Source organism: Marinomonas sp. 63XJN7_7_ISO-PGPR-S23-202 (genome assembly GCF_056173505.1).
Genome location: NZ_CM149677.1, coordinates 4,405,765 through 4,521,107, shown reverse-complemented (window position 1 = coordinate 4,521,107; position 115,343 = coordinate 4,405,765). Strand labels below are relative to the sequence as shown.

At 44.3% G+C, this 115,343-nt stretch carries 108 protein-coding genes, 1 other RNA gene and 2 pseudogenes (1 of these 111 running past the window's edge); 56 read left to right on the top strand and 55 right to left on the bottom strand.

The genetic code is table 11. From position 1 onward, the window contains the following. Positions 1-37: 37 nt before the first annotated feature. Positions 38-1,531 carry an acetyl-CoA hydrolase/transferase family protein gene (locus tag AC0VYG_RS20825; protein ID WP_475429799.1) on the bottom strand — a complete coding sequence of 498 codons (1,494 nt, stop codon included), beginning with the start codon at positions 1,529-1,531 and terminating at the stop codon, positions 38-40. Between the two features lie 358 nt (positions 1,532-1,889). Here AC0VYG_RS20825 and AC0VYG_RS20820 point away from each other — a divergent pair. The 7 genes and pseudogenes from AC0VYG_RS20820 to AC0VYG_RS20790 form a co-directional block, all read left to right on the top strand. Next, a pseudogene (locus AC0VYG_RS20820) lies at positions 1,890-2,717 on the top strand (IS91 family transposase); the annotation flags it as partial. Positions 2,718-3,180: 463 nt separating this feature from the next. Next, positions 3,181-3,642 (top strand): FmdB family zinc ribbon protein, encoded by a 462-nt coding sequence (locus tag AC0VYG_RS20815; protein ID WP_475429798.1) that lies wholly within the window; start codon positions 3,181-3,183, stop codon positions 3,640-3,642. Positions 3,643-3,698: 56 nt separating this feature from the next. Then, positions 3,699-3,953 carry a hypothetical protein gene (locus AC0VYG_RS20810; RefSeq protein ID WP_475429797.1) on the top strand — a complete coding sequence of 85 codons (255 nt, stop codon included), beginning with the start codon at positions 3,699-3,701 and terminating at the stop codon, positions 3,951-3,953. A 94-nt stretch (positions 3,954-4,047) separates the two neighbouring features. Further along, positions 4,048-4,404 (top strand): hypothetical protein, encoded by a 357-nt coding sequence (locus AC0VYG_RS20805; RefSeq protein ID WP_475429796.1) that lies wholly within the window; start codon positions 4,048-4,050, stop codon positions 4,402-4,404. Between the two features lie 38 nt (positions 4,405-4,442). Next, positions 4,443-4,718 (top strand): annotated as a pseudogene (locus AC0VYG_RS20800) (DUF7710 domain-containing protein). A gap of 106 nt (positions 4,719-4,824) precedes the next feature. Further along, positions 4,825-5,460, top strand: coding sequence for a hypothetical protein (locus tag AC0VYG_RS20795; RefSeq protein WP_475429795.1), 636 nt, complete (start codon positions 4,825-4,827; stop codon positions 5,458-5,460). 158 nt (positions 5,461-5,618) lie between these two features. Beyond that, complete coding sequence (locus AC0VYG_RS20790; protein ID WP_475429794.1) at positions 5,619-5,933, top strand: hypothetical protein; 315 nt, start codon at positions 5,619-5,621, stop codon at positions 5,931-5,933. Between the two features lie 255 nt (positions 5,934-6,188). On the opposite strand, the gene trxC is transcribed toward AC0VYG_RS20790, so the two are convergent. The 4 genes from trxC to AC0VYG_RS20770 form a co-directional block, all read right to left on the bottom strand. Next, positions 6,189-6,608 carry a thioredoxin TrxC gene (trxC, locus tag AC0VYG_RS20785; RefSeq protein WP_199478403.1) on the bottom strand — a complete coding sequence of 140 codons (420 nt, stop codon included), beginning with the start codon at positions 6,606-6,608 and terminating at the stop codon, positions 6,189-6,191. A 130-nt stretch (positions 6,609-6,738) separates the two neighbouring features. Further along, positions 6,739-8,955 (bottom strand): polyphosphate kinase 1, encoded by a 2,217-nt coding sequence (gene ppk1, locus AC0VYG_RS20780; protein ID WP_475429793.1) that lies wholly within the window; start codon positions 8,953-8,955, stop codon positions 6,739-6,741. Positions 8,956-9,154: 199 nt separating this feature from the next. Next, entirely contained in the window at positions 9,155-10,144 is a 990-nt protein-coding gene (gene hemB / locus AC0VYG_RS20775) for a porphobilinogen synthase (RefSeq protein WP_475429792.1), read from the bottom strand. A gap of 136 nt (positions 10,145-10,280) precedes the next feature. After that, entirely contained in the window at positions 10,281-12,206 is a 1,926-nt protein-coding gene (locus tag AC0VYG_RS20770) for an ATP-binding cassette domain-containing protein (RefSeq protein WP_475429791.1), read from the bottom strand. A 234-nt stretch (positions 12,207-12,440) separates the two neighbouring features. On the opposite strand from AC0VYG_RS20770, the gene hslO reads away from it, so the two are divergent. Beyond that, on the top strand, positions 12,441-13,316 hold the full coding sequence (gene hslO / locus AC0VYG_RS20765; RefSeq protein WP_475429790.1) for an Hsp33 family molecular chaperone HslO: 876 nt from the start codon (positions 12,441-12,443) through the stop codon (positions 13,314-13,316). A gap of 51 nt (positions 13,317-13,367) precedes the next feature. On the opposite strand, the gene AC0VYG_RS20760 is transcribed toward hslO, so the two are convergent. Continuing rightward, positions 13,368-13,769, bottom strand: coding sequence for a CBS domain-containing protein (locus tag AC0VYG_RS20760; RefSeq protein WP_475429789.1), 402 nt, complete (start codon positions 13,767-13,769; stop codon positions 13,368-13,370). 455 nt (positions 13,770-14,224) lie between these two features. Here AC0VYG_RS20760 and mqo point away from each other — a divergent pair, with 455 nt between their 5' ends. After that, positions 14,225-15,703 carry a malate dehydrogenase (quinone) gene (mqo, locus tag AC0VYG_RS20755; RefSeq protein ID WP_475429788.1) on the top strand — a complete coding sequence of 493 codons (1,479 nt, stop codon included), beginning with the start codon at positions 14,225-14,227 and terminating at the stop codon, positions 15,701-15,703. A 160-nt stretch (positions 15,704-15,863) separates the two neighbouring features. Beyond that, on the top strand, positions 15,864-16,133 hold the full coding sequence (locus AC0VYG_RS20750; RefSeq protein WP_475429787.1) for a YfcL family protein: 270 nt from the start codon (positions 15,864-15,866) through the stop codon (positions 16,131-16,133). 103 nt (positions 16,134-16,236) lie between these two features. Here AC0VYG_RS20750 and AC0VYG_RS20745 read toward each other — a convergent pair whose 3' ends face one another. Further along, positions 16,237-16,977, bottom strand: coding sequence for an NAD(P)H-flavin reductase (locus AC0VYG_RS20745; RefSeq protein ID WP_475429786.1), 741 nt, complete (start codon positions 16,975-16,977; stop codon positions 16,237-16,239). A 136-nt stretch (positions 16,978-17,113) separates the two neighbouring features. After that, on the bottom strand, positions 17,114-18,379 hold the full coding sequence (gene rho, locus AC0VYG_RS20740) for a transcription termination factor Rho (protein ID WP_067021009.1): 1,266 nt from the start codon (positions 18,377-18,379) through the stop codon (positions 17,114-17,116). A 497-nt stretch (positions 18,380-18,876) separates the two neighbouring features. Here rho and ppx point away from each other — a divergent pair, with 497 nt between their 5' ends. After that, entirely contained in the window at positions 18,877-20,394 is a 1,518-nt protein-coding gene (gene ppx / locus AC0VYG_RS20735) for an exopolyphosphatase (protein WP_475429785.1), read from the top strand. Between the two features lie 15 nt (positions 20,395-20,409). Here ppx and AC0VYG_RS20730 read toward each other — a convergent pair whose 3' ends face one another. Further along, the gene (locus AC0VYG_RS20730) at positions 20,410-20,712 is read right to left on the bottom strand and encodes a hypothetical protein (RefSeq protein ID WP_475429784.1); all 303 of its coding nucleotides are present in this window, start codon (positions 20,710-20,712) and stop codon (positions 20,410-20,412) included. A 256-nt stretch (positions 20,713-20,968) separates the two neighbouring features. Here AC0VYG_RS20730 and amt point away from each other — a divergent pair, with 256 nt between their 5' ends. Next, entirely contained in the window at positions 20,969-24,025 is a 3,057-nt protein-coding gene (amt, locus tag AC0VYG_RS20725) for an ammonium transporter (protein ID WP_475429783.1), read from the top strand. Positions 24,026-24,228: 203 nt separating this feature from the next. After that, complete coding sequence (locus AC0VYG_RS20720; protein WP_475429782.1) at positions 24,229-26,253, top strand: hypothetical protein; 2,025 nt, start codon at positions 24,229-24,231, stop codon at positions 26,251-26,253. 145 nt (positions 26,254-26,398) lie between these two features. On the opposite strand, the gene AC0VYG_RS20715 is transcribed toward AC0VYG_RS20720, so the two are convergent. The 10 genes from AC0VYG_RS20715 to AC0VYG_RS20670 form a co-directional block, all read right to left on the bottom strand. Beyond that, on the bottom strand, positions 26,399-26,773 hold the full coding sequence (locus tag AC0VYG_RS20715; protein WP_475429781.1) for a Na+/H+ antiporter subunit G: 375 nt from the start codon (positions 26,771-26,773) through the stop codon (positions 26,399-26,401). A gap of 8 nt (positions 26,774-26,781) precedes the next feature. Continuing rightward, positions 26,782-27,051, bottom strand: coding sequence for a K+/H+ antiporter subunit F (locus AC0VYG_RS20710; protein WP_067020951.1), 270 nt, complete (start codon positions 27,049-27,051; stop codon positions 26,782-26,784). Then, positions 27,045-27,530 carry a Na+/H+ antiporter subunit E gene (locus tag AC0VYG_RS20705; RefSeq protein ID WP_475429780.1) on the bottom strand — a complete coding sequence of 162 codons (486 nt, stop codon included), beginning with the start codon at positions 27,528-27,530 and terminating at the stop codon, positions 27,045-27,047. The genes AC0VYG_RS20710 and AC0VYG_RS20705 overlap by 7 nt, the downstream gene beginning before the upstream one ends. Continuing rightward, on the bottom strand, positions 27,527-29,038 hold the full coding sequence (locus AC0VYG_RS20700; RefSeq protein ID WP_475429779.1) for a monovalent cation/H+ antiporter subunit D: 1,512 nt from the start codon (positions 29,036-29,038) through the stop codon (positions 27,527-27,529). Before AC0VYG_RS20700 ends, AC0VYG_RS20705 begins: the two co-directional genes overlap by 4 nt. Beyond that, positions 29,039-29,422 carry a Na+/H+ antiporter subunit C gene (locus AC0VYG_RS20695; RefSeq protein ID WP_475429778.1) on the bottom strand — a complete coding sequence of 128 codons (384 nt, stop codon included), beginning with the start codon at positions 29,420-29,422 and terminating at the stop codon, positions 29,039-29,041. It lies immediately after the preceding gene. A gap of 2 nt (positions 29,423-29,424) precedes the next feature. Then, positions 29,425-32,223: a monovalent cation/H+ antiporter subunit A gene (locus tag AC0VYG_RS20690; protein WP_475429777.1), complete on the bottom strand. Its 2,799-nt coding sequence runs from the start codon at positions 32,221-32,223 to the stop codon at positions 29,425-29,427. A 507-nt stretch (positions 32,224-32,730) separates the two neighbouring features. Continuing rightward, positions 32,731-33,342, bottom strand: a complete 612-nt coding sequence (locus AC0VYG_RS20685; RefSeq protein ID WP_475429776.1) for a Yip1 family protein — start codon at positions 33,340-33,342, stop codon at positions 32,731-32,733. 350 nt (positions 33,343-33,692) lie between these two features. Next, a complete protein-coding gene (locus tag AC0VYG_RS20680; RefSeq protein WP_475429775.1) occupies positions 33,693-34,349 on the bottom strand; it encodes a hypothetical protein in 657 nt (218 codons plus the stop codon). Positions 34,350-34,597: 248 nt separating this feature from the next. Beyond that, positions 34,598-34,897 carry a hypothetical protein gene (locus AC0VYG_RS20675; RefSeq protein ID WP_475429774.1) on the bottom strand — a complete coding sequence of 100 codons (300 nt, stop codon included), beginning with the start codon at positions 34,895-34,897 and terminating at the stop codon, positions 34,598-34,600. Positions 34,898-35,029: 132 nt separating this feature from the next. Next, positions 35,030-35,245, bottom strand: coding sequence for a hypothetical protein (locus AC0VYG_RS20670; RefSeq protein WP_475429773.1), 216 nt, complete (start codon positions 35,243-35,245; stop codon positions 35,030-35,032). A gap of 43 nt (positions 35,246-35,288) precedes the next feature. Between AC0VYG_RS20670 and AC0VYG_RS20665 the strand changes: the two genes are divergently transcribed. Continuing rightward, on the top strand, positions 35,289-35,750 hold the full coding sequence (locus AC0VYG_RS20665) for a helix-turn-helix domain-containing protein (RefSeq protein ID WP_475429772.1): 462 nt from the start codon (positions 35,289-35,291) through the stop codon (positions 35,748-35,750). Positions 35,751-36,390: 640 nt separating this feature from the next. After that, positions 36,391-36,534 carry a hypothetical protein gene (locus tag AC0VYG_RS20660; RefSeq protein WP_475429771.1) on the top strand — a complete coding sequence of 48 codons (144 nt, stop codon included), beginning with the start codon at positions 36,391-36,393 and terminating at the stop codon, positions 36,532-36,534. A 60-nt stretch (positions 36,535-36,594) separates the two neighbouring features. Here AC0VYG_RS20660 and AC0VYG_RS20655 read toward each other — a convergent pair whose 3' ends face one another. The 10 genes from AC0VYG_RS20655 to AC0VYG_RS20610 all read right to left on the bottom strand — a co-directional run bounded on the left by AC0VYG_RS20655 (position 36,595) and on the right by AC0VYG_RS20610 (position 44,200). Next, a complete protein-coding gene (locus AC0VYG_RS20655; RefSeq protein WP_475429770.1) occupies positions 36,595-37,851 on the bottom strand; it encodes a hypothetical protein in 1,257 nt (418 codons plus the stop codon). Next, positions 37,829-38,896: a zonular occludens toxin domain-containing protein gene (locus tag AC0VYG_RS20650; RefSeq protein WP_475429769.1), complete on the bottom strand. Its 1,068-nt coding sequence runs from the start codon at positions 38,894-38,896 to the stop codon at positions 37,829-37,831. The genes AC0VYG_RS20655 and AC0VYG_RS20650 overlap by 23 nt, the downstream gene beginning before the upstream one ends. 11 nt (positions 38,897-38,907) lie before the next feature. Next, positions 38,908-39,279, bottom strand: a complete 372-nt coding sequence (locus tag AC0VYG_RS20645) for a DUF5455 family protein (protein ID WP_475429768.1) — start codon at positions 39,277-39,279, stop codon at positions 38,908-38,910. Between the two features lies 1 nt (position 39,280). Beyond that, positions 39,281-40,786, bottom strand: coding sequence for a hypothetical protein (locus AC0VYG_RS20640; RefSeq protein ID WP_475429767.1), 1,506 nt, complete (start codon positions 40,784-40,786; stop codon positions 39,281-39,283). A 77-nt stretch (positions 40,787-40,863) separates the two neighbouring features. Then, positions 40,864-41,091, bottom strand: a complete 228-nt coding sequence (locus AC0VYG_RS20635) for a major coat protein (RefSeq protein WP_475429766.1) — start codon at positions 41,089-41,091, stop codon at positions 40,864-40,866. Positions 41,092-41,197: 106 nt separating this feature from the next. Then, positions 41,198-41,296: a tail virion protein G7P-2 gene (locus AC0VYG_RS20630; protein ID WP_475429765.1), complete on the bottom strand. Its 99-nt coding sequence runs from the start codon at positions 41,294-41,296 to the stop codon at positions 41,198-41,200. 2 nt (positions 41,297-41,298) lie between these two features. Then, positions 41,299-41,580 carry a single-stranded DNA-binding protein gene (locus AC0VYG_RS20625; protein ID WP_475429764.1) on the bottom strand — a complete coding sequence of 94 codons (282 nt, stop codon included), beginning with the start codon at positions 41,578-41,580 and terminating at the stop codon, positions 41,299-41,301. A gap of 42 nt (positions 41,581-41,622) precedes the next feature. After that, entirely contained in the window at positions 41,623-43,521 is a 1,899-nt protein-coding gene (locus AC0VYG_RS20620) for a replication endonuclease (protein ID WP_475429763.1), read from the bottom strand. 128 nt (positions 43,522-43,649) lie between these two features. Continuing rightward, positions 43,650-43,901, bottom strand: a complete 252-nt coding sequence (locus tag AC0VYG_RS20615; protein ID WP_475429762.1) for a hypothetical protein — start codon at positions 43,899-43,901, stop codon at positions 43,650-43,652. Positions 43,902-44,002: 101 nt separating this feature from the next. Continuing rightward, a complete protein-coding gene (locus AC0VYG_RS20610) occupies positions 44,003-44,200 on the bottom strand; it encodes a DNA-binding protein (protein WP_475429761.1) in 198 nt (65 codons plus the stop codon). A gap of 147 nt (positions 44,201-44,347) precedes the next feature. On the opposite strand from AC0VYG_RS20610, the gene AC0VYG_RS20605 reads away from it, so the two are divergent. Then, positions 44,348-45,025 (top strand): helix-turn-helix domain-containing protein, encoded by a 678-nt coding sequence (locus AC0VYG_RS20605; RefSeq protein WP_475429760.1) that lies wholly within the window; start codon positions 44,348-44,350, stop codon positions 45,023-45,025. Between the two features lie 2 nt (positions 45,026-45,027). Next, positions 45,028-46,029, top strand: a complete 1,002-nt coding sequence (locus AC0VYG_RS20600) for a phage integrase (protein WP_475429759.1) — start codon at positions 45,028-45,030, stop codon at positions 46,027-46,029. 30 nt (positions 46,030-46,059) lie between these two features. On the opposite strand, the gene gapS4b is transcribed toward AC0VYG_RS20600, so the two are convergent. The 4 genes from gapS4b to smpB form a co-directional block, all read right to left on the bottom strand. Further along, positions 46,060-47,178: a GapS4b family protein gene (gene gapS4b, locus AC0VYG_RS20595; RefSeq protein WP_475429758.1), complete on the bottom strand. Its 1,119-nt coding sequence runs from the start codon at positions 47,176-47,178 to the stop codon at positions 46,060-46,062. Between the two features lie 18 nt (positions 47,179-47,196). After that, the gene (gene gapS4a / locus AC0VYG_RS20590) at positions 47,197-48,129 is read right to left on the bottom strand and encodes a GapS4a family protein (RefSeq protein WP_475429757.1); all 933 of its coding nucleotides are present in this window, start codon (positions 48,127-48,129) and stop codon (positions 47,197-47,199) included. Positions 48,130-48,465: 336 nt separating this feature from the next. Beyond that, positions 48,466-48,827: a transfer-messenger RNA gene (ssrA, locus tag AC0VYG_RS20585) on the bottom strand. A 116-nt stretch (positions 48,828-48,943) separates the two neighbouring features. After that, positions 48,944-49,423, bottom strand: a complete 480-nt coding sequence (gene smpB / locus AC0VYG_RS20580; protein ID WP_067020978.1) for an SsrA-binding protein SmpB — start codon at positions 49,421-49,423, stop codon at positions 48,944-48,946. A 201-nt stretch (positions 49,424-49,624) separates the two neighbouring features. Between smpB and AC0VYG_RS20575 the strand changes: the two genes are divergently transcribed. Genes AC0VYG_RS20575 through AC0VYG_RS20565 form a run of 3 tightly spaced genes read left to right on the top strand, consistent with a single transcriptional unit; the run spans position 49,625 to position 51,696 of the window. After that, positions 49,625-50,983: a sodium-dependent transporter gene (locus AC0VYG_RS20575; protein WP_475429756.1), complete on the top strand. Its 1,359-nt coding sequence runs from the start codon at positions 49,625-49,627 to the stop codon at positions 50,981-50,983. Position 50,984: 1 nt separating this feature from the next. After that, entirely contained in the window at positions 50,985-51,416 is a 432-nt protein-coding gene (locus AC0VYG_RS20570; protein ID WP_475429755.1) for a type II toxin-antitoxin system RatA family toxin, read from the top strand. Next, positions 51,409-51,696, top strand: a complete 288-nt coding sequence (locus AC0VYG_RS20565; protein ID WP_475429754.1) for an RnfH family protein — start codon at positions 51,409-51,411, stop codon at positions 51,694-51,696. Before AC0VYG_RS20570 ends, AC0VYG_RS20565 begins: the two co-directional genes overlap by 8 nt. Here the strand turns inward: AC0VYG_RS20565 and AC0VYG_RS20560 are convergent. Continuing rightward, positions 51,693-52,010, bottom strand: coding sequence for an outer membrane protein assembly factor BamE (locus AC0VYG_RS20560; protein ID WP_475429753.1), 318 nt, complete (start codon positions 52,008-52,010; stop codon positions 51,693-51,695). The genes AC0VYG_RS20565 and AC0VYG_RS20560 overlap by 4 nt on opposite strands. 69 nt (positions 52,011-52,079) lie before the next feature. Between AC0VYG_RS20560 and fur the strand changes: the two genes are divergently transcribed. Beyond that, positions 52,080-52,490 carry a ferric iron uptake transcriptional regulator gene (gene fur / locus AC0VYG_RS20555; RefSeq protein ID WP_475429752.1) on the top strand — a complete coding sequence of 137 codons (411 nt, stop codon included), beginning with the start codon at positions 52,080-52,082 and terminating at the stop codon, positions 52,488-52,490. 147 nt (positions 52,491-52,637) lie between these two features. On the opposite strand, the gene recN is transcribed toward fur, so the two are convergent. Further along, the gene (recN, locus tag AC0VYG_RS20550) at positions 52,638-54,308 is read right to left on the bottom strand and encodes a DNA repair protein RecN (protein ID WP_475429751.1); all 1,671 of its coding nucleotides are present in this window, start codon (positions 54,306-54,308) and stop codon (positions 52,638-52,640) included. 441 nt (positions 54,309-54,749) lie between these two features. After that, entirely contained in the window at positions 54,750-55,694 is a 945-nt protein-coding gene (locus tag AC0VYG_RS20545; protein ID WP_475429750.1) for a LysR family transcriptional regulator, read from the bottom strand. A 185-nt stretch (positions 55,695-55,879) separates the two neighbouring features. On the opposite strand from AC0VYG_RS20545, the gene AC0VYG_RS20540 reads away from it, so the two are divergent. Beyond that, positions 55,880-56,215 carry a hypothetical protein gene (locus tag AC0VYG_RS20540; RefSeq protein ID WP_199478452.1) on the top strand — a complete coding sequence of 112 codons (336 nt, stop codon included), beginning with the start codon at positions 55,880-55,882 and terminating at the stop codon, positions 56,213-56,215. Between the two features lie 12 nt (positions 56,216-56,227). Continuing rightward, positions 56,228-57,199 carry an alpha/beta hydrolase gene (locus tag AC0VYG_RS20535; protein WP_475429749.1) on the top strand — a complete coding sequence of 324 codons (972 nt, stop codon included), beginning with the start codon at positions 56,228-56,230 and terminating at the stop codon, positions 57,197-57,199. Between the two features lie 125 nt (positions 57,200-57,324). On the opposite strand, the gene AC0VYG_RS20530 is transcribed toward AC0VYG_RS20535, so the two are convergent. Beyond that, positions 57,325-57,681, bottom strand: coding sequence for a hypothetical protein (locus AC0VYG_RS20530; RefSeq protein ID WP_475429748.1), 357 nt, complete (start codon positions 57,679-57,681; stop codon positions 57,325-57,327). Positions 57,682-58,352: 671 nt separating this feature from the next. Between AC0VYG_RS20530 and AC0VYG_RS20525 the strand changes: the two genes are divergently transcribed. The 6 genes from AC0VYG_RS20525 to AC0VYG_RS20500 all read left to right on the top strand — a co-directional run bounded on the left by AC0VYG_RS20525 (position 58,353) and on the right by AC0VYG_RS20500 (position 65,182). Further along, positions 58,353-59,279, top strand: a complete 927-nt coding sequence (locus tag AC0VYG_RS20525; RefSeq protein ID WP_475429747.1) for a LysR family transcriptional regulator — start codon at positions 58,353-58,355, stop codon at positions 59,277-59,279. 127 nt (positions 59,280-59,406) lie between these two features. Then, the gene (gene tcuA, locus AC0VYG_RS20520) at positions 59,407-60,831 is read left to right on the top strand and encodes an FAD-dependent tricarballylate dehydrogenase TcuA (protein WP_475429746.1); all 1,425 of its coding nucleotides are present in this window, start codon (positions 59,407-59,409) and stop codon (positions 60,829-60,831) included. 42 nt (positions 60,832-60,873) lie between these two features. Next, positions 60,874-62,007, top strand: coding sequence for a tricarballylate utilization 4Fe-4S protein TcuB (tcuB, locus tag AC0VYG_RS20515; protein WP_475429745.1), 1,134 nt, complete (start codon positions 60,874-60,876; stop codon positions 62,005-62,007). Positions 62,008-62,241: 234 nt separating this feature from the next. Beyond that, positions 62,242-63,258: a TRAP transporter substrate-binding protein gene (locus AC0VYG_RS20510; protein ID WP_475429744.1), complete on the top strand. Its 1,017-nt coding sequence runs from the start codon at positions 62,242-62,244 to the stop codon at positions 63,256-63,258. 29 nt (positions 63,259-63,287) lie between these two features. After that, on the top strand, positions 63,288-63,806 hold the full coding sequence (locus tag AC0VYG_RS20505) for a TRAP transporter small permease (RefSeq protein WP_475429743.1): 519 nt from the start codon (positions 63,288-63,290) through the stop codon (positions 63,804-63,806). An 83-nt stretch (positions 63,807-63,889) separates the two neighbouring features. Beyond that, positions 63,890-65,182 (top strand): TRAP transporter large permease, encoded by a 1,293-nt coding sequence (locus AC0VYG_RS20500; RefSeq protein ID WP_475429742.1) that lies wholly within the window; start codon positions 63,890-63,892, stop codon positions 65,180-65,182. A gap of 783 nt (positions 65,183-65,965) precedes the next feature. On the opposite strand, the gene AC0VYG_RS20495 is transcribed toward AC0VYG_RS20500, so the two are convergent. The 3 genes from AC0VYG_RS20495 to AC0VYG_RS20485 form a co-directional block, all read right to left on the bottom strand. Then, positions 65,966-67,003 carry a DUF2955 domain-containing protein gene (locus AC0VYG_RS20495; protein WP_475429741.1) on the bottom strand — a complete coding sequence of 346 codons (1,038 nt, stop codon included), beginning with the start codon at positions 67,001-67,003 and terminating at the stop codon, positions 65,966-65,968. Next, positions 66,964-67,869 carry an efflux RND transporter periplasmic adaptor subunit gene (locus tag AC0VYG_RS20490; RefSeq protein WP_475429740.1) on the bottom strand — a complete coding sequence of 302 codons (906 nt, stop codon included), beginning with the start codon at positions 67,867-67,869 and terminating at the stop codon, positions 66,964-66,966. The genes AC0VYG_RS20495 and AC0VYG_RS20490 overlap by 40 nt, the downstream gene beginning before the upstream one ends. 112 nt (positions 67,870-67,981) lie before the next feature. Beyond that, positions 67,982-69,400, bottom strand: a complete 1,419-nt coding sequence (locus AC0VYG_RS20485; protein ID WP_475429739.1) for a coniferyl aldehyde dehydrogenase — start codon at positions 69,398-69,400, stop codon at positions 67,982-67,984. 116 nt (positions 69,401-69,516) lie between these two features. Between AC0VYG_RS20485 and AC0VYG_RS20480 the strand changes: the two genes are divergently transcribed. The 6 genes from AC0VYG_RS20480 to dnaJ all read left to right on the top strand — a co-directional run bounded on the left by AC0VYG_RS20480 (position 69,517) and on the right by dnaJ (position 76,206). Continuing rightward, positions 69,517-70,404 carry a LysR family transcriptional regulator gene (locus AC0VYG_RS20480; protein ID WP_475429738.1) on the top strand — a complete coding sequence of 296 codons (888 nt, stop codon included), beginning with the start codon at positions 69,517-69,519 and terminating at the stop codon, positions 70,402-70,404. A 162-nt stretch (positions 70,405-70,566) separates the two neighbouring features. Next, positions 70,567-71,400 carry an oxidoreductase gene (locus tag AC0VYG_RS20475; protein ID WP_475429737.1) on the top strand — a complete coding sequence of 278 codons (834 nt, stop codon included), beginning with the start codon at positions 70,567-70,569 and terminating at the stop codon, positions 71,398-71,400. Between the two features lie 9 nt (positions 71,401-71,409). Next, a complete protein-coding gene (locus tag AC0VYG_RS20470; RefSeq protein WP_475429736.1) occupies positions 71,410-71,997 on the top strand; it encodes a TetR/AcrR family transcriptional regulator in 588 nt (195 codons plus the stop codon). 247 nt (positions 71,998-72,244) lie between these two features. Further along, on the top strand, positions 72,245-72,823 hold the full coding sequence (gene grpE / locus AC0VYG_RS20465) for a nucleotide exchange factor GrpE (RefSeq protein WP_475429735.1): 579 nt from the start codon (positions 72,245-72,247) through the stop codon (positions 72,821-72,823). Between the two features lie 100 nt (positions 72,824-72,923). Beyond that, entirely contained in the window at positions 72,924-74,852 is a 1,929-nt protein-coding gene (dnaK, locus tag AC0VYG_RS20460; RefSeq protein WP_475429734.1) for a molecular chaperone DnaK, read from the top strand. Between the two features lie 223 nt (positions 74,853-75,075). Next, positions 75,076-76,206: a molecular chaperone DnaJ gene (dnaJ, locus tag AC0VYG_RS20455; RefSeq protein ID WP_475429733.1), complete on the top strand. Its 1,131-nt coding sequence runs from the start codon at positions 75,076-75,078 to the stop codon at positions 76,204-76,206. A gap of 131 nt (positions 76,207-76,337) precedes the next feature. Here dnaJ and AC0VYG_RS20450 read toward each other — a convergent pair whose 3' ends face one another. Further along, positions 76,338-76,949 carry a uridine kinase family protein gene (locus AC0VYG_RS20450; RefSeq protein ID WP_475429732.1) on the bottom strand — a complete coding sequence of 204 codons (612 nt, stop codon included), beginning with the start codon at positions 76,947-76,949 and terminating at the stop codon, positions 76,338-76,340. Positions 76,950-77,336: 387 nt separating this feature from the next. On the opposite strand from AC0VYG_RS20450, the gene AC0VYG_RS20445 reads away from it, so the two are divergent. The 6 genes from AC0VYG_RS20445 to AC0VYG_RS20420 all read left to right on the top strand — a co-directional run bounded on the left by AC0VYG_RS20445 (position 77,337) and on the right by AC0VYG_RS20420 (position 83,314). Beyond that, positions 77,337-77,909 (top strand): uridine kinase, encoded by a 573-nt coding sequence (locus AC0VYG_RS20445; protein ID WP_475429731.1) that lies wholly within the window; start codon positions 77,337-77,339, stop codon positions 77,907-77,909. A gap of 49 nt (positions 77,910-77,958) precedes the next feature. After that, the gene (locus AC0VYG_RS20440; protein ID WP_475429730.1) at positions 77,959-78,288 is read left to right on the top strand and encodes a DUF3392 family protein; all 330 of its coding nucleotides are present in this window, start codon (positions 77,959-77,961) and stop codon (positions 78,286-78,288) included. 260 nt (positions 78,289-78,548) lie between these two features. Next, on the top strand, positions 78,549-79,922 hold the full coding sequence (locus AC0VYG_RS20435; protein WP_475429729.1) for a glyceraldehyde-3-phosphate dehydrogenase: 1,374 nt from the start codon (positions 78,549-78,551) through the stop codon (positions 79,920-79,922). A gap of 156 nt (positions 79,923-80,078) precedes the next feature. Continuing rightward, entirely contained in the window at positions 80,079-80,948 is an 870-nt protein-coding gene (locus AC0VYG_RS20430; RefSeq protein WP_475429728.1) for a DUF2167 domain-containing protein, read from the top strand. 165 nt (positions 80,949-81,113) lie between these two features. Continuing rightward, a complete protein-coding gene (locus AC0VYG_RS20425; RefSeq protein WP_475429727.1) occupies positions 81,114-81,821 on the top strand; it encodes a site-2 protease family protein in 708 nt (235 codons plus the stop codon). Positions 81,822-82,357: 536 nt separating this feature from the next. Beyond that, positions 82,358-83,314: a LysR substrate-binding domain-containing protein gene (locus tag AC0VYG_RS20420; RefSeq protein ID WP_475429726.1), complete on the top strand. Its 957-nt coding sequence runs from the start codon at positions 82,358-82,360 to the stop codon at positions 83,312-83,314. Positions 83,315-83,427: 113 nt separating this feature from the next. On the opposite strand, the gene glpD is transcribed toward AC0VYG_RS20420, so the two are convergent. Together glpD and AC0VYG_RS20410 are read right to left on the bottom strand one after the other, a co-directional pair. Then, positions 83,428-84,927 (bottom strand): glycerol-3-phosphate dehydrogenase, encoded by a 1,500-nt coding sequence (gene glpD / locus AC0VYG_RS20415; RefSeq protein ID WP_475429725.1) that lies wholly within the window; start codon positions 84,925-84,927, stop codon positions 83,428-83,430. A gap of 276 nt (positions 84,928-85,203) precedes the next feature. Continuing rightward, positions 85,204-85,977 carry a DeoR/GlpR family transcriptional regulator gene (locus tag AC0VYG_RS20410; protein ID WP_475429724.1) on the bottom strand — a complete coding sequence of 258 codons (774 nt, stop codon included), beginning with the start codon at positions 85,975-85,977 and terminating at the stop codon, positions 85,204-85,206. A gap of 312 nt (positions 85,978-86,289) precedes the next feature. On the opposite strand from AC0VYG_RS20410, the gene AC0VYG_RS20405 reads away from it, so the two are divergent. After that, on the top strand, positions 86,290-86,589 hold the full coding sequence (locus AC0VYG_RS20405; protein ID WP_475429723.1) for a hypothetical protein: 300 nt from the start codon (positions 86,290-86,292) through the stop codon (positions 86,587-86,589). A gap of 85 nt (positions 86,590-86,674) precedes the next feature. Here AC0VYG_RS20405 and AC0VYG_RS20400 read toward each other — a convergent pair whose 3' ends face one another. The 3 genes from AC0VYG_RS20400 to AC0VYG_RS20390 all read right to left on the bottom strand — a co-directional run bounded on the left by AC0VYG_RS20400 (position 86,675) and on the right by AC0VYG_RS20390 (position 89,380). Beyond that, positions 86,675-87,190: a DUF501 domain-containing protein gene (locus AC0VYG_RS20400; RefSeq protein ID WP_475429722.1), complete on the bottom strand. Its 516-nt coding sequence runs from the start codon at positions 87,188-87,190 to the stop codon at positions 86,675-86,677. A gap of 39 nt (positions 87,191-87,229) precedes the next feature. After that, positions 87,230-87,643, bottom strand: a complete 414-nt coding sequence (locus AC0VYG_RS20395) for an energy transducer TonB (protein WP_475429721.1) — start codon at positions 87,641-87,643, stop codon at positions 87,230-87,232. Between the two features lie 315 nt (positions 87,644-87,958). Continuing rightward, positions 87,959-89,380 carry an aminotransferase-like domain-containing protein gene (locus AC0VYG_RS20390; protein WP_475429720.1) on the bottom strand — a complete coding sequence of 474 codons (1,422 nt, stop codon included), beginning with the start codon at positions 89,378-89,380 and terminating at the stop codon, positions 87,959-87,961. A 244-nt stretch (positions 89,381-89,624) separates the two neighbouring features. Between AC0VYG_RS20390 and AC0VYG_RS20385 the strand changes: the two genes are divergently transcribed. The 8 genes from AC0VYG_RS20385 (at position 89,625) to AC0VYG_RS20350 (ending at position 97,570) form a co-directional block, all read left to right on the top strand. Then, complete coding sequence (locus AC0VYG_RS20385; protein ID WP_475429718.1) at positions 89,625-91,598, top strand: methyl-accepting chemotaxis protein; 1,974 nt, start codon at positions 89,625-89,627, stop codon at positions 91,596-91,598. A 130-nt stretch (positions 91,599-91,728) separates the two neighbouring features. Further along, on the top strand, positions 91,729-92,208 hold the full coding sequence (locus AC0VYG_RS20380; RefSeq protein WP_475429717.1) for a redoxin family protein: 480 nt from the start codon (positions 91,729-91,731) through the stop codon (positions 92,206-92,208). Positions 92,209-92,541: 333 nt separating this feature from the next. Continuing rightward, the gene (locus AC0VYG_RS20375) at positions 92,542-93,555 is read left to right on the top strand and encodes an amidohydrolase family protein (RefSeq protein ID WP_475429716.1); all 1,014 of its coding nucleotides are present in this window, start codon (positions 92,542-92,544) and stop codon (positions 93,553-93,555) included. 32 nt (positions 93,556-93,587) lie between these two features. Next, positions 93,588-94,265 carry a 4-carboxy-4-hydroxy-2-oxoadipate aldolase/oxaloacetate decarboxylase gene (locus AC0VYG_RS20370; protein ID WP_475429715.1) on the top strand — a complete coding sequence of 226 codons (678 nt, stop codon included), beginning with the start codon at positions 93,588-93,590 and terminating at the stop codon, positions 94,263-94,265. After that, positions 94,258-95,346, top strand: coding sequence for a 4-oxalomesaconate tautomerase (locus tag AC0VYG_RS20365; RefSeq protein ID WP_475429714.1), 1,089 nt, complete (start codon positions 94,258-94,260; stop codon positions 95,344-95,346). Before AC0VYG_RS20370 ends, AC0VYG_RS20365 begins: the two co-directional genes overlap by 8 nt. A 56-nt stretch (positions 95,347-95,402) precedes the next feature. After that, positions 95,403-96,278, top strand: coding sequence for an amidohydrolase family protein (locus AC0VYG_RS20360; protein ID WP_475429713.1), 876 nt, complete (start codon positions 95,403-95,405; stop codon positions 96,276-96,278). A gap of 78 nt (positions 96,279-96,356) precedes the next feature. Further along, the gene (locus AC0VYG_RS20355) at positions 96,357-96,719 is read left to right on the top strand and encodes a protocatechuate 4,5-dioxygenase subunit alpha (RefSeq protein WP_475429712.1); all 363 of its coding nucleotides are present in this window, start codon (positions 96,357-96,359) and stop codon (positions 96,717-96,719) included. Continuing rightward, the gene (locus tag AC0VYG_RS20350) at positions 96,719-97,570 is read left to right on the top strand and encodes a class III extradiol dioxygenase family protein (protein ID WP_475429711.1); all 852 of its coding nucleotides are present in this window, start codon (positions 96,719-96,721) and stop codon (positions 97,568-97,570) included. The genes AC0VYG_RS20355 and AC0VYG_RS20350 overlap by 1 nt, the downstream gene beginning before the upstream one ends. A 140-nt stretch (positions 97,571-97,710) precedes the next feature. Here AC0VYG_RS20350 and AC0VYG_RS20345 read toward each other — a convergent pair whose 3' ends face one another. Further along, positions 97,711-99,030 (bottom strand): methyl-accepting chemotaxis protein, encoded by a 1,320-nt coding sequence (locus AC0VYG_RS20345; RefSeq protein WP_475429710.1) that lies wholly within the window; start codon positions 99,028-99,030, stop codon positions 97,711-97,713. 301 nt (positions 99,031-99,331) lie between these two features. On the opposite strand from AC0VYG_RS20345, the gene AC0VYG_RS20340 reads away from it, so the two are divergent. Next, positions 99,332-99,895 (top strand): methylated-DNA--[protein]-cysteine S-methyltransferase, encoded by a 564-nt coding sequence (locus AC0VYG_RS20340; protein WP_475429709.1) that lies wholly within the window; start codon positions 99,332-99,334, stop codon positions 99,893-99,895. Here the strand turns inward: AC0VYG_RS20340 and AC0VYG_RS20335 are convergent. Continuing rightward, positions 99,870-100,823, bottom strand: coding sequence for a LysR family transcriptional regulator (locus AC0VYG_RS20335; RefSeq protein WP_475429708.1), 954 nt, complete (start codon positions 100,821-100,823; stop codon positions 99,870-99,872). The genes AC0VYG_RS20340 and AC0VYG_RS20335 overlap by 26 nt on opposite strands. Before the next feature lie 201 nt (positions 100,824-101,024). Between AC0VYG_RS20335 and AC0VYG_RS20330 the strand changes: the two genes are divergently transcribed. Together AC0VYG_RS20330 and oadA are read left to right on the top strand one after the other, a co-directional pair. Beyond that, positions 101,025-102,440 carry an acetyl-CoA carboxylase biotin carboxylase subunit gene (locus tag AC0VYG_RS20330; protein ID WP_475429707.1) on the top strand — a complete coding sequence of 472 codons (1,416 nt, stop codon included), beginning with the start codon at positions 101,025-101,027 and terminating at the stop codon, positions 102,438-102,440. 18 nt (positions 102,441-102,458) lie between these two features. Beyond that, entirely contained in the window at positions 102,459-104,270 is a 1,812-nt protein-coding gene (oadA, locus tag AC0VYG_RS20325; RefSeq protein WP_475429706.1) for a sodium-extruding oxaloacetate decarboxylase subunit alpha, read from the top strand. A 128-nt stretch (positions 104,271-104,398) separates the two neighbouring features. Here the strand turns inward: oadA and AC0VYG_RS20320 are convergent, their stop codons facing one another. From AC0VYG_RS20320 to AC0VYG_RS20310, 3 genes are all read right to left on the bottom strand, one after another. Next, positions 104,399-105,388 carry an aldo/keto reductase gene (locus tag AC0VYG_RS20320; protein ID WP_475429705.1) on the bottom strand — a complete coding sequence of 330 codons (990 nt, stop codon included), beginning with the start codon at positions 105,386-105,388 and terminating at the stop codon, positions 104,399-104,401. A gap of 116 nt (positions 105,389-105,504) precedes the next feature. Beyond that, entirely contained in the window at positions 105,505-106,452 is a 948-nt protein-coding gene (locus AC0VYG_RS20315; protein ID WP_067019142.1) for a Gfo/Idh/MocA family oxidoreductase, read from the bottom strand. Positions 106,453-106,719: 267 nt separating this feature from the next. Further along, positions 106,720-107,937, bottom strand: a complete 1,218-nt coding sequence (locus AC0VYG_RS20310; RefSeq protein WP_475429704.1) for a LysR family transcriptional regulator — start codon at positions 107,935-107,937, stop codon at positions 106,720-106,722. A 241-nt stretch (positions 107,938-108,178) separates the two neighbouring features. Here AC0VYG_RS20310 and AC0VYG_RS20305 point away from each other — a divergent pair, with 241 nt between their 5' ends. The 3 genes from AC0VYG_RS20305 (at position 108,179) to aroQ (ending at position 110,550) form a co-directional block, all read left to right on the top strand. After that, positions 108,179-109,033 carry a shikimate dehydrogenase family protein gene (locus tag AC0VYG_RS20305; RefSeq protein WP_475429703.1) on the top strand — a complete coding sequence of 285 codons (855 nt, stop codon included), beginning with the start codon at positions 108,179-108,181 and terminating at the stop codon, positions 109,031-109,033. Positions 109,034-109,142: 109 nt separating this feature from the next. Beyond that, positions 109,143-110,075: an AEC family transporter gene (locus AC0VYG_RS20300; protein ID WP_475429702.1), complete on the top strand. Its 933-nt coding sequence runs from the start codon at positions 109,143-109,145 to the stop codon at positions 110,073-110,075. Positions 110,076-110,094: 19 nt separating this feature from the next. Next, complete coding sequence (gene aroQ / locus AC0VYG_RS20295) at positions 110,095-110,550, top strand: type II 3-dehydroquinate dehydratase (RefSeq protein WP_475429701.1); 456 nt, start codon at positions 110,095-110,097, stop codon at positions 110,548-110,550. Positions 110,551-110,643: 93 nt separating this feature from the next. On the opposite strand, the gene AC0VYG_RS20290 is transcribed toward aroQ, so the two are convergent. From AC0VYG_RS20290 to pepQ, 4 genes are all read right to left on the bottom strand, one after another. After that, the gene (locus tag AC0VYG_RS20290; RefSeq protein ID WP_475429700.1) at positions 110,644-112,158 is read right to left on the bottom strand and encodes a tripartite tricarboxylate transporter permease; all 1,515 of its coding nucleotides are present in this window, start codon (positions 112,156-112,158) and stop codon (positions 110,644-110,646) included. Between the two features lie 7 nt (positions 112,159-112,165). Further along, entirely contained in the window at positions 112,166-112,669 is a 504-nt protein-coding gene (locus AC0VYG_RS20285; RefSeq protein WP_475429699.1) for a tripartite tricarboxylate transporter TctB family protein, read from the bottom strand. 104 nt (positions 112,670-112,773) lie between these two features. Beyond that, on the bottom strand, positions 112,774-113,766 hold the full coding sequence (locus tag AC0VYG_RS20280; RefSeq protein ID WP_475429698.1) for a tripartite tricarboxylate transporter substrate binding protein: 993 nt from the start codon (positions 113,764-113,766) through the stop codon (positions 112,774-112,776). A 327-nt stretch (positions 113,767-114,093) separates the two neighbouring features. Next, positions 114,094-115,343 carry the 3' portion of a Xaa-Pro dipeptidase gene (gene pepQ, locus AC0VYG_RS20275; RefSeq protein ID WP_475429697.1) on the bottom strand. The gene runs 43 nt beyond the window's last position, so 1,250 of the gene's 1,293 nt are visible here — the last part of the coding sequence; the start codon falls outside the window, past its right edge — the gene reads right to left on this strand; it ends in the stop codon at positions 114,094-114,096.

Sequence of the window (115,343 nt, the reverse complement as noted above, 5' to 3'; positions counted from 1 at the left end):
TTCCATGAAGTCGCCACCTCGGGTTCTGCTGTTTTAGTTAAAGTAATTTCATTGTGCCATTTTTCTCTAGGTTGATGTGCCAGCTAAAAGCCTCATCTAGAAGGTGTGGTGTATGGCCACCACGAGCGCAAGCACGTTCGAAGTAGTCGAGCATTTGGTTGCGATAGTCTGGGTGCACGCAGTGTTTGATGATTTGCACCGCACGTTCACGAGGAGCTAAGCCACGAAGGTCAGCAAGACCTTGTTCTGTCACCAGAATATCCACATCATGTTCGTTGTGATCCACGTGACTGGCCATGGGGACAACGCTTGAGACCGCACCATCTTTGGCGATGGATTTGGTTACGAAGATGGCCATGTTGGCGTTACGGGCAAAGTCGCCAGAGCCACCGATACCATTCATCATTCGAGTGCCGCAGACGTGTGTGGAGTTCACGTTACCATAGATATCAAACTCCAGTGCGGTATTGATGGCAATAATGCCAAGGCGACGCACAATTTCAGGATGATTGGAGATTTCTTGCGGACGTAGAATCAATTTATCTTTGTAATTTTCAAGGTTATCAAAGACTTTTGAGTTCATACGTTCTGATAAGATGACAGAACAGCCAGAGGCAAACGTCATTTTACCAGCATCAATCAAGTCAAATGTCGAATCCTGTAGAACCTCTGAGTACATGGTAAGGTCGGTAAAATCCGAATCCAATAAGCCCATCATCACCGCATTGGCGATATTGCCGATGCCCGCTTGTAGTGGCCCTAGATTTGGCGCTAGGCGTTTTTCAGCTACTTCGTTTTCAAAAAATGTGACGAGGTGTTTGGCGATGGCTGCTGTGTCTTCATCTGGCGCACCAACTGTTGAGTAAGAGTCGTGTTGGCTAGTGAAAACAATTGCCGCAATTTTTTCCGGTGGAATTGGAATCGCTGTGCTGCCAATTCGGTCATCCACTCTAACCAGCGGTACCGGCGTGCGTGTTGGACGGTAGGATGGTATGTAGATGTCGTGTAATCCTTCAAGCTCTGGTTTATGCGACGTGTTGATTTCGACAATCACCTGTTTAGCAAAAATGGAAAAGCTTGCTGAGTTACCTACAGAAGTCGTTGGCACAATATGACCTTCTTCTGTAATCGCAATGGCTTCGATAATGGCAATATCTGGCAGTTTTAACTGGTGGTTACGAAGCTGTTCAACGGTTTCAGAAAGGTGTTGGTCAATAAACATGACTTCGCCATTGTTAATGGCTTTGCGTAATGTGGTATCCACTTGAAAGGGCATGCGGCGCGCTAAGCTACCAGATTCGGTCAGAATTTTATCAAGGTCATTCCCCAGTGATGCCCCCGTCATTAAGTTGATTTTTAGCGGGTGCTCTTTTACTCGCTCGGCCAGTGCTTTAGGAACGGCCTTGGCTTCCCCTGCACGGGTAAAACCACTCATGCCCACGGTCATACCGTCTTTGATAAATTCACTTGCTTGCTCAGCTGACATGATTTTTTCATGTAAACCTGCATGTCTAATTCGCTCTAATTGCATCCTGAAACCTTTATGCTGTTTTTATTAATTAGGATCTACTTTAGATAATATAAATCGCTCTGTAGCCAGTTCTCTGGGCTAGACCAAGATACCGATTCTCTAGACATCGGTTTTGGCTAAAATTTATATTACGGATAAAAATGAAGAGTTGACCTACTATAATCCTTCTGCTTTAGAGAGTAAGTTAGACATAAGTCTGAGATTCGGGAGGTGAATGTTGATTATATGCTTAGATAGCGCAATCAATGGGGGCGTTGATTGCTCTTTACGCAAAATTCTTAACATCAATGAGACTGATCCTATTGGTATTCAGGAATCAATCTCGGATCACGATTAGCCTATACCAGCCCACCTTGCTACGCTTCCGCATGCTTTAAATGATTGGGTTGGTCGACACGGTCGAACGCTTTATGGTGCGCTGTTTCACTCGGCATGGCGCTCTCTTAATGGGTTAGCGGATAGAAAATATCATGGTCAAGCAGGGATGACCTGTGTGTTACATACATGGGGACAGAACTTGTCTCGCCATGTTCATCTGCACTGTTTGGTTCCCGCAGGTGTTTTAACTGGTAAGGACTGGAAGCCGATCCATAAAGGGTATTTTTTGCCCGTTAAGCTCCTCTCAAATCGTTTTAGAGGCACGATGGTGAGTCAACTACGCCAAGCGTATGAGCAAGGGAGATTATCGACGATTGAAAAGGCAACGCTGGATGGCACGCTGAGCCATTTAATGAGTCATCCATGGGTCGTTTATTGCCAATCCGCATTAGAATATCGAGAGACCTTAGTCAGCTACTTAGCTCGTTATACTTATCGGGTTGGATTAAGCAATCATCGTCTTGAATCATGGAAAGACAATCAGGTGACCCCGTCCTATTTTGATAACAAAGCCAATAAAGCAAGCCGATTGTCACTGGAGCCGGAGGAGTTTATTAGGCGTTTTCTTCTGCATGTCTTGCCCAAAGGATTTATGCGTATTCGTCATTATGGTTATTTATCGAATGCCATAAAAAAGCGATCTTTGGAAAAGACAAAACGACAGAGTGATGAACGAAACAAGAAGTCTGTAAAAGTGGAGATGGACACTGCGCCAATGGGGTGGTGATGCCCAGCGTGTTGTGAACCTAATGTGGTTTATCTTGGGGAGATAAAATATTACCCTCAGTTGGGCTTGAATAGTCGTTAACAGACTCAGGCATAAATACATTGCCTTGAAAGCGGATCAGGTCATGGAGCCTGAGGATCGAGTATTGCCTAATGCTTAGGATTCGAGTAAAAAGAGTCATACTGTGATAAAAAATAAACGTAAATCCCGCCTAAATGTTGGGAATATCCCTTAGTAAGGGAGAAAAAGCACTGCGATATTAACAGGGACGTCGCCAATTCTGAAAAAGCAAATCCCCTATAGATAACGCGGCCGTTCAACAGACGGTTATAGCCATGGCTTCGCCACTGTATAACCACTTAGTAGTTATAAGCCTTAAGAAAGTATGAGAACGAGATATATAGACGAAGGATATCCACTATTGCATTGGGCAACCTCTATTGAGGCAATCTGCCCAAAGTGTGGTGATGTAGGTGTAATCGACGGCAATCCTATGTGGAGGAATTGGCGTGCAACATTTCTATGCCACAGCTGTTCACACTCTATGAAAACCGAGCGTGATGGTTGGCATGGTCCAGTTCTTGGTATAGGTAAACGTCCCTGTCGTTCTTGTGGCCACAAGTGGGTTCGGGTAGAGAAAGAATTTGAAGATGCCTCAAAAATCAAGTCAGAGTCTGCAAAAACAAAGTGTCCACAATGTAATTCAGAAAACGAAGTCTCCCTCGAATTTACACGCATGGAGCCATCTGATCATGCAATCGAGCCGTTCTTTGGTCTTGAGTTGGCGCTAAAAGAACTAACACGCCATGGCTCTGTTTGGGTTTATGGTGCTGAGCATCTTAGGCACCTAAAAGAATACACAGCGGCTCAGCATAGGGTGGCAAGCGGCACCAAGTGGTCATACTTCACGAGACTCCCCAAATGGGTAAAGGCAGCAAAGAATCGAGAAGCAATATTAAAAGCAATCACAAAATTGGAGCAGCGGCTTATAACAAAGTGCTGCTAGGGACAAACCTACGCCGCGCTTCGGTTTGCCCCAGAGCAAGGCGTCTATGAGATCACGTGAGAATTGAAATGGCAGCAAGTGCTGGTGAGCTTTACGAGACGATGAAAGTTCGGTTGGGGATGCAAGTCGAAGGCGTCACTAATCCACGTTCAGCAGTCAAAACCGCGACTCGAGATTTGTTCGAAAAGCTGTCCAAAATTGACTCAAACGAAGAGATCGAGGTCAGTTTTAGCGAAGCCTCGGCAGCAAAGTACGTTCGCGTGTTGACTGGGGAAGTTCTTGCGGAGATCCCAAGAGAACGAAACTCATAACAAGGCCATTAAGTCTGTTCCAGGCTGATGGCCCTCCACCGGACGCCCTTGTCAGGGCGCCGCTTATGGCTGGTGTTAGGCTCAAAGAGGTTTCATGCCTAGATCGAAATGGAAATTGCATTTGGATTCTTCATCGCTTGAATCCGCCAAAAAAGTGGTGAATTCATGCATTCGAGAGTTTAATCGTCCGCCGATGGAGACATTGCTCGAGCCTTATCAAAAGGGCGGTTACATAGCACGGTTGGAGCTCTATCACTCTGATAATTTTTCATGGCCAGAGATTGTGTGTGAGGTAACTGAGTTTGGCCAAAAGCTTGGTAGCGGTTGGCGTCTATACGGTAATATTAAGGATGAGTCTAATGCAGTTATCGATAAGCTCAGTGGCGCCCACATCAGAATTCCTGGATTGCAATGGGCTGAATGGTTGGTACTAAATGAACTCCAAGCGTAACTGGCCCACTGACCACGGCGTTCTCTAGAAGGTAGCTAATGAGTACAGAAGATATTTGGGTATTTCATGGTGAAGGTGCGAGATTTTCTGGAGGTGTATTTACTAGCTTGGAAAAGGCCGAGGCTTGGATCTTTAAACATTCATTGTCAGGTCTTTTGACTGCGTATCCAAAAGATGTTTGATCATATGACTGGTGTGTAGATAATGGGTTCTTTACACCAAAGAAAGAAGCGCACAAATCTTCACAGTTTGTTGGTGGTTTTACTTCTGCACATCAAGAACATTATCACTATGAAAATGGCACCAAAGAATAACAAACGCATGAAATATAGCGCGTTTAAAGAGACCGCTTCGCGGTACGCGCTGGACTCGCAAGCTCGCCATTTATGCGGGCGTTAAGAATCAAAGGATTTCGAGCATATGCCAAATTTAAAAAACTCAATAATCTCGGAAATTCTGAACAATCTGAATTACGGGGATTTTTGTAGAGAAGACTTTACAACACACTTTCCTGACGGCTCTTCTACATTGGCTAAATTGGTTTTTTCTTCTCTTCCGAAGTATGAATTCGTAATTGAAGAACATGTTACGGGTGGCAATAGATTTGCTGTAGCGCTAATGCAGCAGCCTGAACCTGAAAGAAAAAAAGTCATTCGTACTATGGAGAGTCCTGGCGATTATAGAAACGACGAGTATCACACGCATAATGACATATCAGATGCGGTTGATCGCGTGACCTACTGGGTCAAGAATATCAGAGAGGATTTAATTCACTCAAAGGATGCAGTGAGAACCACCATTGATGATATAACTGCCGAATTTCAATCAAGTATTGACGAAAATATTGAAAATCCTGAACAATATTTTCAAGATCAAGAAAAGATTGACTTGATTGCAAAGCTTGATGAGCTTCAAAAGAGAGTTGAATCACTTGAGGCTGAAATGGGCATTGATCCTAAACAGGCCGAAGTGATAGAAACTGCCATTGAGAAGAGTAAGACGGACGTGGATCTATACCCCAAAGGAGTCTGGTATAAACAGCAGGAACTAAACTAATAAAGCTATTTAAGGAAGCGCTGAAGACTAATGAGGGGCGTGAAATAGCTTCAGATATTATAAAAAAATTAATATCGTAAATGCTTAACAAACGCTTCCAGCCTGACGCCAAAACCTCCGGCTTCGGCGCAGCTGAAGCTGGCATTAGAAGGAAAGACATGGATACGGCATTCCGGCACCTTCATATGCCAAGTGATCTGGCGTGTGAGTTTCTGGCGGTGTTTGCTCGGATGGAGTATGCACTAAAAGCGACAAGATTCGCGCTTCGGAATCGAAACGATGTTTCTGCCTCGTGGGATCGATTTGCCAATGAGGCTCATGAACGGTTCCATGCTGAAACCAGTGAGGAGTTGAAAGCAGCCGTTGATTTTCTTTGGAGCTTTCCTCCCGTAAGCAGTTCCTTGCTGATGATGAGCGAGTTCGCTTTCGAAATTTTGAAATCGATCCAGCGCAACGCCAACTTCAGCAACTGATACTGATGGTTCGAACCGTTAGAAATAATCTATTTCACGGTGGCAAACACCTCCCAGATGGTGAATCGGAACCAGGGCGGAACGAAAGGCTAGTTCGCTCATCGTTGGATTTACTGCGGGAATGTGCCCAGTTGGTAGATGATGTACGAGAGGCCTATGACCGATAGCCCTTCTAACAAGGCCAAGCAACGTGACATCGTGCAAAGGTCTCTCTATTAAATTATTTATCTAATCTGTTATTGCAGCGAAAAGTGTCTAGATATTCTGATTAATCCATTGTTCTAATTGGGCTTCTGGTAGCGCTCCACTTAGACGGTTTATTTCTTTGCCGCCTTTAAAGACGATCAGTGTTGGGATGCTGCGGATGTTGAATTGCGCACTAATACGTTGGCATTGTTCGGTATCGACTTTGGCAAACAAAGCTTTTTCTGAGCGTTCCGCAAGGCGACTAAAAACTGGCCCCATCATTTTGCATGGTCCGCACCATTCAGCCCAAAAGTCGACCACGATTGGCAAATCGGTATTGGCAATGTATTGCTGGAAATTTTGTTCTGTGAGGTTTACGGGGTGAGTGGTATGCAAAGCGCTTTTGCATTTACCGCATTTGCCTGCTTTATGGGATTTGCCCTCAGGGATGCGGTTGGTGGTGAAGCAGTGTGGACACGCGATATTCATAGTGTGTCTCCTATTAGAATATACTAATGTAAATGGGATGGGATTACCGAAATTCAAGGGTGAGACGCAAGTAAAAAAGGCTCTGATTGGGTCGATCAGAGCCTTATATGCCTACAAGATAAAGATAGCGTTATCGCGTATTGTCGGCCAATTCGCTTAGCAAAGCCCGTTGCGCGCTGCGGTATTCGCCTTTGCGAGGTTTTGAGAGTTGATATGAACCGTCGCTCTGTAGAATCCAGCTTTGGGTATTATCCGATAAATATAATTCCAGCTCTTTTTTCACACGACGAGATAAACTGACGTCTTGAAGTGGGAAGGCAACTTCTATTCGGTTATTCAAGTTTCGATCCATGCCATCGGCACTGGATAAGTACACTTGAGGGTTACGGTTGTTATAGAAGTAGTAAACGCGAGTATGTTCAAGGAAACGACCAATGACACTGCGGACGCGGATGTTGGAAGACACGCCTTTGATGCCTGGGCGAAGTGTACAAATACCACGAACGATCAAATCAATCTTCACGCCCGCTTGAGAGGCTTTGTATAACGCTTGAACCAACCGTTGCTCCGTCAAGGAGTTTACTTTGATGATGATACGAGATGGTTCGCCTTTTTGAGCATTTTCTGCTTCGCGGTTAACCATGTCCAACAAGCGATCACGTAGTGTGAAAGGAGCATGTAAGAGCTTTTTCACCTTGAGTTCTTTGCTCATACCAGTCAGCTGTTGGAAAACTCGATGCACATCGTCGCCGATTTCTTTGTCACAGGTCATGAAGCTATAGTCAGTATAGAGACGGGCGTTACCAGCATGGTAATTCCCTGTGCCTAAATGTACATAACGCGTTAGCTCTGAGCCTTCTCTTCGAACGATGAGGATCATTTTCGCATGGGTCTTATGACGAACAACCCCATAAACAACAATCGCCCCTGCGTCTTGTAAGCGGCTAGCAAGGGCTAAGTTTTCTGCTTCATCAAATCGTGCCCGTAGCTCGATAACCACCGTTACTTCTTTGCCGTTACGAGCGGCTTCAACCAACGCGTTGGCAACAGGAGAACGCGCTCCAGTACGGTAAAGTGTTTGACGAATCGCTACGACATTAGGGTCTTTGGCTGCGTCACTCAATAAATCGATAACCGGTGAGAAGCTTTCGAATGGGTGCATCAACAGGTAATCGCGTTGGCGAATGGCTTCAAAAATACCGCCTGAGCTGGCGAGTTTCCTAGGCAGCCCTGGAGAAAATGGTGGATACATTAGATCTGGGCGATCGACTAATTCTAATACGGCCAATAAACGGCTTAGATTGACTGGGCCGTCGATACGGTACAAATCTTGTTTTTCAAGGTCGAACTGCTTGAGTAAGGAGTCAACAATATGCGCAGGGCAGTTATTAGCGATTTCTAAACGTACTGAACTACCATAATGGCGGCTTTGAAGTTCGGTTCTCAGCGCCCCTGCTAAGTCGACACCGATATCATCTGAGTCCACTTCTAAGTCAGCATTACGGGTTAAGCGGAATTGATAACAGCCTTTTACTGTCATACCTGGAAACAGTTGATCCGCATGGGCGTGAATGATAGACGATAGGAACACAAGATTATCGCCGTTTTCGCACACATCATCGGGCAATTTGACCAAGCGAGGTAATGAGCTGGGGGCTGGGACGATGGCTAAGCCATTCTCACGACCAAATGCATCACGGCCTTCTAACTCCACCACAAAGTTAAAGGTCTTGTTGGCGAGCCTTGGGAACGGGTGAGCAGGGTCGAGTCCAATGGGGCTAATAATGGGTAGGACATTATCCCTAAAATAGCGTTTTACCCAGGCGGCTTGTTTCTCATTCCAGACGGTACGACGAATAAATTTAACGTTTTCATTGGCCAGTTTAGGGAAAATAATATCATTAAGAATGCGATATTGGCGGCGTACCAGCTTATGTGCATGTTCACTGATTAAGCTAAGGACCTTTTTAGGGTGCATGCCGTCTGGACCATTTTTTTCACGGCTGTACTCAAGCTGACTTTTTAGGCCGGCAACACGTATTTCAAAAAATTCATCCATGTTCGAGCTAAAAATGCACAAGAACATAAGACGGTTAAAGATAGGATGATTTTCATCCATAGCTTGTTCAAGCACACGGGCATTAAATTGCAGATGGCTGAGTTCACGGTTGAAATACAACTCGGGATCGGCCAAGTCAATTTGTTCGGGTAAGCGCTCTTCTATGGCAACTTTATTAGGGTCTTGAGGCTGCTCAGGAATGGGTTCTAATACCAATTCTTCGGCCTCTACTAATGGCGTTGCAGCCGCCTCCTGTTTTTCTATTTCGTTCACAGACTGTTCAGACATGCGCTTTCATAACTCCCAAATACCGTCTTCTCATATTATTGGTATCTTGCTTTAATGCCTATCTAGGAAAGAGTAGGCATTAACTAACAAATTACACTAACGCAGCCTAGAAACCTATAGTTCTGTGTTGCTTTGAGTAAATTTTCCTCATGTCCGCTGGCGGTTACCTATCAAAAACCAGATCAGCACAAGAGATAAATTATCCTTTTAGCAAACGGGCTGCGTCTTTTGCAAAATACGTTAAGATGCCATCGGCACCTGCACGCTTAAATGCCACTAAGGATTCCAAAATAACGGAATCTTTGTCTAACCAGCCATTTTGAAACGCTGCCATGTGCATTGCGTATTCGCCACTGACTTGGTAAGCAAAAGTGGGTACTTCTAATTCTGTTTTGACGCGACGGACGATATCCAAATAGGGGAGGCCAGGTTTGACCATCACCATATCGGCGCCTTCGTCTATATCTAGCATCACCTCACGAATGGCTTCGTTTGAGTTGGCAGGATCAATTTGATAGGTGAATTTGTTGCCTTTTCCTAAATTGCCGCTAGAGCCAATGGCATCGCGAAATGGGCCATAGTAGGCGGATGCGTATTTGGCTGCGTACGCCATAATCAGCGTATTAACGAAGCCCTCTGCTTCGAGTTCATCACGAATTTCACCAATGCGACCATCCATCATATCTGAAGGGGCCACCACGTCAGCCCCTGCTTTAGCATGAGAGAGCGCTTGTTTGACAAGCGTTTCTACGGTGATGTCGTTTAATACGTAACCTTCTTCGTCGATGATGCCGTCTTGTCCATGAGTGGTGTAGGGATCCAACGCCACGTCCGTCAATACGCCCAATTCTGGAAACGCGTCTTTTAGAGCTTTTACTGCGCGTTGTACCAATCCATTGGGATTGTATGCCTCTTTCGCATCAAGGGATTTTTTATCACCAGAGATCACGGGAAACAGGGCAATCATAGGGATGCCTAGTGCTACAATGTCTTTGGCTTCTTCGAGCAAAATATCAATGGACACTCGTTCAATGTTTGGCATGGAAGGAACGGCTTCTCTTACCTTTTTTCCTTCTATGATGAACATGGGGTAGATGAGATCGTCAGCGGTTAAGCGATGCTCTCGCATGAGGCGTCGTGAAAAATCGTTTTTACGCATGCGACGCATACGGGTATATGGAAAGGTCATCCAATATCTCCTTTTCGCTTGAATAAGAATGTACTTGATTTATGTGACAATCTTAAGTCATTGTTGATATAACTACTGTGTATTATCGCAACGTTTAATCACTTTCCCCAATTAAGTCTTTGTTTTGAGTCGACGGCTAGTTTAGTTGTGCCTGGGCGTCCTCCAGTTCTTCTTGTGCTTCAAACCACGCCTCTTCGTTTTCTTCTAGGGCTTTTTTCCATTTGGCTTCCTCACTGAGGAGTGTCTGCAGTTTGCCTCGTTGCTCCGCTTCATATAGGGTCGCATCCGTCATGGCATCTGATATCTTGTCTAAATGGCTTTGAGCGGTCTGAACGGCTTTTTCATATTTTTCTATCTGCTTACGAAGAGGGCGTAATTTTTCACGCATCTCCGCCGCTTTACGGCGCTCTTCTTTGCGGTCTACTTTCTCCATTTTATCTGGGTTCTGTTCATTTTTTTCGATCTGAGCCGCGTTAGCTTGTCTTGCTTGCAGCCAAGCATGATAAGCCGCCAAGTCACCCTCAAAAGGTTGAATGTGATGATCGGCAACAAGATAAAATTCATCAACGGTACTGTTAAGCAGGTGACGATCATGGGAGACCAGCAAAATGGAACCAGGGAACTCTTGCAGTGCCTCGGTGAGCGCTTGGCGCATTTCGATGTCTAAGTGGTTAGTGGGTTCGTCAAGGACCAATAAGTTGGGTTTCGTCCAAGCGATTAATGACAAGGCAAGACGTGCCTTTTCGCCACCGGAGAAACCTTTCACCGGACGAAGCGCATCATCACCGATAAAGCCAAAACCCCCCAAATATCGACGAATATCGCTTTCTAAGACCTTCGGGGTAAGACGCTGGATGTGCAGTAATGGCGAGGCCTCTAAATCCAGTGCACTTAATTGATGTTGAGAGAAATAGCCTATTTTTAAATTCTCACCCGTGACGCGATCTCCCGAGAGAATAGCCAGTTCGCCCACAATGGATTTAATCAACGTCGATTTACCCGCGCCGTTGGGACCAAGTAAGCCGACACGCTGCCCGTCCCGCAGGGCAAAATTGCTGTTGCCAAGTTGAATTGATTGCTCGCCCGTCGGCGAGGTATAGCCCAAATCGGCTTGCGATAAATTGATCAAGAGTTGAGACGTTTTTTCAGCCACGGGGATGGAAAATGAAAATTGCGAGTCGATGTGGGCAGGGCCAATCAGCTCCATTTTTTCCAACATTTTTAGACGACTTTGAGCCTGCTTAGCCTTTGTGGCTTTGTAGCGGAAACGGTCCACATATTGTTGTAAGTGGGCACGTTTGGCCTGCTGGCGCTCGAAGTTAGACTGTTGCTGAGCCAAGTGCTCTGAGCGCTGGCGTTCGTAATCGGAATAGTTGCCTTTATAAAGGGTCAACTTTTTTTGATAGAGATGGACAATGTGGCTGCAAATACCATCGAGAAAATCCCGATCGTGTGAAATCAGTAACAAGGTGCCTGGGTATTGGCGCAACCAGTTTTCCAACCACATTACAGCATCTAAATCTAAGTGGTTGGTTGGTTCGTCCAATAGCAGTACATCAGATGGGCACATTAACGCCTTGGCAAGGTTTAAGCGAATTCGCCATCCCCCAGAAAAATCGGCGACGGGTTTATGCATGTCTGACATTTTAAAGCCGAGACCTTGCAAGAGCGTTTCTGCACGGGATTGTGCGGTATAGCCATGGGCGCTTTCATACTCGCCAAGCCAGAGGGCATGGTCGTGGTGATTGTCTTGTGCTTGGGCTTTGGCAATGTTGGCTTCGATGAGGCGCAAATGGTCATCACCGTCGAGGCAATAATCCAAAGCACTGCGTTGTGTTTCTTCGACTTCTTGAGCCATAAAAGCAATACGTCGTTGGCCTGGGAGAATGACCTCACCGGTATCGGCGCTTAGTTCACCGCGAATCATTGCGAACAGAGAGGACTTGCCAGCGCCATTCGCGCCGATCAACCCTACCTTTTGGCCTTCAAAAATGGTGAGGTCGGCCTCTTCCAAAAGAAATTGTGTGCCACGTTGTAAACTGACTTCGCTAAATTGGATCATAAAACAGGGAATCTCTAAACGTCGGTAAAATATCGCTATATTGAGGATTAACATTTGCGTCTTGGTATGCATTTTAGAGGGCGACACGGGGAAACGAAATAGCCGTTAGCAAGTTTTCTGTTGAGATCCTAATTAGTTCATGCATTAAGGTAGATGATTCACAAGCTCAAGGGTAAAATGCGCAGCAATATTATTTGAACTTTACTCACGCCCAACGAGGCGTAAGGTGATTTTGTGAACAGTGCATTGATTAACGAGATTCAGCGATTTTCTTTTGATAAGACCAACGTGCGTGGTGAACGCGTGTTATTGAGCAGTGCCTATCAAGAGATTATTAAACGAAAAGTTTATCCATTGGGTCTGGAAAAATTGTTGGGGGAATTTGTCGCCGCGATCGCACTGCTACGCGATATTATTAAAATCGACGGTGTATTATCCATTCAGGCAAAAGGCAATGGTTATTTGTCTGCCTTGATGGCCGAGTGCGATGAAAAGCGTAATCTACGAGCTATTGCCCAATGGGATGAGGCGCAAGAGGTGCCTGACGTCATTTCGCTAAAAGAAGTGTTAGCTGGTGGTTACCTAGTGATCACTATTACTCCCCGTAATGGTCAGCGTTATCAAGGTATTGTTGAAATTGTCGGAGCGTCTTTATCTGAATGTTTAGAGCAGTACTTTCAACAGTCTGAACAGTTGCCAAGCCGTATTTGGCTCGCAGCAAATGGCGCGCAATGCGCGGGATTGTTTTTACAACGTCTGCCTGCTGAGCAAGCACAAGAGGGGGATGAGGATGCCTGGGCGCGTTTTACTCACTTAGCCTCTACGGTGAAAGATGAGGAGCTGCTGGGGTTAGATACGTTAGAATTATTGCATCGCTTATATCATGAAGAAGATGTTCGTTTGTACGATACGAAGCCCATGCAGTTTGGTTGTTCTTGTTCTCGTCAGCGAACTTTGGAAGCGGTCATTTCGATTGGCACGGATGAGGTTCGACAGTTGTTGATTGAACAAGGCAGTATCAAGGTGGATTGTCAGTTCTGTGCCGAGAAATACGAATTTACGGAAGCGGATTTAGTGGATTTACTAGGTGACCAAGCACAAACCCACTAATGGTTTTGTGGTTTTCATCAGTTTAGCCAGTTAACACGCTGTATTAGGCTATTAAAAAGTCGCGTGATGAATCAAATCTCGCCATGAAATAATGCCGACGACATGATTGTCTGCATCCACCACTGGCATACAAGAGATATCGACTTTCCCCATCCATGAGATGACTTCCTCTATCGGCGAATGTTCTTTTACCGTTAGAGGTTGTCGTGTCATGACTTGATGGGCGGCATGATTGAGTGTCTCCGTATCTCTTGATTGTTCTGATACGCTGCCGATAAAAGGACTGATAATTCGTAACAGATCACGATCGGAGATGATGCCAACTAACACATCATTTTCCAATACGGGAAGATGGTGAAACCCTTTTTCTTCCATAAGCTCAATCACCTCCGTTAAGCGCGTATCCATATCGACGCAAACGACATCACGAACCATAATATCTCTTGCTAGCATGACACACCTCCAAATGGGTATAAGGATGGCGAAACCCAGTGCCTTTTTGATACTTGTTAGTAACAGAATTGATCTTATTTATATTGAATATCGTTTTATATATATATCGGTCATTTTTGAGAAATCTTTATTTAAATGTAGAGAAAAAGCGTTAATTTTTGATGAAAATCCTATAAAAGTGTAGATCTAGGCAAAGCGAACAGCACTTTTAGCGACGATCTTAATGTATGCTCCCAAGACATTGTCGGTAAAATCCGTATAATTAAAGAACACCTGCTTCAGAATCCTGGATAAGGTTATGCGTCTCAGGTTGTTATCAATCGATTAACGGCAAGAGTCGCTCTGAGGAGAGTGGCACAAAGTATGACAGTATTTCTACATCAATCACTGCTGGCCAAAAGCCTTCTTTCGTATCACTCTCAAATTCATAATTGGCTATGACACGGCGAACCCATATGACCTCAAATTCTGTAGACGTTTTGTTAGTCGGGGGCGGTGCAATGAGCTCCACCCTAGGTATGTTACTCAAGCAACTAGACCCAAACCTGGCTATTACCATGGTAGAACGCCTGGACGGTGTTGCCAAAGAGAGTACGGATGGCTGGAACAATGCAGGTACTGGTCACGCTGCATATTGTGAGCTGAATTACACGCCTAAAAATGCGGATGGCAGTGTCAATATTGATAAAGCCATTACCATCAATGCGGCATTTGAAGTGAGCCTGCAGTTTTGGTCCTATCTAGTAAAAGAAGGTAAGCTGCCAGCGCCTAGTCAGTTTATTAATCGTGTCCCCCATCAAAGTTTTGTATGGGGACAAGACAATGTGGATATGCTTAAAGCGCGTTACGAAGCCATGAGTGCTCACCCTGCTTTTAAAGAGATGCAGTTCACAGAAGACAGAGAAAAATTGCGTGAGTGGGTACCACTCATTATGAACAATCGTGATACAAAAGAGCCTCTTGCAGCGACACGTATCGAGCATGGTTCAGATGTTAACTTCGGGGCGATTGCCCGTAATATGGTTAACACGCTGCAAGATATGGAGAACTTCGAGCTACGAGTCAATGCGGAAGTGAATCGCATTGACAAAAAACAGGATGGAACTTGGGATGTGCTGGTACACCAAAATGGTTCTACACAACGTTTCAATGCCAAATTTGTTTTCCTAGGTGCAGGTGGTGGTGCATTACCATTGCTACAAAACTCTGGTGTCGAAGAAGGCAAAGGGTACGGTGGGTTCCCTGTTAGTGGTCAATGGCTTGTTTGCGAAAAACCAGAGATAGTTAAACAGCACTTTGCGAAAGTGTACGGTGCAGCACCAATTGGTGCGCCGCCAATGTCTGTTCCCCATTTGGATACTCGTGTCATTGATGGTAAAAAAGCCATTTTGTTTGGGCCGTTTGCAGGCTTTACGACTAAGTTTTTGAAACAAGGCTCTGTTTTGGATTTTCCAATGAGCATGCGCTTGAATAACTTAGCGCCAATCTTATCTGTGGGCAAAAATAACATGGATTTGACCAAGTACTTGATCAGCGAAGTACGTAAGAGCCACAAGGATCGTTGTGATTCCCTACGTGACTTCTTTCCTGATGCGAAAGATGACGATTGGAAATTGGCCTACGCAGGTCAGCGCGTCCAGGTGATTAAAAAAGGTCAACACGGCGGTGGAATGCTGCAGTTCGGAACCGAGGCGGTTGTTACAAAAGATGGCTCGTTAGCCGCTCTATTGGGGGCTTCCCCAGGAGCATCCACAACTGTCAATACCATGATTGATATTCTGGAAAAATGCTTCCCCGAGCGGATGAAATCACCGCAATGGCAAGAAAAAATGAAACAAATGATCCCTTCTTATGGTGAGTCTTTGGTCGAAAATACTGATCTGTTATTGTCGATTCGTCAAAATACACTTGAAACCTTGAATCTTAAACCTTAAAAGTATCAGTCTTACTGAGTACAAAAAAGCTGGACTTTATGTCCAGCTTTTTTCTATTCCTAGAGAGTAATGGCTAGAGATTAGTAGAGAGCATTGCTCTGCAAGGTGTTTCACTGGGGATTCCCAACACTTACAACGGAAAAATAACAGGAAAAAGCATATGACAATGACCTTTTCTGAACGTGCTGATCAGCTTTGTGATGCGCTGCGCGAGATAGAACATCAGGCAGAAGAAGGCGATGAACTTTTTTACTGTGCTTACCTATTAGGATTATTAGGGCTGCATAGCAGTGCAGAAGGCGAGGGACAGGCTGAGTTCGATGAAGCATTTGAAGGAACATTAAGGGATACTTTAGAGGCAGAAAACGTCAGCGAAGCCGATCAAACGTTAATTTTGAGTTTGTGGCACAAGACTCGCGAAACGGTTTAAGTTTCTCTTATTTAGAGCTTATAACGGGCTGAGATAAACAACGACTATTAATGGCTTAATGGTTGTTGTTTATCTTTATGACATATAACAAGTAAGTGAAGCATTACAATACTGGCTTGTTTGGATGGGGAGCAAAAGCAAACACATCCGATAAGCAGTTTTCTGTTTTTAGATGGTGGCTTTCGAGTTGGTCCAGCGTGCCATAAACCATGTTCACCGAGCCACTAATGATGGCTAAACTGTCGCTTAAATCGGGATGGTCTTCTAATACGGCCTCGTATAACCAGCCTGTTCTGCCTTGCCAATCGATATTTGCTTCGTTGACAACCACATCAATAGAAACTGACGTATGCTGGTGTTGTGCTCGCTGAATCCAGTTTGTCATAAAAACATCCTCTGGGGTTCTCACTCCCCAATAAAAAGAGATGTTTCCTTGATAGTTTTGTGCCAGCAAACTCTCATAGATGCTCTTCATCTGCGCAAAACCAGTCCCCCCCGCGATCAATAGAAGGGGCTTCGCTTGCTGAGCGTGTTGTTGAAAAGCATCGCACGCTATATGGCAATCGCCACCCGGTATTTTGAGCTGAATCGCCACTTGGTTCTTAATATGCTCAATGACTTTCTGTGCCAATGAGTTTGACTCTGAGACTAAAATATACAGAGAAAGCTTAGGCAGTTCATGGGGAGCGCTACCAATGGAGTAAGGGACCTTTTCACCGGAGGGAAGAGCAATCATCAAATATTGGCCCGCTATAAAGGTCACCTCCTCGACCTGTAACGTGACTTCATAAACGTTATGGTTTATTAATGCTACTGAGCTGACTGTTGCGATGACGTCTTTCAATGTGTTGCTCCATGGCCTAACTCAATTGTCAAAATTGAGTCATATTATCGTTATAATCTCGTTTTATACCGCGTGTGAAGGTAAAAAAAAACCACTTCATAAAAGTGGTTTTCCGATAGTCCCGAATATATCGAGCCTATTTGTTTTTGCCTTTCATGGATTCAAAGAATTCGTCGTTCGTTTTCGTCACACGCAAACGGTCGATCAAGAATTCAGTGGCGGCAACATCTTCCATAGGGTTCAGCAATTTGCGCAGAATCCACATACGTTGTAGTTCGTCTTCAGAGGTCAGAAGATCTTCACGACGGGTACCAGAACGACGGATATTGATGGCAGGGAAGGTGCGTTTTTCCGCAATCTTACGATCAAGGTGCAACTCAGAGTTACCGGTCCCTTTAAATTCTTCGAAGATGACCTCGTCCATTTTGGAACCCGTATCTACCAAAGCGGTTGCGATGATTGTTAAACTGCCGCCTTCTTCGATGTTACGAGCGGCACCGAAGAAGCGTTTTGGACGTTCTAGAGCGTTGGCATCGACACCACCGGTCAAGACTTTACCGGAAGATGGGATCACGGTGTTGTAAGCACGAGCAAGACGGGTAATGGAATCCAGTAGGATGACCACATCACGTTTGTGTTCAACAAGACGTTTGGCTTTTTCGATGACCATTTCTGCCACTTGAACGTGACGACTTGGTGGCTCATCAAATGTAGAGGCAACCACTTCGCCACGAACAGTACGTGACATTTCGGTCACTTCCTCTGGACGTTCATCAATCAGCAGAACGATCATATGACATTCTGGATTGTTGCGAGTAATGGCATTGGCAATGTTTTGTAGCATGAAGGTTTTACCCGCTTTTGGTGGCGAGACAACCAAGGCACGCTGCCCTTTACCCATCGGTGCTACCAAGTCAATGATACGTGAGGTCACGTCTTCAGTGGAGCCGTTGCCAGCTTCCATGACTAGGCGTTCATCGGGGAAAAGAGGGGTAAGGTTTTCAAAAAGAATTTTATTGCGTACGCTTTCAGGCTTATCGAAGTTAATTTCGTTAACTTTTAACAGGGCAAAATACCGCTCGCCATCTTTTGGTGGTCGGATCTTGCCGGCAATAGTATCGCCTGTGCGAAGGTTAAAGCGACGAATTTGGCTTGGTGATACGTAGATGTCATCTGGTCCTGCCAAGTAAGAGCTGTCTGGAGAACGTAGGAAGCCAAAGCCGTCTTGCAGAATCTCTAGTATACCGTCACCGTATATGTCTTCCCCACCTTTCGCATGTCGCTTGAGTATGGAGAAAATGACATCTTGTTTGCGCGAGCGGGCCATGTTATCCAAGCCCATTTCTGCGGCGATATCTAAGAGTTCGTGTACTGATTTCTGTTTTAATTCGGTAAGGTTCATAAACGGGTTTTGCATTAGCTCATCTTGAAGGACAATTGACGGGACTAGCCTCTAACGATGCTAATCTATGTCTGAAGTATTTAACAAAGTATCAGTATTAATCCGCACAAAACAGTAGCCAATGCAATTATGCTAGCTAATGCTTTTGTTAACCCGAAATAGGGGCAAGGCCAATACTGCGCGAAACGATTTGATTGGAGTCTTAAAGCCCAAGAGCGACGGCCTTTTGCTTTAAGACACTAACTACTATAGTTCGACTTAAACGTAAGGTCTATAGGAAATCATGCGAAAAAAAGGTTTTTTTGGTAATTTTTTGATCAAAACGTCTCAAAACTAACTTTTTTTCGCAAAGAATACAAAAGATTTATAGGACTATATCATTCTTTTTGATGATTTAGTGTGCTTTTTTGCCTGGGATGTTCGTCTCTTCTATTAAGAGGCTACAAACAACTGATATACTTTCTTTTACAAGATTTTTACTGAAAAAAGGCTATCGGATGCAGTCCCTCTTTTTGCAACAGTCACATGATTTTCCGTTTGAAAAAATTGCCGCCATTGATTTAGGTTCAAACAGTTTTCACATGGTTATCGCTCAAGTCACGCACGGACAGTTGCGGATTACGGGTGAATTTGGTGAGAAAGTACAGCTAGCAGCAGGTTTAAACAACAACATTTTAGATGACGAATCACAGCAACGAGGACTGGACTGTTTGTCTCAATTTGCGCAAGTTATAGAAGGCATGCCGCCGGGCTCTGTTCGTGTCGTGGGTACCAATGCGCTTCGTGTTGCGAAAAACCGCTACGATTTCATTGGTAAAGCGATGGATATCATGAGTCATCCGGTTGAAATTATTGCGGGTCGAGAAGAAGCCCGTTTGATTTACGTCGGCGTGTCGAAAACCATGGACCATGGGGATTTAAAACGCTTGGTAGTGGATATTGGGGGAGGGAGCACCGAGTTTATTATCGGTCATCAATTAGAGCCCTTTCTCACCGAAAGCCTGCATATGGGCTGTGTCAGCTTTCGTCAGCGATTTTTCCCTGACGGCACTATCACTAAATCGAATTTTCAAAAAGCCGTTACGGCCGCGCGTCTGGAATTATTAAGTATTCAGGATGATTACCTAGAGGAAAAGTGGGACGTGGCCATTGGCTCTTCTGGTACGATAAAAGCAGTTTTTAATATCGTCAAAGAAAATAACTGGAGTAAAAAGGGCATTACCCCTAAATGCCTTAAGCAAATTCAAAAAGCGCTCTTCAGTGCGGGTCATGCCGACAAAATTGATCTCCCAGGCTTAAAGCCAGAACGAAAAACCACTTTTGCTGCGGGGATAGCAATTCTCTCAGCGGTGTTTGAATGTTTTGATATTAAGCTAATGGACTTCTCTACGGGAGCGTTAAGGGAAGGGGTGTTATACGACATCATGGGGCGTTACGCGGAATCGGATATTCGGGAACGTACGGTGAACTATATGTTGAGCCAATATCATATAGATACTGAGCAAGCGAAATTAGTTACCCACACAGCCTTATCGGCCTTGGCCCAAGTAAAGGATGATTGGGGATTGAACAGTATCTCCAGTGAGGACTTGCTGCGTTGGGCGGGGTTGTTGCATGAAGTCGGATTAGGTATTTCCCATAGCCGTTATCATAAGCATGGGGCCTATATCATCAGCGAGTCTGATATGCCTGGCTTTTCTCAACAAGAGCAGCAAGCCTTGGCAAACTTGATTTTACGTCATCGCCGTAAATTCACCCAATCTCTTGATTTTCGATTCACGAAAAGTGATCAACAGGATTTGGATCGTTTGTCTATCTTATTGCGCTTAGCGATCTTGCTGCATAATGATCGCAAAGAAGGCGACATGCCCATTTTTACCTTAAAAGCCGACGATAAACATTTGCATGCGGACTTTCTTCCGGGCTGGTTGGATGGCCGACCTCTCACCTTAGCGAATCTTCAGAGTGAGGCGGATTACTTGTCTGCAGTCAACTACACTTTGACTTTCAGCTAACCCGATTAACGAGCGTTAAAGAATAGACTCAATGGAGCGATACATAGCAATCGCTTCATTGCGGGTCAGTCCGTTAACGGTCGCCGATTTGCCAATACTAGACGTCACTTGGATGGATTCGGTTTTTGGCTCGTCTTTATCTTTGTCTGGTTTCGCTTGTAACTGCTGATTGATTAGCTGTGCTTTTGCCGATAACTGTAGGCTTTCTCGTGACTGGGCGGGATTCTGCCCAGACGAGTTACTCGCCAATGCTGCAGAGATTGGCGCCGTGGGTAATATTTTTGACCAGTCATTGTAAGACACTGAGGAGACGCTCATAAGAAGCTCCTAAATGTTAATTTGTTTAATTATTGTTCAGTTTTTGTCGAAAAACAACTATTCAGGTTTTTCAATACGCACCTATTCCTACTTATTTTCGCATTTTAGCCTTCATGCTATGGATAGCGTAAAGGCGGCTATTATCTTGTTCTACCAACTGAAAAAACAAAGTTGGCGTGAGTATTGAATACTCTTTTCAAACCATCGAGATATGTTGGTTTTTTTTGCTTATCCTTGTTTGTAGTAGGAACGTTCTATGCCCGAATTTGCTTGGCTTCTTATCACTGCTGCGTTGGTTTTTACGATGCAAGCAGGGTTTTTGTGTCTAGAGAGTGGTCGTATTCGTAGTAAAAACAGTATTAATGTGGCCGCGAAGAATATTTCAGACTTTATTATTTCAGCCATTATTTTCTGGCTTTTCGGCTTCGGCCTCATGTTTGGACATTCTGCATTCGGGATCATTGGCACCAGTGAATTTGTGTTTGGAAGCCATAGTACTCCTTGGCAAATCAGTTTTTTTCTCTTCCAGCTTATGTTTTGTGGAACCGCTGCTACCTTAACCTCGGGAGCGGTAGCAGAGCGCATGAGCTTTGTAGGGTATTTAGCGGTCACGGCGATTTTGATGGCTTTTATTTACCCTGTGACAGGGCATTGGGCTTGGTCTGGAGCCTTTGATCCGACGGGGCAAAAAGGCTGGCTGCAAGCAATGGGTTTTGTGGACTTTGCTGGATCCACTGTCGTCCATTCCGTCGGTGGCTGGATTGCCTTAGCGGCGATTATGATTATCGGTCCAAGGAGGGGGCGATTTGAGCAAGGTACTCACTTGCCTCCCGGTAATAATTTACCGCTTTCCGCATTGGGAGTGCTGTTGATCTGGTTTGGCTGGATTGGTTTTAATGGGGGAAGCACCTTAGCATTAAACAATGATGTCCCCATTATTATTTTGAATACATTTTTGTCGGCCGTCTGGGGGGCGCTAACGGCTTCGCTGATAAATTATCTACGCGATGGCTATTTTGAGGTGGGCTTTATTCTTAACGGCACCATTGCTGGTTTGGTAGGGATTACTGCATCCTGTCATGTGGTGACGCCGCTGTCGGCTTCGATCATTGGTATTGGCTCTGGTGTGGTCGTGTACGTCGGCAGTATATTAATGGAAAAGTGGCGTTTAGATGATGCCCTTGATGTGGTGCCTGCTCACTTATTTGCGGGCATTTGGGGAACCTTAAGTGTGGCTTTATTTGGTGATCCCCAAAAACTACAAACAGGCTTAGGGTTTTATCAACAGCTAGGGGTACAAGCATTAGGTATTGTTGTCATTGGCTTATATAGTTTTGTTGTCTCCTATGTGTGTATGGTATTGCTGAATAAAGTCATGCCTCTAAGGGTCAGTAAACAAGATGAAGAAGACGGTTTGAACGTTGCAGAACATAGAGCAACAACAGAACTGTTTGATCTTCTGACCTCAATGCAGTATCAACAAAATAATGCCGATTTTTCATCCTCCGTTCCTGAAGAGCCTTTTACCGAGGTAGGGCAAATTGCTCGTAAGTACAACCAAGTTATTGATCGAGTAAATCAGGAAATCGCCCAGCGGGACGAAGCATTATGGCGCTTTCAAGAAAGTGAAATGCGTAAAACGGCGATTCTTAACTCCTCTATGGATTGTATTGTGACGATTGATCATCAAGGCGATGTAATCGAGTTTAACCCTGCCGCTGAACGCACATTTGGATGCCTTAAAAAACAAGTAATGGGCACCAGCTTTATCAATACCTTTGTTCTGGAAGAAGACCGTCCTGCTATTTTAGAAAGTTTAAAAATGGGGTTTTCTTCATCAGGTGGTTTGGTATTGAACCGACGTAACTCGTTTCGTTTACAGCGTGATCTTCATAATCATTTTCCTGCTGAAATCACCATTACCAAAACAAAAACCGAGTCGTCCATGCGTCAGGAAGAGTTCACTTTGCATATTCGTGATGTGACGCGTCAGCATAAATTACAAGAAAGGCTGCGTTTTTTAGCTTACAGCGACCCATTAACCAGTTTGCATAATCGAACTTATTTAATGGAGCGGCTAGTATCCGCTTTATCGTTTGCTGCAAAGCATCATACTCGTGTGGCCTTGCTCTTTTTAGACCTAGATAAATTCAAAAATATTAATGACACCCTAGGGCATAAAGCCGGTGATGAGTTGCTTTGTGAAGTGGCAGGACGGCTCACCTTGGTGTGTGATGAATCCGATATCATTGCTCGTTGGGGAGGGGATGAATTTATTCTGATGATGACAGAAAAGGTTACAGAAGACGCTACGCTTCAGCGCGCCCAGCAAATACTTCAGTCGATGCGTGAGCCTTTCATGTTAAAGGGGCAACTGTTTAATATTCCGACCAGTATTGGTATTACGCTGTCAGATAAGTTAACCATGGATGCCGATAAACTGATTCAGCAAGCCGATATTGCCATGTACTGGGCAAAGGAAAATGGGCGGGATAATGCGCAAATGTTTGTACCTGAAATGGCTAAGGTGGTGACCAATAAATTTAGGCTAGAAAGAGAAATGCACGAAGCGCTTTCAATGGATCAGTTCTATTTGGTCTATCAACCTAAAGTCGTTCTAAATACCCCCGATATTGTTGGGCTAGAAGCCTTGATTCGTTGGCGTCATCCTTCATCTGGCGATATTTCTCCCTCAGACTTTATTCCCATTGCCGAAGACTCGGTGCTTATTATTAAAATTGGCGAATGGGTGATTGAAAATGTGCTAAAGCAGTTAGCCGAATGGCGAACGCTGAAATTAGGTTTAGTCCCTGTCTCAGTCAATATTTCTGGGCGTCACCTGCTTAGTGAAGGCTTTATTAATTATATTTCTAAACAGTTGGCATGTTATCAAGTGGATGGGCACTTACTGGAAATCGAAATCACAGAAGGGGTGCTGCTAAATGATATTGAAAGTTGCATTAGAGTCATGACTGAGCTGAAAGCCCTCAATATTAAAATTTCGTTGGACGATTTTGGAACCGGTTATTCCTCTTTGAATTATCTGAAGCGGTTGCCTTTGGATGTGTTGAAGATTGATCAAGTGTTCGTGGCAGAGTGTGAGCAGCATGGAGAAGATAAAACCATCTGTGAAACCATCCTTCATCTGGCGAATAACTTAGGCTTGTCTTGTGTGGCAGAGGGGGTGGAAACGGCATTGCAGGTTCAGTTATTGAAAAAAATGGGCTGTCAGGTTTACCAAGGATATTATTTTTACCCACCTGCTCTAAGGGAGGATATTACGATTTTGCTTAGGGAATTAGCGGAGTCTTAAGTCTCTTTACTTTTTGTTACAAATTGGAAAATATCTATTTTTACTCATTGCTTACTTTATATTTAAATAGTGCTATTGTGCTAAACAATGACCAGTGAGTAAAAACGACCACTGAGTAAGCGGCGATTGCACTCATTATTCAAGATAAAAAAATTATAATGAACTAAGATTACAGAATACAGTGATCTTAATAGGGAAATTTTATGAACCGCGATAATCTACCCATAGAACATTTCTTTTTTACCGAGCCTAATTTAGAAAAAATCCTTGAAAACCTAGACGTTGTTCGCCAGCAAATCCACCCGGTCATACCGGATGAAGAGTTAAATGTAGAGCAAAATTTCCCTTCGGTATGTCTTGTTGGTCTTGGGCGTTGTGGTTCTAACATCGCCTTGGAGGTGGCTACCTTGGTTTATAATGCAAGAACCAGCTACCTTCACGAAGTGGAATACCATGAGAAACAAACGCAAGAGAGTGATCTCAAGTCGCTCAATTGGATTCGTAAGAAGTTTTCCATTGATAAAAAATCCAGCTCAACACCACTCTTTTTGATTGAGCCCATTGTCATGTTAGGCGATTTGGATAAAGACATTGAAGGGCGTATTCGTTTTTCTAGTCAGACGGGACGGGCGCAATTCCTGGAAGCCTACCGCAAATTGCAGATCATGGACTTATCCGAAGTGCACGCTGGTGGTGCAGGTAATGCGCCCATTTTGGGGCAATATCTCGCCAAAATCATTCTTAATAAAGATACATCCAGCTTTCGCAATGATAGTTGGCGTCACATGCATTCTTATCTAGTGGACTCTTGTGGCATCAAAGCGAATCAATCGCGTTTGTATTTTTATATCTTCAGTGCGGGTGGCGGCACCGGATCGGGGATGGCGTCTGAGTTTGGTTTGGCGCAGCAGTTTTCCTATTTAAGTAAAACTTTTGATTATCGAGCAGAGTTAAACAAAGCGGTGGATAAACGCCATAGCTTTGTATTTGAGCCGATTTTCACGTCAGGTATTTGTATTTTGCCGAATATCTCCGGCAAGGATATTGATATTTCTGAAGCATTACACATTAACGCAGGACGTTTGCTGACGAAATATGTCTCAGAAGAATGGGATTTTTCCTATAACGAAGAGCGAGATAACGACGAAGATCCCGAAAACGTCATGCAGCGTATTCGTCCTTGGAACTCCATGATGCTGATATCGAACGATATCATGCGCTACGCCGAGGAAGAAGATGGCAACGATGTGGAAGAAATTGACGTGAATACCATGGAGAAATATGCCAACCAGTATATCTCTCAACAAATCTTTAACATCTTAACGGCCCAAGCCGTTACCACAGATTACGATGAGGATTACTTCCGTCGTGCGGGTATCGACATCGCCGAAACCATCCGCTTGGATGCCAATGATCTATTCATGAGTTTAGCGGGTCCCGTAGCCGTTGCTTATGCAGAAAGTGTGGTCAGAAAGAAAGGCCCCATGAGCGAAGTGGACATTGATGATTTGTTTTGTCGCTCTATCGAACTCCCGCACTTTAACGACGATACCTCGGCGATTGAGGGCATCAGTGTGCTGCCTGTAGAGTCCGACCGTTACCGTAACTGTATTCAGGATTTCCGTAAAAGCCAGTACGATTCCAGTAAATTAAACAATCTACACTTCTTTAAAAACTGTTCGTCCATTGTGTCGATTATTTCAGTACCAAGAGACTTTAAATTATCCTTCACGGCGATGAATCGTTTAAAAGTGCAGTTAAACCGCTTGTTCCCCAATACGACCTTAAAGCGTTATGCCTTGGTGATTGGGGCGTCGGCGAATTTATCATTAACTACCTTGATTGCCAAAAGTCCGTGTTTGAGTGATGACTTTTTAACCTTGATGGTATCGTACATGAAACGCTGCTTTGCTCGTGATGAGTATCGTTATAGCGATGAGATTGATAAAGCCATTATTGGCTTTATTCAAGGCGAGGTGTTTGATGAAGAGGAGGTGGAAAAATACTTCTTTGAGTATGAAAACCCAGCGAAAATTCTCGATACTAACTGGTACGCCATCAAACCCATGTATGAGAAAAAATACCGCGAATTGATCGAAGATAACGAGCGCTTTGTGTCCATCAACGATATTCGTTTGGACATGAAAAACGTGAAAAATGCGATTAAATACCTGCGTGAAATTTACCGTCATCGTATCAGCAAAACCAATATGTTGTCACTTAACTAGCCTCTCTTTATATCGAGAAGCCGTACTGGTGGTATAACAGTATAGTGGTATAGCAAGTGCCCTCAAATAAAAAACCACGGTGTCAGTGACAGCGTGGTTTTTTTGACCTTAGAATAATGTAATCGAGTCGTTGGTTAAAACTCTGTTAGGCTTCATCGCTCTCTTTTGGGGCTCGTCGATCACGTATTTTGCTAACCAAATGGGCATTTTTCGTTTTATCTAATGGAGGGGTCTCATGATGAATGGCGGTTTTGGCGATCATATAAGCCGCGACCGGTGCGGTAATCAATAAGAACAGAGTAATGAGGAGTTCGTTGACCGAAAGGCTACCATTCTGATAGCTGTGAAAGATCATAGAAGACAATAAAACCCCAGTAATGCCTAGCGTGCTGGCTTTCGTTGGACTGTGTAAACGGGTAAAAATATCGGGTAGTCGTGCTAAACCATAAGAGCCAAGCAACAAAAACACACCACCAATCAGCAGCAAAACACAAATAATGATTTCGAGATATAACGGCATAATCAATCCTATTCTATGATGTCGCCACGAAGTAAGTACTTACATAATGCGGCGGTACTGACAAATCCGAGCATGGCGATTAGTAAGGCGGCTTCAAAATACAAACTAGTACCCACGTAGATGCCATACATTAAAATCAGCGCAATGGTGTTGATGTACATGGTATCTAGCGCCAAGATCCGATCCGAAATGGTTGGCCCTTTAAACAGACGCCATAGGTTCAAGAACAAAGCGATACAAATGAAAACGGCGACAATAAACAGAGTCCAATTTAGCATCCGAAAATCTCCTTAAGAGGGGCTTCGTAGCGGGTTTTAATCAAATGGATCAAGTCGGCTTCTCCCTCCAAATGCAGAGCGTGGACATATAACCATTGCTTGTCTTTAGAGATTTCAGCACTCACCGTGCCCGGTGTCAGGGAGACTGTGCTGGCTAAAATGGTGATGCCCAGATCGGAGCGAATGTTGATAGGAACCGCGACAAAACCAGGCTCTAAATGTTTGATGGGACGAATGATCAGCCAAGCAACCTCAATGTTTGCCACCAAAATATCGTACATCACCATGAATACGTAGCGCAATGCACGCCATGGTTTGAGGATCTTAGGGTGCTCATCGCGCATGCCATTAACGAATAACGGAATGGCAATAGCAAAAAACGCAGCGAGCACAATATGGCCAGCACTGACTGAATTATTTAAGAGTAGCCACACCACAAACAATAGCAGGCTGTGAAAGGGCATAGGAAAGACTCTCATGGCGTCGCTCCTGGTAATAAATCATAAGCCGAAGCATTAAAATCGTGTAAATAGTTCGCGGCGTTTTGTGTGTAATCCGTGATGTCTCCACCAAACACAACCATCAGTGGCAAAGCGACTAATAATAAGCCAATGGCGATAATCTCTAAGGGCTTTGCCGTATTCACATCGCTACTGGTGTTGCCATTGTGGCGCCAAAACATGGTGGTACCAGCGCGAGAAAATGCCACTAAAGCTGCCAAACTGCTGACGAGAATCAACGGCCATACCCAAGCAGATTCTGCCGTTGTATGGGCAGATTGTAGAATCATGATTTTTCCGATGAAACCGGAGAGCGGCGGCATGCCAATCATGGCCAGTGCACAAATAGCAAAGGCAAAACCAATCATTTTAGGCTGCATAAATGGACGTGAACGTACAAAGCGATCCTCCGCTTGACCGCGCTGACGCGCGATGACATCCGCCAGTAAGAAGAGGGCAGAGGAGGCGATGGTACTGTGAACCAGATAATACAGAGCCGCCGATGTTGCCGCTGCAGAATGAATGGCCGCGCACACCAATAAGCTGCCGCTGGAGACGATCACCAAGTTGGCCGTTAAGGTTTTCAGCCCAGGGCTGGCGATGACCCCAATGGTGCCGATGGTGATGGTCAAAAGCGCCAGAGGCCATAACCAAGGTGTGGCGATATTCGCCAGTTCCCCCGCATGGTCGCCAAAGATCACCACATAAACGCGAAAAATACTATAAATGCCGACCTTGGTCATAATCGCAAACAGGGCCGCAACGGGGGCACTGGCGCTGGCATAGGTACGAGGTAGCCAAAAATGCATGGGTAACATGGCGGCTTTGAGTCCAAATACGACTAATAAAAGCGCCGCACCGGTTTTCGCCAGCGTTGCATTTTCACCTTGTAGGGTGCCGACTTTGACCGCAAGGTCCGCCATATTCAGCGTGCCCAAGGTGCCATAAATAATCCCTAAGCCAAACAGGAATAAGCTGGAGCCAACCAAATTAAGAATCACATAGTGTAATGCTGACTGAGTTCTTGGCTTGCCTCCGCCGTGAACCAATAGTGCATAGGAGGCAATCAATAAGACTTCGAAAAAGACAAAGAGGTTAAAGATATCCCCCGTCAAAAAGGCGCCGTTAATACCCATTAACTGAAACATGAACAGCGGATGGAAATACGCGCCTCCTTTGTCATGATCATTTAACGCGTACAGCATGACCGCAAAGCCTAGAAAAGACGCCAAGGTCACCAGCAAGGTCGAGACAGGGTCCGCCACCAATGCAATACCAAAGGGTGGTTGCCAATCGCCCAGTGCATATAAATGAATGCCTTTCATCATCACTTGATGCAGTAAAAAAGCCGACGATATCAGCAAGGCGAAGGTACCAATGACAGATAAAATCCGCTGTCGCTGAAGGGTCTTCGAAAAGGGTGGTAGCAGCATCAAGGCACCACACAGCAACGGAATCAGAATAGGAAAAATGCTCAAATGCTGCATTTATTGACCGCCTCCGGTTTTGTGAGTGGTATTGCCCTTTTGCAGGATCGGGGTTTTAGGTTTGGGCACTTGGCCGTCAACATGATCATTTCCCAAGTCTGCTCGGGCGCGCATGGCCAAAATAACCACAAAAGCCGTCATCGCAAAGCCAATGACGATAGCCGTCAGAACCAAGGCTTGAGGTAATGGATCACTGTACTGTTCAGAGCGTCCTAAGACTGCAGCGGCATTAAGCTTTAAGCGACCACTGGCGAACAGAAATAAGTTCACGGCATAAGACAATAAGGTTAATCCTACGACCACAGAGAAACTGCGACCTCGTAACGTCAAAAACACACCACAGGCGGTGAGTAGGCCAACGGAAAATGCGTAAATACCTTCCATAATTATTCATGCTCCTGTTGAGTAGGGCGCTCGCTAGTGGTCAACTTACCTAAATTTGCCAAGATCAACATGGTGGCTCCCACTACGGTGAGGTACACACCAAGGTCAAATATCATGGCGCTGGCCAGTTCGAACTTACCAATGAGTGGTAAGGAGAAATAATCAAACCACGTGGTGAGGAAGGGACGATTAAACAACCAGCTACCTAAGCCACTGAGGGTGGCAATAGCAATGCCACTGCCGATCATGATCTGATAATCCAGCTTGATGCGTGTTTTTACCCACTCCACACCGTGGGCAACATATTGTTGAATAATGGCCACCGATGTGATCAGGCCAGCGATAAAGCCGCCGCCTGGTAAATTGTGACCCCGCAAGAAAATGTAAGCTGAGACCAACAAGGCCAATGGTAGCAAGCTTTGAGAAATGACCGCCAACAGTATGGGGTGCTTGTCTTCCGCCCAGGGGCGGCCTTGGTAATCTCCTGATGGCATATAAAGTCGCATTCTGGCGATGAGTTTATAAATACCCAGTGCCGCAATGCCCAGTACGGTAATTTCTCCTAAGGTATCAAAGCCACGGAAGTCCACTAAGATGACGTTCACCACGTTGGTGCCACCGCCGCCGGTTTTACTGTTTTCGGTAAAAAAGGTCGAAATGCTGTCCAGCGGACGCGTCATCAAGGCATAACAAATGGTGCCGACGGTACCACCGACAAAGGCCGCTAGACTTAAATCACGAACCACACGGCGTGGGGAAGACTCTTTCGGCGTTTTTTGCGGTAAGAAGAAGAGTGCTAGGATCAGCAAAATCACGGTGACAACTTCTACAGACAACTGAGTCAACGCCAAGTCAGGGGCTGAGAATTTTGCAAAAGCCAATGACACGATCAATCCCACTACCGATAAGGTCAATAGAGAGAGCAAGCGACGTCGATGCCAAATAACCGTTGCTAAACCAGATAAACACAATAGAACCGCTGCCGTAATGGATAACGCATCGACGGGAATCTCAGGACGCAGTCCTGCCGTTGCATTCAACCTCATCAGCGGAATGGTGGTCATCACCACGGCTAATAACAAGGTCAAAAACGCATAACGCTGTAATGAACCATTTTCAGTGAATGCAATAAACTGGCTCGCTCGACGGGTAATGTACTGGACAGCACTTTCAAACACCAATTTAGGGTCGCTAGTAGGGAACTGTGCTTGGAACTTGAAAAGGTGCTGGCGATTCGCATAAACAAGCAAGCCACCGCACATCGCGATAATACTCATGAGTAAAGGGAAATTGACACCATGCCAAATCGCTAGACTGTAACTGGGGACAGAGCCATTCAGCGTCGCAGACGCCGCAGCGTAGAGCAAGTTTCCGACCATCACACTTGGGAAAATCCCCACGAGTAAACACAAGGCGACCAAAATTTCCACTGGCACTCTCATATAACGAGGGGGTTCATGGGGCGTTTTAGGCAAATTAATGGGGTCGCCGTTAAAAAAGACATCGTGAATAAAGCGCATGGAGTAAGCGACGGAAAAAATCCCGCCAAGCGTTGCTAATACAGGGACCATCCAAGATAAAGAGCCTAACGATGCTTGGTGCAAGGTCTCCGTAAAAAACATCTCCTTAGATAAAAAGCCATTCATCAAAGGAACCCCAGCCATGGATGCCGACGCGACCATGGCCAGAGTTGCCGTATAGGGCATAAATTTCCACAAGCCATTCAGTTGACGCATATCGCGCGAGCCGGATTCGTGATCGATGATGCCCGCCGCCATAAACAAAGAGGCCTTAAAAATGGCATGGTTAATCACATGGAAAAGTGCTGCCACGGCGGCTAAATCCGTTCCCATGCCCAATAAAAGCGTCATTAACCCTAAATGACTGATCGTAGAGTAGGCCAGCAAGCCTTTTAAATCGTGCTGAAATAAAGCGATGTAGGCGCCTGTTAAGAAGGTCGCCAAGCCCGTTAAACTGACCAACATAAACCACAAATCGGTATCGGCAAGCGCGGGGTAAAAACGTGCCATCAAGAAAATACCGGCTTTTACCATGGTGGCCGAATGTAAGTAAGCACTGACTGGCGTAGGGGCTGCCATGGCATTTGGTAGCCAAAAATGAAAAGGAAACTGGGCCGATTTGGTAAAGGCGCCTAGCAGCACCAAGACTAAAATGATGGGATAGGCCGAGCTGGCTTTAATCATATCGCCGCTGTTTAACACCGTTTGTAAATTGTAACTACCAACCGTATGACCGAGTAAGATCAACCCCGCGAGCAAGGCCAAACCGCCTGCTCCCGTCACCGTCAACGCCATGCGAGCCCCTTTACGAGCCTCGGATTTGTCTCCCCAAAAGCTGATCAGCAAGAACGAGCTGATACTGGTTAACTCCCAAAAGAACCAGAGTTGGATCAAATTATTCGATAGCACCACCCCTAACATGGCAAACATAAAAAGGATGAGGTAAGAATAAAATTTGCCGATAGAGTCTTTTGCCGACAAATAGTAGCGTGCGTACAGAATAACCAGCAGACCAATGCCTAATATTAAAATGGAAAACAGCAGAGACAAACCGTCTAGTCGGAAGGCCAGTTGTAAACCAATGGCAGGTACCCAAGGGATGGACGCAAAAAAACGTTCACCATGAAAAATTGCCTCGGTATGGGACAGTACCAAAAACAAGGTTAAGGCTGGTAAAACGGCGGTTAAAAACGCACAGGCAGTACGGCTAAGTCGCGACGTAATAAGTGGAATCAAAGTGCCAAGTAAAGGCAAAAAAGGTAACCAGATTAAAGACTTCACTGTTCAACACCTTTATAAACGTGACGGCTGTAAAAGGGGGAATCCATAAGCAACATAATGATACTCGTTCCTATAAAATGCATAATCCTACTATATCGAAGCCAATTTACGGCGGCTAGTTATGTCGGTCATGTTTGATTTCAAGACGCCTATCTAAAATGAGAATGATGAATGAGCCTCCATGGGCCAAGAGTCGACAAAATACGCTTTCTCCTCGCTTTGTTATTAATGTGCCTCCGCCAGCTAATGTCTGTAGATGGCGATGTCTTATGGACTATTATCTATCAAAGAGAGCGATAGCACTGTTACATAACGTAAACGCTTCCCAATCTCGACCAGAGGATAGCCGTCATGGCGTCGAGGTGATGTACGATACGAGCGGATAGGAAAAAGAGAGCGGCTAGTAAAAAGCGCTTTTCAGGAAGGGCTGAAAAGCGCTTTGTCTTTTTAGTGAGTCATCGTTTAGCCATGTCAGTCATTGCATGGTGTTGTGGAAAAGCGGACGCATTATTGAAAGAAGTGCCAAACAACACTGTGTTCTGAGCCCATGCTCCACAAGAGTACAATGCCCGCTAATACGGCTTCTAACACCAAAATACCAATGCCTAACGTTGTGCTGGAAAGAATAAAGCCATTCTCATGACTGATGCCCAAGAAACTTGGCGTCCCTTTGTACAGTAAGTACGCTGTATAGCAAATGCCTACCACACAAGCGAGTGTACATAGCCAAATAATTGGATAAACCGCGAAAATGCCGCTTAAAAACAAAGGCGTCGCAATGTAGCCAGCAAAGACAATACACTCATGTCGACTAGGTCGGTTTGGGTATTGTTTTGCCATTCTATGAATGAGACTGCCCACAATGGCCACCGCCGCTAAGATAAGAAGATAGAACAAGACACCAAGGCTTAAGCCATTGAGCAGAGAGACTTTAATGGTATCGTTACCACCAAATGTCCAGCCAAACTGAGTAGTACCAATAAAGGTGCTTACCACGGGAATGGCTGCCATTAATAGTACATGGTGTAGATATAAATGGCTGACGCTTTCATTTTCCTTGTTGATGGTTCGCCATTCTTGTTCCGGATGATGAATTAACCCCCAAACGTGATTGATCATAGATTTCCCCTCGTGTTTTTTCAAAAAACAATTGAACATTGGAAACAATGTATCGACACTGTTTGGCACGGAACTACTGCTCATCTTTTCACGCGCTCTACTGCACAGTATAGATGACTACGAGCGCACGGCAGCTTTGAGCCATATCGTTTTTTTATAACAAATTCGTTCTTAAACACTTAATGTGATTAAAAAATGCACAGCAATGATAAACTCTATTTAAGTCAATCAGCTATAAATAAAGCTTATTGTTAGAAGAGAGGTGCAAAATCAGGGAAGAAACAAACGCACTCTAGAGCCAATGCACAAAATGAACATTGGCTCTACATGTTTAGAAACGGGCAGGACTGCTAGTTGTCATCCGCTTTGCATTGGTAGTTTTTTGGCATTTTTACGGTAAAACCCTGATCCATCGGGTTGGTAAAACTGGTTTTCGCCACCGCCTCTTTGGCTAAAAAGGCAAACACCTTCCATTTCGAGCAGGTCTCATTCTCGAGGGAACTACTAGAGACCAGAACGGGTGCGCCTTTGTTGTCTTTGATATTAAAATCAAAGGTATAAACGCTGACCATTGCCGTGACCGTTCGGTAGCCCGTGACACGGGTGACCGTTCTTTCTGTCCGCACACAGTTGACTTCCTGATTAGCCCCTTTGGGTTTGCTACAGGTTGTGTAATAACCATTGTTGACATCATTAAAAATCGGAACAGAAAGATCCTTCTTCTTCTCAGATGAGTGGAAGTTGATGGTCAAAATATAATCGGGGTGCTTATAGTCAGTGGAAACGTTTTTATAGCCCAACGCGTTGAAAGAGGCGATAACATTGGGAATATAGCGTTTATTGGTCAGTTCATCGCCTTTTGGACTTCCTTGAATTTTGATTTTGGCGGTTTTGGCAATGTGCACGTCAGGGTCAACGTTGCTCACATGATGACCTTGCATGATCTCAGAAGTGGAGCAACCCGCTAGTAAGACACTGAGCAAAACCGTAGTGATAAAAAATCTCACGTTTACATCCTCTATAAAGTCGTTATTTCGATTCACTGTCATTTTATGAGAGCATAATTCAGCGACAAATCCGAGTAATAGTTACCGTCTTACAATGTTATGACTGATTGTTGAAAATAGATGACCCATTATTGTCAAAATAATGGTGATTGCCCAAAGTGGTAATTCGGCGCATGACACTACACCATACCATTTTTAATTTATATGGGGCTCTTAGGCGCAGTGTTACCTCTGAGTATTTTTTTCCACTAAAGCACTTCTTCATCAAGTGCCAGTGTAGGACTGATTGACTGTTTAGTAATGATGGTGCCATAGCCATTTTGAAATGTCACAAAGGCGTGTACCAGTCGGTGAGAGTCTGGTTCTTCAATCATTGGAGTGAGTGAAATAAGGGCATTGGCGACTTTGCCAAAGGTTTCTAAGTCGATACCAAAGTGCTCTTTGAGCGGGGTGTCATAATCTTCGCCATTATCGATCAAAGCATCGGTCTGATCTGGTGTGAGTCCGAGAGCGTATTCGGCGAGGCGTTGTATTCCTAACGTATCCATTTGTGTGTCCTTCCATTCCATCTAGGTCGTTAGCCTTCTACTGTCCTTCATCGTTACAGGTTTATTTAGGCATTAACCCTAATGTATTCGGCAATTTTCGTTAATGTTTTAGACGATTCGTGCGGGGATGCTTTATTCAATCACTTGGTTCCCTCGCACGATGACGCCGTAGCGCGCTTTTAACCCCTCATTAAATATCTGGCGAGCAATCTCTGCAATGCCAAGGTTCTCTTCTAATGAAAGCTCCATAAGCTTGGTTTTTACCGATTCACTATGGCGAAAACTGATCTGCTCTGAGACGCGATTTTGCCTTTTTTGTGACACCCGTTTCTTTGTTGGTTCTTGCATCCTCTTTCTCCTGATATACTTTGGTTTCAAATGAGGTCAAACAATGACAAATCAAATTTTAACACCTAAAAAATGGATAGGAAAGAAAAAAGAAGGTGAAATCTATCGATTTCAATTGCTTCTGGCTGAGTTGAATTTAAAACCTGAGGATATTCAAAAAGATACAGGCGTAACAGTAAGAACGATCACAAACAGTATTTATGAAAAAAAACCATTGGGTGCGAAACTATTGCGTGAAATCCACGCAAAATATGGTGTTTCGATTGATTGGTTACTCAGCGGAAAGGGGCAAATGTTCGCGCCTTCAGATGACTCCGCCAGCTCCGCTGTGCGCGAGCCAAACGGTGAGTACGGCAGTGACCCACGCTTTGAACGTATCATGACATTGGTTCGTGATTTTATGGCAAACGCCGATGACGACGAAAAAGCCTGGTTGGAAACACAAGTCAAACTCAACATCGCACAGTACCAACAACACCTTAAAAGCGTGCCTGACGAAAACTAAAACACCTTCTAAAAGGTGTTTTAGCCTCCTATACCGAAAATTCTTATCTCCTGAACCTAATCAACCAACTGCTTTTGCTTTGAAGCGAATTATAAAACTATGGGACGACATACTCAGCTACTTCTTACTAGACGGTAGGCGCCTTAGAAAGCAAGCTGTTGATGATTGCTGAGCGATAGAAGATATCACCTCAAAAAAGATAGCGTTAAATTTTTCAGAGCAATAAAAAAGCCACCCGAAGGTGGCCTTACATTCTTTGGTGCCTCTTGTGTGCACCGAGCTGAGTTTAAAAAGTGCAAACCCTTTTAAACACAACCACTTAAGTGGTGGAGGTGGGGGGGATCGAACCCATACCATACACAGGCCATAGTGGATTGTAGTGTAATAATGTGGATTTAGCGATAGATGAAGGGCAGATAAGACCACTTTAAACCACTGTATTACATAGCGTTGTAGTCATTATGTAGACATAGTTAACTACAATAAACCATCTATTAATCAATAGAACAAAATCAGCTAACATGGCTATAAAATAGTGAAAATAATAGTCGACTAAAGATCACATTGAAAGGTGTGAAAGCTCTGCTACAATTTTCTTGAGTCGGCAATTTGACGAATGAACAACTTATGAGACACGAATATGACAAGCGAAAAAGATGGAACAAAAAAACTAAAAGAAGACGATCAAAAGCTTGCTGATGAATTTGAAGATGCTGAATTAGCTCAGCTTGTGAGAGAGCGCCAAAACTCCCCAGAAATAGAGGTGAGCATTGAAGACCTATAACTAATGTAATAGCCCTCATCCCCCAGACCACTGCGTGGCAGGAGGACGAGGGCTATTGCATTAAAAAACCGTTGTCTTAATAAAAACCATTAGTTCTTTTTGACCATTTTCAACACTTTCAGAACGGAATAGTCCGCCGATGAGAGGTATATTCATTAGAACAGGAACACCTGTAGTCGTCTTTCTAGACTCATTTGAAATTAGTCCGCCGAGCGCTATCGTCTCACCATCATTAAGACGAGCTACGGTTGAGATAGACCGTTGATTAGTAATAATGTCTCTGGCCTGAGCGCTGTTTGTAACGCTTGATGATTCTTGTGTGATTTTTAATACAACTTGACCTGAGCCAAGAACATGAGGTGTTACTGATAAGCTAACCCCAACGTCTTTACGTTGAATGGATTGTGTTTGAACACCGCCGTCTGTGGTTTGAGTTGATACTAAAAATGGCACGTTCTGACCCACTGAAATATGTCCTAATTCGCGATCCATGACCAAGATGTTAGGGGTTGAAAGAATTTTGGTCTTATCATCTGTCATAAGTGCTGAAATTAGCCCTGTAATACTCCCTCCTGAGCCTAAAAGAGCGTACCCACCGAGAGCTAAGTTTGCTATATCACTTGATTGTGATGAGTTTGTGGTGGACTTAAGCGCAAAACCATTTTTAGACAAAGAGGTCCCAAGGTTAATGCCTAGATCTTTTCGATTAGATATGTCGGTTTCAAGAATAATAGCCTGAATCAAAACTTGCTTTATATTTAAGTCGATTTGAGAAACGATGCCATCTAATGAAGCAAGCTGCTTTTTTGTTGCTAGCACCAAAAGAGAGTTTGAACCAACAAGAGGCTCAACAGAGTGGCGAGAAACAGTGACTTTAGCGGTAGTGTTGTCTTTATCAGTTGAGTCTTTAGGCTCTTCTGAGTTAGCAGCTAACAATATGGTATTGAAAAGCTCTACAGCCTTAGAGTTTCTTATATGTTTTAAGGTGTAAACCTTGGCATCGAGTATAGGTAAATTAATTTGAGAATTGGTATCGATTGCAACGACCAAATCATCATTTTCTTGTTTGACGCTGTAGCCATTTGCTGCCATGACTTTCTTAAACAAGGGGATCACTTCTTGGTCATCAAGTGTGCTTACGTTGATTGAAATATTACCTTCAACCCCTTTACCAAGAATGATGTTTTTATGGGTTTGTTGCGCTACCCATTCGGAGAAATCACTAAGTGGTGAATGCTTAATGATAAATGGATCAAGCGGGTAAGCTTGAGCAGCCGAGCATGCTAGTAAAAGACTAATTACAATAAAGCGAAACATACTCGTCTCCTTTGGTAATTAGGGCTTCACAAGCGCCACGAGACTTAACAACGTAACCTTTCTTTCTGAGTAATTTCGCTGTGTGCTTTTTGCCTTCTGAATCTGTGAACTGATAGTTAGACAGTTGACCAGGGAAGTTAGCAAAGCCAGAAATTAACCATCCTGATAGCTCATCTTTTAAAGGCTTCACTGGCTCGACAACTTTCACTGGCTGTGATGTGGTATCCGCTTTATTTACAAAGATTTCTAAGATTGCAAAACATGAGACAACACCAAATACGAAGAAGGTGATACGAGACCATTTTCGAAAGTAAATTTTGGAGATACGCATAATATTCCTAAGGGTTTTAGGGACGGAATATCGTCCATGAGTGTAATAAGGAGGAAGAACGGAATAGACACCATTGTCGTAATGGTCAGTAAACATTTGCTTGGTGTCATAAGAGGAGTAGAGGGAGATGCCAACGGTTACCCATGTATCAACTTTGATGGCTGTGGACGAATCCCCGTAACGAACAATACCTAAGTGGACTTTTGGAAGAGGCATTTTGCCGCCTGTTATAATTTTAAAAATTGAGCCAATAATAGGAAGCGTAGCTCTATCAGTACGACGGCAATAAACTACGTGTTCAGCTAAAGACAAACGGGCTTGTTTATCCACTAGACTAAGATCTTGAATGATAAAAATGACGTCCCAGCCTTTCTTTCTAGCATGTAAAAGCCAGTTAATGACCGCCTGCCGACCTTTGTCAGCCCATGTTCTGGAGTTAAACCAAGTGCCACATTCATCTAAAACTAGAAGTCCATTTTGGCTTTCATCATAGGACTTGTTGCCAATTCCAATGGCTTCTAAATCAAAAATTTCAGGCTTATCTGGTACTCGATACAAACGAGTATTTTTCTTATCTCTGCCCAGCATGTTTTTGAGGTTGATATCTAGATTTGTTGCGACAGGAAGCCCTTTATTTAACTTATCTCTAATACGCCCAACGGAAACCAAACTCTTTCCCGCTCCAAGCTTCCCTGTTACGAAATATATTGGCATTCGTGTACTCCTTAGTGGCCTGACGAGTAGTATTCGATGAATCTCACCTGCCAACGCCAAACCCATTTAATAGTGTGTGCTGAGATGAGTGCAGAAATACAAGCAGGAGCGTTGTCTGGAACAACAAGGCTAACTGCTTGCTGATAAAAAGGAGGAGCTACTAATGCAATACTTAAAATCAGTCCCTTAATAAGAGTAATCATGCCAATTGTAAGTGCAGCAATTGAAGCTATTACACCAAGCTGTGTTGCTGTTCGTGCGGTGAACCATTTGGCTATAAAGGCAATACAATTACCAAACAGGGTAGCAATGAAAGTCGCTAATGCAGGGAGGCGAAGAAGTGAACCAACTGCTGATATTAAAGGTAATAAAAAGGATGACATACTAAGCTCCCTGGCTTTTAGGTGATGCAGTTGAAAGGACTATCCCAATGAGACTTTGAATGGTGTAAATGGCAATTAAAAAGCCAAAGATGCTTTTAAATTTGTCTGAGAACTCACAGCTAATGGTGAAACTGTAAGGTTTAGATGGTGCAAAGATAATGGGAGAGCATTCTCGTGGCTGAGGAATAATGCTAAGAATAGGATCAAAAAGACCATCTAAAACACTGCTGTCTAAAGGTGAGGAACCCTGAATAGAGGTTACCTCTCCCTTAATACTAGTAACGGCTTTTTCATTCTCGTCGTTAAATAGGTTTTGTAAGGTGTCCATCACATTTGTGATAAAGCTACTTGATATGCCATGCTCACCTTCACAGCTTTTAGCGTCAGTATTTGGGTCACAAGGTTTAAGGTTTTCGATTTTAGAAGATATGTCTGATAGCTGCCCTGAAATCACAGAATCACCAGAAGCCACAGTTTGATTAAGATCGTTTACAGAGCCAGATATATCGTTAGAGCTATTAGATATTGCACTGGTAATTTTAGAAGAAGAGGTATTAATAGAGTCCGTTATAGCTTCTGAGCCATTATCAGTATTATTGCCATCCTGAATGGCAGACTTTATATCTGTAAGTGTATTATTTAAATCATTTTGAGCTGTGTTGATAGCATCAATGGTCTTGTCTGTGTTCGCATTTGCCGCAGTTGTACCATCTCGAACAGCGCGTTCGATATTACCAAAATCCCCCCTAAGTTCTTTACCAATTGCGGTTGCTAAAGATGTTAAGTCTGAGTTGCCAGATGATGTTGACTCTGGACTTTGAGGATCATTGTATTCGTTGCCATCTGCGTTACCTCCGTTACTGGGGTTGTCAGGAGAAGATGGGTCGATAGTTTCGCATGCGAAATCAAAACTGGTTGGGTCACGATAATTGAATGTTAAAACGGAAGCAGAGGTTTTTGAACAGCTCGCCTTACTCATTGCGTACTGATAGCATGAGTCGTAATCACTACAAACTCCAACGGATACAGAACAGTAACCGCCAGCCTTAACATAAGTGCCGTCACTACATTGCTTGGGTGTTGGCCGATCACAATGATCTTCATATCCATAGACATTAGGTGGAAAACCATCAGAACACATATCGACAGGAGGTTGATATCCCTCCTGACAGCTAGCAATATCAGATGTACTAGCTTTACATGCCATACGAAAAAAACGATTACTGACAATGCTTAACATACCTGAAGATAAGATCCGCTTATAATCGATGTAAAGCATTCCATTTGAATATGTACCAGATGCAACCATAGAAACGCCTGTACAGTCTTCAAACTTATTGCAGTCCATCATAGCTGCTTCATGTGAAGTGGATCCTACTAAACCTGGAGTTGAGGAATGCCAATAATATCCAGCAGCGCCATCAGAAGAGAACGAATAGCTTGAAAGTAGAAATAAGGGGATTAATAGAAAGAACTTTAATTTTTGACAGATCTGGTTAGTTTTCATAATGATGGCCGTAAACTAAATTTTAAGAAAAGAGGAGGCTTTAAACCTCCCCTGTCTCTATAAAAACGCCAGAAACATTAAGAGGCTTTATTAGTGAACTTCTTAACTAGTTTGATGATTATGCCGGGGACAAGTACCGCCGCTAAGAGAGCATAAGCGGCTGTCGAAACATCAGTTACAGAAGCTGTAACAGAATCGAAAGCTGCTTGCGCGGCTTCTGGAAGAGCTGCATTAGCGGTAGAAATGGACGCAGCAACAACTAATGTTGAAAGAGCTAATTTTGTTTTCTTATCATTTAATTTCATGATGTAGATACCTCAAGTAGTTTTTTGAAATACAAGATTGTTGAACCAAACGCCCAACCTAGGACGTAAGCAGTAATTAGGGACGAAATAACAAATTGTGTGTCTGTCATCGTTGCCCCCCTTTAATTGCACCAAGACCAAAAGCAATAATGAGCGAGGCGCAAAACCCTAAAAGCCAAAGCTGGTCATACTGATCAGAGGACATGACTAACTGGCCTTTTGAATTAGTGCGTTTTTGTTGTACGGCACAAGATCAATCTGGAAAGGATTAAGCTCTAGGTTCTTGTAGCGACCAACTTGAAAAGTGGATAACGCTAGGCTGTATTCGCCAATTGGCTTGGCTTCAGCAGGGTTACGAATAGGGATCTCAATTTCTTGAGGGAAAGCCCCGCCCATGTCGGCATAGGCAACTTGGAAGTAACGAGCACCATTTTTTGTATTGCGTGTTTGTGCAGCGTGATGACCTTCAATGATAGATATTTTCAACATAGTTATTTCTCCGTTATTTTCGTTTATGTGTACTGCGTAGAGTTATTGAAACAAGTCCAAGGCTCCAGACTTCGTCTGTCGCAATGGCGCTCTTTGCCGCGCGGGCAGAACCTCACTCTTCGAAAACAAGTTTTCATCAGAATGCGGTTTTAAATTTCGTTTGTTTATGTCATGAATATTTTGTTTGCAGATTTCGGTCATAAGCTCTACGACACCTGTCATGATTTTCTGGCGAGCTATTTTGATTTCTTCAGTATCTTTTATTTCCCAAAAATTGATTCGGCTCAGAACGGTCATGCCTGCGTAGAGCACACCAATGACTCTATCTTTTGCATCGTCACCGTATCTTGTTTTAAGAACTGGAATGATTTCACCGGTGTCTTTGTTTAGCTTGTTGCCTTTACCATAAGCAATGGTAGCCACCTGTTCTTTTCTTGGAACAAATGGACCACCCATAGCCATAACAAATGCAGCCCAATCACCATCTTTTGCGGCTTGTCTAATCGTCTCTAAATGACCTTCTTGCTCTCCTAATCGTCTGAACTCTCTATATAGCTGCACGCTAGTCACTCCTAGTCTTTGAAACTGTCTGATGCCGTTATCTCTTGCCCATGTTTCTATTTTTTCGGCACTTTCATATGGGTTTGTTTGATGCCAATCTTTATGTGTTTTGGTGATGTGAATTTGGTTATCGACCATGTAACCATCGACGTTTTTGCATATATATTTGATGACATAGCCAACCGCTGAATACTCACGACCTGTTTCAGGGTTAATGCCTTCTTTGATTCGTTCAAAAGTAATGCGGCGTTCACTTGCTCCTTGTTCATCGGGATCGGTGCGAAGTGCGTATTCGGTTAGAATTTCTTTTAAACGCTCATAGTCATCAGGGAAAATAAAAAGAAGTAGATGCCAGTGAGGCGTGCCATCGTGATGTGGTTCTGGTACTCGTAGGCCAAAATATTGGATGTTGTTTCGTTTAAGCTTGGCAGAGGCTGGCTGCCAAAATTGCTTCAGCAAATAGTTATGGCCGTCTTTGGGTGTTGATCCATCCCACTTAGGATTAGGTATGACTTTAATTACCTTCCCTTTTTTATCAGTAATCTTGGTCATACGGTGCATTGCTGAATGCAAAGTAGGAGTAATAAAGACCCCTATCATTCCCAATGATTTAGCTAAAAGTTCTTGACCTTTGGTGGTAACAATTAGTTCTGTACGTCGATGTTTAGGGTTAGATGTAGATCGGTCAGAAAGGTCTAAAAGAGTAGCTTCGTATCCATCTTGATTTACTGCTATTTGGCTTTCTAAGTAGGCTTTGTTGTTGGCTTTACGCTGCTTATGCCTTTTAAGGGATAAATCTGATGAATAAGGCGAGCGTAAATAATGAACTTGACGAAGCTCTCTACAAACGTTTTGAAGGGTGATTTTTTGCAATGAGAGAAGCTTGCGCTTCCAAATGCGATAATCTAAAAAACGATTAAGGATTGGCTCTAGTTCAAGATCGGCAAAAGCAAACTCAATATTGTATTGCGCTGCCAGCTTGTAACAATAATCAACGACAAAGGCATGATTGGTCGGATTATAAACTTTTGCTTGTCGGCATTTGTTAGAGAGAGCCTTGGAAAGGTCTTGAAGGGATTCTGGAGACGCGCATAAGCTGAAACCGTTGACTGTGAGCTTTTTATCAAGCTCTAAAAAGCGTCGATTGGCTTTAACGTACCCTTTGTTTTTCGCTACATCTTCATACTCAGCACGAAGAGCAGAAGCTAATGCCAAGTGTCTTGAAATAATCTTGTCACGAAATGCTATACATTCTTTGGTACCAAAAGAGTCAATCGTAGACGAAGCCTTATTACCACCATCGTGCCCTGTGAATGATTTATCACCGAACATAGGGTTTTTGAGCTTGTACAAGGTCGCTTTAGGCGCGACAAATTGCAAATGACTCGTAGAATGAGATAACATTCACGTGTTCCTTTTTTAGCGATTTGGGACAAAAAATGGAAAGTAGCATTGGCGTGCTGCCTTCTTATAAGGTCATACCTGATTGGCGTTGGGTATGGCCTTTTTTAACTAAATTTTATCTGTAATATTGATTTATTAATCTCCAGAGTGCTTTCTCTTAAAAGTACCTCCCATGCCTCTTCTAGGAGAAGCGTGCTTTCCTCACGGTCAATAGCATCTATGAGAATATGAAGTGTATCCATTGCTATACGAATGACATCAACGTTTCTGACTTCACCAGTTCTAGCTGATTTTTTCAATATTTTAGAGAACTCTATGAATCGTTTTTTCTTTTCATTATCGATTGTGATACTCATATTTATCCTGTTATTTAATGAATAGATCCTGCAAATCAGTATGAGTACTTCTCAATTCTTCTCTGCAAGAAGCTACTCAATATTATTGCTGAGTAGAATTTTTATTGGTTTTCATGCTCAAGAGCTTCTTTTGTCATCAAGGTAAGGTTGATAAGACGATATCGACCTATTTTCACCGTAGGCAAATGGCCTTTATCAATCATTCCTCGAATTACCTCCTCTTCAAGACCGCTCAGTTCTGAAAAGCGCTTTTTAGTCACATATGGAGGAGTAATGTTGAAACCTAAATTTGCTTGCATAGAGCTATAATTCTCCAAAATTTACCCACTCATATAGTGTCTGCTATGTGTTGCGTGTTAAATTACAGCAATATAATTGTTATTTCTTACCCTAAAATAGGTAATTCATTACCCTTTGATGGGTATTTTTATTCTTTTGAGGTGTGTATGTCAAGAAAAACGTCTGAAAAAATTTCTATGCTAAGGGGATTTCTTGGTTTAACTAGGATTGAATTTTCAGAATCCATAGGTATTTCCATAAACACCTTGAAAGCGATCGAGCAAAAGGGTGTTACTCCAAAGTCTGACGTTCTAGTCCGTATCGCAAGTACTTGGCCTAAATATGCGAACTGGTTGTTGCTTGGTGAAGGTACTCTTGAAAGTCTTGATGTGATTGATAAAGTTTTAGAAAGCTACATTGTCATTGATAGTGTGGATGCTAGGTATATGGACCAATGCATAGTAAAAACGGAACGTTTTAAACAGTTAATATTTGTACAAAGTGATAGTAGCGAAGACCTAGCTGCAATGCTTTTAATCGACCAACCTAGCTTATATAGCCTAAGTAAATATGAAAACAATGAAGGGTGTGTGTGGGTTAAATCGGGAAACATGAACTTCACTCGAAGTAATGGCGGTGGATGGTTGGCTTTAAGAGTTTTTAGGGAGTGGTTAATGGAAAAAAATTCCGACTTAGTCTACGGCGCTGAATATTATGAAATCTCTCAAGAGATAAAAGATAGCGTTTACAAAACTTTAAAGGTCGGAAAGGACTGCCTGAAAGTACCTAAAAAAACCACACGTTTCAGCAACTTTCAAAATTGGAAGGAAGGAGAAGGTTACTAAAAATGGCCATTAAAAAAGTAGAAAATAAATGGCTTGTTGACCTGTATCCAAATGGCCGAGAAGGAAGGCGTGTAAGAAAGCGGTTTGATACTCGCATTGAGGCACAAAGGTTTGAAAAGCATATTTTAGCAAAAGCGAGTTCAGATAAAGATTGGAATGAAAGCTCTTCTGATAACAGGCGCTTATCTGGCCTTGTTGATTTATGGTTTAAGTTAACAGGGCAATACCTGAAAGATGGCGAACGAAGAAAACGTAAGTTAGACGCAATGGTTGAAGGGATAGGTAACCCTATCGCTCGTAAGTTAACCTCTAAAGAGTTTGCCCATTGGCGAGCGATGAGGAGTGAGCAGGGGCTATCTCCCAAGACATTAAATAATGAATTAGGCTACTTAGGTGCATTATTCAACTCTCTAAAAAAGAATGGTGAGGTCGCCTATTCGAATCCTCTAGATGAAATCTCTTTGATAAAAATCCCTGAAAGAGAGCTTGCATACCTAACAAGCGAACAAATAGAAGAATTAATGGAATCCATTAAGCTATGTGAGAATGAGCATGTTGAACTAATTACACTAATTTGTTTGTGTACTGGTGCTAGGTGGGGGGAAGCTGAAGGGCTTACTTCGGGAAATGTTCGTGACGGTAAAGTGACCTTCAATGATACTAAAAATGGGAAAAACCGAACAATTCCAGTAGCGGAATGGCTTTTTGAACGTCTTAAGAAACATGCTCCGAAAGCGACTAATCGACCTTTGTTTACTAGCTCAATAGGTAGTTTTAGACGAGCATTGAAACGAACGACAATTGAACTCCCTAAAGGACAGGCAGCCCATGTCCTAAGACACTCCTTTGCAAGTCACTTTATGATTAATGGTGGAAATATACTGACGTTACAGAGAATATTAGGGCATAGCGACATAAGAATTACTATGCGGTATTCACACCTTGCCCCAGATCATTTGAAAGACGCTGTAGACCTGAATCCTTTAAGAAATATAAAGATTTAAGACTAACGCTTTGTTAGGCATATTGCTTTATTAAGGCAGTAATGTTTTAAAAATTTCTACTTTCTTAGAGTCTAACTCTTCAAGGAGTGCTTTTTTGACTTTTGAAATACTTAAATTACGGTATTTGGTATCAAGGTCTATGGTATTAATATCTATTCCAAATTCAGCATGATTATTATTAGATCTTGAAAAATTGTAAAATTCAAAGTTAACTTTGCAATGGCCTGTGGAAGATGGGGTTTTAATGGAAAAACGAAAATAGGCTTGCATTTTCCATATTATCAGATATGGGTGGCAGTTCTGATCTTTTATAAAAAATGTAGATTGAATTTCTTCACCATTCAAATGGATTTTAGATATTTTTTTCTCCATCCAGCTTATGTCTAGGTTGGATGGGATTTTTTTTAATTCGTCTGGTTTGACATCTATTTCAGTTATTTTTTTGAAGCTAAATGCTGGGCCAGTAAGTCCTCCAGTTAGTGACCAGAAAAATTTTATTCTTTCTTCATTGCTAAAAAAAGAAAATATTATTTTATTTTCTTTGCTGGAAATTAATCCTTTTTTATTTAAGTCATCTTTAAGCGTTTTTATTAATGTTTTATTTATTTTGTCGGTATCTTTTGACGTGTGATTGCTGATTGCTATTAAGTCTATATCATTGTTATTGACTCTTATCTCGATGCTAGCCTTATAGGTCTTTTTCTTTTCACTCCAAGAGTCATTAAGGTTGAAAGACTCGATTTCATATTCGTAAATAAGATGATTAGGGTTCGAATTAACGGGAAAAAATTGAGGGTCGCCAATGAATCTAAAATTATCATATTCAGGTTGGTAGGTGTCGTGTATAGAGATTTGAGAAACCCCATCGAGTAAACTTTTATCTGATGACCATGTTAGTAGCTCAGATTTTCTTTTTATATTGTCTTCTTTTTTAATTCGGTGGCTCTTAATTCTTTCATATTCATTTGGGGATAATATTCCAGCGCAAAGTAATGGAATAGTGTCTTCTTTTCTTTGTTTACCAAAAAAAATACCTTTGGATTTTAAAGTTTTTTGTATGAAGCTTTCAGAAATTTCATTTTGAACTAATAAAGCCTTTAGCTCTTCTCCATAAGGTAATTTTGAGTCGATAGGTGATTCAATCCCCATAACAATCTCCTTTTATAATTAAATTAAAGATGAGTGATAGTTTTTAATATCTATTCTTGAGGTGAAACTTTGGTCTTCGAAAATTGCTTTAATACTCTCAATATCATTCTCATTTCTGAGGATGTTTAAATCTGGAAAACATATATTAATTTTAGTTGATAAATTTGATGATATATCATGAGCCAGCCCAATCATTACTTTTAAACTTTCTTTGCTGAAAGGCTCATCAGTTATAAAGACTAAGACAATATCGTTATTATTTACAGCTTTATAGATTATAACTTTAGACGTTATCATCTCTAAAGGTAATATTTTTCCTGACGACTTGTGATCTCTATCACCGGAATTATTATTTCCAGATTTATGATAAAAAAAGTTTACATCATAATCAGAGAAGTTCATTTTCATATAATTATGACAGGCAAAAAGAAAAAATGCTTGTCTATTATCAACGACATAAATAGGATGGTTGAGCTCAAGTTCGCCTGAGAACCTAATGCTTTCAAGTTTTTCTATGAGGTCATGACAGGGAGTCGGTTCATTTGAGTCATGCAACCAGATTAATACACCTGCAAATTGAGTTCTAACTACACCTTGGGTGCGCTGTTTAACTTCTCTACACTCGGTACTAAGAATGAAGCATTCTATTAACGTTTCTATATCTCTTAGATGGGATTTAAAAGTATTGACGGGACTATTTGGATAGTCATCTGCACTGAACTTACTTGAGATACAAGCAAATTGGAGAGTATGGTCAAATAGAGGTGATTTATGATGAGAGAGAAAGTCCATACCATGAGTAGATCGTGGTTTTTCTGATTTTTTATGATCACTACCTTTGACACAAGTTATATCTATACCATGCTGCAAATTATTCCAGCCAATAATGTTAAGTAATTGCTTGGAAACAGCTTCGCCATGTTCCCCAATTTTCTTTGACCATTCGCCCATCAGATCACCTCTAAGGTATTAATTCGTTATGAATTTTCTGTCTTTAAATTTATTTTTAAATAAGGTATTAGAAAATTCTGAAAGTTAATCTGGTTATAGATATGTAAAAAAAAAGAGCCTTAGAATGTATATCCTAAGGCTCTTTTTTTTACTGGAACAAACTCAAAACTAGTTTACTTCTATAGATAGCAACAAGAGATAAAAATTTACTAATGTTTGCTTCTGCCATAGAAAACATTCCCTGGTTTTTTGCAGTCCATTCATAATTTTGTAGACATTTTGTGGTCATGTCTACATTCATTGATTCATGTTTTTCTCATAAATCAACCACTTAAGTGGTGGAGGTGGGGGGGATCGAACCCCCGTCCGCCAGTCCTCTGCCATCGGCTCTACATGTTTAGTCGCTTCTATTATTTGACCACAAACCGCCCGAAGGACAGGGTGTTTATGGCGAGCCTACTTAGTCTTAGAACCTTATCCCTAGGCGGGGCATCGGTTAGCATCTTGTAATTTATGATACTGCGGAATCTCGGGCTACAAGCAACCTGAGGGCAGCACACTAGCAGGGGTTTAGGCTGCTAAAGCGTAGTTTTTGTCGTTTGCGACTATTAAATTGATACGGGGGATTTACGAGATCACGTATCACTCTCGACATGCACCTCAGGGTTTGCAACCGGCGTCGAAACCATGTCACCCCCTAAAGTTGACGCTATTCTAACTGAAACCGTTTCCCACGGCTAGGGGTGAGAGGGAATCTGCGTATTTAAAGTGGCCTTTATAACGCATTTCCACCTCATTCGATTCGTCATTATGGTTAGACACTGTGTTTCATTAAGCGCTCTTTATCACGGGCCCAATCGCGGTCACGTTCTGTGTCGCGTTTGTCGTGGTCTTTTTTACCGGTCACAAGGGCCACTTCGCATTTGATTTTATTGCCTTTCCAGTAGAGCGCCATGGCTGCACAGGTTTTGCCTTTTTGTTCGGTCACTTGGATAATACGATCAATTTCGTTGCGATTCAGGAGCAGTTTCCTTTGGCGCAAGGGTTCGCATACCACGTGTGTCGAGGCGGCAAGTAATGGCGTAATGCGCGCACCAATAAGCCAGGCTTCGTTTTGGTGGATAATGACATAGGAGTCAACCAGTTGCGCTTTGCCTTCGCGAAGACTTTTGACTTCCCAGCCAGCAAGGGCTAGGCCTGCTTCGAATTTTTGGTCTACAAAGTAGTCGTGCTTGGCTCGTTTGTTGAGCGCAATGGTTCCAGAACTGTTTGATTTTTTCTTTGCTTTACTCATAGTCGGAAATTATACGGTCGATAGACGTAAAAACCTATGCTTTTCTTGAGGTATGCGTCTTAATGTAAGAAAATTCGCTCTTAATAAATATTAGGGAGGTATAGAAGAGGCTCCCTAGCCATGACAGTTTGGCTTTCTACTGATTCTGCTTTCTGTCGTCCATTCATTCAAGCTACTTTGATGTAGCAAGAGCGTAAATTTATGCCTGAAAGTCGATGTTTACAAGGTATATGGTCGAGTCCTTGGATATTTATTTTTGCGGCAAGCGGATCTGCTGTGGGGTTGGGGAACATTTGGCGGTTTCCTTATTTATTAGGCGAAAACGGCGGCGGAGCGTTTTTGTTCGTTTATTGTGTCTGTCTGTTATTGGTTGGACTGCCGATTTTAATGGCTGAGGTGGCATTAGGGCGCACAGTTCGTTCTAATCCGATTGATACGGTAAATGATTTAAGCGAGCGCCGTCTTGTTCACTCTGCTTGGGTATGTGTGCCTTGGTTAGCGGGTGTGACGGGATTTCTCATTCTGACCTTCTACAGCGTGATCGCGGGTTGGTCGATGGCGTATGTTGAGCGCGCCGTGTCAGGTCAGTTTGTAGATATTTCGGAGCAAGGCGCTCAGAGTATGTATAACACACTGTTGTCCTCCCCTGGAGAAATGCTGTTATGGCATACTCTGTTTATGCTGTTAGTTGTGGTAGTGGTCGGGCAGTCGGTGACGCGTGGTTTGGCCGCCTTAGTGCGTATTTTATTGCCTGTGCTAATTGTGGTGTTGCTCATGTTGGCGGGTTTTGCTTTGTATAAAGGCAATGCGTGGGAAGCGGTTCAGTTTTTATTTCGCTGGTCGTGGCAAGACATTACGCTAAAGGTGGTGACGGCGGCGATTGGGCAGGCTTTATTTAGTTTAAGTGTGGGCATGGGCGCGATGTTTGCCTATGGCGCGTACATGAGTAAGCGTATGTCGATTGCCAGCGCGTGTTCGACAGTGGCCTTGATTGATCTGGCGGTTTCTTTGTTAGCGGGGCTGATCATTTTTCCGTTGGCATTTGCCTTTCATATCAATGTGCAATCAGGCCCGAGTTTGACCTTTGTGTCTTTGCCGATCATTTTTGGCAGTTTGCCAGCGGGTCGTGAAGTGGGGGGCTTTTTCTTTCTGCTGTTGACGCTTGCGGCCTTAACCTCGGCTATTTCAATGCTGGAGTTATTCGTTGCTTGGCTGCACGAGAAGTATTATATCGCTCGGATGAAAGCAGCCCTTTTGTTGGGTTTCTTGGTTTGGTTGATCGGCATAGCGGTTTTGTTGTCGTTTAATCATTGGGACAGAAAATTGCTGTACCATTTAAATTTCTTCGAGATACTCGATAAATTAACTTCCCATATTTTGTTGCCGTTAGGCGCAATGTTATTGTCAGTGTTAGTTGCATGGTTTTTGCCCCGTTCGGTTTTGCAGAACGAAATGGTGGCGAAGAAAAGTATGTGTTTCCAATGGTGGTACTACACCTTGAAGTACGTCAGTATTCCTGTATTGGTGTTGGTCACTTTTGCAGGTTGGATAGGAGTCTGATTTGAGTCGTATAGAGCGCTTTGCGTATGTTGAGTACAGTTGCAAGCAGATGTTTGATTTGGTGAATGATATTAATGGTTATCCGGAGTTTTTGCCTGGGTGTATGAATTCAACATTGATTTCAGAAACGCCGACAGAAATTATTGCTTCGTTGGAAGTGGGCAAAGGGCCTGTTCGTCAGTCTTTTACTACGAAAAATCATTTGCATGAGCCAAATGAAATCGTGATGGGGTTGGTGAAAGGGCCGTTTAAAAAGTTACATGGGGTGTGGTCATTTACAGAATTGTCACCCACAAGTTGTAAAATTGCCTTGAGTATCGATTTTGAATTGAGTGGTATGCTCAAGTTTGCCTTTGGTGGTGTTTTCAGCCAGATTGCCAACACCATGGTGGACGCGTTTAGTAAGCGAGCGAAGGTTGTCTACGGTGAATAATATTCATGTTGAGGTGGCGTACGCGCTGCCAGAGAAACAAAAAATTATTGCTTTGGATGTTGAAGAAGGGTGTTCCGTTAGGGAGGCGGTGCGTCGTTCGAATATTACGAGTTTTTTTCCTGACTTAGATATTGAGAACGCAAAGCTGGGTATTTTCGGCAAAGCCGTCCGTAATGCCGACGAGCAAGCGTTAAAAGAGGGAGAACGTGTAGAGATTTATCGCGAGCTCAAAGTTGACCCTAAACAAGCTAGAGCCAACCGAGCCGCGAAAAACAGTTAGTCGTTTTGTATTTTGATTAACGTGCCATCTTTAAAAATAAGCGTTAGCTTAGGCGCAGCACTTTTGGGGGTCTCCGGTGTTGCGTATTTGGTGGTGTACAAGTAATGCCATATATTGGGTTTGAACGTATCGCGAAGCAATGGCGTACCAAGAAGGTAAAGCACTTGGGACTCTGTCATACCCACTTTGAGCTGGGTTACCTGATCCTTTGTGACGATGTTGCCTTGCGCTACTGGCACTCTATATGGCGGCGGAAATAAACTGCATGCGCTGAGTGAAAATAAGGCGCATATAACTAAAATTGATTTTTTCATTGATAACATCCTAATTCGGGTGTGCTAATGATAAAGTAATTATTAACAAGATCGAATAGAGAATGCCTCATGACCAGTGAAAATCAAGAACTAAAAAAAGTTGGACTCAAAGTGACTCTGCCTAGAGTCAAAATTTTACAAATTTTAGAGAACGCCGGAGACCATCATTTAAGTGCCGATGATGTTTACCGTACCCTGCTCGATCATGGTGAAGATGTGGGCCTTGCCACGGTGTACCGTGTACTAACACAATTTGAAACCGCAGGTTTGGTAATGCGTCATCACTTTGAAGCGGGCACGGCTGTGTTTGAATTGGCGAAAGGAGATCATCACGATCACATGATTTGCCTAGAAACAGGTAAAGTCATTGAATTTGTCGACCCTGTGATTGAGAAGCGTCAACACGAAATTGCGGAAGAGTATGGCTTTGATATCGAAGATCACAGCTTGATCATGTACGTTCGTCCTAAGAAAAAATAACAATACCTTCGTTTTCTGGCTTGTCTATGGTTGGGATATGAGGGTGTGGCAAGACAATGTGGAAATGGACTGTTTTTAAACGTGTATTTCGATATTTAAAGGCCGACCAAGGCAGTATTTCATTGCTGCATTGGTCAGCCTTTTTTGTTATTGCAGTTGAACATTCCCCAGCATTTCTCTTGCATGGGCAAGGGTTTGCTCGGTCAGTTCTAAACCGCCCAGCAAACGGGCAATTTCTTGAGTGCGGTCCTGATCTTTCAATTGTGAAACTTGTGATGAGGTCGCATCGTCTGCCACTTTTTTGCTGACGCGTAGATGTTGGTTGCCTTGTGCTGCTACTTGCGCTAAGTGGGTGACGCAGAAAACTTGTCCGCGTTGTCCAACAGAACGCAACATGCGACCGACCACTTCGGCAATACCGCCACTGATCCCCACATCGACTTCATCAAAGACCAGCGTCGGAATGATGGACGTATGGGCGGTAACGACTTGAATCCCCAAACTAATACGTGACAGCTCACCGCCTGACGCGACTTTACGTAGTGGTTGAGCGGGTTGTCCTGGGTTAGAGGCAATCATATATTCGATTTCTTCAAAGCCATGGGCCGTCACTTGATTCAGTGGCTGGCAATCGATAAAGAAGCGCGCATGGGGCATGCCAAGGCCGTGTATTTGCTCTTCCACTTGTTTGGCTAACTTGTCTTTGGCGGCAATGCGTTTTTCGGTCAGCGTGGTTGCCAGCGCGGTGAGTGACTCATAAGCGCGTTCTTCTTTTTCTTTAAGATGGTCAAGGCTTTCTTCACCGCCTTGCAATGTTGCAAGTTCGGCATCTACAGACGCTCGTAGTGCAATCAAGGCCTCAGGTAATACCCGATGCTTGCGTGCCGTGTCATATATATCAGACAAGCGCTGTTCGATGTCACTGAGTCGTTCAGGGTCTTGTTCTAAGGTGTCTTGGTAGTGATGGAGGCTGTCTGCGGCTTCTTGAGCTTGAATTAAGGCCGCGTTCATCATCTCCAACGCATCTTCTAGCGCTTTTGTGGCCGGACGAATTTGGCCAGCACTGTTGAGTGCCTGGTTCAGCAAAGAGCAAACGTTACCTTCGTCGCTGTCCACCAAAATCCCGCTGGCTTGATAGGCTTTGTATTGGGAGTCGGCGATATTCGACAGAAATGCCTGCTCGTTTTCCAACGCCTCGATCTCGCCTTCTTTTAAATCCAGTTGTTCCAGCTCTTGAGACTGATAAGACAATAACTGAATTTTCGCATCCTGCTCAGCCGAGCGGTTTTGTAATAAAGAAAGTTCCTCTTTAAGTTGGCGCCATGTGCTGTATTGCTGGCTCACTTGCTTAGCAAGCTCGGTAAGCTGACCGTACTCGTCTAACTGCTTGCGCTGTGCGCTTTTCTTTAATAACGATTGATGCTCATGCTGACCATGAATATCGACCAAATAACTGCCGACCTCTTTTAAATCACCAAGGGTGCAAGGACGACCATTGATGTAGGCTTTAGAGCGACCTTCTTTGCTGATCACACGGCGTAGAATGCAGTGTTGATCGTTCTCTAAATCTCTTTCTTCCAGCCATTCATAAACATGTGGGTATTCTGTAATGTCAAAGGTCGCGGAAATATCCGCTTTCTTTTCCCCGTGGCGCACGACGGCCGCATCGGTTCTATCGCCCAAACACAACGACAACGCATCCACCATGATGGATTTCCCAGCACCTGTTTCGCCAGAAATCACCGTCATGCCTTTTTTAAACTCCAACTCAAGAGACTCAACAATAGCAAAATTGGAAATAGCGATGCTTGTTAGCATAGTCGGCTCCACAAAAGGAAAATATTTATATGGTTATTTATACAGTATTTGTTTGTTTTTTGACAAGTGGGCAGGGATTTAATTTTTGTAATGATTTGATGAAATTAAAACGAAGACAAACTTTTTAGAGCGAAGACAAAACACGGCTGACTACCGCTAAAACGTTGATTTTAGGCGTTTAAAGCGCTTTGTCTTCGGTAGCAAAATTTGAAGGTGACTAAACAGGGAAGTGTTAAAACTTTTTTAACTTAAAAGAGCCAAAAGCACGCCTGAACTCTTGGCTCTTTTGTATTTTATGTCCAGCTATCCGATAGCGCTTCGGCTATAAAAATATTTAGCCTTAGTATTGCCATCTTAGTTTTCTTAATATAACTGATGGATCTAGGCATCTGGTGCACTTGGATGTCTATAATTTCAGCTTCAGAGTCCATAAAAGTTCAATTAGGAGTGAATAATTTTCTCTCCAAGCCACTGTTCCGACGCAATTAATTCATAAACTACTTCTAGTATAACTTCTTTGACGCGGTTGAGTAGAAATGAGTCCGATTTTTGCTGCATTACAGCTAGGGATACAGTTCGAGTAAATTTGGGTTTTATGATTGGTTTGGCTACTAGAATTCCAGATTCTAGTTCAGACATAACCGATGAACGAGCTAACACAGCGACACCTACACCTAGCTCTATTTGCTTAATTAACTGATGCCCAGCATCAATTTCAAGAACAACGTTTAGTTCAACACCTTGGCGTACCGCTTCACTCTGAACCTCAGTCCTTAGGCCATGTCTTCGACTAGGAGCAACAAATGGAATCCCTTCTAAATCTCTGATCTCAAGTTCCCGAGGCATATCCTTTGCTAACGCAGTATTACTGATCAAATAAAGATCTTCATAAAGTATATCTGTTAGGTTAAGTTGGTCATTTCTTACCTGATTAAACAGGAAAGCAAAATCGATTTCGTCATTCTGAAGCCAGCCTTCTAAGTACCCAGAAAAAGCTTCTGCAACCGTTAGCTCAACCCCTGGTAGCCTCTCTTTGACGGCTGAAATCAGTGGGCTTATCAAAACTGACGACACCGATGGTGGGAGTCCTATGGAGACTGCACCAACAGGAGAACCTTCCCATGCTGAGATTTCGGCAACAGCATCTTCTATAAGCGAATTTACCCTAGTTGCATAGCGAAGAAGAATTTTCCCCTGTTCAGTTGGAATGATTCCCCTAGAGTGTCTTTTAACGAGCTTTGTTTTGAGTGCTGATTCTAATCGTTGCACACGTTGAGTGATAGCTGATTGAGTTGTATTTAAGGTTTGAGCAGCTCGAGTCATGTTCCCAGCTTCACATACCGCAACGAAGTCGTGCAGAAGTGCGATATCTTTTGATCTAAACATAGGTATCACCAATTATAATGTCTACTAGCATAAAAGATTATTTTTAATAATACATTAGTGAAATTAGAATTAAATGACATATCGAATAAATATAAAAACAGGAGATAAATATGAAACGTTTTTTTGCTGGGTTACTTGCTGCAAGTATCTTAACCACGGCATTAGTTTATGGGTAGGAGATAGGTATGCCTGTTATTAAAATTTTTTATGCAGAAACGCTTGATGGAACTATTCGAGAAAATCAGGAATTTATTCAGGAAGGGCTAGAGAGAATGATGCGAGAAGTTTTGCATGCTAATCCTGCTAAATGTCAGATAGTGCTCTTGAGTTCTACTTTTGTAAGTCCTCTACCTGTTTATGTAGATATGCAATTTAGGGCAACTGAATATCGACAATCCATTGTTGTAGAAGAAGCGATGGATCAAGTTGTCAGTGTATTTAGGCAGGTCTCTCCAACTGGGATTAGAATCCGCGCGTTTTCAATTGATCAAACAACACTTTACGCTCGTGATGTTGAGTGAAGGGGAAATATTATGGGTAACAATGAGTTAAATTCTCTCAATCTAGCTGAAATTGGTAGTTTTTTTTCAGGTGGCAAAATAGTTACACTGGCTGGGCAGCCAGCTCGTAAAGTACAGGTCGCAAGAAATGCGGAAGCTCGCTTAGTCGATCTTAACGGCGACTATGTAACGGGGCAAATTTATGTCCAATATGTTCGTCAAGTTCAGCCGAAATGTAATAGTCCAATTATGTTTTGGCATGGTGGAGCGATGACAGGAGTGACTTGGGAGACTACTCCAGACGGTCGACCTGGCTGGCAAATGTATTTTTTGCGTAGAGGGTTTGATACATATGTATGTGATGCAGTTGAACGAGGGCGAGCGGGGTGGTCTCCTTATCCAGAAATATACGATACAGCCCCCATTTTCAGAACGCGAAATGAAGCATGGGAACTATTTAGATTCGGTAAAAGTGATCACTACTCAAGTGATGCAGATCCAAGTCAAGGATATGAGGGACTAAAATTCCCGTTAAATAGTCTCGACCATTTCTGTTCACAATTTGTGCCGCGCTGGACGGATCATGCATCTATTACATTAGAGGCATATTACTCAGCATTAGAGAAAATAGGTCCTGTGTGGCTAGTAGCTCATAGCCAAGGCGGAAATTTTGCACTTGAAGCTGTTGCCAAACGTCCTGGTCTATTTCTAGGAGTGGTCGTTGTTGAACCTGCATCAGCACCTGACAAGTTAGGACTTGCCAATCAGGTACCTCATTTGTTTGTGTGGGGAGATTACATTGATAGATCGGTTACTTGGCAAGGGTATAGGAAACAAGTTGACCAATACGTAGCGGAGCTGAAAGGCACCGGTGGTAATGTAAAAGTCATTGATCTCCCTAAACTGGGAATCTATGGTAATTCACATGTGCCAATGATGGATACCAATTCTGATGAAGTTGCTCATCATATCTATCATTGGATCCAATCCTGTATGTCTTGTTAGGTCAATGAATTAAATTTTTCTTCTGATTTTGGATGGAACTGGACTTCTCAGACTTTACTAGGCACCCATTAGCATTAATGTCTAGTTAAAAAAGGTTTTTTATGAATTCCAGTCATTTACCATTCCTATCCAATCAAGACTTTAATAGCTTTCCATAGGTCTGCGCCTTTCTTTGTCAGGATTATTCGTTTGTTTTTGCCCTGATCAAGGAATGTTAGGAGTTCTAGGCCGTCCCTATCTCGGCTTTTTGAACCGGATGAAAGCTTCAAAAAAATGGATTGAACTCGCTTATACTCTGGATCGTATCCATCATCTGCATGAGAAAGTTGCATTAAAGTTGGTCGATCTGTTTGGGACTCAATGCTCATGGCTACATCGATAAAAAAATGCAGTTGTTTGACGCTGTGAATGCCGTAAAGCGCTGCGTTATCAAGAATGATCAGTAGCTGTGATGCGCTTAGTTTTAAATTCTCTTTATGCATTCAGTTTGCTTAGCCAAAATCAGAAGTATGCTGTCTAACTTTAGCTGGTAATTGCTTATTGCGCTATAGCCACATCAACTGTGGTTACATATCCTTCAAATAGTCTGATAACCTGAAGAAGATTATTTATCTATAAATTTTTTAGCATGCTCGAATGTTAGGCTGCGCTTTTTTTAAATGTAGGCGTTTATCAGCAGAACGGTTTACCACTATGTTTTAGTAAGTTTTGATGTCTTTTAAGTTATTTTTCTTCGTTTTAATTTCATTTCCCCCGTGTTTTTAGTCCCCATCTATAGCGGGTTACAGCGGCGTTTTGTCTTCGTTAAAATTACATCAAGTCAGTAATCTAATGCAATCAGAGTGTAGGCAAGTGGTGTGGAGGCGAAGACAAAACCCAATGACTTACTTCTAACTCGTTGACTTTAGTGTGGTAAAATTGTCTGTCTTTAGCTGCTAAAACTGAAAGTAGCTGAAAGGTCGACTTTAAAGCGTTTTCATTTTCAATTGCAGCAAATGGTGAACAAATATGCTGGAAAGGCTTACGTTCAGCGGATAGATGTTTTCTAAGTGCTTTGAAGTAGTTGATTGTTGATCCTGCAAGAGAAGAAAACTCTCCGAACGACAGAAGGAATAAACAAGCTTCAAAACATAAAAACAAAGGTGAAAGAGCGATGGAACTTCGACAGTTTAGGTACTTTTTAAAGGTCGTTGAATGCGGCAGTTTAGGTAAGGCCGCCCTTGAGTTGGACGTCGGTACTTCTGCGTTAAGTCAGCAAATATCAAAATTGGAAAACGAACTGGCCACACGGCTACTTAACAGGACATCAACGGGGGCTCTTCCGACGAGTGCAGGCATTGCATTTATGCATCATGCTCAACTTGCTATAAGGCAAGCAGAGCAGGCAGCCATGGCGGCTCAAAAAGAGCGAACCAGTGGCTATGTCAGTATCGGCATGCCACCGACGACGGCTACCGTTCTTGCTCTCCCTTTAATTCGCGCAATGCGAGAGAATTATCCTCATATCCATCTTCATATAATAGAGATGTTATCTGGACATTTAGAAAATATGCTGAATACGCGACAGCTAGATTTGGCAATATTATTTCATAAAGAGACGGTTCATCGTTGGAGTACAAAAGCGTTACTCGATGAAGAGTTATTCCTCATCTCTTCACCAGAAGACTTAAATGCATCTGGTGCCTTGTCTCCCGTACATATCAAAAATTTAGCGGATATAAAGCTGATCATGCCAAGTGGGCAACATGGATTGCGAACCAGTTTGATGGCTGCTTTTGAGCGACACAATATTCACCCCAATATCATTATGGAAATTGATGGGCTTACGCTTCTAATGGACACGGTTCACCAAGGCTTTGGGGCAACCATTCAACCCGGAGCGGCTGCCGCTCGCTTTGGTAAAAACGGATTATCTATCCGTCGCATTGAAGATAACCAATTAATTCGTCGAAACTATCTGGTCAGTTTACCAGACGATGACCTTTCTCCGAGTGCGCTGGCGGCTCGTGCAACCATTATCAAGGTGGCCAAAGACTTAGTGAATAGCGGTATCTGGTCTGGAGCAAACTGGATCGGTTAGCATGAAAATGGGGTTTAATTTTTCTAAATACCTACCTGCAAAACCGCACTGTCGATGACGGCTTTCGCACAATAGTATTTCTCCGATACTGAAAAGCTATGCTGCTTCTCATGTAATAGGAGAGCTTATGATCGATGTTCTGGTTATTGGCGGTGGTAACGCCGCTCTGTGTTCCGCCCTGATGGCCCGTGAAGCGGGGGCTAGCGTCTTGTTGCTTGAGGCTTCACCACGTGAGTGGCGGGGTGGTAACTCTCAGCACACCCGAAACCTAAGGTGCATGCACGATGCCCCCCAAGATGTACTGGTTGACGCCTATCCAGAAGAAGAATTCTGGCAAGACCTGCTGAAGGTGACGGACGGCAAGACCAACGAAGAGCTGGCTCGATTGGTGATCCGAGAATCGTCCACCTGTCGGGATTGGATGCGTCAACACGGTGTTCATTTTCAACCGCCTCTTTCAGGTGCTCTGCATGTCGCACGGACTAATGCGTTTTTTATGGGGGGCGGAAAAGCTCTGGTCAACGCCTACTATCGAAGCGCTGAGCGGTTAGGTGTGCAAATCCGATATGAAACCCCTGTTGAAGATTTAGAAATCAAAGATGGACGGTTTGTCGCCGCATTGATTCCTGAGCGCCAAGTAAATGGTGTCCACTTTGCGGCGGAACGTATCGAAGCCAAAAGCTGCGTGTTAGCTGCGGGTGGATTCGAATCCAATCGAGATTGGTTACGCGAAGCTTGGGGGCAAAATGAACGGGGTGAATACCCGTCCGATAACTTTTTGATTCGTGGTACTCGTTTCAATACCGGAACATTACTCAAACGCATGCTCAGCCTCGGCGCTGACCGCATAGGAGACCCAACGCAAGCTCATATGGTCGCCATTGATGCTCGTGCTCCTTTATACGATGGCGGCATCTGTACACGTATTGACTGTGTATCCCTCGGTGTTGTGGTGAATAAAGAGGGTGCGCGTTTCTACGACGAGGGAGAAGATTTCTGGCCTAAGCGTTATGCAATATGGGGGCGCCTAGTGGCCCAACAGCCAGAGCAAATAGGTTTCTCAATCATAGACAGTAAAGCGGTTGGTCACTTCATGCCACCAGTGTTTCCCGGTAGTAAAGCCGATTCATTAGAACAACTCGCTGATCAACTAGAACTTCCCCGCGAGACCTTCTTGCGCACTCTTCAACGCTACAATAAAGCCTGCCGCTCCGGTTCTTTCGATCATACGAAATTGGATGATTGTGCGACAGAAGGAATCTCACCCGCCAAAACTCACTGGGCTCGTCCTATCGATACGCCACCGTTTTATGGCTATGCCCTCAGGCCGGGAGTGACGTTCACTTATCTAGGGCTCAAGACGGATGCAACCGCAGCCGTACGTTTTGCTAATCAACCGAGCAAAAACCTGTTTGTCGCAGGGGAGATGATGGCTGGAAACGTACTTGGTAAGGGTTATACCGCAGGTGTTGGTATGTCGATTGGTACCGCTTTTGGCCGCATCGCAGGCCACAATGCAGCCTTATCCTGCTTGGACAGACAGCCCGTTTAGATTGCCTGAATACATGACTAATAGAGAATAAGAGAATTTATCATGAGCGCCGAAAGTAACCTGATTCCGCTATTAAACACCGCCGAAGAAGACGTCAACCGACAGATGCAAATCTGTAATGCCTGTCGCTACTGTGAGGGCTTTTGTGCTGTTTTCCCTGCCATGACACAGCGCTTGGAGTTTAATAAAGCCGATATTCATTATCTAGCCAATTTGTGCCATAACTGCGGAGCTTGTTTGCATGCTTGCCAATACGCGGCGCCACATGAATTTGATGTCAATATACCTCGAGCTATGGCCAAAGTACGTCTGCAAACCTATATAGACTTCGCTTGGCCCAAAAAACTAGGCGCGCTATACCAGCGCAATGGCGTGACTCTCGCCCTGTCCAGTGGGTTGGCACTCTGCCTTTTTCTGATTCTCACCTTGTTAATACAAGGCAACCTCTTCACAAAAATTGAAGGGGGAAATTTTTACCATATATTCTCACATAACACCCTAGTTGCCCTGTTTGGCTCAGTGTTTGTTTTTTCTATTCTGGCATTGTTAGTGGGAGTCGTTCATTTCTGGCGAAAAGTGACGCCAAAAGAGGAGAAACGACAGCAAGAACCTTTACCTGCCATGCTACAAGCTGGTAAAGCGGCCTTAACACTTAAGTACTTAGATGGAGGCCATGGACAAGGGTGTAATAATGAAGATGATGCCTACACATTATCTCGTCGCCGTTTCCATCACTTGACCTTTTATGGCTTCATGCTCTGCTTTGCAGCCACCTCAGTGGCGACTCTTTACCACTATATTGGGTGGGAAGCGCCATACCCTGTCTTCAGTTTACCCGTCATGCTGGGAATCATCGGTGGCTTAGGCTTACTGGTGGGGCCTGCTGGGCTACTTTACTTAAATTATAAGCGACATCCCGATCATGGGGACCAAGCTCAGCGTCCCATGGATCGTGCCTTTATCGTTCTGCTATTCATGATTAGCTTGACTGGCTTATTGCTGCTTTGCGTCAGAGAAACCACCTTGATGCCACTCATGCTTGCGCTGCATCTTGGCTTTGTCATGGCCTTCTTCCTAACAATGCCATACAGCAAATTCGCACATGGTTTCTATCGTAGTGCCGCACTTTTCAAGTCATATCTTGAGCGTTTTAAAGAGAAAAAAGCCAAACAATAAAAACTATAACTAAATAACAGTGATTATCGTACATAAAAGTAATGAAAAAACTAATGCTGGACATAAAAAATGTCTGGAACTGTAATTTAAGAAATGTGTGATATTTATAATAGAAGGTAATGGGATTATTGATAATGACATTCAAATTCTAATTAAAAACTCGGTGGTACTAATAATTAATTTAGTATGATCTATTGCAATAAGCTAAAAGAAAATAATAAAAAGGAGTTCGCCATGATAAATAAATACCTTAAACTTTTATTAAGCATGTCTATTGCTGTAATATCTATTTTAGGATTGACTTCAACGAGTGCTTTCGCATCCGATTTAACCGTGCGGTTTGCATGGTATATGCCACCGCATACTGCTACGGCTAATCAAGCAGAAACCATTGCAAAAAACATCAAAGAAATGAGCCATGGTAGCATTAAAGTGCTTACCTATCCTTCAGGCTCTCTCCTCAAAGCCTCTAACATCGCCAATGGTTTAGCAAATAATACGGCTAATATGGGCATTAATGCCATGCACTGGTGGTCTAAATACGCGCCAGCGCTACAGTGGGATACCATTCCTTTCCTCGCTCCAAATGCGACAACACTACTAAAAGTATTACACGGTAAACTGGGTAAAGATGTTGATGCTATTTTAGAAAAGCACGGCGTTCACGTTGTTGCTTGGGGCTTCTACGGTTATGCTACATCTTATGTAAACAGCAAAAGAGCGATCATCAAGCCGGCAGATCTTAAAGGCTTAAGAATGCGCTCAGAAGGTAGCCTTTCTGCTATGTTCCTTAAGAGCCAAGGCGCCACTCCCGTTGCCATGGACTCCAGTGAAGTCTATACCTCCATGCAACGAGGCGCTTTAGATGGCGCCACATCGGGCCTATCTACCATCACGTCACGTAAATGGTACGAAGTAGGCAAATACGTTACCGCTATTCACTATGTTCCTTTGGTTTACCCTGTTCAAGTCAACCTCAAATGGTGGAAAGGGCTAACCCAACAACAGCGTGATCTGATCACCAAAGCGGCCAAGGCATCCGAAAAAGCAGCCGTTCAAGACATTGAAAATGAATTTACTAATGATATCAAGTTCCTGAAATCTAAAGGCAACCACGTCACGCAATTAACTGGCAAGCAGTTAACGCCTTGGAAAGAAACCGCTGGCGTCATGGAACGTAAATTGTATCTTAAAGAAACAGGGGCAACTGGTCAGAAAATTCTCGATGACCTAAAACCCTACAGCAAGTAACACGCCTCCTTTTCTTCTAGGTATATTCAATGACACATACAACTGAAACATCCCCATTTGGCCGTTTGGTCAAATGGGTAAGGGATCTAACGGGAGGGCTGGCTAAATTAGTCAGCACCATCGCGGCCCTATCCCTCATCTTATTATCCATGTCCATCATTGCCGGTATCGTCCTACGCATGATGAACATAGACAACTCTTGGACTTACGATCTTGATTTATTTTGCTTAATTTGGCTGGCCTTTACGGGGGCCGTTGCGACGGCAATGGGCCGCCATCATGTAACAGCAGGTATTGCCCTAGAAAATATAATCGGACGAGGAAAACTACTGATCATTCTGCGTTTTTTAATCCTATTTAGCTTTTTGTGCTTTATGTCATACGCTGGCTTTTTGCAGGCATTAAACAGCTTCACCATGCAAGAAATCACTTTAGATGTGGTTCAGTGGCCAGTATGGATTGCTAAAGCCGCTATTCCTTTGGGAGCCGGTGTCTGGGCAGTGGCAGAATTGCATAAGTTCATACTGGATATCAGCCAAACCGATTAGAAACATTGCTACGACACATGTTTCATAAATTCGCGACTTCGTGAAAAAAGTCTCGATTAATTAATATTTATTGGAACTCATCAATGACCTTTACGATCACTATCTGTGCCTTGGCCGTACTCATGATTCTGGGGTTGCCAATCTCCGTATCACTACTTATTAGTGGTATGCTCGGTTACATGATAACCATTGGTGTTGGGCCTGGCATTAACGCGCTCACACAAACGGCCTACAGTGACCTCAACTCTTTTGTTATTATTGCCATTCCGCTCTATATCTACATGGGCCAGCTCATGCTCAAGGGAGGAGCAGGGAAAGACTTATTCAGCTTTGCTCATCGCATAACAAGAAAACTTCCAGGTGGTCTTGCCATCGCTGCCACGTTAGCCAGTACTATATTTGCCGCGATTTCAGGCTCATCCACAGCCACTGCTGCGACTATTGGTTCGATTAGTATTCCAGAGATGCGTGAACGTGGTTACCCAAAACGGCTCAGTGCAGGCTGTGTTGCCGTATCGGGTACATTAGGGATTTTGATACCGCCAAGCATTTCATTCATTCTCTATTCATTAGTCACCAATAGCTCTGTTAACCAGTTGTTTTTAGCAGGTATTATTCCCGGCCTAATGTTGGCTGGATTGTTTTCGCTCTATTCCATCTATGCCATGCGTAAGCATCCCATTAACCCTACAAATAGCGAGCAATCGGCAGAGGCGAAAGCCCCTATCACCTTCGATATGATTGCCAGCTTGTTATTGATTCCAGTGGTGCTGGGCGGGATCTATACGGGACTATTCACCCCAACAGAAGCCGCTGGTGTCGGAGTGATCTATGCCCTATTACTGACCATATTCGTCAAACGCAGTTTATCACTTAAACTCTTCTGGCAAGCCACCATGGCCAGTGTCGAAACCAGCGCCATGATACTGATGTTAATCGCAGGGGCATCCGTATTTGGTAACACTCTGTCACTTCTGCAAGTGCCTCAAGACGTGGCGCAATGGATAGACTCACTGAATTTATCCGCCATTCAGTTTTTAATCTTAATCAACATCCTTTACTTAATACTGGGTATGTTTATGGATGCGGCCGCAGCGATTCTTGTCACGGTCCCCATTCTGTTACCAGCACTGCAAGCATTGGATATCAACCTTGTCTGGTTTGGCGTGATTCTGGTTATCAATATGGAAATCGGTGCCGTGACGCCACCTGTTGGCATGAACCTATTTGTGGTTAAAGCCATCTGTGAAGATTACACCATTAAAGATGTACTGGTTGGCGCCTTTCCTTACGCCATGATGGGATTGTTAGGTTTGACTCTAATTATGATATTTCCTGATATCGCTATATGGCTACCAAGCCTTTCAAAAAATTAAATACGACTTTAGACGACCTACTAGGTCGTCTTATCGTCTTAGTCATTTCTTTTTATCATTCAGGGTCGGCTAAAGAGTCAAAAAATGTACTTATATAGCGCTAAAGAAGTCAAACAAGCGACTTTTTATCAAATTAGACAGAGTATTGCATCCTTTCTGACCCTGTACTCAAGTGCAAAAGGAGGAATTGTTCAAGAGGGGTAAAAGGCTCTCAAAAGGTAATCAAATAGCCATTAGTGTTATCTATTAGGAAGAGGCTTTTAAAAATTATGCTTTTGTTCTGTATCTCCAGCTTTCTATGGACTATTGGCTGTGTTTTGTCAGTTTTTTTGTACTGCTTGTTGTAGGCGTCGAAGCGACAGACGAACATATGAAGTTGATTGTATATGGAATGATTGTTTATATCTTAGTACTCCAAACATTTTTCATTTTAATGCTTCGCTATTTTAATTGGGCTCGTTGGTTAATGGTTGGTGTGAGTTTTCTTTCTATTATTCTGATGATCTTTGCTATTATCAAATTTAGTAGTTTAAATCCTGACATATATTATCCTTCTATATACTATCTGGGCAGTGTGAATCTTATAGCAGTCACTTGGTCATGCTTTTATTTTTCTTCCTCTTTATGGGGCAAGTTTATCCGACGACAAGCTGCTAAGTACCAAGCTGTGCACGGTTACGATCCTATTCAATGGCGAAAGGATAATCCTAGAAGACTGTTCTGACGATAGGATAAGTGGCTGACATTCACTTAAGGATAGCCACCGTAAAAAGGTGGCTTTGCTTAGGTTGAGGTTTGTGATTTTTTATCTTGCCCAAGGCGGTTTAGCCAATGAGCCAATATATAAATGATCAGTAAGGCGATGATCAGTTCCACGGCACGTAGGGCAATCGAATGTAAGCCAAAATCGTTACCGTTTTTTGCCACATAAAGTTGATAGGGAATCAAAAAGCCCATTAGTGCGTCTGCGTGAATCGCTCTGTCTCCCGCTTCAGAATAGTGACTCCAATATAAAATCAAATACACCAATAGGAAGGAGACAACAAAATAGGTGTATACATCCACCTCGGTACCGGAATAGATCAGCGAGGCGATGACCGCCAAGCTACAGCCTCCGACTTGGGCGAGAATCTTTTCAATCGCATGTTGTTTCATGTGCGCGTGCGTTGGTTGCATGGCAGAGGTGATCAAAGGCACGAGGCAAAATACGGCGCTGGTGACTTCATTGATCATGATGAAGGCCAAGCCGCCCCCAACCAATATCAGCATTTTTAGGCGATCCGTTCCATAGACGGGTTGGGGGACAACGACGGGCTTGGGAGGTTGTGCTTTCACTGGCATCAGATGATTGACCAAACTGGCGACTAATGCAGCTAAAAAGGCGCTTAGTACCACGTCGCGAATAATGTTCGGAATGGCTAAAATGTACCCGGAGCTGTTGCTATAGGTGGTAATAAAAATGATCATGAATAAAGGCAAGGTAGCCATGCGAATCCGTAGATTGTTATCCGCATGACGGCGCACATGATCAAAATACACGATGCAGCAGGTCCAGATAATAAAGGGGTGGTCAGCAAAGAGCTGGTTTACAAACACGGCCCCCACTGCTGCCGCCACAGAAGGAATTAAACGTTGTAATAGGTGTGTTAAATGTTTAGAAAAGCTGGTGGTCGCCACGACAATGGCGAAGAGCACCACATAGACGCTGACATTTAAATGCAGCATTTTACTCAGCATCAAGCACAGTACAATGATTAGCGTTTTACGAATCAGCTCGTACATTAATAGACGTACCTCATCCAGCTCAATATCGTCATCCAAATATCGGAAATATGATCCTTATCACGCACCATGATACTGGCTCGGCTACCTGCCACCAGAGGAGAGGGGGCATTATCTACCTGAATGCGTACGCGGATTTGTTGTTGTGGGCGAATCCAGCGAGTTTCACTATCGACTTGCGCAAGTGAAGTGGCGCTTTCAGCTCCCGCTAATATTGCTGGGTCAATGGAGCTAATATGACCGTGAAACACGCGATCGGGATAGGCATCAAAGACAATGTTGACTTCACGATTGGGGGTTAAAACGGGTAAACCTTTTTCGGTAAAATCGGCGGCGAGCCAAAATTTTTTCCGGTTAATAATGTGTACCAGCGTTGAAGACGGTGTGACATACATGCCAACTTGATAGGCTAAATTCGTCACTACGCCAGGTTCAGCGGTGATAACCTTGGTGTGGTCTAGATTGCGTTGTGCTATCTGTAAAGTGGCTTGTGCCGCTTGCACGTTAGCCGCCGCGCTTTGCTCGTTGGCTGTGGCTTCATCCAATTTTTCTTTGCTGGTCAAAGACGATTTATTCAAGGTTGCTATTCGTTTTAAGTACAGCTTAGTTTGCTGCCATTGGCTTTGTGCTTGATGTAGGTTGGCTCGGGCTTTGTTGACAGCCAGCTGATATTGACTGGGATCTAGTTGAAATAAGGTTTGTCCAGCGCTAACTGTTTCGCCTTCTTTTACCAAGACTTTTTCAATGTTGCCTGAAACTTGAGGAGATAAATTTAAGATCGAGGTTTTGACTCTGGCCAGCGTGGTGAAAGGGATATCGTTATCACTGATTACCAAAAAGACGCTGAAACCAATCGCTAATATCAGGACAAAAGAGGTTAGATAAGCATAAATATCGCGTTTCATATAAGGGCCTGTGTGAAATAAAAATCCCCTCGCATGTTGGCTATACCGTAAACAGGCGAGGGGGATTACGCTGCGTATGACGTCAAGTGCCAGCGTCTACCATTGCTTGATGTTAGCTGTTAAAGAACGCTTCTAGATCAGCCATCTTATCTGCGTATGGGGCTCGTAAACGTAAGTTTGACGTGCCTTGTTCGCTTTGCGTGACGACTGGTTTCGCATGGGAAAATTGGCGAAAACCATGAATGCCGTGATACGCGCCCATACCTGAGGGTCCTACACCGCCGAATGGCAGTTCATCAATGGAAACGTGGGTCATGACATCGTTAATGACTAAGGCACCAGAGGTTGTTTGCTGGGCAAATCTCTCTTGGGCTGCGGTGTCTTCATTAAAGTAATAGGCTGCCAAAGGTTTTGGATGCGCATTGATGTAGTGAACGGCATCGCTTTCTTCTTGATAAAGACGAACTGGCAACAGTGGGCCAAAGATCTCTTCTTGCATAATGGCCATGTCGTCGGTCGCACCAAGTACTAAATGCGGTGCGATTTTGCGGCTATTCGCATCGTAGGCGGGCTCATCTTCTGCTCCTAGATTGACCACTTCGGCGCCTTTTTGGCGGGCATCTTCCAGCAAATTCACCAAGCGTTGATAATGACGCTCATTAATAATGGCAGTGTAATCAGGGTTTTGCTGAATGGTTGGGAAAGTGCGTGCCATAAAGTCGATAGACAAATCTTTGAATGCCTGACGCTGATCTTCATGTAGTAAAACATAGTCTGGTGACAAGCAAATTTGCCCAGAGTTAAAGGTTTTAATGGTCAGTGTGCGCTCTACGGCTTTGGTTAGGTCTGCTTGCTTCGCCACCATCACAGGGGATTTACCCCCTAATTCTAGGGTGACAGGCACTAAGTTTTCCGCTGCGGCGCGCATAACGTGTTTGCCCACTGCGGTGCTGCCGGTGAACACCAAATGATCGAAGGGTAAGCCACTAAACGCTTGACCCACATCGGCGTCTCCTAATACGACAGTCAACTCGTCATAGCTAAAGTAACGTCCTACCAGTTCTGCCAGTAACTCAGAGGTCTTGGGGGTTAATTCAGACGGTTTGAGCATGGCGGTATTACCCGCAGCAAAAATACCGGCTAAAGGGCCAAAGGCTAGATTGATTGGAAAGTTCCACGGGCTGATGACACCAATGACACCTAAGGGCTGAAATTGAATTTCTGTGCGCATTTCTGGGTCGGGCGCCGTGGTTTGTTCTGCTTGCATCCAGCTGTCTAGGTTGTCGATGGCATGTTGTAACAGGCCGCAGCTAGTGGCTAGGTCTGCAATGGTGGTCTGGTAAGCGCTGCGATGACCAAAGTCTTCATTCATCGCATTAACCAGTGCTTTATGGTTATCACGAATCAGTTTTAAGCTACGTTGTAAGCGGTCTTTACGCAACTGAGCGGACGCTGGGCCTGCGTTTAATTGCTGGCGTTTCATGCTGTTAAGAACCGTCTCAAGCTCGCTTTTGATTGTATCTTTTGACATACATCCCCCTTTATTTGGGTTGCTTGTTTTTGATGGAGGCATGGTAGAGGTGATTGTGGTCTAAGAGGTAACAATGTTATTTTGCATGGGGTATAAATAAATTTATGGGGTGGTAAATGTCATTACCGAGAATGCGAACCTTTATGGAGGTGTTTCGTCAGCGTTCGATCAGTGGTGCTGCGCGCTCATTGAATTTAACGCAGCCTGCCGTGTCACAACACATTGCAGGCTTGGAAGTTGCTATTGGTCGGCCTTTGTTTGAGCGTTCACCCACTGGGGTTGAGCCCACGTCCGCTGCCATAGAGTTGGCGATGGATATCGGTGACAAATTGGATGCCGTCGAAGCCGCTTTGGCCTCGGCGCGAGCCCGATCCATGGACATTTCTGGCGTGCTGCAAATTGTTGGTCATGCGGATTTTATGGCTGAAATTCTCAGTGAGCGATTATTGCCCTTGCTCGAGGCGGGCGTGAAAATGCGCATGCATACGGGGAATGGCAATATGGTGTCCAGTATGTTGCTAGAAGGTCACTGTGATTTGGGAATTTCAGCGCACCCTGTGATAGATAGTCGTCTAAAGAGCGAGCGGATTTATACCAGTCGAGTATTGCCAGTCGCCTCACCACAGGTGGCTGCGCGCTTAACATCGGCGTCGGACTTCGCCTCTGCCATACGCGCTGAGCCTTTATTGGCCTACAACTTGGAGTTGTCCTTGGTAGATTCATGGTTGCAGAAAAACCATATTAGTATCGAAGGATTGGTGCCAGCGATGGTTGGTCAAGATTTACGAGCCCAGCGTAAATTGCTGTCTCAAGGGTTTGGGTGGTCGGTCATGCCGGAATTTTTATGCAAAGAGCAAATTCTCAGCGGCCAATTAGTGGAAATTCCGTCTCCCGTTGAGACGCGTGATATTCAATACTTTTTAATCTGGTTACCCAGTGCTTTACGCCAAGTGCGCGTCGCGCACGCAAGACAAGCTCTACTTGCGCCACTGCGAGAGTCGTAATTACCCAGTCGCTAAGGCAAATCTCTAAGGTGTAGGAGCGGCTTATGGGTCATGAAATGTTGCTCAACGTAAATGTTTAGTCAATTAACATTTTTTTGATTTATTTTATAAACTAAACGTTTAGTATCTAAATTGTCCATAACGCAATATGAGGTCTTGCTAATGATTAACACTGACAAGAAAGTTTGGTTTATTACAGGCGCTTCTCGAGGGCTGGGCAAAGAGATGGTCGTGGCGGCTCTGGAAGCCGGTGACTCGGTCATTGCTGGTGTTCGTAATATAACCAAGGCCAATGACTTGCCTAAGAGTGATCAATTGAGAGTCGTTCAGTTTGATGTGACGCAACAGGCGCAAGCGCAAAAGGCGGTTGAAGCCGCTATGAATCATTTTGGTCGCATTGATGTGGTGGTCAATAATGCGGGATATGGTCTCCTCGGCGCGGTGGAAGAAACTTCCGCTGAGCAAGTTCGCGATATTTTTGCCACCAATGTTGAAGGCCCACTCAATGTTATCAGAGCGGCTTTACCTATCCTGCGGCAACAAGGTAGCGGGCACATTATCAATATTTCCTCTCTTGGGGGCTTTGCGGCCTCCGCTGGTAATGGGGTTTATGGTGCGTCAAAGTTTGCGATTGAAGGTATATCGGAAGCCCTCGAAAAAGAAGTTAAGCACTGCGGTATTAAGGTAACGCTTATCGAGCCTGGCATGTTTAGAACGGAGTTTTTGAGTGGAAAGTCTATTCAATTTGCGGCAAAACAATTTACTGAATACGACCGTGTTATTAATCGAAACAGAGCCAAAGAAGCCCATGGTTCTCAATTAGGAGACCCTAAAAAAGCCGCTGTCGTTATAAGAGAGGTCGTCTCCTTAGCTTCTCCACCATTAAGGCTTCCACTGGGTGAGGATGCCGTTAAAAGAGTTCGAGATAAGCTTAGCTACGTTGAGCAAGAGCTTGAGTCATACTGTGCGATGAGTTTATCGACAAATATTGAGTAGAGTTTATATATGAATAAAAGTGATGCGCCTAATCGCGGGCGCCCCCGTAGTGAGCAAGCAAGACAAGCCATTTTAACTGCTGCACTGGCTCTCACAGGCCATGAAACCTTGCGAAGCATCACGGCCGACGCCATCGCCAAAGAGGCGGGGGTGAGTAAGGCGACGCTCTATAAGTGGTGGCCAAATAAGGTGGCAATATGTCTTGATGCGTTTTCTGAACTCATGGCAAAAGAGGTCACCATACCGAATCATCACTCTATCCGTTTGGATTTTATCGAAGAGCTACAAGCAATGATGCGTTTCTATTCATCGGATCAGGGGCGTCTTTTCAGAGAGTTCATTGCTGAAAGCCAATATGACCGCCAGATACAGCAAGAATTTCGAGTCAGATTTCTAGAAGGGAGGCGAAAAGCCTGCAAAGTCATTTGGGAGAGAGCGATTCAGCGGGGGGAAGTCAATGAACAAATCGATGTCGACATCGCGATGGATCTTATCTACGGACCGGCTATTTTTCGGCTGTTTACCAATCATGCTCCCCTTAATCACTCAATAGCAGAGCAAATAGTCAATGCTGTGTTTTATGGCATTAAACGCTAGGACAGTAGCCCAATGGCCATGTCTTGTTTATAACCCATTGAATAAAATCTATTTTTCCATATCGCCTTAATGGCATATGTTTGGCCTATCCATTCTATGGTTTGTCGGTGGTTTTGCCTTATTTTGGCTTTTGCTCCAATGACCGTAAATTCCCCCTAAATTTATACGGTCTTGGTGTTGAAAGGTTAGAAGCTGGCCCCATATACCCAGCACAGAGAAAGAATTGTTTCTGTTATTTGGAGTAAATATGAGTGATCAGCAAAAAAATCCTAATCTAGAAGCGGAGCAAGATTTGAAAAGCGAAGCGCAAAACGAAGCGGTAGAAGAACTTTTAGAGCCTGAAGCTGAGGTGTTTGAAACTGAGCCAGAAAATGATGAACTGACTAAAGCGTTAGAAGAGGTCGCTCAGTACAAAGAAGCGGCTCTTCGTGCTCAAGCCGATGCGCAGAATATTCGCCGTCGTGCCGAGCAAGATGTCGAAAAAGCGCACAAGTTTGGCTTAGAAAAATTTGCGAAATCCGTCGTCAATGTTGCGGATAACCTAGAGCGCGCTTTGGCGTCAGCACCAGCAACAGGTGAGTCTGATCCGGTACGCGAAGGTGTCGAGCTTACCTTGAAAGATTTGCTTGAAACGTTGGCTCGTTTTGAAGTGAAGCCAGTTGACCCGCATGGCGAACCCTTCAATCCAGAGTTGCACCAAGCCATGACTATGGTGCCAAATCCTGACTTAGAGCCGAACACAGTAATGGATGTTGTTCAGAAAGGTTACACGCTTAATGGCCGCTTATTGCGCCCGGCTATGGTGGTTGTTTCAAGCGCAGCATAAAAACTGTCATTTTTTTGACACTGGCCGCTTGAAAAGCTCAAAAGCGTACCCAAATACAGAATTATCATCGTCATAAACGAATTTATTGGAGATACAAACCATGGGTAAAATCATAGGTATTGACTTAGGTACTACGAACTCTTGTGTTGCCGTATTGGATGGCGACAAATCTCGCGTTATTGAAAATGCTGAAGGCGATCGCACCACCCCTTCCATCGTTGCCTTTACTGAAGACGGCGAAATCTTGGTAGGTCAATCTGCGAAACGCCAAGCCGTTACGAACCCTGCGAATACTTTGTTTGCGGTTAAGCGTCTGATCGGTCGTCGCTTTGACGATAAAGTTGTGCAAAAAGACATCTCTATGGTGCCTTACAAAATCATCAGCGCTGACAATGGCGACGCTTGGGTTGAAGTAAAAGGCGATAAGAAAGCGCCACCACAAATTTCTGCTGAAGTTCTTAAGAAAATGAAGAAAACAGCGGAAGACTACTTGGGCGAGAAAGTCACTGAAGCGGTTATCACCGTACCTGCTTACTTTAACGACTCTCAGCGTCAAGCAACAAAAGACGCTGGTAAAATTGCGGGTCTTGAAGTAAAACGTATTATCAACGAACCAACTGCTGCAGCATTGGCCTACGGCCTAGATAAAAGTTCTGGCGACTCTACTATCGCGGTTTATGACCTTGGTGGTGGTACATTCGATATTTCCATCATCGAAATCGCGGATGTAGATGGTGAGAAACAATTCGAAGTATTGTCTACCAACGGTGATACGTTCCTAGGTGGTGAAGACTTCGATATGCGCGTCATCGAGTTCTTAGCGGCTGAGTTTAAGAAAGACACTGGTATCGATCTACACAACGATCCACTTGCGCTACAACGTTTGAAAGAAGCTGGTGAAAAAGCGAAAGTTGAGTTGTCTTCTTCTTCTCAAACAGAAGTGAACTTACCGTACATCACAGCGGATGCCTCTGGTCCTAAACACTTGAACGTGAAATTGACTCGCTCTAAATTGGAGTCTTTGGTTGAAGAGCTTGTGATGAACTCTCTTGAGCCTTGCCGTCAAGCGCTTAAAGACGCTGACCTTTCTGCTTCTGACATCGACGAAGTCATCTTGGTAGGTGGTCAAACTCGTATGCCTTTGGTACAAGCGAAAGTGTCTGAGTTCTTTGGAAAAGAGCCACGTAAAGACGTCAACCCTGACGAAGCCGTTGCCATTGGTGCTTCTATCCAAGGTGCGGTATTGGCTGGTGATGTAAAAGACGTATTGCTTCTCGACGTAACACCTCTGTCTCTTGGTATCGAGACAATGGGCGGTGTGATGACACCGCTGATCGAGAAAAATACGACGATCCCAACGAAGAAATCACAAACCTTCTCGACAGCTGAAGATAACCAGAGTGCGGTAACGATCCATGCATTGCAAGGTGAGCGTAAGCAAGCGGCTCAAAACAAATCTCTAGGTCGTTTTGACTTGGCAGACATTCCACCTGCGCCACGCGGTGTGCCTCAAATCGAAGTTAGCTTCGATATCGATGCCAACGGTATTTTGAGTGTCTCTGCGAAAGATAAAGCGACAGGTAAAGAGCAGTCTATCGTCATCAAAGCCTCTTCTGGTTTGAGCGATGAAGAAGTGGAAAAAATGGTTCAGGATGCGGAAGCAAACGCGGAAGAAGATCGCAAGTTCGAAGAGCTTGTACAAGTTCGCAACACCGCTGATGGCATGATCCACGCGACTCGTAAAACTTTAGCGGATGCTGGCGATAAAGCGACGGCAGAAGAAAAAGAAGCGATTGAAAAAGCAATTACCGAACTGGAAGAAGCACTGACTTCTAACGACAAAGAGAAGATCGAAGAGAAAACCAACGCGTTGACTCAAGCATCTGGTACTTTGGCTCAGAAGATGTATGCAGAAGCTGAAGGTGCTCAAGCTGGTGCTCAGCCAGGCGCTGAAGAAGCCGCTTCTGGCAAAACTCAGGACGATGCCGTTGATGCAGAGTTCGAAGAAGTAAAAGAAGAGAAAAAATAAGCCGTAACGCTTGTTTTTGTTGCCTTACTTCTTAAGGTACATGTAGCGGAACACGGTTTTAGGGCCGTGTTTTGCTATTTGTAGCCCTCTATCTAAAGTACTGGTAAGTGATAGAGAATATTTACCATTCAGATTTTTTGCATTCAGGCTTTGATGAGATGACTCATGAGGCTTGAATCAAGACTTTTATTACTCAGACTATTTGTATTCAGGAATGCCAGCGATGAGCAAAAGAGACTATTACGACGTTCTTGGGGTAGCCAGAGGCGCGGATAAGAAAGACATCAAAAAAGCTTATCGCTCCCTTGCGAATAAGTATCACCCTGATAAAAATCCAGACAATCCAGAAGCACTGGATAAATTTAAAGAAGTAGCTGAAGCGTACGAAGTGTTATCTTCCGATGAAAAGCGCGAAGCGTATGATCGCTTTGGTCACGACGGTGTTAACGGTCAGGCTGGTGGCTTCGGTGGTGCTGGTGCGGCAGGTGGTTTCAGCGATATCTTTGGTGATGTGTTTGGCGATATCTTTGGCGGTGGTGGAGGCGGTGGTCAAAGCCGTACACGCCGTGGTTCTGATTTACGTTACACCTTAGAGCTAGAGCTTGAGCAAGCGGTTTGGGGGTGTGAAGAAAAAATCCGTATCCCAACGCTTGTTAACTGTAAAACCTGTGATGGTTCTGGTGCGAAGAAAGGGTCTAAACCAAAAACCTGTGGTACCTGTGGTGGCGCAGGTCAAGTTCGTATGTCACAAGGCTTTTTCTCTGTTCAGCAAACGTGTCCTGAGTGTCACGGTGCCGGTCAGGTGATTAGTGATCCGTGCCCTGACTGTCATGGTCAAGGCCGTGTTCAAGAGTACAAAACGCTTAATGTTAAGATTCCTGCAGGCGTTGATACGGGTGACCGTATTCGTTTGTCAGGCGAAGGGGAAGCGGGAGCCAATGGCGGACCTGCAGGGGATTTATTTGTTCAAGTATCGGTAAAACCTCACAGCATTTTTGAGCGTGATGGTGCGAACTTGTATTGTGAAGTGCCTATTAGCTTTACCACTGCGGCGCTGGGCGGTGAAATCGATGTGCCGACATTAGATGGTCGTGTGCGCTTAAAAGTCACTGCTGAGTGTCAAAGTGGTAAGTTGTTCCGCCTACGTAATAAAGGTGTGAAGCCTGTTCGTGGTGGCCCTGTGGGAGATTTGATTTGTAAAGTGGCGGTAGAAACGCCCGTGAATCTAACGTCTCGCCAGAAAGAGCTGTTGACCGAATTAGCCGAAAGCATGGGAGAAGGAACGGATCATTCTCCTAAACAGAAAAGTTGGTTTGATGGTGTGAAGCGTTTCTTTGATGATATAAAAAAGTAATCTCTGATACACATAAGTCGCTGTAAATATGCAGCGGCCAATGTGCATTATCGCATCGTAACAATGTGCGAAAGAACGATTAAAAAAGGCATCATTTTAGGTGCCTTTTTTATTTGGCTTGTCAGCGTGTTCTAATTGGCGCCTTTTTTATTAAGCAGGGAGTCAATGTAGCTGCTAAGAAGATTGGCAGCGTTGGTGAAGCTCTTATTATTTGGAATGATAAAATCCGCTTTCTCGCGAATATCCAAGGTTTTGAGAGAGGCTTGGCGTACGTGGCGCATGTAGCGACTGGTGACTTCATTGACATTGCGAGCGCGCTCGGCGATATCCCGTTTTAGGCGGCGTACAATGGCAATGTCCATATCGGTGTCGACAAACAGTAGATAGTCCACTGCATCGCGAATAGCGGCGTCTTGGAACATCATGTGTCCTTCTACGAGCACGACGTCTGTTGGTGCCAAGTTGCGATAGCCAACGCGTTTGTGTTGTGAGTGATCGTATACTGGAATTTCATTAGGTTGCTGCTTGTTTTTGCAGTTATGAATGGCGAGAACAATGCTTTCTAAATCTAAAGAACTTAAATCATCAAAGTTGTAGACGTCTGGGTCAATGCTGCCGCAGCCATTGTAAAAGCTGTCCTGGCAAAGGACGGTAATGCGATCTTCTTTGCCTTCGGCTAAAAGAGAGCATAGTCGGCTTTTGCCACTACCAGAAATGCCTGTTACGCCAATAACAAGTGCCATTGTAATTTACCTCAAAAATGTCTTGTGATAGCCACTAAAACGTTTTTACACTGAACGTCTTAGCGGTGTTTGTTGCGCTTTTTTATTGCGTCTTAAGAAAAGGGATAATAGATGCAATTTTTGCGCATTTTACCAGATGTTCTGTGGTGTTGTCTGCTAGGTTGTTGACACTGAAAAGGATTTGCTCCGTGGCGTTTTTTGGCGATCAAACTTTTGAATGGCTTTGTATGTTTTATGTTATGAAAGCGACATTTTATGTGTGATGGAGACACAAAACCACACAAGGAATGACCCCCTATGAAATAGAATTAAATGTACAATTAAGCATAGTGTTTTTTTGTTTATGGCCGAGTCCATTCATCGGCAGGTTTAGGTAGGTGTGAAGTGATGCGTTTAGGCTGGATTGCTAGGATACTGAGTTGTGTTGCGATGCTTGGTTTAAGTTCGTCGGTTGTGTTTGCCGATGCGGCTTCTGAACTTGAGAAACAGGCAACGCCTCTGAAAGGGGGGGCTGAGCTGTTTGGTCTGAAAGTGAACGATTTAAGTAAACAAGCATTGGAAAAGCAATTATCAAAAATGGGGTTGCAGCCTTATCCTTCCTATAAAAAAGATGTGGTGTCTTATAGTCTTGGGCCAAAAGGTATCCTAGGTATTAAGGAGTTGGATATCACCTTTAATGATTACGATTATATCCGTCACGCCAATCTAGGCGGGGTGGTAAAGAATACTCACGAGCGTCAGAAGCTGGGTGAACTATTAGAAAAAAAATATGGCGAGCCGAATGTCGGTTTTATTAAAAACGGCTATGGGCGTGCAAGGTGGTACTTTAAAGACGGTACTTATATTGAATTGCACAACACGACATTTGATGTGGCGATTAGCTACGTTGATGAAGACCCTAAAGTGCCATCGGAGTCCGGTACTATTGACGTTGAGGCCTTGTCAAAGCAAACTCAGTAAATTATTAAACTGGCCCTTCTAGAAGGCCGCTTTTATCTGAGCTCTTGTCATGTTTCTTTTAGATTTGAATTTGCGTTTAGCGTATTTCCTGCAGCCCTACCTGCATTCTATTTCGGTAGCCCTAGTGGCAACCTGTCTGGTTATTTACGGCGATAAAGTCAATGGCTTTTTAAAAAGAGCGGTCGCCTCTTGGGTCTTTGTTGCTCGGGTGGCGGCGTTTATTTTGATGTGTGCCTTTGGCTATGGTTTGTTGGCCCTATGGAGTCAGCCTCTGGTGTTTTGGCTGATTACGAGAATTGATCTGATTTATCGTCCTGTTGCGTTGTTTGCTTGTTTTTGTTTATTGGGTATTTTGGCGGAGCGAAAACGTCAGTTATAAAAAATAACATGAAATTTTCTCTCTTTTTTGGTTATCAAATTACGGAATTATCCTGTCATTTTCAGTCTTCTCTGCGTGAATGGTCCATGAATGTAGTAAAGTTTCTAAGTGCCTGTTAGTTTCTCGTTATTTCCATTAAAAATAGATCTAAATATCAGATTTTAAAGGCTTTTCGTTGCCTTTTTACAATTTGTTTTTAGGCGGAAGCGACGGTAGACTGCTCCCAATTCGACTCAATAGTGTCTTCTGGGGAGCCTGATATGACAAACACTTGGTTACAATCTCTTGCGCTGGTGGAATCCATGATTCCGCTTTTGGGTAAACTTGGCCGCGAACACTCCGTTAAGGTTCAGTTGGCGGGTCAGACATTAATGTCCGATTCTGTGACAGGTCTGATGGGCATTTTTGACAAACACCCAGAGTTGGATTTGACGCAAGTGTATCAAGTGCTAGAACAAGCCTTGGCAAGTCCTTCTAAACAGTGTGTATTAGCATTGGAAGCCTTGCTGGCTGAAGCCGATGTTAACTCTATTTTGTCAGCACCGTCTTCAGAAGGAGAAACGACTCCTGTTGTACTGTACGGCTTTGGTCGCATTGGCCGCTTGTTGGCTCGCCGTATGTGTGCCTTAGGTCATACCACTCCTGGTATGTACTTGGCGGCCATTGTGGTTCGTAAGGCCTGTGATAACGACCTTGCCAAACGTGCCAGCTTGCTTAAATACGATTCGGTCCATGGGACGTACGATGGTTTGGTTAAAGTAGATGAAGCGAACCAGAGTTTGATCATCAATGGGCAAGAAGTGAAAGTGATTTACGCGTCTGACCCAGCTCAAGTGGATTATGCCTCCCATGGTATTGAGCGAGCTTTATTGGTCGATAATACTGGCCGTTGGCGAGATCGCGATGGCTTAAATGTCCATTTACAGCGCCCAGGCATTGAGCGTGTTGTGTTGACCGCCCCTGGCAAAGAAATGAAGAACATCGTGTTTGGTGTCAATGATGGGGAGTTAACTCAAGCGGATAGTATCGTATCGGCAGCGTCTTGTACGACTAACGCGATTACCCCGATTCTCTCAGTGCTAGAGAAAAAATTTGGCATTGAATCTGGCCATGTAGAAACGGTACATGCTTATACCAACGATCAAAACCTGATTGATAATATCCATAAAGGGGATCGCCGTGGTCGTGCCGCAGGCATGAATATGGTGATGACCGAAACGGGTGCAGCAAAAGCCGTGTCTAAAGCGATTCCCTCGTTGGAAGGCAAATTAAGCGGCAGCGCCATTCGTGTACCGGTTATTAATGTGTCGATTGCTGTTTTAAGTTTGACCTTGAAAGACGCGACGTCGGTTGAGGTGATCAATCAACTCTTACAGAATGCGTCTAACTCAGCAGAGTTAAGCGGCCAAATTGGTTTCAGTGCCGAAGCGGATGCCGTGAGTTCTGACTTTATTGGTTCAGAACAGGCAGGTATTTTGGATTCTTTGTCGACGAAAGTGCGCGGTAACCAAGCGACTCTATATGTTTGGTACGATAACGAATATGGCTACAGCTGTCAGGTGGTGCGCTTGATGGAAAAGTTAGCACAGGCTCAGTTGATAACTGAGCAAGTCCGCGAAGAGCAAGCGGCATAAGAATGGAATGACCGGATACACAGCAATGTGTATTGTGTGCGGTGGCCTTCGGGTCGCCGTTTTTTTTGTCTTGTTGGTATGAAAAGAGCTAACGACTCGTTGGTAAAACTTGTATTATCTGCTTTTTATTAACTTGATAAAGGGACGATTTCAAGAATGAAAAGCCTCATTGCTTTATGCTTAGCTTGTTTTTCTTTCTATTCTTTTGCTGCTGATTCAGACAATAACAGCATGACAGCCGAGCAGTTTTTGCAGCAGCTCCATCCCCAGTCCGGCCATATCACACTTGCGAACGGTGTCGCTGAGTTAAACCTAACTGATAAATTTGAATACCTTTCGCCTAAGAGCGCTGAACGTCTATTAGTCGATGGCTGGGGAAATCCGCCAGGCAATAAAACCTTGGGCATGTTGATTCCTACCGATACTAACCCTCTTAGTAGTGATGGCTGGGGTGTGGTGATCACTTATCAAAAGGATGGTCATGTCAAAGACTCTGACGCCAATGAGATCGACTATAGCAAACTTCTGCAAAAAATGAAGAAAGAAACTCAGTCAGAGAGTGAAGAGCGGGTGAAACAGGGTTATAGTTCCATTGAGCTGGTTGGTTGGGCACAACCTCCCCGCTATGATCAATCAACGCATAAGTTTTATTGGGCGGAAGACTTTAAGACAGGTGCGTCTCGTGAAGATTCGCTCAATTACAAAATTCGTGTTTTGGGTCGTGAAGGAGTGTTGGTGTTGAATGTGATTGGTGGTATGAGCCAGCTTCATGACATCGAAAAAGAAACCCCAGCCTTACTCGCGGTAACGAATTTTACGAAAGGCAATCGTTATGCGGACTTTAACAGTAAGACAGATCATGTGGCGGAATATGGACTAGCAGCGTTGGTTGCTGGTGGCGTGGCGGCGAAAATGGGGCTGTTTGCAAAACTGTTAGCGTTACTTATCGCCTTTAAAAAAGTCATTATTCTTGGTGTGGTCGCATTTGGTGGGGCGATTATTAAGTTATTTCGCCGTAAAAAATAGATTGAGGCTTTTGCACGACTACTGCGCTTGCCAATATTTTGTTAAAAACAGACTCAAAATGCCCATTTATAGGTATAAACTCCGCTTTTTCGTCTGTTTTTGCCGCGCCTTGGCGGCGCTCGTGCCCTCGTGCAAAGGTCTCAGAACCTATAAATTGGTGTATCCATGATAAAACTGTTTTTGCTTCTCTTTAGTGCGGCCAAATTTGGCAAGTTCTTAACAATGGGCGGCACCATGTTGTTTTCCATGTTGGCTTATTCATGGATATTTGGTTGGCGCTATGCCGTTGGGTTTGTGCTGCTGATTTTATTTCATGAGTTAGGGCATTATATGGCTGCGCGTCAGCGCGGTCTCAACGTTGGGGTTCCAACCTTTATTCCTTTTGTTGGTGCTTGGATTCAGATGAAAGAGCAGCCAACCAATGTGGAAACGGAAGCCTATATTGCCTTTGCTGGGCCCGTTATTGGTACACTGGCTGCCATGGGGTGTTACTGGTTGGCTCGGGAGAGTGGTAGTCAGCTGATGCTGGCGCTCGCTTACGCAGGCTGTATGATTAATTTGTTTAACCTGATCCCTTTATCCCCTCTAGACGGTGGGCGAATTACTGCCATCATTTCACCTAAAATGTGGCTATTGGGGTTACCGTTATTGGTCGGACTGTTTTTTTATAATCACAGTCCGATGTTGATACTGATTGTTATTCTGGCTTACCCTCAAATTAAGCAGGCCATTTGGCCTAATCCGAATGCAGTTCCCCAAGGGTATTACGAGGCCAGCTTTAATGAACGGACAAATTACGCCGTACTCTATTTGGGATTGGTGGTATTCCTATCGGTAATGACCTATCTATTGCATACCAGCTTGGCAGGATAAATAGACTGATCTCTGTCTATTGATTTTGCCACTTTCTAAAAGTTTTCTTTGTGCTATCCAACCCCGCTTAGCAAGCAAAAAAAAACCGGACATGAAGTCCGGCTTAAACAAAAGTAACTAGCAGTTCCAAACAAAATACCTCTGTGGGGAAGTATTGTGTCTTCTCAAATTCCAACTGTGGGAGTGGTCTTTGAGCTGGTTATCAACATAGTAAGGGCTACGTTGAAAGATCTAGATCAGGTCGCTGTTCAACCTAAGAGATAGCGCTTATTTTAGATTTTTTGCTAGGTCTTTCAAACGATATAAACTGATTAATTGCATTAGAATAACTAATCCAAATACACTTCTATCTGAAAAGTTTGCTATGATCTCTCTATCACTTAAAGTACCGACTTTTTTGTGACACCTTGATTTATTGGGCTTATCAGAAATGAATAAGAGCGTTTTTCACTAAAATGTCATCAGATTTTGTTAAGGAGGTGTTGAGTGTCGACACTGTTTTGCAGTAGTCAAAATGATTCAATTTTGGACAAGCTATGAAGTCAATTCCACTTTATGGATTAGAAACGTTTGCGATTGCCGCGCGTCTCTTGAGTTTTACCAAAGCCGCCCAAGAAATGCATTTGACGCAAGGCGCTGTGAGTCAGCAGATTCGTCAGTTAGAAGAGCGTTTGGGGCTCACCTTGTTTATTCGTTACCATCGTCGTTTAGAGCTGACCGTAGCGGGGGCGCGTCTTGCGGTGCACATCAATCACAGCTTTGCTCAGATCCAAGCCCTAATTTCTGAACTAAAAGAGGAGGAGACATCGAATATTTTGACAGTATCTGTCATGCCTTCTTTTGCAACGAAATGGTTGATTCCTCGCCTTGGCAGTTTGCAGAAACAGTACCCAGATTTACAGTTACGGATTCAGGCGAATGATCGAGAGGTCAATTTTCAACGAGATCGCATTGATGTGGCGATTGTGCACAGTCATATTCACGGTCGCAATAGTTATATCGTACCTTTAATGAGAGATCAGGTGTTTCCCGTGTGCAGTGCCTCATTTGCCCAAGAGCAGGGGTTAGCCGAGCCCAATCAGCTGGCAGCAATGGCATTGCTTAATGATGATTCCGAATGGCGTTTTTCCAGCCCATACGCGGAATGGGAAAAATGGTTGCAATTGGCCAATGCTAGAGGAGTAAAACCATCGAGAGGCATCAGTTTTAATCGTGGGGATTTAGCGGTGCAAGCAGCCATTGCGGGTCAAGGTGTTGCGTTGGGACGAACCCCCTTGGTGATGGATGACATCCAGCAAGGTCGTTTGGTCAAACCCTTTTCTGAGGTATTAGATGAAGGGCATCGTTATTTGTTTGCCTGTCCAGATGCCCAGCGCCATCGAGAACCGGTGCAACAATTACTGGCTTGGCTGGTTAGTGAGTGTTATCGCTATTCGCCAAAAGACTGTTTAACCCTGCCTGATGCCTTGCCGCATTTGAGCCTAGGTTCGTGACCGTATGTTCGTTATAGAAAATAGAAGAGCTAAAAAAACCGATGGAAGACTTGTGTCATTCATCGGTTTTGTTGAGGTTGGTGCTTTCGGAAAGAGAGCAAAAACTCTGGATATTATGCGGCGATAGCCAGTGACTTCTCTATGTATTCTTGAAGTGCTCTGACTTCGTCTTTTGACATTTCTAAGCCAAGTTTTGTACGCCGCCAGAGAATATCTTCGGCGCTATGAGCCCATTCGTGTTTGATCAAATAGTCGACTTCTACCTGATACAACTCGTTGCCAAAACAGTGGCCTAGCTCTGCTTCATTGCTGACCTTATCCAGCATAAGGTGCGTGAGGGTGCCGTAGCTGTTGGCGAAGCGTTGCGCATTGTGTGCGCTAATAAAAGGGTACTGTCTTTGGAGTTGGATGCCAAATGCGTCAAGAGGCATGCCTAAATCGCCGCCTGGCAATGGCTTACTGTGTGTCCAAGGGGCGCCCATATTGTCAAAGTAAGGGGTTAATTTACGCATGGCCGATAGGGCTAATTGGCGATAGGTAGTGATTTTGCCGCCAAAAATACTGAGTAAAGGCGCTTTGCTTTCGTCATCTTCTAGGTGCAGGGTGTAATCACGGGTCACTGCAGAAGGGTTGTCTGATTCGTCCTCTAACAATGGCCGAACACCAGAGTAGCTCCAAACAATGTCATCGGGTGTCAGTTGTTTTTTAAAGTGATCGTTTGCTACGCTGAGAATATAGCTTGTTTCTTCTTCTGAAATCGCCACTTTATCTGGGTCACCTTTGTATTCCACATCCGTTGTACCAATGAGAGTGTAATGTTCACGGTATGGAATAGCAAAAACAATGCGCTTATCGACGTTTTGCATGATAAAAGCGTTGGCTTCTTTGTAAAGACGTGGCACGACAATGTGACTGCCTTTGATCATACGGATGCCATAGGGTGCTTTGCGTTCCATCTTGGTTTCGATGAAGGAAGAGACCCAAGGACCTGCGGCGTTAACCAGTGCCGTGGCGGTGACTTCTGTGATCTGATGGGTGAGCTGGTCTTCAAGCTCAATACGCCATAGACCGCTGTCGCGTTTAGCAGAAATACAGCGGGTTCTAGCAAAAATACTGGCGCCATTTTGTTGTGCGCATAGCGCGTTGATAACAACTAAGCGGGCATCATCCACCCAGCAGTCTGAATATTCAAACCCTTTTGTGATGTCGGCTTTAAGCGGACTATCAGCGTTATATTTCACGCCACGAGAGCCCGCAAGGGCTTCCCGTTTGCCAAGGTTGTCGTATAAAAATAAGCCAATTCGAATCAACCAGGCAGGTCGCAAATGGGGGCGATGGGGCATTTGGAAGCGCAGTGGAGTAACAAGGTGTGGAGCGACTTTGAGCAATACTTCGCGTTCGTTGAGTGCTTCGCGTACAAGACGAAATTCGTAATGTTCTAAATAGCGCAAACCACCATGGATTAATTTGCTGCTTGACGATGACGTCGCATGAGCGAGATCGCCCATTTCACATAAGCCAACTTTAAGTCCGCGTCCTGAGGCATCGGCTGCGATGCCTGTGCCGTTGATGCCACCACCAACAACAAATAAATCATAATGTACTTGAGTCATGGTGCTCCCCGCTTAACCTTGCTCGTTTTTGCATGACACGTTTTTCGTGTCTGTTATTTTTTATGTTCATATGAATGTTTTCAATGTTCGAAAACGAACATTTAAGTTCTCATAATAGACCTCATAGTAACCAATGACAAGGTTTGAATATTAAAATCTGATGAAAAAATACACAAACTCGGTTTGAGTGTGGTCAGGGTGAGGGGCGATGTAAGGGAGTGAGGGCTATAAAGAGACCTTACATCTAACAAAGGTTGGTCGTTTTTTGATCATCTGCTATTCCGGCGTCGCGCAAAGCTCCAAACGCACCTTGTGGGTCTTCATGATGGTGAGTAAGCTTTTGGGCGGTTGTTCATTGGTAAACAGTCTATCGACCTGGGTGAGGTTGCCCAGTCTCACCATGGCGTTACGACCGAATTTATTGGCATCGGCGGCTAAAAAGACCTGACGTGAGTTGGCGATAATGCTTTGGGCAACTCGTACTTCTTGGTAATCATAATCCAATAGGGAACCGTCGTTGACATCAATACCACTGATGCCAATGATGCCGTAATCCACTCTAAATTGATTGATGAAATCCATGGTAGCTTCCCCCATTATTCCACCATCCCGCGAACGTACTCGGCCTCCTGCGATAATGACGGTAAAATCTTCTTTGCCGCTGAGTATGGTGGCAACATTGATGTTGTTTGTGATGATTTGCAGGCCCTGATGTTTCAATAGAGCACGAGCAACGGTTTCCGTTGTGGTGCCAATGTTTATAAAAAGGGAGGCGTTGTTGGGGATTTCTGCTGCAATACGATTCGCGATTTGCTCTTTAGCAGAGTGTTGCAGGATTTGTCGTGTGGCGTAAGCAACGTTCGTCGTACTGGAATCATAACTGGCGCCACCGTGGTGACGACGGATCCGCTCGGATTGAGCTAATATATTAATGTCTCTGCGAATCGTTTGTGGAGTAACGTTAAAATGACTGGCCAATTCATCAATCGTTACATAGCCTTTTTCTTTTGCCAGAGCGACGATTTTATCTTGGCGAGTTTGTTGGGCCATTGACGCTTTCTCCTTATAAAAAGCCATTTGTTTGTTGGGCAAGACATATTGTTGTTGGTCGTTGTCTATAGAGGTTAACAATAGCAAAAAATGCGCGCCAATAAGTGGATTTTGTGTGGTCTTTCATGAATTTATACCAGAATAGGTGTGAATTGATGAGAGAAGTAGGCGTCGTTGAAGACGGTGTTTCGTCATGCTGATGGGATTGGCGGGATCTTTTTTACGATTTGATACAGCCAATCCCTTGTGTCCCTCTCTACTTATGACTAAGTTAAAGATTGATTGGGTTTCTTATGAAAGGATTTTACAACGATGTCAAAACAATTCGCCGAAGTGCAACAAGATGATTTTATGAAATTTGGCGGTGAGCGTCCTAGCTATTTGCAGATAGAAGACTCTCTTATGGAGTTAGGAGGTCATGGTGTGAATGGCAACGCATTTAAAAATGAAATGGTGAAATTAGCTGGTTGGACTGGCGGGGCGTTAACGACCTATGCCCAGCGTCCTGCGGTGGCGATGAATGCGTTTAATCGAATTCGTGCCGTGCTGCCAGAGGTGTCGACGCCGGAAGAGCTTAGGGAGGCATTAGTACAACTGAAAAAAAGTGTCTGAGCATGAGGCAGAAAAAAACCGCCTAAGCGGCTTTTTGGTATGTCTTCGCGGCTGTTTGTTATGGAGATCCTGATAACAAAGGATGTTATTCCATGTCGGCGATTGCTCGAATATTATATTCGTTATCTAGAAGGCGGCCAATCACGTTATTTCCAGCTAAATGGTGAGCGTATTGCATGTGTAAGCAGCGTACTTGGTCCCAATTGGCAATCCCACCAATCCCTAATTTTTCAAACAGAGGTTTGAACCCCTTTTTCTCGATGATGGCTTTGTGTTCTGCACTCATCACCGCCCAGCGACGGGCAATGTAGTCTTGATGAGACTGGTGGTACGCTTCACGTAACACGTCGTCTTCTTTAATGCGTTGTTCTAATTCCTTCACCACACCTTGGCTCTCTATTTTGGCTAGGGCTTTGTCTATGGCTTTGCTTGATAGCCAGTATAGGGTGGGAAACGGCTGGTCAAATACCCAAGTTTCCATTTCGAGTACTTGAGGAATGCCGTTCGGAGAGTAATGGGCGATGGCTTTAATGCCACTAGGTGGTCTGCCAAGTTGATGGGTAATAATGTCGATATCGTGCTGAGAAAGGGTATTTGTCATAGGGTAAATGGATAGCGATAAACAGCGAAAGTGCCTAAATTAGGCAGTGAATGACGGGAAGCTGGCGGCGAATTTTTGGATCCATTCTGCAGCGGCTTCGTTGTAATTAAGTCGTCTACCTTGGGTTTTTGCTTGGCGACGATAATGTTCTATCTGAGACAACTGCTCGACCATGCGCACGCAATAACACTCATCTTTAATGGGAAATTCAATGGCCACACGGTATTCCCCCACTTCGCGATCACACCACACAATGCGGCCCGTCACGCAAAAATTAGGGTCAATTTCTTCTAGGGTGACGCGCACAGACCGCCCACACTCATAATACTGAGAGGCAAGACAGGTTATACCGACAAATCCTAACTTTTCCTCTGTGTTCGTCACAGGAAAGGGTTGATCCTCAATAAGAGTGATCTCTAAAGGTAGGTCATTCGGGTGTGCAACAAATTCCATCGCAACGAGCCAGCTTATTCAGATAATCTTGTTATCGACCAAAGGGTCAGGGAGTTTAAAAATTACGCGAATTGTACGCTTTTTGTTCTCGCTGTACAGACGAATTTTAAGATAGCAAATTCTATATTCATAAACTTAACTTATAAAGAAAGGTTTAGTGTCTTATAAATCTAAAGACTATGTTATATTTCTCCATTTACCTGGTAAAAATAGGTAAATTTATTGTAAATATGTAAAAAGGGTTAACGTTTGCTCGGTACTTACTTAGGGCGAAGTCGCCTGTCACAAGAGGGTATGACAGCACATGCGCTACACCTAGCATCCATTTTGTATTTGTTGGCAGGCCAGTGCTCCCAGCTGTTTCAAGGCGTCCTTAGTTGTGGCGTTCCATGTCAGTGCGTAGTTGATGCGAAAGTGATGTGAGTACTGATTGGTCAGGCTGAATGCCACCCCAGGTAACATACCAATGCCTATACTCAATGCCTGTGTATGCAGAGTCATGGCATTGATGTCGGGGGGGAGCGTTACCCAGAGTAAAAAGCCACCTGTTGGGGTTGAGGTACTGGTTCCCGTTGGAAAGTGTTGTGAGATGATGGCTTGGTAGCGAATCAGGTTGTCATGATAAGCGGCTCGGGTTCTGCGTAAATGTCGATCATAGGCACCATTTTCTAAAAAATTGGCGATGGCTATTTGTGTGAGTGTAGGTACTGCGAGGGATTGAGTATAAGCAAGGTGTTCGATTTGTGCTTGATGTTTCCCTGCCACGACCCAGCCAACTCGAAAGCCTGGTGCAATACTCTTAGAGAAAGAACTGCAGTAAATGACAGAATTCGTTTGGTCATCTGCTTTGAGGGCATGTTCTCGGCGATGATTGTAGTTCAACTCGCCGTATACATCGTCTTCTATCAAGGTGAATTCATGCTTAGCTACCAGTTCTAATAAGCGTTGTCGCGATATGTGATTGAGCGTGGCACCAGTTGGGTTTTGGTTATCGGGTGTCACAATGCAGGCTTTGATCGGCCATTGTTTTAGGGCTTGTTCTAGCACATTGAGGTTGATGCCATGTCGGCTATCACAAGGAATTTCAATGGCTTTCATTTGTAGCACTTCAATGACTTGGAGAACACCATGATAAGTCGGGCTTTCAATGGCAATGGTGTCGCCTGCTTTTGCAATGGCTTGTAGCGATAACATTAAGCCATTCTGACAGCCCATAGTGATGGTTATGTCGTCTGGTTGCAGTTGGCATCCTGTATCAAGCATGCGAATGGCAATTTGACGACGTAATCTCAATGATCCTGGTGTAAATGCGTAGGCGGCACAAATTTCGGGCTCTAAGCGCATCAGGCGTCCAACGGAACGTTGCAATTGTCGAATGGGCAAAAATGGGGATTGCGGTATGGCCGCTGCAAACTGAACCATATCGGCCCCTTGTGAGGCGTGTAATAAGTGGTGTAGCAAGGCATGTATGCTGCCATCGTTCTCTATGGGCTTAAGTATGTCGCTGGGTTGTTTAGGGGGAATATGGTCTTGTACAAAATAGCCTTTTTGTGGACGAGCTTTAATGATCCCTCTGTCTTCTAACAGGCTATAGGCTTGCAGGACGGTGGCGACACTGATATTGAGTTGTTTACTTAATTTGCGAACCGACGGAATTTTTTCCCCTGGTAAGAAAATGCCATTATGGATCTGTTTCTCCACTTGATTGGCAATTTTCTCGTATAAAGGGTGTTCCATAATATTTTTGTCATATTCAATCGCGATTAATAGGACAATTTAGCAGATTGCAAGATCGAATGAAATTCGATTGTTACTCACTGCCTTCGTCTGGCGTTATTTGCTTGTATGAGGCGTTTTTTTACTTCTTTATCACATAAGATTACATAGTGTAAAATGCCGTTGACAAAACATAACTAATGAGTCAGTTTTATCTCACTTCCTTGAGAAATGACGCATCCATATAAATGCTTAGAGGTCAATTATGTCGTTATCTGTTATTCAAAGGATCTTGGTAGGCTTTGGTGGATTGCTAGTCCTACTATTAATTGTTGCCACGGCGGGTTTTATAGGGTTGGAAAAGGTTGAGAATGGGCTAGAAAAAGCAACAGGCAATACGGCTAATATTAATAAAATAAGCAATCAAATAAACCAAAATCTCGCTAAAGCGGATACCACGGTTTTGCAATATTTGCTGAGTCGTTCACCTAAGACATTAAAGCAACTAAAAACGTCGTTTGAAGACAGTAAGAAAAAAATTCAAACGCTATTTAACAACACTTCTGAACAAGTACAAGGCTATCCCAAGTTAGCCAAACTATTAAAACAATCAAAAGTGGAAGTAACTGCCTTTTATCAGTTCACTGATATGGCGTTTAAAAATCACGAACGTATGTTGAAATTGCAGGCGAAAATTCCGGATGGCAAATTTGATTTAAAAGATGACCTTTCCTATTTGATTGATAACCTGAATACAATAAAAAAGAATCACCCGAATGAACAAAAAGGGTTTGCCGCCTCTTATTTGGTCGATCAGTTTGAAAGTCTAAAGGCGACTATGAGTGATTATTTTGATTCAACCAATCTAAAGGACATGCTTGGACTGAAACAAACGATGGCGAAAAACTTTTCTAGCATGGGGCAGAACCTTACTTATTTGGATGACAGTGATAGTAGCGATTCCGTTAAGCAAGTGAAGCAAGAGGTGCTGGGCGACAACAGTGTTGTGGAGAATTATTATAACTTCATCCGTTTGGATCAACAGTCTGAAAGTATTGCCAGTAAGCTGGTGGACAAGATGGATGCGATCAGTAGTTTATCGAAACAAACGGTTGAAATGACGGAACAGCTCCGTGAAGAAGCGAAAAACTCGGCTAAGCAGGCGGCTTACTACTCTAAAGTGTTTATGGCCATCGTTGTGTTAGTGTCGGTGTTGATAGCGGTTCTGATCACTCTATGGGTCAGCCGTAGTATTCGTAAGCCGTTGGCAAGTGTTATGTTGGTACTAGGGAAAATCACCGATGGAGACTTTACGCAACGCTGTCAGGTAGCGAGTAAGGATGAGTTTGGGGAGTTATCTCGTTGGGTTAACCAATTGGTAACGAAGCTTCAAAGTGTGATGCAAGATGTTAATAAGGCGTCAAACGATGTGGCAGACTCGGCAGAGAGAAATGTTCGCCTTGCAGGCGAAACGAAGACACTGATGAATACACAGAGTGATCGCTCCTCCAGCATAGCCACAGCGATGACAGAAATGCTGGCGACGGTTCAGGATGTCGCAAAAAATGCCGAAATTACCCTAAACCAAGTGCAAGAAGTGGATACACTGGCGGTCGAAAGTCGCAGCAAAATGAGCTCAAATATTCATGAAGTTGAGCAGCTGGTGGCGCAATTGGAGTCGTCCGAAAGTGTGGTTAATGAGTTGGATGAGCACTCAAAAAACATTGGAAAGATTTTAGAGGTGATTCAAGACATTGCTGAGCAAACCAACTTATTAGCACTGAATGCTGCTATTGAGGCCGCGCGAGCGGGAGAGCAAGGTCGAGGTTTTGCTGTTGTGGCAGATGAGGTGCGCTCTTTGGCGAATCGCACACACGCCTCAACGGAGGAGATCCAAAGCGTTATTAATTTGCTGCAAGGTGGGGTATCGAAAACGGTGGCCGCCATGCAAGAAAGCAAGGATAAGGCCTATTCCAGCGTAAAAGAGACGCGAACAGTTGGTGAAGCATTGGATACCTTGCAAACACGGATGGTAGAAGTGCGAGATTTGAGTACGCAAATTGCGACGGCCGCAGAGCAGCAATCATTAGTCGCACAAGACATTAATAAGAGCGTGCATGAAATCTCAGCAATGTCTGATGAGGCGACGAAGAGTGCGGACTTAAGTGAGAAAGACAGTGAGCAATTGTTTGATTTATCGTCTAACACCAAGCAGTTGTTGGCTCAGTTTAAAGTGTAGCCGTAATTCGACTTCGCGGCTGGTTTTTGTCATTTGCCAAACAGTGGAAAGATTTTGCTGATATGGTGTAATACGTTTTGCTATTTATTTGTTGTAGGATAGCGTTCGTTAATTCTTTGTGGAGAAAAGCATGGCAATTCAAGTCGGTGATATGTTACCCCATGGCCAGTTCCAAGTAATGGGCCAAGAAGGTCCAGAGAATATAGATGTGACAGAGTTTTTCTCTGGAAAAAGAGTCCTGATGTTTGCTGTCCCTGGCGCGTTTACTCCAACCTGTAGCGCTAGTCATTTGCCAGGTTATGTGGTGCATTATGAGGCAATAAAAGAAAAAGGTATTGATGAGATTGTTTGTCTTTCCGTAAACGATGTGTTTGTCATGAATGCTTGGGGAAAAGCGAACAATGCTGAGTATTTGGTGATGGCAGCAGATGGGTTGGCCGAGTTGACTTGCTCAATGGGCTTAGAATTGGATATTTCACCCGCAAAAATGGGGATTCGCAGTCGTCGTTATGCCATGTTAGTCGACAACGGTATTGTGCAACAGCTTTGGTTGGATGAGCCAGGTGAGTATAAAGTCAGCTCCGCTGAGTACGTGCTGTCTCAGTTATAAGCGAGTACTGTTAGAGGCGATAAGTGTGCCTATATCATTCAAAGGATTGGAAAAACCGCTTCATGAGTAAGCGGTTTTTTTATGCCTGATTGTTGGGAAGTGCAGTGACTTTTAGTAGGCCCCATGTGTAGTGTAGCCAGCTCAGTATTAGAAAAACGCAAGTTAACACTATATCAAAATGCAATACCGTTGTGTTCAAATTGAAATAGCCAAAGGGGCTCCAGAGCGAAATACTCTTTGTTAAGTGATGCATTGGTTTAAACGGCTGAAAGTATGCTTTCTTCACCGTGTATCAATGCTTGTTATCTTAATATAAGAAAAGAGAAGAGTAGCATGATTATAGATTGCCATGGACACTACACCACCACACCACCAGGCGTTGGTGCTTATCGAGATAAGCAAAAAGAGCAAGTTGCGAAAGATCCGGCTTTTGTTGGCGAAAAGGGTAAGGTAGTCGTCTCTGACGATGAGATCCGTGAGAGTATCATTAATAATCAGCTTCGCTTGCAAAAAGAGCGTGGCACAGATCTGACGATTTTTTCACCGCGTGCTAGCTGGATGGGCCATCACATTGGCAATGAATACACCAGTCAATATTGGACTGAGCACCAGAACGATTTAATTCGTCGTGTTTGTGATCTGTTTCCTGACAACTTTGCGCCAGTGGCACAATTACCACAATCCCCAGGGGTGGATCCTGCTAAGTCGGTTGGTGAAATTGTGCGTACGGTAGAGCAAATGGGCTTTATTGGCATCAACTTGAACCCAGACCCAAGCGGCGGTTATTGGCAAGACAAATCCTTAGCAGATCGTTCCTTTTATCCTATCTACGAAAAAATGTGTGAATATGGCATTCCAGCCATGATCCACGTCAGTGCTGCTTGTAATGATTGTTTCCATACTACTGGTTCTCACTATTTGGGTGCGGATACCACAGGCTTTCAACAGCTGATGATGTCGGATGTTTTCAAGGATTTTCCAGATCTAAAAATCATTATTCCACATGGTGGTGGTGCGGTGCCTTACCACTGGGGACGCTTCCGTGGTATGGCACAGGATAAAGGGTTTGATCTGGCGGAACGTGTATTGAATAACATCTATTTTGATACCTGTGTGTACCATCAACGTGGTATCGACCTTTTGTTAGACATCATTCCAACGAAAAATATTCTGTTCGCTTCGGAGATGATCGGTGCAGTACGTGGTATTGACCCAGAAAGTGGTCATTATTACGACGATACTAAGCGTTATATTGATAACAACACTGTGCTGAGTGCGGCACAGAAACAAGAAATTTTTGAAGGCAATGCGCGTCGCGTCTATAGCCGTTTAGCAATTAATGGCTAGTCATCGTAATCCGAGCAGATGAGGAGAAGATCATGCGGAATAATATTGTAGTGCAGCATATTGAGCGTGCAGACCAAGAAGTGATTGACGGTTTGGCAGAATGCGGCGTGGCGACAGTTCATGAAGCACAAGGGCGTGTGGGGTTGTTAGCCCATTATATGCGTCCTATTCAACAGGATGTGTCAGTGGCTGGGTCTGCCGTGACGATTTCTGGTGCAGCAGGGGATAACTGGATGATGCACGTTGCGATTGAGCAATGCCAAAAAGGTGACATCATGGTGTTTGCGCCAACGTCGCCGTCTAATCACGGTTTTTTTGGTGATCTATTAGCGACGTCTGCACAATCACGTGGTGTGGTGGGCTTGATCATTGAAGGCGGAGTTCGTGACACGAGAGACTTGCGCCAAATGAAGTTTCCCGTTTGGTCCAAGGCGATCTTTTCAGAAGGGACGATCAAAGAAACCGTTGGCTCTGTCAACGTGCCTATGGTCTGCGCTGATGCCTTGGTAAACCCTGGCGATGTGATTGTTGCAGACGATGATGGCGTGGTCGTGGTGCGACGTGAAAGCGCTGCGCAAGTGCTAGAGCTGGCACGTAAGCGTGTGGCAAATGAAGAAGCTAAGCGTGTGCGTATGGCCAATGGCGAGCTGGGATTGGATATTTATGAAATGCGTCCTCGCTTAAAAGAAAAGGGTTTGAAATATGTCTAAGGAAGCCAACCTCATAGACAGCGCACCTTGTATGTGGATGCGTGGCGGCACGTCAAAAGGCGGCTATTTTTTAGCCTCGGATTTACCTGAAGAAACCGACGCTCGCGACCAGTTTTTATTGCGGATGATGGGGTCGCCGGATGATCGTCAGATTGATGGTATGGGAGGTGCGGATCCACTTGCCTCTAAAGTGGCGGTAGTGAAACCGTCCCAGCGTGATGATGCGGATGTGGATTACCTGTTCTTGCAAGTCTTTGTTGATCAGGCCATCGTCACAGATGCACAAAACTGTGGCAACCTGCTTGCTGGGGTTGGGCCATTTGCCATTGAACGAGGCTTAGTTGCTCCTCAAGAAGGTGAAACGACAGTACGTATCTTTATGGAAAACACAGGGCAGGTCGCGACGGCACAAGTGTCAGTGAAAGAAGGAAAAGTATGCTACCAAGGTCGTGCGAGAATTGATGGTGTACCCGGTTTTTCTGCCGCTGTGCCTATTACCTTTAATGATACGGCAGGTTCTAGCTGTGGGGCGTTATTACCGACTGGCAATGTGGTCGATGTTATCGATGGTATTGAAGTCACCTGCATTGATAACGGTATGCCCGTTGTGGTGATGCGCGCCTCGGATATGGGGATTACTGGAAGTGAAACACGGGAAGAGCTGGAAGCGAACGAAGCGCTGCGCGCTAAACTCGAATCGATTCGCTTACAAGTGGGTCCAATGATGAATTTAGGCGATGTAAAAGACAAATCGGTGCCGAAGATGACAATGGTCAGCGCGCCAATGAATGGGGGCGCGATTTCTACTCGGACATTTATCCCTCATCGCTGTCATGCGTCGATTGGCGTCCTTGGCGCGGTGAGCGTCGCCACTGCTGCTGTGCTAAAAGGCGCTCCAGCGAATGATGTGGTGAGCTATGAGACAGGACCGACTATGTCCTTGGATGTGGAGCATCCGATTGGTGCTATGACCGTGATTTTAAACCAAAAAGACAATGGCGAAGTGAGCTCTGCTGCGATTTTACGCACAGCCAGAAAATTGTTCGATGGGCAGGTGTTTGCCCATGATAACGGTTTATAAAGAATGGCGCCCTGTAATGAACAGCCTTAAACAAATATTAAAATAGGTAACAGATCATGATGGACAAAGATTACATTCCTTTTCATCCTAACCCAAGTAAGCCGAACTTTCGTGTGCCTGAAGGTTCGGTAGACGCCCATTGTCACGTGTTTGGTCCAGCGGATAAATTTCCTTACCACCCAAAACGCAAATATACCCCGTGTGATGCATCAAAAGAGCAATTGTTCGCGTTACGTGACCATTTAGGCTTTTCTCGAAATGTAATTGTTCAGGCATCTTGCCATAGTACGGATAACTCTGCCTTGATTGATGCGCTTAATTCGGCTGGAGAGTTGGCACGAGGCGTCGCGTTTGTGGATGACAGCATTACTGAGGCAGAGCTGAAAGAGATGCATGAAGCAGGTGTTCGCGGCGTGCGTTTTAATTTTGTAAAACGCTTAGTAGACAGTACACCTAAAGAGGTTTTCTTTGCGATTGCTGACAAAATCCGACCTTTAGGTTGGCATATTGTTGTCTACTTTGAAGCGGCGGATCTTGAGGAGCTGATTCCTTTCTTAAAAGCGTTAAATACCACCATCGTAGTCGATCATATGGGGACGCCAAAAGTCGCTAATGGTGTGGATCATCCGGATTTCCAGCGTTTTGTGAACTTCATGGCAGACAACGATAATGTTTGGTGTAAGGTGAGCTGTCCTGAGCGTTTAACACAGCATGCACCGGACTATTCTGATGTTTACCCATTCGCCCGTACCTTGGTAGAGAAATTTCCAAACCGTGTGTTATGGGGAACCGATTGGCCTCACCCAAATATGAAAGTAGAAGCGCCGAACGACGGGCATTTGGTGGATGTAATTCCGCACATAGCGCCCACTAAAGAACTGCAACAGGCCTTGTTAGTGGACAATCCAATGGCGCTTTATTGGGCGGAATGATTCCCAGGGGTGAGTAAGACGTGCTTTATGGTATGGATTGATAAAGCAGATAACAGAATAACAAGAGGTGTGAATATCATGGCAGAAAAAGATCCAACTCAGCCTGTCCCAGGAACTTACCTGTTTGATGGGAAAATGGCCAAGAAGGGCTACGGGCTGAACAAAATGTGCTACTCCTTTAATGAGCAAGCGGCGCGTGATGAGTTTAATAAAGACCCAGATGCTTACTGTGCCAAGTTTGGTTTGACTGAAAAACAGATCAAAGCCATTCATGATCGCGATATTATTGGTTTGCTTCAAGAAGGTGGTAGTATTTATTACGTGGCGAAGTTTGCTGGTCTTCTTAAGCTGAATATGCAAGACATCGGGGCCATTCAAACGGGGCTAAGTTTGGATGAGTTTAAGGCATTGCTGGTTAAAAATGGCTCAGGAGAAGCATAATGGCAAATATTATTGGCGCAGTGACCACCTCTCATATTCCTGCCATTGCCAATGCAATGGCAAATAAGCAAGAAGATACGCCCTATTGGAAACCTTTTTTTGATGGTTATCCACCTGTACGTAAGTGGTTAAACGAAAAGCAACCGGATGTGATTGTCTTGTTTTATAACGATCACGGTCTTGAGTTTTTTATCGACAAAAAGCCGACGTTTGCCATTGGTGTGGCGGATGAATACCATAATTCTGACGAAGGGTGGGGCATTGCGACCATCCCACCGGTGACAGGTGAATCAGAATTATCTTGGCACATTGCTAATAGTCTAGTAGAAGACGGTTTTGATATGACGATCTGCCAAGAAATGAAGGTTGATCACGGTCTGACTGTTCCTTTGAGCCTGATGTGGCCAGGTAATAATTATGGGCATGTGAAAGTGATTCCTGTGTGTATCAACTGTGAGCAACATCCGATGCCGCAGCCGTGGCGCTGTTTTGAATTAGGTAAAGCCATTGGTAAAGCCATTGAATCTTATGATGAGGACATCACTGTTGCCATATTTGGTACGGGTGGTTTGTCTCATCAGTTAGATGGAGAGCGAGCAGGGATCATCAATCGAGAGTTTGATCTTGAGTGTATGGACAAGCTGGTCAGTGACCCAGAGTCGTTAACCAAGTATAGTAATCTGGAGTTGGTTGAGATTGGTGGTGCGCAAACCGTTGAGCTCAATATGTGGATTGCCATGCGCGGAGCGCTACGAGGTAAAGTCACCGAGCTTCACAGAAATTACCATGCCCCAATATCCAATACCGGATCCGGCGTGCTTTTATTAGAGCACGAGATGCCTAGTAAATAGGTTCTTCTTCTAATATAAGCAAGCATGATGAAAGTGCGATTAAAAGCACAATGAAGCAAGATGCGATAGGTCGGATAGGCTTATCGCATCTTTTTTTAGCGTGTTTTTTCGTTGGCGAGTGTGAAGCCGTAAAGTCACAACTACCGTGATGTATCGAGCAATCGGCTAACAGTACTGGATACATGTTCTGCCCCTTTGAGGATTTCATCGATAATCCCCGCCGCTTCGTTAATCAGTTGAGCGTTTTCTTCTGAACGACCATTCACTTCACTCATGCTTGCTTTGGCTTGGCGAGTCAGGACGCTGTTTTGTGCCACCATCTCTTCGATTTCTACCGTCGATTTACTGGTCCGAGACGCTAGTGTCCGCACTTCATCAGCCACTACCGCAAAGCCCCTGCCATGCTCTCCTGCTCGAGCCGCCTCAATGGCTGCGTTAAGAGCCAATAAGTTGGTCTGGTCGGCAATCGAACCAATGGTGGTGACAATTTTAGCAATACTTTCGGATTGCTTGTTTAGCTGCTCAATTAGCTCTGTCGAGGTGTCGACATCCTTAATAATTTGGTTGGATGTATCAACAGTGCGTTTGAGTATTTTCGCACCATTCTCTGAGACTTGAGCCGTTTCTACCGACGTTGCGTGAGCGACTTCGGCCGCATGTTGTATGGCCATCTGCTCGTTGACTCTGTCGGTAATGTCGGTCGCAATTTTAATCACCTTAGTCACATTCCCATCGTCATCAAAAACGGGGTTATAAGTCGCTTCTAACCAAACAGATTGTCCTTGTTTGTTAATGCGCTCGAATTGGCCCGAGTTAAAATGGCCCTGTGACAAAGATGACCAAAAATTGGGGTGGGTGTCATAAAATTTATCGTTACAAAAGATGCGGTGCTTTTTACCTTCGATCTCATGTAGTGAATACCCCATGGTTCTAAGAAAGTTGTCATTGGCGGTTAATATGGTGCCATCTGTCGTGAACTCAATCAAAGCGGAGGAAACATTCAAGGAACTTATAATCGCCTTTTGATCATCTGCTTCATTTTTCTTTTGTGTTACATCAGTGGCAATTTTCACCACTTTTGTGACCTGGCCATCGACTGTGACGGGAAAGTAAGTGGCCTCTAGCCAGATTGTTTGGCCTCCTTTGGTGAGTCGCTTAAAGGTGCTCTGATGGCTTTTTCCACTATTCAGTTTTTCCCAAAACTCTTTGTATTCGGGGCTTGTTGTGAATTTTTGGGTACAGAACATGGCGTGTTTCTTGCCGACAATTTCATCCAAACTATAGCCTACAGACTTAAGAAAAAGGTCGTTCGCATTGAGTATGGTGCCATCTGGAGCGAAACTAATTGTCGCGCAGTATCGGCTCATAGCATCCAAAAATGCCGAACCTTCAGCGGCGATTCTCTGTGTTTCAAAGAGTGCTTCCTGTTTTTGTTGTTTGCTCTTGCTATTGAACATCATAGTATCACCTTCTTTAAGTTTGCATGGCTGTACTGCGTCTTGTAGGCTATTTCCTACATTCAGTTTACGTGTTTCGACCTTTTTTTCAGTTAACTAACGTAGGACATTTGTTATTAGTGTGATGGAGAAGTGTAAAGAGATTTTTCTCTCTTCACTGATACGCGTGAAACGGGAAAAAAGATTGGTTTTGTGGCTATCGTTTAAAAATCCAATCTTATAGCTTCGCTGAGACGGGTAATGTTATGAATGCTGTATAATCCTGTGGCAAGGTGATGCGTAACAAGTTAACGTGAGGTTGCAAATGCGAACCATGACTGTCAAAGAAGAGCAATTGTTCTATGTGATCGAACAAACATCCTTGGGCCACTGTTTATTATTAGCAAGTGATCAGGGATTACGCAATGTGAGTTTTGCTGATGATATGTCTGCTTTGCAGCAGGAGCTGCATCTTACTATGCCGAAGGCAGTATTGAAAAAGGTTGGACAGTATAAAGAAGGCTCTGCCATCGAGCCGTATTCCGCTTGGTTTGATTGTCTTCTGGATTACTTTAATGAGAAGGGAAACTTAAGAGATAGTTCAATCCAGCATTTACCTTTAGATCTCCAAGGGACCGTGTTCCAAAGACAAGTATGGCAAGCCTTACAAACCATTCCTTACGGGGAAACACAAACCTATAGTGAGTTAGCTGAACGAGTCGGCCGCCCCAATGCGACCAGGGCAGTTGCTAATGCTTGTGGTGCAAATCGTCTGGCGGTGTTGATTCCGTGCCATCGCATTGTGCGTAAAGGCGGAAATCTTGGTGGCTATCGTTGGGGAATCGAGCGTAAAAAACAGCTGCTCAATCGAGAGTTATCTTGCGTTTAAACATCTGCTCAAACTGTCCTATATTCTGCTGTACGTAGTCAATAAAAGACCGCATGGTGGGGGTTGGATGTTGCCCTTGTGGGCTGACTAAACACCAAGACCGACGCAGCGGGAAATCCTTCATGGGTAATTCTACTAAACTTTTCAGCTTTAACTCGGCCAGTATTCCAAAGCGAGGCAAAACCGCGACACCTAAGCCTGCCATTACCGCATGTTTAATGGCTTCGTTGGAACCCATTTCCATTTGATGGGTAAAGCGAACGCGTTGCTTTTGACAATGTAATTCCAATGCTAAACGGCTGCCTGAGCCGGTTTCCCGCAGTAATAGGGTGTGTTCTAAAAACTTTGCCAGCGTGATTTCTTTTTCTTGCAACAAGGGGTGGTTAGGTGGGGCAACGGGTACTAGCTCATTGTCCAAAAAAGGCAAGCTCAACATGGGCTTATCGTTAGGTACCATGCCCATAATGGTCAATTCGTCGCGATTTTTTTCGAAGCGCGCAATGGCCTCGGTTCGATTGACCACTTTCAATGAAACCGTCACGTTAGGATGAAGGCTGGTATAGGCACGTAATAAGTGTGGGACGATGTATTGGGAGGTGGTTACCGCGACTAACTTTAGTTCCCCAGAGACTAATCCCGTATCGTTCATCAGATCGTTTTGAAAACGTTCAACTTCATCAAACACAGAAAGGGTGCATTGTGCCAAGCGTTTGGCGATGGCAGTACTGTATAACTGGCGACCTACGTATTCAAATAGCGGTTGTTCAATGACCTGTTCTAATTGTCGAATTTGGTTACTGACTGCCGGTTGGCTTAAACCAAGCATGTCCCCAGCACGGCTATAACTGTTCAGCTCATAGACGCACTTGAAAACTTGCAGCTGTCTAAAGGTGAGTCGACTGGCGAGATAATGGACATTGGATGACATGCTTGCTCCCATTTTATTGTTATCTATCACGTATACCTTATAGATAATGCCTGAAATATCAATTTTTACTTTGGTTATTCTTTGAGTAGGCTAGTCATTCAGAGGCCTTTGCACGGTGACTCTGTTTGCTGAATCTAGACTCGTCTTGGTTTCGCCCACAACGTTTTACTCAGATCACATATAACAAGAAAGGAGTGATCCATGTTGAAGAAAGTGTTGATTGCCAACCGTGGAGAAATAGCGGTTCGCATAATACGTGCGTGTTCAGAGGCAGGTATTCGCTCAGTGGCGATTTTTACTGAGCCAGATCGTTATGCTCTGCATGCTAAGCGCGCTGATGAGTCTTACTCTCTAGGGGATGATCCACTAGCGGGGTATTTAGACCCATTACGACTTGTCAATTTAGCCGTCGAAACAGGCTGTGATGCCATCCACCCAGGTTATGGCTTTTTGTCTGAAAATGCTCACTTTGCGCAGTTGTGTGAACAAAAGGGCATTATCTTTATTGGACCAAAATCCAGTGTCATTCATAAAATGGGCGATAAAACTCAAGCCCGTGATAGTATGCGCGCCGCTGGAATTCCGATTACCCCTGGCTCAGAGGGTAATCTTGCCGATTTAGAGGAGGCTTTATCCTTAGCGGGTAAAATCGGTTATCCGGTTATGATTAAGGCGACATCGGGAGGGGGCGGTCGAGGCATTCGTCGTTGTGATACGCCTGAAGAACTAAAAAGCCAATACCCACGAGTGATTTCAGAAGCCACTAAAGCGTTTGGATCGGCTGAAGTCTTTTTAGAAAAATGCATTGTCGACCCTTGTCATATTGAAGTGCAAATTCTAGCCGACTCCCAAGGCAATGTGATCCACCTTTTTGAACGTGACTGTTCCATCCAACGACGCAATCAAAAATTGATTGAGATTGCTCCCAGTCCACAACTTACCCCAGAGCAGCGCCAGTATATCGGTAATCTCGCCGTCAAAGCCGCCAAAGCGGTGGGTTACGAAAACGCGGGAACGGTTGAGTTTTTGCTATCGGGTAACGAAGTCTACTTTATGGAAATGAACACCCGAGTGCAGGTGGAGCATACCATTACCGAGCAAATTACAGGAGTGGATATTGTTCGTGAGCAGTTACGGATTGCCGCTGGATTGCCCTTGAGTTTTCGCCAAGAAGACATTCATTTCCGAGGTTTTGCGATGCAATTTCGCATCAATGCAGAAGATCCTAAAAATGATTTTTTGCCAAGCTTTGGGCGTATTACCCACTACTATGCGCCAGGTGGTCCAGGGGTGCGCGTGGATACGGCGATTTATACCGGTTATGAAATCCCCCCTTACTTTGATTCCATGTGTTTGAAGTTGGTGGTTTGGGCGCTCACTTGGGAGGAAATGATTGCCCGTGGTCGCCGTGCGATAGACGATATGCGTCTGCACGGGATTAAAACCACGTCAAATTATTATCAAGAAATACTCAAGCACCCAGATTTTGTCAAAGGCCAGTTTAATACAGGCTTTGTGCCAGCTCATCCAGAGTTACTAAATTATTCCGTTAAACGTCACCCTAGCGACATTGCACTGGTATTAGCCGCTGCCATTGCTGCACACGTTGGTCGATAATCCGCAGGAGGAAGGAAAATGAGTCAAGTAAAAAAAACAAAAATCGAAGTCACTGACGTCACGCTGCGTGATGCACACCAATCTCTCATTGCCACTCGCATGCGCACAGAAGACATGCTGCCAATTTGTGAAAAGCTTGATCAAGTGGGCTTTTGGTCTTTAGAAGTTTGGGGTGGGGCGACCTTTGATGCGTGTGTGCGATTTTTAAAAGAAGACCCATGGGAGCGTCTGCGTCAGTTACGGGCAGCACTGCCAAATACTCGCTTACAAATGTTGCTAAGAGGACAAAACCTACTAGGTTACCGTCATTACGCCGATGATGTGGTCGAAGCCTTTGTGCAAAAATCAGCGGACAATGGCATTGATGTATTTCGTGTTTTTGATGCGCTTAATGATTTACGCAATATTGAAACGGCCATGAAAGCGGTCAAAAAAGCCGGTAAACATGCACAAGGGACTATTTGTTATACGACCAGCCCGGTACATACTTCGGCACTGTTTGTTGAACAAGCTAAAGCCATGCAAGGGATGGGGGCGGATTCCATTGCGATTAAAGACATGGCTGGCTTGTTGACGCCTTATGCGACTTACGAATTGGTTAAAGCGATTAAAGACGCAGTCGATCTGCCACTGGTTGTACACAGCCATTCAACGTCAGGCCTAGCGCCTTTGTGCCAGTTAAAAGCAGTGGAAGCAGGGGCAGACCGAATTGACACGGCCATTTCTTCTTTTGCGGGCGGCACCAGCCACCCAGCCACAGAATCCCAAGTTGCTGCGTTGAAAGGCACGGATTACGACACTGGGTTGGATCTTGTTTTACTGTCAGAGATTGCTGACTATTTCCGTGAAGTTCGGAAAAAGTACCACCAGTTTGAAAGCGAATTTACCCGTGAAGACGTGTCTGTGCAGATCAACCAAGTACCAGGCGGCATGATGTCTAACTTAGCGAACCAGCTAAAAGAGCAGAATGCATTAGATAAAATTCGTGATGTCTTTAATGAAATTCCTCGGGTGCGGGAAGATCTTGGCTTTCCACCTTTGGTGACTCCGACGTCGCAAATTGTAGGGACTCAAGCGGTCTACAATATCCTGGCAGGACAGCGCTATAAAACCATCACGAATGAAGTGAAACGGTATTTGCTAGGCGGCTATGGTAAGCCCCCAGCACCAGTGAATGCGAGTGTTCAGAAAAAGGCCGTGGGTAATGAGCAAGTTAACGAAGCTCGTCCAGCGGATGCGTTAGCGCCTGAGTTGTATAAGTTACGCAAAAAGATTGGTGATTTGGCAAAAAATGAAGAGGATGTACTAACGTTTGCCATGTTCCCAGAACTGGGGCGTGAATTCTTAGAGCAACGGGCCGATGGCACATTGCAGCCCGAAGTGCTTCTACCGCCAGAACAGGCGGGCAATGCGGCATCGTCTGGTGGGCTTGCCACGGAATTTAAAATCGACGTTCACGGTGAAGTCTACGATGTGGCGATTACTGGCGTGGGTGACTTTGGGGTAGGTAAGCGCAAACTGTACCTTTCTCTTGATGGCATGCCAGAAGAAGTGGTGTTTGAGTCGTTGAATGAGTATGTTTCAGAAGGCAGCAGTGGTCGTTCGAAAGCCACAGAGCCAGGCCATGTCAGCGCGGCCATGCCGGGTAACATCATTGATGTGCTGGTGGCGGAAGGGGATACGGTAACTGCCGGGCAAGCGGTGCTGGTCACCGAAGCCATGAAAATGGAAACCGAAGTTCATGCCAATGTGGCTGGGACAGTGAAAGCGGTGCATGTCAAAAAAGGTGACCGTGTTACTCCTGGCGAAACGCTTATTGAGATTGTTTAGATTACAGACCCAGACCCCCTCCCAACCTCCCCCTCAATGAGGGGGAGGTGTAGTGGTCAACCCCTTTGACAGGGAGAGGATCTTAAACGTTCCCTCCCCTTTTTAAGGGGAGGGCTAGGGAGGGGTAATTATTGGGTAGCGAATTCTTCTGTATCGATATCCGCTTGCAGGGCTGGGCTATAACGAGGGCCAAACACGGTATTTTGGTTAATCATTTCATCAAGCTGTTGCATTTGTTTACTGTCCAGATTAATGCTGCCCGCATCAAAGTTATCTTGCATATGATGAGCAAAGCGGGTACCTGGAATCGGAATAATGTGTTCGTCTTTCATGCAAGTCCACGCAAGGGCGAGTTGGGCAGGTGTACAGCCAATGTCTTTCGCCATGGCAAGAAAATCTTGCAATAGTTCGATGTTTTTTGGGTAGTTTTCGGGGCTGAAACGAGGCATCTTGGTGCGAATGTCGTTTTCTACCAGTTGCGAGATGTCGGTAAGCTCGCCACATAAGTAACCACGAGCCAGAGGGCTAAAGGCAACGAAAACAATATCGAGGGTTTTCGTGGTATCCAGAACGGCGATCTCTGCGTTACGAGACCAAAGAGAGTATTCTGTCTGAACGGCCGTGAGTGGGTGCTCTTTATGGGCTTTTTCTATGGTTTTAGCGGACACTTCGGATAAGCCAATACCACCAATTTTTCCTTCTTTAACCAAATCACCAAGTGCGCCAACGCTTTCTTCAACAGGGACATTAGGATCTAAACGATGTAGGTAGTATAGGTCGATGTGCTCAGTTTGTAGGCGCTTTAGGCTCTCTTCACATTGTTTGCGAAGAACGTCAGGGCGACCATTGATAGCACGTTTACCGTCTACACTGGCCATACCGCATTTGCTGGCAAGGAAAAACTCATCTCGGCGATCCTTTAAGGCTTTGCCTACAAGCATTTCATTTTTTCCACCACCGTACAGCGTGGCGGTATCAAAGTGGCGATAACCCATTTCAAAGGCTGCTTGCAGGGCTTTTATACCGTCTTCTTCTGGTAGTGATGTTCCATAACCGTGGGAAAGATTCATACAACCTAAGCCAATGCTTGGGTTCATTAAGTGTGGATGCTTCGACATTCTTTACCTCTTTGTTTTTGACGAGTCGCGCGACCTACGAGGTTTTAATCTAGCGCTTTAGTATACAAATGAAAACAGGGAGCGACGGCTCCCTGTTGTAAAAACGCACTTTATCCTTACTCTTCAAGGCATTTTTCAAGACGATAAAGGGTTTCCATGGCCTCGATGGCTTGGGTGACGCACGCATTAGGGGCGCGGCCTTCTTCAATAGCAGAGATAAATTCACGATCTTGCAGCTCGATGCCGTTGTTGGAAACGGCGACGCCGCTTAGGTCGATCTTATTATCATTACCATCAAAGAGATCATCGTAACGGGCGATATAGGTACCATTATCACAAATATAACGGAAGAAGGTACCAAATGGCCCATCATTGTTGAAAGATAAAGACAGGGTACAAATGGCGCCATTAGGTACTTTCATGCCAATGCTCATGTCCATGGCAATGCCAAGCTTAGGATGGATTGGACCTTGCAATGCTTGTACTTTGCTGGCGGTTTCGCCTGTTTGATATTGGAATAAATCCACAGTATGGCAAGCATGGTGCCACAAAAGATGGTCAGTCCAAGAGCGCTCTTTACCTAAGGCATTTTTGTTAGAACGACGGAAGAAATAGGTTTGTACATCCATTTGTTGGACATTTAATTCGCCAGCGTCGATTTTGTTACGAATCCACTGATGAGACGGATTAAAGCGGCGAGTGTGTCCCGCCATGGCAACAAGACCGGATTTTTTCTGTGCTTCAACCACTTTGCGAGCGTCTTCAATGCTGTCTGCCATGGGGATTTCGGACATGACGTGTTTGCCTGCTTCCAAACATTGAATGGTTTGTGAAGCGTGTAATTGGGTTGGTGTGGCTAAAATGACTGCGTCGACATCCTCTCTGGCCAAGCTTTCTGCTAAGTCGGTTGTGTAGTGAGGGACACCACGCTCTTCGGCGAAGGCTTTGATGGCGTCGATTTTCGTACCGACGACAGAAACGACTTCAGATCCTTCTATGGCAGCGATGGCGTCCATGTGTTTCATGCCAAAAGCACCGGAAGCACCTGCGATACAAATTCTCATATTCTACTCCTGACTTGCGAGTCGTTATATTGTGATTTGAAACAATCGTGTAAAGGTCTCCGTATATTAAAAAAGAGACGATTTGGAGATCCGCTGTTTCGTTAGTTTTTTGCTTTGTCTGACTTTGCTTGCGCTATCAGGCAATGATTTCAGAGTAAAACTCCGTCTCTTTTGCTTATCCTAACCAATTTAACATTCAGCGTTGTGCTGGGATAATCAAATAACCGCATGAGGTATTCAATTTTTGCAATGCATAAGTGGATGACATTAGCGGAATGCTTCGCAGACATCTCTCAACATGCTTAAAAAATGTGACTGAGTTGTCGTGGGAAGCCAGTTTTTTCTAAGACAAAGGCCAATGGGGCGGCGTGTATGTTCTAGCGGATAGGGGATGATTTTTAATAAGCCGATATTGATTTCTCGCTCCATCTGATGGGCAGAAATAAGCGTTAATCGGTCACTTTCGAGCAGTACTTCGCGGGTTAGAATCTGCGAACTGGATTCCACAAAATGAGTGGGGAGGGCCACATTCGCATCTTGAAAAATGTGTTCAAACGCTTGCCTTGTGGGGGTGCCTTGTGCCGGAACCACCCAAGCATACTGAGCCAATTCCTCGGCCGTGACTTGGTTGTCACGACGAAATAATGGATGATTTTGTTTGGCAATAATGGACAGCGGTGGTGACCATAGCTCTTCTTGAACCACATCGTCGGCGGGAAGCGGGTAACGCAGTGCTCCCAAAATCATATCGATGTCACCCTGACGAAGATGGTGAAGTAGGTCATTATAGGGGCCTTCGGTAATATTGACATTCACATCTGGGTGACGCTCATTAAAACGCAAAATGGATTTTGGCAAGATGGTGGTGCGTGCTAATGGCATGCTACCAACGGCAATGGTGCTGACATCTCGACACTGTATGGTGTTGATTTCGTATATTCCCTGACGCAACTCACTAAACGCCAGTTTACTTGCTTTAGATAGATGACGTGCGGATCGGGTGGCATGGATGCCTAGGCTGTTTCTCTCAAATAAAATAACCGTTAGCAGTCGTTCTAAATCTCGTGCGGCCCGGTGCACGGAAGATTGGGAGACGCCTAGATTGCGGCTGGCAATACTAAAGTTTTGTGCTTCGCAAACGGCAACCAGTGCTTTCAATTGGGTTGTGCTAATAAGGGCCAGCATGTGCTTTGGATCGGCTTCTTTGATATTGTTTTCTTTTGCGATATCAATTAGAGCCATGAGTATGTGATCCACGGCTCTTGACACTCGATCATTCCAAACTTTGCCACAATCCGTTGGATACATGCCATCAGAGTGACGCTCGAATAACGCGGCCCCCAGTTGACTCTCAAGTTTCGCGATGGCTTGGGTTATCGCAGGTTGGGATAAAAAAATGTAATCAGAAGCACGTGTGATACTTTTGTACTCGGTCACCGCCAGGAAGACACGTAAGTGTCGTAAGTTTGGTATAGGCATTTCCATACATTCATCACAGGCTATCAAGACTAGATGCAATTACTATATCAAAAATGAATAGCAAAGGTACACAAAGATAAATGACCTTACATCAGGTAGTTATCGTAACGATAAGTTTTTGATTCTTAACGATACCGAAATTTTCATGATTCACCTGCACTGCTTAGTATATGATTTTACTATTGTTACCGATGGTTAGAGAGTCGCTTGCTTTCTGTTTATAGAATCGCTTTATTAAGGTAAATATATGATAAATCTTGGTCTCATCGGGCAAGCCATTGCCGCTTCTCGTGCTCCCTCCTTACACATGATGCTGGGGGAATTGCACCAGCTACCGGTTGATTATCAATTACAGGTGCCTGAAGACAGTACCGCAGAATCCTTTCGAGCAAAACTGGCTGAGATTCAAGGGAAGGGCTTTGTCGGAACCAATGTGACCTTTCCTTACAAGCAAATTGCCATCGATAGTGCCGACGAAGTCAATGAGGCGGTAAGAAAAGTAGGCGCGAGCAACACTTTATTACTAAAAGATGGCAGGGTATGCGCTTTTAACACCGATTACACTGGGTTTATTCGCGGTTATCAAGGACGTTTAGGAGCGCTGCCAGCAGGCCAAGTGTTGATGATTGGTGCCGGAGGCGTCGGGCGAGCAATTGGCTTTGCCTTGTTTGATGTGGGGGCGACGGAATTGCTGGTGACCGATTTAAGTGAAGAAAGTGCCTGCTCTTTGGTTAAGGCGCTTCATGAGGCTGGATATAAAGCACGTTATGTCGCTATAGAGGACGCTTCTAGGGCCGCAGCGCAAGTGGATGGCTTGGTGAACTGTACGCCAGTTGGTCACCATAAGACACCGGGATTGCCGCTTGAGGCTAACGCCATTGGTGGGCAAAAATGGGCATTTGACGCGGTTTATACACCAATGGATACTGAGTTTTTAGTCGAAGCTCATAGCAAGGGATTAAAAATTGTTTCGGGCTTTGATTTGTTTTTTTACCAAGGAATTGATGCATTTGAAATCTTCACTGGTATAAAGGTGACGGATGTGATGCCCGTATGGCATCAGTTTAGAGAAACCTTCAATGTCACCAGCGAGTTAATTTAAAGAGCTTAACAATCAGACCATCACCACAGTCTTCTTATCAAGCAGGTGAAAAGTTGGTTATTATGCTTGCCCTTATGATTGCGCCACCTGCCTATAAGGAGTGTGGATTATGGAAGCTGTGTTAAACATTACTGCGCCAATTTTCTTTTTGATTTTGCTTGGCTATCTTGTGGTGCGTTTTGGGTTATTGCCCGCCATGTCGCTGCCTGGCTTGAGTCGCTTTGTTTTGTACTTGGCACTACCGGCGTTGATGTTCACTAAGATATTGCATATGGATCTGGCGAAATCCATTAATATTGGTTATATGGCAGTGTACGCGGCGGGTGGTTTGATCACGCTAACCACCACTATTTTTGTCTGTCGTTGGTTCTTTAAGGATAACTGGGTCGCATCGGGGGTAAGGGGCTTGGGGGCGACCATGCCAAACAGTGCCTTTATTGGCTTTCCTGTATTATTGCAATTTTTCCACCATCCGCCGACACAAGCCTTTACGATGAGTGTTATGGTGGAAAACATCATCTTGATGCCATTTGGGCTGAGTTTTGTTGAAGCGATGTATGGCAAAAACAGCACGGGCGGTGGTCGTATTGTGTTACCCATTCTTAAGCGGGTGATTTCGCATCCCATTATTTTATCGGTGTGTGCCGGATTGATTGGTTCATCGATTGGTTTTTCTTTGCCAGTATTTTTGTCCCGTGGGTTGGATATGCTGGCACTTGCCTCCGCGCCTGTGGCGTTGATTGTTATCGGCGGTTCGTTGGTTGGAGTGTTGGTCAAAGGAAATCTTAAGCAAATTGCCTTGGTGGCAACGGGGAAATTGATCTTTTTTCCATTTGTCGTGATGATGTTGCTATTGTTGACCCCGAATTTACCAAGCGAATTAAAAGCCTCCGTGATTGTCTTTTCTGCCGTCCCTATGTTTAGTATTTATCCTATTATTGGCGATAAATACGGTGAACGCAGCTTTTGCTCCAGTACTTTATTGATCACGACGGTGGCTTCCTTTTTCACATTAAGTATTATCTTACGTTATTTTGTTTAATTTATTGGGAGTAACAGCGATGTCGACCATCATGGTGTTGAACGGGCCAAACTTGAATCTACTAGGTAGCCGTGAACCAGCGCAATATGGCTATGAAACCTTGACTGATGTGGAAGTCATGTGTCGAGATGCGGCGAGCGTATTAGGTCATGACATCGATTTTCGTCAATCGAATCATGAAGGGATTTTGATTGACTATATTCATGAGGCGGGACGACGCATTAAAGAAGGCGAGATGCTAGGCGTCGTGTTTAATCCTGGTGCTTATACTCATACTTCCATTGCCTTGCATGATGCAATTAAAGGCGCAGAGGTACCTGTGATTGAAGTGCATATATCCAATGTGCATGCTCGGGAAGCATTTCGTCATCATTCTTATATTTCTTCCGTGGCTGCAGGCATTGTCGTTGGCATGGGAGTGCAGGGGTATGTGTTGGGCATCCAAGGGCTGGTCCATAAGTTGAAGCAAGTTTGAGAAGACGCTTGTCTGTTTACGCGGTGAATGGTTGGACGTACCTTGCACTAGTGGTTCTGAATATAAGTGCGGGTACGTCCAAATAGCCGATAATCAGGTTGATGATTTTTTACGGAATAACCTTGGTTTGAGCATTTTTGTCCAAATCGGTGTTTGCGTGAAGAAAATCCAGACAATGGCTAAGAAAAGAACAGTAGACAATGGGCTTGTGAAAATATGAGCAAAAAATGGCCCCAAATCACCACGCTCACTTAAGATGGCGCGCCGCCAGTTCTGATCGGTTAATGAACTCAAAATTACCCCTAGAATCACTGGGCCAACAGGGAAACGGTAAAGGCGCATAAAGTAGCCTAATATACCGAAGGCCAGCATCCACCAGATATCGACAATCGAGTTGTTGATGGCGTAAGACCCAACGATCGACAGTAAAAAAATAATCGGAATTAAAATACCTTTTGGGCACTCGACGATCTTAGAAAAAATCTTAATGCCTGTTAGGCCAAAGATCAGTACGAAGATATTCGATAGGGTTAAATTGCCCACGGTGAACCAAAACATATGGGGCTGTTCAGTCAACAATAACGGGCCGGGGTTTAAACCATGGATAAATAGGGCGCCGATAAAGACCGCCGTTACGGCATCTCCTGGGATACCTAATGTCAGCATGGGAATATAGGCCCCACCGACGGCGGCGTTGTTTGCCGATTCCGGCGCGATTAATCCCTCTTTTGCTCCTTCCCCAAAGGGCACTTTGGGGTTTTTAGTAATGCGTTTTGCATGGTCATAGGCCATTAATGCGGCAATATCACCGCCCGTGCCAGGCAAAGCACCAATAATGACCCCTAACAGAGAGCTTTGTAAGCTCAAGGGTAAGTACTTTTTAAGGTCTGATAACTTTGGCAGGATACGGTTAATTTTTTGTTTGACCACTGTCTTGTCCATATAGTGCAGTTGATGCAGTGCTTCACCTACACCAAACATGCCGATCATTACCGCTACAGGATTGATACCATTCCATAGGTTCACATCGCCAAAAGTAAAACGCTCTTGTGCGGTCATCGGATCAAGGCCAACGGTACCGACCAACAGGCCAAGTGCGCCGGCAAAAATCCCCTTGGCTAAGCTGCCGCCAGATAGTGAGCCAACCAAGGTGATGCCGAGAATACCCAGCATCATATAATCCCGAGGCTGGAAGGTGATGGCAAACTTACTGACCGTTGGTGCAGCAAGGGCAAGCACAATGATGCCAACAAAACCACCGATAACTGACATGACAGTCGATAAACCAATGGCTTCACCAGCCAGACCTTTCTGAGCGAGCGGATAGCCATCCAGTGCGGTTGCAATAGCAGAAGGGGCGCCTGGAATATTCAGCAAAATCGCGGTTCGGGAGCCCCCGTACACGCCACCCATGTATACACCGACCATTAGGCAAAGGGCGTTATTCACTTCCCATGAAAAGGTAAAAGAGATAAGAATGGAGACGGCCATGGTCACAGAAAGGCCTGGAATGGCACCAATATAAATCCCTAAAAATGTCCCTAATGCTGTGAGTCCAAATAATTCAGGCGATACCCATGAGGTAGCGAAATAGCTTAAAGCATCCATTGTGTGATTAGCTCCACAGTGACTTGATGACAGCGATGATTCGATCTTCTGGGACAATACCTTCGGGAAGAACGACTTGGAAAATCAGTCGGAATACAATATACACCACGACGAGCGTAATAAGAGACAGAGCAAAGGTGTAGAAAGGGCTCCGTCGATGCAGTATTTGTATACAAATAAAGAGAAAAGCAAAACTTGTTAGAGTAAAGCCGACACTGTCCAGTAATACGGCGTATATCAGGATAATGGCCATGATAATGGCAACAACGGGTGGTAAACAGTGGTAAAAAAAGCGCATCCCTTGCGCTTTAGGGGTTCTTAACGTCTTCACAAAAATAAAACAAGAAGCCAACAACATCGCGAAGGATGCGGCCATAGGGAATGCCCCAGCAGAGCTCATGGAGGAGAAGCCTGCGATTTTGTAAGCCTGCCAAAAGACAAAAACACTAAACACAACCAACAGCAAAGAAAAAACTAACTCGCCTGGCTTACGTAGAGATGGGCTGGACATATAGACTCCAGGTTATGCCAATACAAGGAGAGTCGTGCAAGAGCGACTCTCCTGTTTGATGATGAGTGAGATCATCAGCGTGATATCTCACATCGTTCGCAGTATTAAGGTTTTGGAATATCGAATTTAGCCGGGGAGATTTTCGCGACTCCGCCATCGTATGCTAACCAAGAGGAGGTTGAGCGATAGGAGTCCAAGAAGTTTCTTGCCTTTTTACCACTGATATTCAAAATACTGTAACCACGCTTATCCATAAGTTTAACGAAATCAGGATTCAACGCGGCTTCGTGGAACGCAGTTCGTAGTTTTTGAACCGCTACCTTAGGTGTGCCTTTTTTCACGAACACGCCAAAAAAAGGACCCCAAGGCAGATATTTTTTCATTCCTGGCAAGGTGTCTGTCACGGGTTTTATGTTGGGCAGTAATTTATTGGGCTCATTATCAATCAGCCCAATGACCTTCATACGACCTGCTTTCACTTGCTCAATGGCGGCTCCTAATACGGCGGGCATGACATCAATGGCACCGCTTTGAATCGCGGTTAACGCTGGGCCGTCGCCATTGTAAGGAATACTAATGTAATTCATTTTAGTTTGTGATTTGAGCATGGCAAGCACCAGTGACGTCATCCCGCCTTTGCCTGTTGAGCCTATTTTTACTTGGTTTGGATGGTTATGAATATAATCCAGAAATTCTTCCATGTTGTTATAAGGCGCGTTGTTATTGGCAACAATGATTGGCGTGCCACGGGCTAAGATATCAATGGGGATCATATCGCTGTAGTCGATCTTACCCAAGCCTAAGACTTTATACATCTGTGGGTTTTCAGCCCCCATGAGCAGGGTGTAACCGTCGGCGCGTTTAGCGTAAACATACTTGGTGGCAATCGCCCCCACACCACCTGTTTTGTTGGTGAGAATAATGTCTGTACCGAGAAGTTTTTCGACATGTGGCGCGATGGAACGCATGACCGTATCCGTTGAGCCGCCAGCTCCCCATTGGATAATGCCTTGAATGTCTTTGTCAGGGTAGGCAGCAAAACTTGCCGCTGAGGATAGCGAGAGGGCCGCGAGTAGTGTAAGTACTGTTTTTTTCATGGGGTCTCCGGTTAGCCTTATGCAAAATAAATGAGCTAAGGTCAAAACGTTTATTATTATTTTTATTTACCCAAATGGGGTAAATAATCGGCAACGTGGATTACTTTAGCTTAAGAGTCGTGAATGAGAAAAGAGTTTATCGATTCCAAAACTCGCGAATTTTATACTATTTTAGTAATGGATAATCGATAAACGTCCACATTTTTAGTAGAAACTCACCATAATCGCAACAAAAAAACTATTTACTTCGTTTGGCTAACCACCACAAGCGATACTATTACTTCTGTTCCAGAATCGCGTCGCTTGTGGTTTATAAGGCTTAATGATTTACGCTTCGTATTCAGAGAAGGCTTGCCTAGTTAAATTAACCGATGCTGTTGCTTTGACAACGATATTGTCCTCAATACGAATACCACCGTAGGGAATGAACTGCTTAATGAGTGCCATATCACACCCATGTTGTGGTATCTCAGCCTGCATTTTGTCCAACAGCATGGGGATAAAATATAGGCCTGGTTCGATGGTGAGCACCATGTTTTCTTCTAATGTACGGGTCAGTCTTAAGAAAGGCGCATTCGCATCAGGCTCACGACGAGTGCCTAACACATCCTGATGAAAGCCACCTACATCGTGCACCTGCAACCCTAACAAATGTCCAAGGCCATGGGGGAAGAAGGTTTGTGTAATACCTTTTGCGATTTGTTCGTCTGCACTCAACGAGCAAATTTTATGATCCTGGAGAATACCTGCAATGGTTCGCAGAGCCCCTTGGTGGAGTTCAGGATAGGAGGTGCCAGACAAGGCTTTTTTTGCCATTTCTTGCTCGGCACTGTCCAGACTTTTGACCAAAGCTCGGAACTCATCGTCTTGTTTGGTAAAGGTGCGTGTTATATCACTGGCATAACCGTGCTCCGTGGCGCCAGCATCAATCAGCAAGGTTAGTGGATTGGCGCTACGATCAAAGTCTTTGTGTTCATAATGCAGCACCGAAGCATGTTCGTTGACGCCTATAATGCTAGGGTAAGGCTCTTGGTTGGCGGTTTGTTGGCTGGCTTGTAAATAGGCCAAATGAATTTCAAATTCACTCAAGCCATTTAAAAAGGCATCTCTTGCGGCAAGGTGACCTTTTGCACCACGGACGCTAGCACGTTGAATAGCGGCTATTTCATAAGGGGTTTTCACCGCTTTGGCAAAATCCACATAGGTATTGAAACCTGGGATAACATGAGCAAAATCTTGTGGTTCGGGGCCAAGCCAGGCACATTTTTCTGGTAAACCTTGAAACCATTTATCGTCACGACGGGCGGGGGTAATGTCCCAGCTATCCTGCCACTCACCAGCGGGAACGGGATTTGGTGCGTGCCAAAAATCATCACGAACCGGCCACACAATACGCGGTTTTTTGCCTGCTTCAATGATGAGATAGGTTTCTGCACTCAAGGTAAATGGAAGCCATTGTTGGGCACCTGAGTAACTATGAAAGGGCGCTGTATGGTCGTCTTGGAAGTAATATTGTTTATGACCTGACGCCAGTATTACGGCATCACATTGGAAGTGTGTTAAGGCGGCTTCATAGC

What these genes read in the sequence shown, in the direction of transcription:
- AC0VYG_RS20825 (WP_475429799.1), bottom strand. Translation starts at nt 1,531, where the DNA reads ATGCAATTAGAGCGAATTAGACATGCAGGTTTACATGAAAAAATCATG.
- AC0VYG_RS20815 (WP_475429798.1), top strand. Translation starts at nt 3,181, where the DNA reads ATGAAAACCGAGCGTGATGGTTGGCATGGTCCAGTTCTTGGTATAGGT.
- AC0VYG_RS20805 (WP_475429796.1), top strand. Translation starts at nt 4,048, where the DNA reads ATGCCTAGATCGAAATGGAAATTGCATTTGGATTCTTCATCGCTTGAA.
- AC0VYG_RS20795 (WP_475429795.1), top strand. Translation starts at nt 4,825, where the DNA reads ATGCCAAATTTAAAAAACTCAATAATCTCGGAAATTCTGAACAATCTG.
- AC0VYG_RS20790 (WP_475429794.1), top strand. Translation starts at nt 5,619, where the DNA reads ATGGATACGGCATTCCGGCACCTTCATATGCCAAGTGATCTGGCGTGT.
- trxC (WP_199478403.1), bottom strand. Translation starts at nt 6,608, where the DNA reads ATGAATATCGCGTGTCCACACTGCTTCACCACCAACCGCATCCCTGAG.
- ppk1 (WP_475429793.1), bottom strand. Translation starts at nt 8,955, where the DNA reads ATGTCTGAACAGTCTGTGAACGAAATAGAAAAACAGGAGGCGGCTGCA.
- hemB (WP_475429792.1), bottom strand. Translation starts at nt 10,144, where the DNA reads ATGACCTTTCCATATACCCGTATGCGTCGCATGCGTAAAAACGATTTT.
- AC0VYG_RS20770 (WP_475429791.1), bottom strand. Translation starts at nt 12,206, where the DNA reads ATGATCCAATTTAGCGAAGTCAGTTTACAACGTGGCACACAATTTCTT.
- AC0VYG_RS20760 (WP_475429789.1), bottom strand. Translation starts at nt 13,769, where the DNA reads ATGCTAGCAAGAGATATTATGGTTCGTGATGTCGTTTGCGTCGATATG.
- mqo (WP_475429788.1), top strand. Translation starts at nt 14,225, where the DNA reads ATGACCTCAAATTCTGTAGACGTTTTGTTAGTCGGGGGCGGTGCAATG.
- AC0VYG_RS20750 (WP_475429787.1), top strand. Translation starts at nt 15,864, where the DNA reads ATGACAATGACCTTTTCTGAACGTGCTGATCAGCTTTGTGATGCGCTG.
- rho (WP_067021009.1), bottom strand. Translation starts at nt 18,379, where the DNA reads ATGAACCTTACCGAATTAAAACAGAAATCAGTACACGAACTCTTAGAT.
- ppx (WP_475429785.1), top strand. Translation starts at nt 18,877, where the DNA reads ATGCAGTCCCTCTTTTTGCAACAGTCACATGATTTTCCGTTTGAAAAA.
- AC0VYG_RS20730 (WP_475429784.1), bottom strand. Translation starts at nt 20,712, where the DNA reads ATGAGCGTCTCCTCAGTGTCTTACAATGACTGGTCAAAAATATTACCC.
- amt (WP_475429783.1), top strand. Translation starts at nt 20,969, where the DNA reads ATGCCCGAATTTGCTTGGCTTCTTATCACTGCTGCGTTGGTTTTTACG.
- AC0VYG_RS20720 (WP_475429782.1), top strand. Translation starts at nt 24,229, where the DNA reads ATGAACCGCGATAATCTACCCATAGAACATTTCTTTTTTACCGAGCCT.
- AC0VYG_RS20715 (WP_475429781.1), bottom strand. Translation starts at nt 26,773, where the DNA reads ATGCCGTTATATCTCGAAATCATTATTTGTGTTTTGCTGCTGATTGGT.
- AC0VYG_RS20710 (WP_067020951.1), bottom strand. Translation starts at nt 27,051, where the DNA reads ATGCTAAATTGGACTCTGTTTATTGTCGCCGTTTTCATTTGTATCGCT.
- AC0VYG_RS20705 (WP_475429780.1), bottom strand. Translation starts at nt 27,530, where the DNA reads ATGAGAGTCTTTCCTATGCCCTTTCACAGCCTGCTATTGTTTGTGGTG.
- AC0VYG_RS20700 (WP_475429779.1), bottom strand. Translation starts at nt 29,038, where the DNA reads ATGCAGCATTTGAGCATTTTTCCTATTCTGATTCCGTTGCTGTGTGGT.
- AC0VYG_RS20695 (WP_475429778.1), bottom strand. Translation starts at nt 29,422, where the DNA reads ATGGAAGGTATTTACGCATTTTCCGTTGGCCTACTCACCGCCTGTGGT.
- AC0VYG_RS20685 (WP_475429776.1), bottom strand. Translation starts at nt 33,342, where the DNA reads ATGATCAATCACGTTTGGGGGTTAATTCATCATCCGGAACAAGAATGG.
- AC0VYG_RS20675 (WP_475429774.1), bottom strand. Translation starts at nt 34,897, where the DNA reads ATGGATACGTTAGGAATACAACGCCTCGCCGAATACGCTCTCGGACTC.
- AC0VYG_RS20670 (WP_475429773.1), bottom strand. Translation starts at nt 35,245, where the DNA reads ATGCAAGAACCAACAAAGAAACGGGTGTCACAAAAAAGGCAAAATCGC.
- AC0VYG_RS20665 (WP_475429772.1), top strand. Translation starts at nt 35,289, where the DNA reads ATGACAAATCAAATTTTAACACCTAAAAAATGGATAGGAAAGAAAAAA.
- AC0VYG_RS20660 (WP_475429771.1), top strand. Translation starts at nt 36,391, where the DNA reads ATGACAAGCGAAAAAGATGGAACAAAAAAACTAAAAGAAGACGATCAA.
- AC0VYG_RS20655 (WP_475429770.1), bottom strand. Translation starts at nt 37,851, where the DNA reads ATGTTTCGCTTTATTGTAATTAGTCTTTTACTAGCATGCTCGGCTGCT.
- AC0VYG_RS20650 (WP_475429769.1), bottom strand. Translation starts at nt 38,896, where the DNA reads ATGCCAATATATTTCGTAACAGGGAAGCTTGGAGCGGGAAAGAGTTTG.
- AC0VYG_RS20645 (WP_475429768.1), bottom strand. Translation starts at nt 39,279, where the DNA reads ATGTCATCCTTTTTATTACCTTTAATATCAGCAGTTGGTTCACTTCTT.
- AC0VYG_RS20640 (WP_475429767.1), bottom strand. Translation starts at nt 40,786, where the DNA reads ATGAAAACTAACCAGATCTGTCAAAAATTAAAGTTCTTTCTATTAATC.
- AC0VYG_RS20635 (WP_475429766.1), bottom strand. Translation starts at nt 41,091, where the DNA reads ATGAAATTAAATGATAAGAAAACAAAATTAGCTCTTTCAACATTAGTT.
- AC0VYG_RS20630 (WP_475429765.1), bottom strand. Translation starts at nt 41,296, where the DNA reads ATGTCCTCTGATCAGTATGACCAGCTTTGGCTTTTAGGGTTTTGCGCC.
- AC0VYG_RS20625 (WP_475429764.1), bottom strand. Translation starts at nt 41,580, where the DNA reads ATGTTGAAAATATCTATCATTGAAGGTCATCACGCTGCACAAACACGC.
- AC0VYG_RS20615 (WP_475429762.1), bottom strand. Translation starts at nt 43,901, where the DNA reads ATGAGTATCACAATCGATAATGAAAAGAAAAAACGATTCATAGAGTTC.
- AC0VYG_RS20610 (WP_475429761.1), bottom strand. Translation starts at nt 44,200, where the DNA reads ATGCAAGCAAATTTAGGTTTCAACATTACTCCTCCATATGTGACTAAA.
- AC0VYG_RS20605 (WP_475429760.1), top strand. Translation starts at nt 44,348, where the DNA reads ATGTCAAGAAAAACGTCTGAAAAAATTTCTATGCTAAGGGGATTTCTT.
- AC0VYG_RS20600 (WP_475429759.1), top strand. Translation starts at nt 45,028, where the DNA reads ATGGCCATTAAAAAAGTAGAAAATAAATGGCTTGTTGACCTGTATCCA.
- gapS4b (WP_475429758.1), bottom strand. Translation starts at nt 47,178, where the DNA reads ATGGGGATTGAATCACCTATCGACTCAAAATTACCTTATGGAGAAGAG.
- gapS4a (WP_475429757.1), bottom strand. Translation starts at nt 48,129, where the DNA reads ATGGGCGAATGGTCAAAGAAAATTGGGGAACATGGCGAAGCTGTTTCC.
- smpB (WP_067020978.1), bottom strand. Translation starts at nt 49,423, where the DNA reads ATGAGTAAAGCAAAGAAAAAATCAAACAGTTCTGGAACCATTGCGCTC.
- AC0VYG_RS20575 (WP_475429756.1), top strand. Translation starts at nt 49,625, where the DNA reads ATGCCTGAAAGTCGATGTTTACAAGGTATATGGTCGAGTCCTTGGATA.
- AC0VYG_RS20560 (WP_475429753.1), bottom strand. Translation starts at nt 52,010, where the DNA reads ATGAAAAAATCAATTTTAGTTATATGCGCCTTATTTTCACTCAGCGCA.
- fur (WP_475429752.1), top strand. Translation starts at nt 52,080, where the DNA reads ATGACCAGTGAAAATCAAGAACTAAAAAAAGTTGGACTCAAAGTGACT.
- recN (WP_475429751.1), bottom strand. Translation starts at nt 54,308, where the DNA reads ATGCTAACAAGCATCGCTATTTCCAATTTTGCTATTGTTGAGTCTCTT.
- AC0VYG_RS20545 (WP_475429750.1), bottom strand. Translation starts at nt 55,694, where the DNA reads ATGTTTAGATCAAAAGATATCGCACTTCTGCACGACTTCGTTGCGGTA.
- AC0VYG_RS20540 (WP_199478452.1), top strand. Translation starts at nt 55,880, where the DNA reads ATGCCTGTTATTAAAATTTTTTATGCAGAAACGCTTGATGGAACTATT.
- AC0VYG_RS20535 (WP_475429749.1), top strand. Translation starts at nt 56,228, where the DNA reads ATGGGTAACAATGAGTTAAATTCTCTCAATCTAGCTGAAATTGGTAGT.
- AC0VYG_RS20530 (WP_475429748.1), bottom strand. Translation starts at nt 57,681, where the DNA reads ATGCATAAAGAGAATTTAAAACTAAGCGCATCACAGCTACTGATCATT.
- AC0VYG_RS20525 (WP_475429747.1), top strand. Translation starts at nt 58,353, where the DNA reads ATGGAACTTCGACAGTTTAGGTACTTTTTAAAGGTCGTTGAATGCGGC.
- tcuA (WP_475429746.1), top strand. Translation starts at nt 59,407, where the DNA reads ATGATCGATGTTCTGGTTATTGGCGGTGGTAACGCCGCTCTGTGTTCC.
- tcuB (WP_475429745.1), top strand. Translation starts at nt 60,874, where the DNA reads ATGAGCGCCGAAAGTAACCTGATTCCGCTATTAAACACCGCCGAAGAA.
- AC0VYG_RS20510 (WP_475429744.1), top strand. Translation starts at nt 62,242, where the DNA reads ATGATAAATAAATACCTTAAACTTTTATTAAGCATGTCTATTGCTGTA.
- AC0VYG_RS20505 (WP_475429743.1), top strand. Translation starts at nt 63,288, where the DNA reads ATGACACATACAACTGAAACATCCCCATTTGGCCGTTTGGTCAAATGG.
- AC0VYG_RS20500 (WP_475429742.1), top strand. Translation starts at nt 63,890, where the DNA reads ATGACCTTTACGATCACTATCTGTGCCTTGGCCGTACTCATGATTCTG.
- AC0VYG_RS20490 (WP_475429740.1), bottom strand. Translation starts at nt 67,869, where the DNA reads ATGAAACGCGATATTTATGCTTATCTAACCTCTTTTGTCCTGATATTA.
- AC0VYG_RS20485 (WP_475429739.1), bottom strand. Translation starts at nt 69,400, where the DNA reads ATGTCAAAAGATACAATCAAAAGCGAGCTTGAGACGGTTCTTAACAGC.
- AC0VYG_RS20480 (WP_475429738.1), top strand. Translation starts at nt 69,517, where the DNA reads ATGTCATTACCGAGAATGCGAACCTTTATGGAGGTGTTTCGTCAGCGT.
- AC0VYG_RS20475 (WP_475429737.1), top strand. Translation starts at nt 70,567, where the DNA reads ATGATTAACACTGACAAGAAAGTTTGGTTTATTACAGGCGCTTCTCGA.
- AC0VYG_RS20470 (WP_475429736.1), top strand. Translation starts at nt 71,410, where the DNA reads ATGAATAAAAGTGATGCGCCTAATCGCGGGCGCCCCCGTAGTGAGCAA.
- grpE (WP_475429735.1), top strand. Translation starts at nt 72,245, where the DNA reads ATGAGTGATCAGCAAAAAAATCCTAATCTAGAAGCGGAGCAAGATTTG.
- dnaK (WP_475429734.1), top strand. Translation starts at nt 72,924, where the DNA reads ATGGGTAAAATCATAGGTATTGACTTAGGTACTACGAACTCTTGTGTT.
- dnaJ (WP_475429733.1), top strand. Translation starts at nt 75,076, where the DNA reads ATGAGCAAAAGAGACTATTACGACGTTCTTGGGGTAGCCAGAGGCGCG.
- AC0VYG_RS20450 (WP_475429732.1), bottom strand. Translation starts at nt 76,949, where the DNA reads ATGGCACTTGTTATTGGCGTAACAGGCATTTCTGGTAGTGGCAAAAGC.
- AC0VYG_RS20445 (WP_475429731.1), top strand. Translation starts at nt 77,337, where the DNA reads ATGCGTTTAGGCTGGATTGCTAGGATACTGAGTTGTGTTGCGATGCTT.
- AC0VYG_RS20440 (WP_475429730.1), top strand. Translation starts at nt 77,959, where the DNA reads ATGTTTCTTTTAGATTTGAATTTGCGTTTAGCGTATTTCCTGCAGCCC.
- AC0VYG_RS20435 (WP_475429729.1), top strand. Translation starts at nt 78,549, where the DNA reads ATGACAAACACTTGGTTACAATCTCTTGCGCTGGTGGAATCCATGATT.
- AC0VYG_RS20430 (WP_475429728.1), top strand. Translation starts at nt 80,079, where the DNA reads ATGAAAAGCCTCATTGCTTTATGCTTAGCTTGTTTTTCTTTCTATTCT.
- AC0VYG_RS20425 (WP_475429727.1), top strand. Translation starts at nt 81,114, where the DNA reads ATGATAAAACTGTTTTTGCTTCTCTTTAGTGCGGCCAAATTTGGCAAG.
- AC0VYG_RS20420 (WP_475429726.1), top strand. Translation starts at nt 82,358, where the DNA reads ATGAAGTCAATTCCACTTTATGGATTAGAAACGTTTGCGATTGCCGCG.
- glpD (WP_475429725.1), bottom strand. Translation starts at nt 84,927, where the DNA reads ATGACTCAAGTACATTATGATTTATTTGTTGTTGGTGGTGGCATCAAC.
- AC0VYG_RS20410 (WP_475429724.1), bottom strand. Translation starts at nt 85,977, where the DNA reads ATGGCCCAACAAACTCGCCAAGATAAAATCGTCGCTCTGGCAAAAGAA.
- AC0VYG_RS20405 (WP_475429723.1), top strand. Translation starts at nt 86,290, where the DNA reads ATGTCAAAACAATTCGCCGAAGTGCAACAAGATGATTTTATGAAATTT.
- AC0VYG_RS20400 (WP_475429722.1), bottom strand. Translation starts at nt 87,190, where the DNA reads ATGACAAATACCCTTTCTCAGCACGATATCGACATTATTACCCATCAA.
- AC0VYG_RS20395 (WP_475429721.1), bottom strand. Translation starts at nt 87,643, where the DNA reads ATGGAATTTGTTGCACACCCGAATGACCTACCTTTAGAGATCACTCTT.
- AC0VYG_RS20390 (WP_475429720.1), bottom strand. Translation starts at nt 89,380, where the DNA reads ATGGAACACCCTTTATACGAGAAAATTGCCAATCAAGTGGAGAAACAG.
- AC0VYG_RS20385 (WP_475429718.1), top strand. Translation starts at nt 89,625, where the DNA reads ATGTCGTTATCTGTTATTCAAAGGATCTTGGTAGGCTTTGGTGGATTG.
- AC0VYG_RS20380 (WP_475429717.1), top strand. Translation starts at nt 91,729, where the DNA reads ATGGCAATTCAAGTCGGTGATATGTTACCCCATGGCCAGTTCCAAGTA.
- AC0VYG_RS20375 (WP_475429716.1), top strand. Translation starts at nt 92,542, where the DNA reads ATGATTATAGATTGCCATGGACACTACACCACCACACCACCAGGCGTT.
- AC0VYG_RS20370 (WP_475429715.1), top strand. Translation starts at nt 93,588, where the DNA reads ATGCGGAATAATATTGTAGTGCAGCATATTGAGCGTGCAGACCAAGAA.
- AC0VYG_RS20365 (WP_475429714.1), top strand. Translation starts at nt 94,258, where the DNA reads ATGTCTAAGGAAGCCAACCTCATAGACAGCGCACCTTGTATGTGGATG.
- AC0VYG_RS20360 (WP_475429713.1), top strand. Translation starts at nt 95,403, where the DNA reads ATGATGGACAAAGATTACATTCCTTTTCATCCTAACCCAAGTAAGCCG.
- AC0VYG_RS20355 (WP_475429712.1), top strand. Translation starts at nt 96,357, where the DNA reads ATGGCAGAAAAAGATCCAACTCAGCCTGTCCCAGGAACTTACCTGTTT.
- AC0VYG_RS20350 (WP_475429711.1), top strand. Translation starts at nt 96,719, where the DNA reads ATGGCAAATATTATTGGCGCAGTGACCACCTCTCATATTCCTGCCATT.
- AC0VYG_RS20345 (WP_475429710.1), bottom strand. Translation starts at nt 99,030, where the DNA reads ATGATGTTCAATAGCAAGAGCAAACAACAAAAACAGGAAGCACTCTTT.
- AC0VYG_RS20340 (WP_475429709.1), top strand. Translation starts at nt 99,332, where the DNA reads ATGCGAACCATGACTGTCAAAGAAGAGCAATTGTTCTATGTGATCGAA.
- AC0VYG_RS20335 (WP_475429708.1), bottom strand. Translation starts at nt 100,823, where the DNA reads ATGTCATCCAATGTCCATTATCTCGCCAGTCGACTCACCTTTAGACAG.
- AC0VYG_RS20330 (WP_475429707.1), top strand. Translation starts at nt 101,025, where the DNA reads ATGTTGAAGAAAGTGTTGATTGCCAACCGTGGAGAAATAGCGGTTCGC.
- oadA (WP_475429706.1), top strand. Translation starts at nt 102,459, where the DNA reads ATGAGTCAAGTAAAAAAAACAAAAATCGAAGTCACTGACGTCACGCTG.
- AC0VYG_RS20320 (WP_475429705.1), bottom strand. Translation starts at nt 105,388, where the DNA reads ATGTCGAAGCATCCACACTTAATGAACCCAAGCATTGGCTTAGGTTGT.
- AC0VYG_RS20315 (WP_067019142.1), bottom strand. Translation starts at nt 106,452, where the DNA reads ATGAGAATTTGTATCGCAGGTGCTTCCGGTGCTTTTGGCATGAAACAC.
- AC0VYG_RS20310 (WP_475429704.1), bottom strand. Translation starts at nt 107,937, where the DNA reads ATGGAAATGCCTATACCAAACTTACGACACTTACGTGTCTTCCTGGCG.
- AC0VYG_RS20305 (WP_475429703.1), top strand. Translation starts at nt 108,179, where the DNA reads ATGATAAATCTTGGTCTCATCGGGCAAGCCATTGCCGCTTCTCGTGCT.
- AC0VYG_RS20300 (WP_475429702.1), top strand. Translation starts at nt 109,143, where the DNA reads ATGGAAGCTGTGTTAAACATTACTGCGCCAATTTTCTTTTTGATTTTG.
- aroQ (WP_475429701.1), top strand. Translation starts at nt 110,095, where the DNA reads ATGTCGACCATCATGGTGTTGAACGGGCCAAACTTGAATCTACTAGGT.
- AC0VYG_RS20290 (WP_475429700.1), bottom strand. Translation starts at nt 112,158, where the DNA reads ATGGATGCTTTAAGCTATTTCGCTACCTCATGGGTATCGCCTGAATTA.
- AC0VYG_RS20285 (WP_475429699.1), bottom strand. Translation starts at nt 112,669, where the DNA reads ATGTCCAGCCCATCTCTACGTAAGCCAGGCGAGTTAGTTTTTTCTTTG.
- AC0VYG_RS20280 (WP_475429698.1), bottom strand. Translation starts at nt 113,766, where the DNA reads ATGAAAAAAACAGTACTTACACTACTCGCGGCCCTCTCGCTATCCTCA.